95 protein-coding genes (2 of these 95 running past the window's edge) are annotated in these 115,343 nt (G+C 59.3%); 70 read left to right on the plus strand and 25 right to left on the minus strand.

From position 1 onward, the window contains the following. From C1719_RS00765 to hypD, 3 genes are all read left to right on the plus strand, one after another. A protein-coding gene (locus C1719_RS00765; protein WP_245874225.1) for a Kae1-like domain-containing protein crosses the window boundary here: on the plus strand, nt 1-87 show its final stretch. The gene continues 1,683 nt to the left of window position 1, outside the view; only the last 87 of its 1,770 coding nucleotides appear in the window; its start codon lies off the left edge, out of view; its stop codon occupies nt 85-87. 72 nt (nt 88-159) lie between these two features. Further along, nucleotides 160-447 carry a HypC/HybG/HupF family hydrogenase formation chaperone gene (locus C1719_RS00770; protein ID WP_102373360.1) on the plus strand — a complete coding sequence of 96 codons (288 nt, stop codon included), beginning with the start codon at nt 160-162 and terminating at the stop codon, nt 445-447. A 2-nt stretch (nt 448-449) separates the two neighbouring features. Next, a complete protein-coding gene (gene hypD, locus C1719_RS00775) occupies nt 450-1,526 on the plus strand; it encodes a hydrogenase formation protein HypD (protein ID WP_102373361.1) in 1,077 nt (358 codons plus the stop codon). Between the two features lie 564 nt (nt 1,527-2,090). Here hypD and C1719_RS00785 read toward each other — a convergent pair. From C1719_RS00785 to C1719_RS00795, 3 genes are all read right to left on the minus strand, one after another. Next, complete coding sequence (locus C1719_RS00785; protein WP_102373929.1) at nt 2,091-2,453, minus strand: cytochrome c3 family protein; 363 nt, start codon at nt 2,451-2,453, stop codon at nt 2,091-2,093. A gap of 11 nt (nt 2,454-2,464) precedes the next feature. Continuing rightward, on the minus strand, nt 2,465-4,150 hold the full coding sequence (locus C1719_RS00790) for an FAD-dependent oxidoreductase (protein WP_102373363.1): 1,686 nt from the start codon (nt 4,148-4,150) through the stop codon (nt 2,465-2,467). A 144-nt stretch (nt 4,151-4,294) separates the two neighbouring features. Next, nucleotides 4,295-5,815 (minus strand): response regulator transcription factor, encoded by a 1,521-nt coding sequence (locus C1719_RS00795; RefSeq protein WP_180963399.1) that lies wholly within the window; start codon nt 5,813-5,815, stop codon nt 4,295-4,297. Nucleotides 5,816-6,393: 578 nt separating this feature from the next. On the opposite strand from C1719_RS00795, the gene C1719_RS00800 reads away from it, so the two are divergent. Beyond that, nucleotides 6,394-7,410: a hypothetical protein gene (locus tag C1719_RS00800; protein WP_146007812.1), complete on the plus strand. Its 1,017-nt coding sequence runs from the start codon at nt 6,394-6,396 to the stop codon at nt 7,408-7,410. Between the two features lie 358 nt (nt 7,411-7,768). On the opposite strand, the gene C1719_RS00805 is transcribed toward C1719_RS00800, so the two are convergent. Further along, nucleotides 7,769-9,694, minus strand: a complete 1,926-nt coding sequence (locus C1719_RS00805) for an FAD-binding protein (RefSeq protein ID WP_102373366.1) — start codon at nt 9,692-9,694, stop codon at nt 7,769-7,771. Nucleotides 9,695-9,826: 132 nt separating this feature from the next. Between C1719_RS00805 and C1719_RS00810 the strand changes: the two genes are divergently transcribed. The 4 genes from C1719_RS00810 (at nt 9,827) to cydB (ending at nt 16,173) form a co-directional block, all read left to right on the plus strand. After that, nucleotides 9,827-11,359, plus strand: coding sequence for a helix-turn-helix transcriptional regulator (locus C1719_RS00810; protein ID WP_102373367.1), 1,533 nt, complete (start codon nt 9,827-9,829; stop codon nt 11,357-11,359). Nucleotides 11,360-11,432: 73 nt separating this feature from the next. Then, a complete protein-coding gene (locus tag C1719_RS00815; RefSeq protein ID WP_102373368.1) occupies nt 11,433-12,722 on the plus strand; it encodes an amidohydrolase family protein in 1,290 nt (429 codons plus the stop codon). 935 nt (nt 12,723-13,657) lie between these two features. Then, nucleotides 13,658-15,136: a cytochrome ubiquinol oxidase subunit I gene (locus C1719_RS00820; RefSeq protein WP_102373369.1), complete on the plus strand. Its 1,479-nt coding sequence runs from the start codon at nt 13,658-13,660 to the stop codon at nt 15,134-15,136. 8 nt (nt 15,137-15,144) lie between these two features. Then, on the plus strand, nt 15,145-16,173 hold the full coding sequence (gene cydB / locus C1719_RS00825) for a cytochrome d ubiquinol oxidase subunit II (protein ID WP_180963464.1): 1,029 nt from the start codon (nt 15,145-15,147) through the stop codon (nt 16,171-16,173). A 178-nt stretch (nt 16,174-16,351) separates the two neighbouring features. Here the strand turns inward: cydB and C1719_RS00830 are convergent, their stop codons facing one another. Further along, on the minus strand, nt 16,352-17,581 hold the full coding sequence (locus tag C1719_RS00830; RefSeq protein WP_146007813.1) for an MFS transporter: 1,230 nt from the start codon (nt 17,579-17,581) through the stop codon (nt 16,352-16,354). Nucleotides 17,582-17,773: 192 nt separating this feature from the next. After that, a complete protein-coding gene (locus C1719_RS00835) occupies nt 17,774-19,276 on the minus strand; it encodes a helix-turn-helix transcriptional regulator (RefSeq protein ID WP_180963400.1) in 1,503 nt (500 codons plus the stop codon). 241 nt (nt 19,277-19,517) lie between these two features. Between C1719_RS00835 and C1719_RS00840 the strand changes: the two genes are divergently transcribed. The 7 genes from C1719_RS00840 to C1719_RS00875 all read left to right on the plus strand — a co-directional run bounded on the left by C1719_RS00840 (nt 19,518) and on the right by C1719_RS00875 (nt 27,600). Continuing rightward, on the plus strand, nt 19,518-21,398 hold the full coding sequence (locus tag C1719_RS00840; protein ID WP_102373373.1) for a molybdopterin-dependent oxidoreductase: 1,881 nt from the start codon (nt 19,518-19,520) through the stop codon (nt 21,396-21,398). 105 nt (nt 21,399-21,503) lie between these two features. Further along, complete coding sequence (locus tag C1719_RS00845; protein ID WP_102373374.1) at nt 21,504-22,085, plus strand: molybdopterin dinucleotide binding domain-containing protein; 582 nt, start codon at nt 21,504-21,506, stop codon at nt 22,083-22,085. A gap of 4 nt (nt 22,086-22,089) precedes the next feature. Then, nucleotides 22,090-22,911, plus strand: a complete 822-nt coding sequence (locus tag C1719_RS00850; RefSeq protein WP_180963401.1) for a 4Fe-4S dicluster domain-containing protein — start codon at nt 22,090-22,092, stop codon at nt 22,909-22,911. Between the two features lie 31 nt (nt 22,912-22,942). After that, nucleotides 22,943-23,218 carry a hypothetical protein gene (locus tag C1719_RS15495; protein ID WP_146007814.1) on the plus strand — a complete coding sequence of 92 codons (276 nt, stop codon included), beginning with the start codon at nt 22,943-22,945 and terminating at the stop codon, nt 23,216-23,218. Nucleotides 23,219-23,357: 139 nt separating this feature from the next. Further along, nucleotides 23,358-23,879, plus strand: coding sequence for an IS200/IS605 family transposase (gene tnpA / locus C1719_RS00855; protein WP_180963402.1), 522 nt, complete (start codon nt 23,358-23,360; stop codon nt 23,877-23,879). A gap of 618 nt (nt 23,880-24,497) precedes the next feature. Then, entirely contained in the window at nt 24,498-25,028 is a 531-nt protein-coding gene (locus C1719_RS00865; protein ID WP_102373377.1) for a pyridoxamine 5'-phosphate oxidase family protein, read from the plus strand. Nucleotides 25,029-25,350: 322 nt separating this feature from the next. Next, the gene (locus C1719_RS00875; protein ID WP_180963403.1) at nt 25,351-27,600 is read left to right on the plus strand and encodes an oxidoreductase; all 2,250 of its coding nucleotides are present in this window, start codon (nt 25,351-25,353) and stop codon (nt 27,598-27,600) included. Nucleotides 27,601-27,690: 90 nt separating this feature from the next. On the opposite strand, the gene C1719_RS00880 is transcribed toward C1719_RS00875, so the two are convergent. The 4 genes from C1719_RS00880 to C1719_RS00895 form a co-directional block, all read right to left on the minus strand. After that, on the minus strand, nt 27,691-29,100 hold the full coding sequence (locus tag C1719_RS00880) for a response regulator transcription factor (RefSeq protein ID WP_102373380.1): 1,410 nt from the start codon (nt 29,098-29,100) through the stop codon (nt 27,691-27,693). A 182-nt stretch (nt 29,101-29,282) separates the two neighbouring features. Beyond that, on the minus strand, nt 29,283-30,227 hold the full coding sequence (locus C1719_RS00885) for an aminopeptidase (protein ID WP_102373381.1): 945 nt from the start codon (nt 30,225-30,227) through the stop codon (nt 29,283-29,285). A 118-nt stretch (nt 30,228-30,345) separates the two neighbouring features. Then, nucleotides 30,346-31,128 carry an AroM family protein gene (locus tag C1719_RS00890; RefSeq protein ID WP_102373382.1) on the minus strand — a complete coding sequence of 261 codons (783 nt, stop codon included), beginning with the start codon at nt 31,126-31,128 and terminating at the stop codon, nt 30,346-30,348. Nucleotides 31,129-31,143: 15 nt separating this feature from the next. Next, nucleotides 31,144-32,103 carry a DUF1177 domain-containing protein gene (locus C1719_RS00895; RefSeq protein WP_102373383.1) on the minus strand — a complete coding sequence of 320 codons (960 nt, stop codon included), beginning with the start codon at nt 32,101-32,103 and terminating at the stop codon, nt 31,144-31,146. 161 nt (nt 32,104-32,264) lie between these two features. Between C1719_RS00895 and C1719_RS00900 the strand changes: the two genes are divergently transcribed. The 4 genes from C1719_RS00900 to C1719_RS00915 all read left to right on the plus strand — a co-directional run bounded on the left by C1719_RS00900 (nt 32,265) and on the right by C1719_RS00915 (nt 36,354). Further along, nucleotides 32,265-33,362 carry an S-methyl thiohydantoin desulfurase family protein gene (locus tag C1719_RS00900; protein WP_102373384.1) on the plus strand — a complete coding sequence of 366 codons (1,098 nt, stop codon included), beginning with the start codon at nt 32,265-32,267 and terminating at the stop codon, nt 33,360-33,362. Continuing rightward, nucleotides 33,362-34,942, plus strand: a complete 1,581-nt coding sequence (locus C1719_RS00905) for a hydantoinase/oxoprolinase N-terminal domain-containing protein (protein WP_102373385.1) — start codon at nt 33,362-33,364, stop codon at nt 34,940-34,942. The genes C1719_RS00900 and C1719_RS00905 overlap by 1 nt, the downstream gene beginning before the upstream one ends. Before the next feature lie 111 nt (nt 34,943-35,053). Beyond that, entirely contained in the window at nt 35,054-35,887 is an 834-nt protein-coding gene (locus C1719_RS00910; RefSeq protein WP_102373386.1) for a nitrilase-related carbon-nitrogen hydrolase, read from the plus strand. A gap of 239 nt (nt 35,888-36,126) precedes the next feature. After that, entirely contained in the window at nt 36,127-36,354 is a 228-nt protein-coding gene (locus tag C1719_RS00915; RefSeq protein ID WP_102373387.1) for a hypothetical protein, read from the plus strand. Nucleotides 36,355-36,452: 98 nt separating this feature from the next. On the opposite strand, the gene C1719_RS00920 is transcribed toward C1719_RS00915, so the two are convergent. The 3 genes from C1719_RS00920 to C1719_RS00930 all read right to left on the minus strand — a co-directional run bounded on the left by C1719_RS00920 (nt 36,453) and on the right by C1719_RS00930 (nt 39,341). Beyond that, nucleotides 36,453-37,802, minus strand: a complete 1,350-nt coding sequence (locus C1719_RS00920) for a purine-cytosine permease family protein (protein WP_180963404.1) — start codon at nt 37,800-37,802, stop codon at nt 36,453-36,455. Nucleotides 37,803-37,967: 165 nt separating this feature from the next. Further along, nucleotides 37,968-38,411 (minus strand): GatB/YqeY domain-containing protein, encoded by a 444-nt coding sequence (locus C1719_RS00925; RefSeq protein ID WP_102373932.1) that lies wholly within the window; start codon nt 38,409-38,411, stop codon nt 37,968-37,970. 117 nt (nt 38,412-38,528) lie between these two features. After that, nucleotides 38,529-39,341, minus strand: coding sequence for a competence type IV pilus major pilin ComGC (locus C1719_RS00930; RefSeq protein ID WP_102373388.1), 813 nt, complete (start codon nt 39,339-39,341; stop codon nt 38,529-38,531). Between the two features lie 254 nt (nt 39,342-39,595). Here C1719_RS00930 and C1719_RS00935 point away from each other — a divergent pair, with 254 nt between their 5' ends. The 10 genes from C1719_RS00935 to purB all read left to right on the plus strand — a co-directional run bounded on the left by C1719_RS00935 (nt 39,596) and on the right by purB (nt 49,926). Then, nucleotides 39,596-40,084, plus strand: coding sequence for a PH domain-containing protein (locus tag C1719_RS00935; RefSeq protein WP_102373389.1), 489 nt, complete (start codon nt 39,596-39,598; stop codon nt 40,082-40,084). Nucleotides 40,085-40,087: 3 nt separating this feature from the next. Continuing rightward, nucleotides 40,088-42,064, plus strand: a complete 1,977-nt coding sequence (locus C1719_RS00940; protein WP_102373390.1) for a PH domain-containing protein — start codon at nt 40,088-40,090, stop codon at nt 42,062-42,064. Nucleotides 42,065-42,217: 153 nt separating this feature from the next. After that, nucleotides 42,218-42,910 (plus strand): PAQR family membrane homeostasis protein TrhA, encoded by a 693-nt coding sequence (gene trhA, locus C1719_RS00945; RefSeq protein WP_102373391.1) that lies wholly within the window; start codon nt 42,218-42,220, stop codon nt 42,908-42,910. Between the two features lie 26 nt (nt 42,911-42,936). After that, nucleotides 42,937-44,310 carry a hemolysin family protein gene (locus C1719_RS00950; RefSeq protein WP_102373392.1) on the plus strand — a complete coding sequence of 458 codons (1,374 nt, stop codon included), beginning with the start codon at nt 42,937-42,939 and terminating at the stop codon, nt 44,308-44,310. A 71-nt stretch (nt 44,311-44,381) separates the two neighbouring features. Beyond that, on the plus strand, nt 44,382-45,416 hold the full coding sequence (locus C1719_RS00955; RefSeq protein ID WP_102373393.1) for a PspC domain-containing protein: 1,035 nt from the start codon (nt 44,382-44,384) through the stop codon (nt 45,414-45,416). Between the two features lie 7 nt (nt 45,417-45,423). After that, complete coding sequence (locus tag C1719_RS15500) at nt 45,424-45,858, plus strand: PspC domain-containing protein (protein ID WP_146007815.1); 435 nt, start codon at nt 45,424-45,426, stop codon at nt 45,856-45,858. A 422-nt stretch (nt 45,859-46,280) separates the two neighbouring features. Next, a complete protein-coding gene (locus C1719_RS00965; RefSeq protein WP_245874227.1) occupies nt 46,281-47,033 on the plus strand; it encodes a CMP-2-keto-3-deoxyoctulosonic acid synthetase in 753 nt (250 codons plus the stop codon). 155 nt (nt 47,034-47,188) lie between these two features. After that, nucleotides 47,189-47,848 (plus strand): potassium channel family protein, encoded by a 660-nt coding sequence (locus tag C1719_RS00970; protein ID WP_102373395.1) that lies wholly within the window; start codon nt 47,189-47,191, stop codon nt 47,846-47,848. A 12-nt stretch (nt 47,849-47,860) separates the two neighbouring features. Beyond that, nucleotides 47,861-48,532, plus strand: coding sequence for a potassium channel family protein (locus tag C1719_RS00975; RefSeq protein WP_102373396.1), 672 nt, complete (start codon nt 47,861-47,863; stop codon nt 48,530-48,532). A 50-nt stretch (nt 48,533-48,582) separates the two neighbouring features. Beyond that, complete coding sequence (purB, locus tag C1719_RS00980) at nt 48,583-49,926, plus strand: adenylosuccinate lyase (protein WP_102373397.1); 1,344 nt, start codon at nt 48,583-48,585, stop codon at nt 49,924-49,926. Between the two features lie 107 nt (nt 49,927-50,033). On the opposite strand, the gene C1719_RS00985 is transcribed toward purB, so the two are convergent. From C1719_RS00985 to C1719_RS00995, 3 genes are all read right to left on the minus strand, one after another. Next, the gene (locus C1719_RS00985) at nt 50,034-50,450 is read right to left on the minus strand and encodes an RrF2 family transcriptional regulator (protein ID WP_180963405.1); all 417 of its coding nucleotides are present in this window, start codon (nt 50,448-50,450) and stop codon (nt 50,034-50,036) included. A 384-nt stretch (nt 50,451-50,834) separates the two neighbouring features. After that, nucleotides 50,835-51,572 carry a class I SAM-dependent methyltransferase gene (locus tag C1719_RS00990; protein WP_102373399.1) on the minus strand — a complete coding sequence of 246 codons (738 nt, stop codon included), beginning with the start codon at nt 51,570-51,572 and terminating at the stop codon, nt 50,835-50,837. A 66-nt stretch (nt 51,573-51,638) separates the two neighbouring features. Next, nucleotides 51,639-53,033, minus strand: a complete 1,395-nt coding sequence (locus C1719_RS00995) for a twin-arginine translocation signal domain-containing protein (RefSeq protein ID WP_245874228.1) — start codon at nt 53,031-53,033, stop codon at nt 51,639-51,641. A 239-nt stretch (nt 53,034-53,272) separates the two neighbouring features. Between C1719_RS00995 and C1719_RS01000 the strand changes: the two genes are divergently transcribed. The 6 genes from C1719_RS01000 to C1719_RS01025 all read left to right on the plus strand — a co-directional run bounded on the left by C1719_RS01000 (nt 53,273) and on the right by C1719_RS01025 (nt 62,674). Next, nucleotides 53,273-53,983 carry a response regulator transcription factor gene (locus C1719_RS01000; RefSeq protein ID WP_102373401.1) on the plus strand — a complete coding sequence of 237 codons (711 nt, stop codon included), beginning with the start codon at nt 53,273-53,275 and terminating at the stop codon, nt 53,981-53,983. A 128-nt stretch (nt 53,984-54,111) separates the two neighbouring features. Continuing rightward, nucleotides 54,112-55,686, plus strand: a complete 1,575-nt coding sequence (locus C1719_RS15935) for a HAMP domain-containing sensor histidine kinase (RefSeq protein ID WP_425439798.1) — start codon at nt 54,112-54,114, stop codon at nt 55,684-55,686. 87 nt (nt 55,687-55,773) lie between these two features. After that, complete coding sequence (locus C1719_RS01010) at nt 55,774-56,646, plus strand: phosphoribosylaminoimidazolesuccinocarboxamide synthase (RefSeq protein ID WP_102373402.1); 873 nt, start codon at nt 55,774-55,776, stop codon at nt 56,644-56,646. Nucleotides 56,647-56,745: 99 nt separating this feature from the next. Then, entirely contained in the window at nt 56,746-57,450 is a 705-nt protein-coding gene (locus tag C1719_RS01015; protein ID WP_245874230.1) for a hypothetical protein, read from the plus strand. A gap of 120 nt (nt 57,451-57,570) precedes the next feature. Continuing rightward, on the plus strand, nt 57,571-61,284 hold the full coding sequence (locus C1719_RS01020; RefSeq protein ID WP_102373404.1) for a phosphoribosylformylglycinamidine synthase: 3,714 nt from the start codon (nt 57,571-57,573) through the stop codon (nt 61,282-61,284). A 271-nt stretch (nt 61,285-61,555) separates the two neighbouring features. Then, entirely contained in the window at nt 61,556-62,674 is a 1,119-nt protein-coding gene (locus tag C1719_RS01025) for an SLC13 family permease (protein WP_102373405.1), read from the plus strand. Nucleotides 62,675-62,830: 156 nt separating this feature from the next. Here C1719_RS01025 and C1719_RS01030 read toward each other — a convergent pair whose 3' ends face one another. The 3 genes from C1719_RS01030 to C1719_RS01040 form a co-directional block, all read right to left on the minus strand. Continuing rightward, the gene (locus C1719_RS01030) at nt 62,831-64,474 is read right to left on the minus strand and encodes an FAD-dependent oxidoreductase (RefSeq protein ID WP_102373406.1); all 1,644 of its coding nucleotides are present in this window, start codon (nt 64,472-64,474) and stop codon (nt 62,831-62,833) included. Between the two features lie 208 nt (nt 64,475-64,682). Continuing rightward, nucleotides 64,683-66,134, minus strand: coding sequence for a helix-turn-helix domain-containing protein (locus C1719_RS01035; RefSeq protein ID WP_102373407.1), 1,452 nt, complete (start codon nt 66,132-66,134; stop codon nt 64,683-64,685). 2 nt (nt 66,135-66,136) lie between these two features. Continuing rightward, entirely contained in the window at nt 66,137-67,297 is a 1,161-nt protein-coding gene (locus tag C1719_RS01040; protein WP_102373408.1) for an Mbeg1-like protein, read from the minus strand. 539 nt (nt 67,298-67,836) lie between these two features. Between C1719_RS01040 and C1719_RS01045 the strand changes: the two genes are divergently transcribed. From C1719_RS01045 to C1719_RS01105, 13 genes are all read left to right on the plus strand, one after another. Continuing rightward, entirely contained in the window at nt 67,837-68,934 is a 1,098-nt protein-coding gene (locus tag C1719_RS01045) for a phosphate/phosphite/phosphonate ABC transporter substrate-binding protein (RefSeq protein WP_102373409.1), read from the plus strand. A 14-nt stretch (nt 68,935-68,948) separates the two neighbouring features. Further along, entirely contained in the window at nt 68,949-69,782 is an 834-nt protein-coding gene (phnC, locus tag C1719_RS01050; protein ID WP_102373410.1) for a phosphonate ABC transporter ATP-binding protein, read from the plus strand. Beyond that, the gene (locus C1719_RS01055) at nt 69,782-70,669 is read left to right on the plus strand and encodes a PhnE/PtxC family ABC transporter permease (protein ID WP_102373411.1); all 888 of its coding nucleotides are present in this window, start codon (nt 69,782-69,784) and stop codon (nt 70,667-70,669) included. Before phnC ends, C1719_RS01055 begins: the two co-directional genes overlap by 1 nt. Next, nucleotides 70,666-71,634: a PhnE/PtxC family ABC transporter permease gene (locus C1719_RS01060; RefSeq protein WP_102373412.1), complete on the plus strand. Its 969-nt coding sequence runs from the start codon at nt 70,666-70,668 to the stop codon at nt 71,632-71,634. The genes C1719_RS01055 and C1719_RS01060 overlap by 4 nt, the downstream gene beginning before the upstream one ends. Before the next feature lie 85 nt (nt 71,635-71,719). Further along, nucleotides 71,720-72,154, plus strand: coding sequence for a phosphonate C-P lyase system protein PhnG (phnG, locus tag C1719_RS01065; protein ID WP_245874231.1), 435 nt, complete (start codon nt 71,720-71,722; stop codon nt 72,152-72,154). Next, nucleotides 72,154-72,804, plus strand: coding sequence for a phosphonate C-P lyase system protein PhnH (gene phnH, locus C1719_RS01070; protein ID WP_102373414.1), 651 nt, complete (start codon nt 72,154-72,156; stop codon nt 72,802-72,804). Before phnG ends, phnH begins: the two co-directional genes overlap by 1 nt. After that, nucleotides 72,804-74,105 carry a carbon-phosphorus lyase complex subunit PhnI gene (locus tag C1719_RS01075; protein ID WP_102373415.1) on the plus strand — a complete coding sequence of 434 codons (1,302 nt, stop codon included), beginning with the start codon at nt 72,804-72,806 and terminating at the stop codon, nt 74,103-74,105. Before phnH ends, C1719_RS01075 begins: the two co-directional genes overlap by 1 nt. 8 nt (nt 74,106-74,113) lie before the next feature. Beyond that, complete coding sequence (locus C1719_RS01080) at nt 74,114-74,977, plus strand: alpha-D-ribose 1-methylphosphonate 5-phosphate C-P-lyase PhnJ (protein WP_102373934.1); 864 nt, start codon at nt 74,114-74,116, stop codon at nt 74,975-74,977. Continuing rightward, the gene (locus C1719_RS01085) at nt 74,964-75,920 is read left to right on the plus strand and encodes an ATP-binding cassette domain-containing protein (protein WP_219717774.1); all 957 of its coding nucleotides are present in this window, start codon (nt 74,964-74,966) and stop codon (nt 75,918-75,920) included. Before C1719_RS01080 ends, C1719_RS01085 begins: the two co-directional genes overlap by 14 nt. 86 nt (nt 75,921-76,006) lie before the next feature. After that, complete coding sequence (locus C1719_RS01090; RefSeq protein ID WP_102373416.1) at nt 76,007-77,401, plus strand: alpha-D-ribose 1-methylphosphonate 5-triphosphate diphosphatase; 1,395 nt, start codon at nt 76,007-76,009, stop codon at nt 77,399-77,401. After that, nucleotides 77,398-78,207 (plus strand): phosphonate C-P lyase system protein PhnL, encoded by an 810-nt coding sequence (locus C1719_RS01095; RefSeq protein ID WP_245874233.1) that lies wholly within the window; start codon nt 77,398-77,400, stop codon nt 78,205-78,207. The genes C1719_RS01090 and C1719_RS01095 overlap by 4 nt, the downstream gene beginning before the upstream one ends. After that, a complete protein-coding gene (locus C1719_RS01100; protein WP_245874234.1) occupies nt 78,204-79,115 on the plus strand; it encodes a PHP domain-containing protein in 912 nt (303 codons plus the stop codon). Before C1719_RS01095 ends, C1719_RS01100 begins: the two co-directional genes overlap by 4 nt. A gap of 94 nt (nt 79,116-79,209) precedes the next feature. Next, entirely contained in the window at nt 79,210-79,998 is a 789-nt protein-coding gene (locus tag C1719_RS01105; protein ID WP_102373938.1) for an exodeoxyribonuclease III, read from the plus strand. A 186-nt stretch (nt 79,999-80,184) separates the two neighbouring features. Here C1719_RS01105 and C1719_RS01110 read toward each other — a convergent pair whose 3' ends face one another. Further along, complete coding sequence (locus C1719_RS01110) at nt 80,185-81,939, minus strand: FAD-dependent oxidoreductase (RefSeq protein WP_102373417.1); 1,755 nt, start codon at nt 81,937-81,939, stop codon at nt 80,185-80,187. A gap of 291 nt (nt 81,940-82,230) precedes the next feature. Between C1719_RS01110 and C1719_RS01115 the strand changes: the two genes are divergently transcribed. Beyond that, entirely contained in the window at nt 82,231-83,598 is a 1,368-nt protein-coding gene (locus C1719_RS01115; RefSeq protein ID WP_102373418.1) for a helix-turn-helix transcriptional regulator, read from the plus strand. Between the two features lie 95 nt (nt 83,599-83,693). On the opposite strand, the gene C1719_RS01120 is transcribed toward C1719_RS01115, so the two are convergent. Further along, the gene (locus C1719_RS01120) at nt 83,694-84,263 is read right to left on the minus strand and encodes a methylated-DNA--[protein]-cysteine S-methyltransferase (RefSeq protein ID WP_102373419.1); all 570 of its coding nucleotides are present in this window, start codon (nt 84,261-84,263) and stop codon (nt 83,694-83,696) included. 351 nt (nt 84,264-84,614) lie between these two features. Between C1719_RS01120 and C1719_RS01125 the strand changes: the two genes are divergently transcribed. Then, the gene (locus C1719_RS01125) at nt 84,615-86,156 is read left to right on the plus strand and encodes an AlkA N-terminal domain-containing protein (RefSeq protein ID WP_102373420.1); all 1,542 of its coding nucleotides are present in this window, start codon (nt 84,615-84,617) and stop codon (nt 86,154-86,156) included. 143 nt (nt 86,157-86,299) lie between these two features. On the opposite strand, the gene C1719_RS01130 is transcribed toward C1719_RS01125, so the two are convergent. Beyond that, a complete protein-coding gene (locus tag C1719_RS01130; protein WP_180963406.1) occupies nt 86,300-87,514 on the minus strand; it encodes a molybdopterin molybdotransferase MoeA in 1,215 nt (404 codons plus the stop codon). 193 nt (nt 87,515-87,707) lie between these two features. Here C1719_RS01130 and C1719_RS01135 point away from each other — a divergent pair, with 193 nt between their 5' ends. The 7 genes from C1719_RS01135 to C1719_RS01165 all read left to right on the plus strand — a co-directional run bounded on the left by C1719_RS01135 (nt 87,708) and on the right by C1719_RS01165 (nt 95,492). Continuing rightward, nucleotides 87,708-88,757: a FecCD family ABC transporter permease gene (locus tag C1719_RS01135; RefSeq protein ID WP_245874235.1), complete on the plus strand. Its 1,050-nt coding sequence runs from the start codon at nt 87,708-87,710 to the stop codon at nt 88,755-88,757. Next, nucleotides 88,754-89,623: an ABC transporter ATP-binding protein gene (locus C1719_RS01140; RefSeq protein ID WP_102373422.1), complete on the plus strand. Its 870-nt coding sequence runs from the start codon at nt 88,754-88,756 to the stop codon at nt 89,621-89,623. Before C1719_RS01135 ends, C1719_RS01140 begins: the two co-directional genes overlap by 4 nt. Nucleotides 89,624-89,719: 96 nt before the next feature. Next, entirely contained in the window at nt 89,720-90,844 is a 1,125-nt protein-coding gene (locus C1719_RS01145; RefSeq protein WP_102373423.1) for an ABC transporter substrate-binding protein, read from the plus strand. A gap of 69 nt (nt 90,845-90,913) precedes the next feature. Continuing rightward, complete coding sequence (locus C1719_RS01150; protein ID WP_245874236.1) at nt 90,914-92,317, plus strand: nitrogenase component 1; 1,404 nt, start codon at nt 90,914-90,916, stop codon at nt 92,315-92,317. Beyond that, nucleotides 92,310-93,704, plus strand: coding sequence for a nitrogenase component 1 (locus C1719_RS01155; RefSeq protein ID WP_102373425.1), 1,395 nt, complete (start codon nt 92,310-92,312; stop codon nt 93,702-93,704). The genes C1719_RS01150 and C1719_RS01155 overlap by 8 nt, the downstream gene beginning before the upstream one ends. Nucleotides 93,705-93,785: 81 nt before the next feature. Beyond that, nucleotides 93,786-94,694 carry a nitrogenase iron protein gene (gene nifH / locus C1719_RS01160; protein WP_102373426.1) on the plus strand — a complete coding sequence of 303 codons (909 nt, stop codon included), beginning with the start codon at nt 93,786-93,788 and terminating at the stop codon, nt 94,692-94,694. 111 nt (nt 94,695-94,805) lie between these two features. Continuing rightward, the gene (locus C1719_RS01165; protein ID WP_102373427.1) at nt 94,806-95,492 is read left to right on the plus strand and encodes a peptidylprolyl isomerase; all 687 of its coding nucleotides are present in this window, start codon (nt 94,806-94,808) and stop codon (nt 95,490-95,492) included. 63 nt (nt 95,493-95,555) lie between these two features. Here C1719_RS01165 and C1719_RS01170 read toward each other — a convergent pair whose 3' ends face one another. Then, nucleotides 95,556-97,112 (minus strand): helix-turn-helix transcriptional regulator, encoded by a 1,557-nt coding sequence (locus tag C1719_RS01170; protein WP_102373428.1) that lies wholly within the window; start codon nt 97,110-97,112, stop codon nt 95,556-95,558. A 343-nt stretch (nt 97,113-97,455) separates the two neighbouring features. Here C1719_RS01170 and C1719_RS01175 point away from each other — a divergent pair, with 343 nt between their 5' ends. From C1719_RS01175 to C1719_RS01190, 4 genes are all read left to right on the plus strand, one after another. After that, the gene (locus C1719_RS01175; protein ID WP_102373429.1) at nt 97,456-99,132 is read left to right on the plus strand and encodes an FAD-dependent oxidoreductase; all 1,677 of its coding nucleotides are present in this window, start codon (nt 97,456-97,458) and stop codon (nt 99,130-99,132) included. 104 nt (nt 99,133-99,236) lie between these two features. Next, the gene (locus C1719_RS01180) at nt 99,237-99,914 is read left to right on the plus strand and encodes a cytochrome c3 family protein (RefSeq protein ID WP_102373940.1); all 678 of its coding nucleotides are present in this window, start codon (nt 99,237-99,239) and stop codon (nt 99,912-99,914) included. A 639-nt stretch (nt 99,915-100,553) separates the two neighbouring features. Continuing rightward, a complete protein-coding gene (gene folE / locus C1719_RS01185; protein ID WP_219717775.1) occupies nt 100,554-101,129 on the plus strand; it encodes a GTP cyclohydrolase I FolE in 576 nt (191 codons plus the stop codon). Nucleotides 101,130-101,291: 162 nt separating this feature from the next. Next, entirely contained in the window at nt 101,292-101,561 is a 270-nt protein-coding gene (locus C1719_RS01190) for an ACT domain-containing protein (protein WP_102373430.1), read from the plus strand. A gap of 63 nt (nt 101,562-101,624) precedes the next feature. On the opposite strand, the gene C1719_RS01195 is transcribed toward C1719_RS01190, so the two are convergent. After that, the gene (locus tag C1719_RS01195; RefSeq protein WP_180963407.1) at nt 101,625-103,085 is read right to left on the minus strand and encodes a helix-turn-helix transcriptional regulator; all 1,461 of its coding nucleotides are present in this window, start codon (nt 103,083-103,085) and stop codon (nt 101,625-101,627) included. 229 nt (nt 103,086-103,314) lie between these two features. On the opposite strand from C1719_RS01195, the gene C1719_RS01200 reads away from it, so the two are divergent. The 4 genes from C1719_RS01200 (at nt 103,315) to nhaA (ending at nt 107,908) form a co-directional block, all read left to right on the plus strand. Continuing rightward, nucleotides 103,315-105,111 (plus strand): FAD-dependent oxidoreductase, encoded by a 1,797-nt coding sequence (locus tag C1719_RS01200; protein WP_102373432.1) that lies wholly within the window; start codon nt 103,315-103,317, stop codon nt 105,109-105,111. Nucleotides 105,112-105,189: 78 nt separating this feature from the next. Further along, the gene (locus C1719_RS01205) at nt 105,190-105,660 is read left to right on the plus strand and encodes a hypothetical protein (protein ID WP_102373433.1); all 471 of its coding nucleotides are present in this window, start codon (nt 105,190-105,192) and stop codon (nt 105,658-105,660) included. Between the two features lie 289 nt (nt 105,661-105,949). Further along, entirely contained in the window at nt 105,950-106,300 is a 351-nt protein-coding gene (gene nrdD, locus C1719_RS01210) for an anaerobic ribonucleoside-triphosphate reductase (RefSeq protein ID WP_102373434.1), read from the plus strand. A gap of 192 nt (nt 106,301-106,492) precedes the next feature. Then, nucleotides 106,493-107,908, plus strand: a complete 1,416-nt coding sequence (gene nhaA / locus C1719_RS01215) for a Na+/H+ antiporter NhaA (protein ID WP_245874237.1) — start codon at nt 106,493-106,495, stop codon at nt 107,906-107,908. Between the two features lie 7 nt (nt 107,909-107,915). Here nhaA and mscL read toward each other — a convergent pair whose 3' ends face one another. Continuing rightward, on the minus strand, nt 107,916-108,362 hold the full coding sequence (mscL, locus tag C1719_RS01220; protein ID WP_102373435.1) for a large conductance mechanosensitive channel protein MscL: 447 nt from the start codon (nt 108,360-108,362) through the stop codon (nt 107,916-107,918). 194 nt (nt 108,363-108,556) lie between these two features. On the opposite strand from mscL, the gene C1719_RS01225 reads away from it, so the two are divergent. The 5 genes from C1719_RS01225 to menC form a co-directional block, all read left to right on the plus strand. After that, on the plus strand, nt 108,557-109,816 hold the full coding sequence (locus C1719_RS01225; protein ID WP_102373436.1) for an isochorismate synthase: 1,260 nt from the start codon (nt 108,557-108,559) through the stop codon (nt 109,814-109,816). After that, entirely contained in the window at nt 109,809-111,656 is a 1,848-nt protein-coding gene (gene menD / locus C1719_RS01230; RefSeq protein ID WP_102373437.1) for a 2-succinyl-5-enolpyruvyl-6-hydroxy-3-cyclohexene-1-carboxylic-acid synthase, read from the plus strand. The genes C1719_RS01225 and menD overlap by 8 nt, the downstream gene beginning before the upstream one ends. Then, complete coding sequence (gene menH, locus C1719_RS01235; protein WP_102373438.1) at nt 111,657-112,502, plus strand: 2-succinyl-6-hydroxy-2,4-cyclohexadiene-1-carboxylate synthase; 846 nt, start codon at nt 111,657-111,659, stop codon at nt 112,500-112,502. It abuts the gene before it with no gap. Nucleotides 112,503-112,555: 53 nt separating this feature from the next. After that, a complete protein-coding gene (gene menB / locus C1719_RS01240) occupies nt 112,556-113,395 on the plus strand; it encodes a 1,4-dihydroxy-2-naphthoyl-CoA synthase (RefSeq protein WP_102373943.1) in 840 nt (279 codons plus the stop codon). A 65-nt stretch (nt 113,396-113,460) separates the two neighbouring features. Continuing rightward, nucleotides 113,461-115,343: the 5' portion of an o-succinylbenzoate synthase gene (menC, locus tag C1719_RS01245; RefSeq protein ID WP_102373439.1), read on the plus strand. 1,024 nt of this gene lie beyond the right edge of the window; only the first 1,883 of its 2,907 coding nucleotides appear in the window; the start codon lies at nt 113,461-113,463; its stop codon lies beyond the right edge, outside the window.

Consider the following 115,343-nt stretch of genomic DNA (forward strand, 5'->3'; position numbering starts at 1 on the left):
GGATTCACGGTCGCCGTCAATCGCGATCTACCGCCGAGCGATGGATGCATTTCCTTCGGGCAGGCTGTGGTAGGATTGCGCTTGTAACACGGATAGGCGTATCGCGGTTCGCCAAGGCGACGAGAAGCGTGACGGGCGGCCGCTGAAAGAAGGCAAGCTATGTGTTTGGCAATTCCAGCAAAGATCACCGAGTTTAAAGACGACCGTATGGCCACCGTCGATATCCTCGGGGTCACGCGTGACATATCCCTTGATCTGACTCCCCAGGCGAACATCGGCGATTTCGTGCTCGTGCATGCGGGCTTCGCAATCGAAGTGGTCGATGAGCAGTACGCCCAGGAGACGATCGATCTCATCAAGCAGTTCCCCGAGCTGGCAATGGACGATGTGCCCCAGGCCGATGCTCCGACACCTGCTTCTGCTTCGCTTGGATCGCTGGGGCTTTAGCCATGGACCTTTCCCAGTTCAAGGATCCCAAGCTCGCACGCGGCCTCATCGATTCCATCAGCGCCCTTGCCCCGAAGCAGGCAACGCTCATGGAGGTGTGCGGAACCCACACCGTCGCCATCGCGCGCAACGGCATCCGTGCACTTATGCCCGAAGGCACCCGTCTGGCATCGGGGCCGGGCTGCCCTGTGTGCGTGACCTCGAACCACGATATCGACACCGTCATCGCGCTTGCGCGGGTGGAGAACGTGACCATCGCGACGTTTGGCGATATGACGCGTGTGCCCGGGTCCACATCGAGCCTGCTCAAGGAGCAGGCAGCGGGGCGCTCGATCCAAATCGTATACTCGCCGCTCGACGCGCTCAAGCTCGCGCAGGATAATCCCGAGCGCGAGATCGTGTTCGTGGGCGTTGGCTTCGAAACCACCACGCCGCTTGTTGCCATGTCCATCAAGCGCGCGAAGGCGATGGGCCTCAAGAACTTCTCGGTGTTCGCCGCGCACAAGAACATGCCCGGCGCGCTCGAGACGATCGTGAACGACCCCGAGCTCAAAGTCGATGCGCTCATCCTGCCCGGCCACGTGAGCACCATCATCGGCATGGAGCCGTATCGATTCTTGGCCGAGAAGTACGGCATCGCAGGCGTTATCACCGGGTTCGAGCCGGTTGATGTGCTGCAGGGCATCGCCATGATCATGCGCCAACTGCACGAGGGCCGCGCTGAGATCGAGATCGCTTATGCCCGCGGCGTTATGGCAGAGGGCAATCCGACGGCGATGGCTGCCATCGACGAAGTGTTCGAAACCTGCCCCGCCATCTGGCGCGGCCTCGGTGAGATTCCCGATTCGGGCTATCGGATTCGCCCCGAGTTCGCCGAATTCGACGCGGTGCTGCGCTTCGATCCCGAGATCGAGCCGACGCAGGATCCGAAGGGCTGCCGCTGCGGCGATGTGCTTCGCGGCATCATGGCGCCGAACGAGTGTCCGCTCTTCCGTAAGGTTTGCTCGCCCGAAAACCCCGTCGGTCCCTGCATGGTTTCCAGCGAAGGCAGCTGCGCGGCGTATTATCGGTATTACTGAGCGAGCTAGCGCGCACCCAATAATTGCAGTGCATGAAATGCGATTGGCAGCTGCAGAGACCGCCTTCTCGTGCTCTGCCGCTGCGGCAATCCGCGGTTCGAACTGTCGGGCGGCAGCATTCGCACTGCGGAATCGTCGAGCTGCCAAACCGTCAAACCGCCAAACCGGGCGTTCGTTCGCGCCGCTCGATTCTGCACGATTTTCGCCAGATTCATACATTCGCGGCGCCGAACGTCCTGCAGGGCTGCGCGAACGGGAGTTGAGAAGAACGTTTTACCAGATGAAAAAGCTGCGTGCGTCGACGCAGGCGCGAAGGTGCGGAAAGCCGTGTATGAATCTGGCAAAAACTGTGCAATTTGGCCCTGTTTCGCTGCCGATTCCAGCTTGGCGTGTTCCCGTCTGGTCACCTGGGCCTCTGGATGCCGTCAAGCGTTTCGCGCGAGCGCGTCGATCCCGGCTCGGCGGCGGTAGCAAAATCGGACGTGCGCGCCGTGCTCAGGGACATGTCAAAGCGGCTCCGAAGTTGATTCGGGGCCGCTTCGCTTTCCGCTTCAGTTGGAATGGCTAGTTCGGTGCGCTTTGCAGATCGCGTGGCCAGTCATGGCATGACAGGCAATCGTTTTCGGTGAGCTCGCTGCCGTTGCTGTGGCACCTGTTGCACGACAGATAGCCTCCGTGGACCGAGTCATGCGGGTTCGAATCGCCATAGTCGGCGGTTCGCTCGGCGACGGCTTCGTAGGAGCCGCCATGGCAGCTTAGACAGGTTTCGTCGGAGACATAGGGATCGAATTGCCCGGGAGCTGCGGCCGTGGTGGTTTCTGCTCCGCCGGACTCCTTTTGCCCGTCGCTGTTTGGCGAGCATGCGGCTACGGTCAGGCATGCTGCGATCGATAGGGACCCTATCAGCAGGGCTGCGGTTGCTTTCATCTTAGTCACGATCATTCTCCCTTCACTGCATGGGCTGCGGCAATGTATCCGAAGGTTGCCGCGCGTCCCACCGAGGTGGCGGGAAGATGGCGCGGATACGTGCCTGCGAACATGCTCCCGGCGGCATTGCCCGCCGCATACAGCCCGTCGATAACCTTGTTTTCCTTGTCGAGGACCTGTGCGTTTCCGTTGATCGTCAAACCGCTTACAACGGCATAGACCATGCTTCGGATGGGCGATGCGTAATAGGGGCCGTCGCCCATGGGCACCGCGGTCGTCAGATCGCGGCGGAACTCGGAGTCCACGCGGCTATCGCCCTCGAAATAGGAGTTCCAGGTTTCTACGGTCTGCTCTAGGATTGCGGAATCCATGCCGAGTGCTGCAGCCAGGTCGGCTATGGTCTCTCCCTCTACGAGCGTTTCGTTTTCAAGCGCTGCCGCGATGGTTTCGTCGGTGGCAGAGCCGTCCGCTTTGTGGGCATCCATCATGGCCTGGTCGAAAATGCACCAGCATCGCCCTCCCGCACGGGTTTCCGTGTTGATCGCGTTGGACGTGTAGTTCATCGGCAGGCTTTCGTTCATGAAGCGCTTACCCGACGGATTGACGGTGAACGAGCAGCCCCATGCGGTGAAGAAGCCCATGGGAACGCCGAAATTCATCACGGTGTGGGGAATGGGGTCCATCTGCGCGCCGGCCATCAACCCCATCATGTGTCCGTCGCCGGTGACTCCGATGCTGGGGTCTGCGTTGCCGCTCGTGGCGTAGTCCTCGGGGCGAACCCACGCTTGCATCATTTCCGGATTGGCCGTATAGCTGCCTGTTGCCAAAAGAACGCCTTTTGCTCCATCGATCCGGTAATAGCTTTCGCTGTCTTTTGCGATGACGCCCGTTACACGTCCGCTTTCGTCTTGGATGAGCTGCACTCCCGAGGTCAAGAACCTGATGTCAATGTTGGGATCAGCTTTCACGGCTTCCGTGAGGGCATGCATGACGGGAGGGCCGAACATCCAACTTGTCCAGTGGTATTCCTCGGGGAGCTCGAACTTGTGCTCGCCTTGAATCATGTCTATGGCGTACGGGTACGGATCTTGCTTGGTGCTGTAGATTTTGATTCCCGAATTCGCTTCGTCGAGCATCTCCTGAACGAAGTCGATCGTCTCGCCGGATTTGTTTACGAAGGCCCAGGTGACTTCGGCTGGAACACGATTGTAGGCGGCGCGCAGGATGATTTCTGCATATTCGGCCGGATCGGGCACATTGTCGATCTCCTGCTGCGCTTTGCTGTTGTAGCCGCCGATGCTTTCCCAGGCGCTGCGGCCCTTCGTCATTTTTTCGATTACGATGACGCGAGCCCCTTCGCGTGCGGCCTTCTTCGCCGCAACGACGCCGCTGATGCCGCCTCCGATGACGACGAGGTCGCATTCCTCGGTGCGCGATATCTCTTCTGCCGGAATCTCCCTGTCTTCGAACCCTATGGGCCCTCTTTCGGCATCCCAGATCTTTTTGTCTACAGGTAGAAGCTGGGTGTTTTCTCCGAGAGCTGCAATATAGGGGTTCTCGGCGGTTTCGGCTTGGGCCGAGGTCGTTTCGTCGGCATGGGCTTGCGGCAGCGAACCGAAAGCTCCAACGCTGGCGGCGGCAAGGCCGGCCAGTCCCGCGCTCTTCAAGAAGCCGCGTCTGCTTACCTCTGCGTTCATATCTCTCTCCTTCCTTGTGGTCGAGTGCAAGTGCAACCATAGGGGAGAGCGATCGCTTGCGCGCCACCTGAAACCGATGGAATGCGTTCAAGGGAGGCCCTCTCTCGAACAAATCACCAGAAACATGTGAGACGCGCGAGTCGGTTATCTGTTCGAGGGAGCTTCGCTTCTGCTTTCGAGTATGTCGAGCAGCTCCTGTTTGGAGTGAACGCCGAGCTTTCGGTAGATGCTGCGCGCATGGGACGCTACGGTGTTTTGAGACAGGCACAGAGCGTCGCGAATATACGGTTGAGAGCGCCCTCGAACAAGGTATCCGAGAACCTCCAGCTCCCGATTGGTTAATCCGTACTCGCTTCCAATCTCTTCGCAGCGGGTGTCTATCCACTGCTCGCGATCCGTCTTTTTGGATTGCGGCTCCGTTGCTTTTGGCTTTGGGTGAAGCCGTGCTTCGCTCGAGGGGGTGGTTGTTACATCGATGCTTTCGCGTCCGAGAAGCAAAATGGAACAAGAGAAGACGATGATCAAGGCAAAGCACGCCGTCTGAACCGAGAAGAGGCCGGATTCGATGGCGGTGGAAACAACGCCCTCGGCAATTCCACCGACGAGGCACCCGATAGTGGAGAAGGCAAGCGCGCCGCAAAAAAGGAATGTTACGCTGCGACGCGTCTGCCGCGATAGCTTGATGGAGTATATGAGCATGATCGTGGAGCCCGTCATGAATACATACAGCAGAACGATCATGGCGGCGGTGCGCATCGGGGCGGGGCCCATTCCGTACAGGGCGACGGCGGCAAGGGTTGGCACGTAGAGCCAACGGTAAAACGAGTCGAAACTGACCGGCTTGGAAAACATGGTGATCGCTACAGCTACGAAAGCCGAGGCCGCCGATGCGGCTGCGGCTACCAACGACGCGTTTCCGAGCATGGGCATCGTGTCGTCGGGGCGCATGAACGCAAAAAACGACGAGACGGAATTTGCCATGAACAAAACGACGCAGGCTTTGAGTGCCTTGTTCCTGTCGAAGGGCAGCTTCTCGGTATACAAATCCCCTTCCGATGTGGCCAAATGATGGTTGGGCATATGCTTGCCGTCGAGCGCCCGAACAGAGGCCCAGAGGCAAAAGCCCGACAGGAGGGGAAGCGCGCAAATCGTGGCAACGAATACGGCGCGCGGCAGATTGGGGATGGCGAGGGAGCAGAAAAAGGTTACCAGAAACGATGCAGGTATAACGATTTCGGACGAGCGCAGGGAAAGACGGGCGAGGACTATTGCCCAAAGAGTGTTTACAACCATGGGCGCGGCTCCCGTAAGGATGCCGCCGAGCGCAACGAATACGAGACGCACGGTTCCTTCTGGAACCAGCGGAGCCGCCGCCGCAAGCACGGTGCCCAGCGTGGCGGCCCCGGTTGCAAAGAAAATGACGATGCTTCGGCAGGGGATATCTGCCGTTTTGCCGTACAGCATGAGAAGGACTGCAATGAGCGGAGAGAGGATGGCCGAGAGAATCCAAACGGGATCCGAGCCGCTGCTTGCAGACCCCGACAGAGATCCCAGTGGGCTTTGCCACATCAAAAACGCCCATGAAAAGCTCAGCCCAAGGCCGAAAAACCTCAAGGGGGGTATGTTGAGGGTGTAACGTGCCGTGCCGGATCCGCTATTCTGCATGGTCTCGCGATCCCTTTCCATGCGCTGGAGGCAACGCGGTGCATGGTTGCCATTGGTGTAGGTCGTATCTTATCAAAGATTGGGAGCGGTTTGGCGATGGCGGGTTCAGCCCGAGCGCAGGCGCTTGCGGATGGGCGTTGGGATTCCTGACGCTTCCGCTTTGCAGGTCGGTAAAGGTGAGATCGGCGGGAGCCTCGTTGTGGCGGGCGTCTCGGCTCTTCGTTTCTGTGGACCAATATGGGATATTCTGCCGAAAAGAACCGATCTGAAGGGGTTTTGTCGGTTTCGGGGCCCTTCCGACGGCGGCGGCAGGATCCTGCTGGATGGAAGTCGTTCAACCAGCCTTGTGAACTGGGGATTTTCGGACTCTGATTTGGACGCATCCCAGCGTTGCGGGAGCGCTCCTTCAGATCGGTTCTTTTCGGCAAATCCAGCGAAGTTGGCGTCGGTTTTCTGCGGTCGCTCTTGCGGCAAGGCATCTGCCGCCGCACTTATGCAAACCACCCGTTTGTGGCGAGGGGTCATCGGTTACGCTATGCTGCGAAGAGATGGGAACGAACGCGAGGAGCACGAGAATCATGCAGCAGTGCAACCTGTTTATCAGCATTCCGTTTGTGGTTGGGCATGCCGATTGGGACACCGCGCCGACGTACGCGAATACGGCGCCTGCGGTGAAGCGGTCTTATCTGGATGCCGTTCTTGCGGAAATGCACGGATTCGCCGAAGGTGCGCAGTCGCTTGAAATAGCATCGGTTACGTTTGGCACGGGGTCGATGAGCACGATTCCCGAATCCGACATGCGTGAATTTTTGAGCGAAGTCGGCCGCATTTTTCCCATAGCGCCAGCAACGCCCGTGCATGCGGTCTTCGATCCCGGGCTGCTTTCGGTCGGCCAGGCCAACGAACTTAAGGCACTTGGTGCTCCTTGTTTCGAGTTTCGTTACTTTACTTCGAATTTCGACGAAGCCGACGTTATGGGTGTGCCGTCGGGCGAAACCGAGATGAAAAAAACCTCGATTCTGCTTGAGCAGATGGGGCTCGATCATGTTGTCATGCACGTGGCCCTCGGCATCGGCGGCCAAACGAGTGCCTCTCTCGAAAAGACGCTTCGCGACGCTCTGCGTTCTACCGTTGTTGGCTTCGAGTTGGTGCCCTTGCGCGAGGGCTGGTCGCGTGCTCAAGACGACGATGACACAGCGCGGCTGTTCGAACACGCGAGCGCATGGCTCGAAACGCACGGATTTCGCCCGACGACGCCGACTCGGTTCATGCGCGAGGGCATTGACGATCCGTACCATGCGAACCTGTATGCGCCCATCGGGGAGGAGGCTGGGCTGGCAACGCTCTCGTTCGGGCCTTCGACGATCTCGGTTTTCGACGGCTTGCTGTGGTCGAACATCGGCGATATCGATCAGTACATTCGGGAAAGCGCGAACCCGGCAGCCATCACCGAACAGGTTGTCGAACTTGATGCAGCGGCGTCCGCTCAACGACGCGAGCTGGATGCTCTGTATCGAAAAGCAGCCGATCGGCTAGATTTCAAAGAGCGTCTTCGCTATCGGAGGGTATTCGAGCGGCTTTCGAATCGCGTGTGATTGTCGGACGGTCTCGTGGGCTTCGTAGATTCGATAATCGAACAATAAAAGATCTTGACAAACATTAGACATAGTCTTATATTGGAGAAGGTCTGAAACACATGAAAGAGAGCCATCGTTTCCCCAAGAGATGGCTCTCTTTCATTTTCCGGTGTGCATCTGCTCTCGCAAGGTCAAAGCAGTTCGTGTGAGCATACTTTGCCTTCGTTCAATCCGACTCTGCTTAATTGCATAGCTGGCGGAAGCGAAGGCGCCTTCGCTTCCGCCAGTCTCAAATTCCAGAATGTGAGATTCCGGAAGCTCGCCAGCATGCGGCGCGATGGGAGGGATACACGCCGCATGTGATGGATCTTGAGACCTACAGACCCGGAGGGCCACCGGCTGGGTTGTTCGCTGCTTCTTCGGCCATCTTCGCCAGCTTCTCGGCGTAGACGTCGGCCGCTGCCTTGTCCTCTTCGAGATGCTGCGCGATATGCTCGCCGGCAACGTAGCCCTGTGTGGTGGCGATGCCGACCGAATTGCCCGCCATGAGCGTGTGGTACTGCACCGCGTAGCGTCCGCCGCAGTCGTTGCCGCAGGCGTAGAGGCCCTTGATGATGCTGTCGTCGAGACGGCGCACCTCGAAGTTGTCGGTAACGAGCACGCCCGACATCTGCACCATGCCGCTCGAGATGCGACCCTTGTCAGTGTTGCCGGCCATGCCGAAGAACGGCGGGGTGTCGAGCGGGTTCATGAGATCGGCATCGCGGCCCCAATCGGTGTCCTTGCCTGCTGCGCACATTTCGTTGTAGTGCGCTATTTCGTCGAGCAAACCTTGCTTCGCTTCGCCCTCGTATCCGAGGATATCGGCGAGCTCCTCAAGCGTTTCCGCCGCGTACATCTTCGATTTGTTCATGCCGTAGCCGGTGAATCCGTACACTTCGAATCCGTCGGGGCCGGTCTTGTAGTTGGCGAGATCCTCTTTCACGAGATCCCATTCGCGGGCGCAGGTGGTGGAGGACATGTTGTGTTCGTAGCCTTGGTTCTGGATGTTCTCCTCCCATTTGCCGTCGGCGATCGTGCACATGAGCTCGCCGCGAGCGCGACGCGCCATGAAGCCGAGGCCGCCGAACTGCAGCTGTGCATCGTTGAAGAAGCGCTTGCCGTCAGGGCCGAACACGGGGTAGTTGCCGATGGCGGTGAGTCCGGGAACGCCCATGCCGTTGCCGAAGTTCATGGCTGCCCGCGGACCGGGTTCGATGACGCCGCCAGCCCAGCAGGCGAGCTTGTGGCCCATGCCGTCCTGGCCCATGCCCATGAAGCCGGAGGGGTCGGTTGTGTCGAGGCCGCTCGCCTCGGCCAGCTCGCGTACCTCGTCGTTCAGGGCGAGCACCATCTCGCCATTGCCCGAGAAGTCGCCGCAGGCAAGCAGAACGGCGTCGGCGTTGACGCGCACGTAGCCGTCGGGGCCTTTGCCGTAAGCGCCCGTCACATCGCCTTCGTCATTCTGGATGAGCACGACGGCGGTTGTGCTGTACAGCCATTCTGCGCCGTCTTTCTTCGATTCGTCGATGCTGTATTGCAGAATGGGACCCCAAGCAGGCTGGTTTTCGCCCTTGCCGAGCGTGTTATTGAAGTCGCGGTACGAGATGGTGCCGGGAAACGATGTGTAGCCGCTGTGGTTGATAGCGACGGCGCGCCGTCCGTTGGGAAAGCTGTAGTACACGGAATACTCGTCGAGCTCTTCCTGCGGTGCGAGGGAGCGGATCCAGTCGGTAACCTCGCCGGAACGCGTTGCGTACATCTTGGCGATCGACGGCATGGAACGGCAGTACGTGCGCAGCTGCCATTCGTTCAAAACCTGCATCTCGTCGACCGCTTCCGCCCCAGTATCGAGATACGCCTGCGAGTTGACCGTGCCGCTGTCGCAGCCGATGGGCGCCCAAGTGTCTTCGGGCTGCTTTTCCATCACGACCACTTTCATGCCGAGTTCGGCCGCGCGCCGCGCCGCGCATACGCCGCTGTTGCCGCCGCCGATGACGAGCAGTTCAGTGTCGATGGTGTTCGTGACATCCGCCTCGTCGACGGTGGGCTTTTCGCCGAGCCATGACGGATTGGCGGTTCCGTCTGCACCTGCCGCAGAGTTGTTGGTGCTTGCGGCGGCTTGTGCGGTCTCGGCGGTCGCTGTGTCGCTTGTCTTGCCGGGCGTGCATCCGGCAATCATGCCGGCTGCGGCGGCGCCGACGCCGGCGAGTGCCGCGCCCTTCAAGAACGAACGCCTTGATACGCCTTTGCTTGCTTCCATGATGATCCCTCCTCGGGGTTCGTCGTGTCTGTCGTCCGATTCCTTCGTTTCGGACGGGCTCACCCTACCAGCGCACGCCTTACCAAAAACGGGTGGTTTTGCCCTATACTGCTTCCTAGGGAGGAAAAACGCATGGATGAGGCTCGCGACAAAGAGACGAAATACGGGCAGCGCATCGCGATGATCTGCGCAAATCCTCTGACGATCGGTTTCTCCCTCTTTCTCGTGTGGCAGAACGCCTCGCTTTCCTTTCTGTTCCCCAGTTCTTCGGGCCGGGTCGTCTCGCCGCTTTTCGTCGGCAGCCTGAGCGTGGCGCTTCTTCTCGCGCTGTGCTTTGTAAGCTACAAGCGCGATGCGGGTACGTTCACGCCCGCATGGTCGATCGGCCTTTCGTTCATCGCCACGGTTGCCGGATGCGTTGCATGCGTGCTTGTGGCCCAGACGCTTTTGCCGCTTTGGGGCATCTACGTTGCGGCGGCGGTGCTCGGGTTCTCCGCGGCAACCGTTGTCTTCGTGTGGGCGACCGCGTTCGCCGAGCGCTCGTCAAGCGATGTTCTCATCGGCGTGTGCTGTGCGTTCTTTGTTGCAAGTGTTGTGGATTACCTTGCTATGAACAGCGGCTACTTCACCATTCCGGTGATTGTGGTGGCGTGCGGCATCGGCTCTTGGGTGTGCTATATGCTCGCCGTGCGTTCGAAGCCGCTCGACGAGCGCCCGTTGCTCGTGCGTCCATCGAACACTAAGGAGTTCATCAAGCTGGGCATCGGTTTGGCCGTCTTCGCCGTTGCCCTCGGCATCGTAGCGGGCACGACTGCCGATGTTGCGACCGAAGAGTCCATGCGCGATCTCAACGAGAATGCCGCACTGGCTTCGATCGTCGTTTCGCTCGTGTGCTTTGTCGCTTCGGTTGCGCTTCGCTCTCGCATCGAGCCGACGACGCTCGTCAAGGTGTTCGCGTCGTGCCTCGTTGTCGTGATACTGCTCAACATCGTCAACCTCGATCATGCCGATGTTTGGTTGTCGCTCACGATCTTCTCGTGGACGTTTCTTCGGCTGTGCGTATTCCTTGTGCTCGTCAACATCGATCGCTGCCGCATCGTGAGCTTGCCGATGCTCTTCCCTGCAGTGTGGACCGTGCTCTGGGTGGGCTACGCGGGAGGCGTGTTCACGGGGCAGAACATCCTGCCGTTGGCTGGGGGTGGCACGCAGGCGATGCTGAACAGCGTCGTGCTGGTTGCCGTGCTCGTGGTGTTCGGGGCTATTCTGCTTGTGGGAAATCGCGTGACCATGAGAATGGGCTTTTCCGGGGACGATGCCGCTTTGGCGCCGGGTGCGCCGGGTGCGTCGAACGGCGATGTTTCACGTGAAACATCTGTTCGTATTTCGGAATCTGACATCCCCGATTCTGAAGTGGGAAAGCGGGAGGCCGTTCAAGAACGGGAGACGCTCGAAGATCGGTGCGCCCGCATTGCTGCAACGCATCAGCTTTCGGCGCGCGAGGCCGAAGTGCTCGTATATCTTGCTCAGGGTCATACGCGCGCGAGCATCGCAAAGAGGCTCTTCGTATCCGAAAACACGATTCGGGAGCATGTGAAGAACATCTACAAGAAACTCTACATCCATTCGCGCCAGCAACTTATCGACATGGTGGACGCTCGTCGCTGATCGGGCGTTCGCGCCTCGCCCGCCCGCGCGCTATACTGACGCAAACGGGAACGAGCACCGAAGCGAGGCGATCATGGATTACGTGCTTTCAAACTGCAACCTGTTCGATGGAACGTCGACTGAAGCAAACTTGCGCGAAGGCGTCGATATCTACGTGAAGGACGGCGTGATCTCGGCCGTGGTCGATCACGGCGATGCGGAGCCGGGCTACCAGCGCATCGACTGCACGGGAAAGTACGCGATACCCGGGCTTATCAACCTGCATGTGCACCTGTTCGGAACTGGCAAGCCGAGCAAGACGCTTTCGGGCGGCGGCAGTGCGCAGACGCTTATCAAGATTACGAAGACGGCGCTCGGCGCGAAAGTGCTCGACTCGATGGTGAAATCGGGTGCGCAAGCCCAGCTTGCTTCAGGTGTGACCACCGTGCGCGCAGTGGGCGATTTCCATTGGTCCGACGTGCGTCTGCGCGATCGCATCAACGCGGGCATTGTGCGGGGGCCGCGCCTGCTCGTATCGGGACCGGCTATTACGGTTCCCGGAGGGCATGGCGACGGCACTTTCGCCGTGACGGCAACCGACCCCGACGATCTGCGCGCGCTCGTGCGCAGCCACAAAGAGCATGGAGTCGATTTCATCAAGATATGCGTGACGGGCGGCGTAATGGATGCCAAGGTGAAAGGCGAGCCCGGCGAACTCAAGATGAGCCTCGAGCAGACGGCGGCGGTGTGCGATGAGGCGCATGAACTCGGCTTCTACGTGGCAAGCCATACCGAAAGCACCGAAGGCGTGCGTGTGGCACTTGGAGGCGGTGTGGATACCGTCGAGCACGGCGCGCCTGCAACTTCTGAGACAACCGAGCTGTACAAGAAAGCCGGCGCGGCCGACATCTGCACCATCTCGCCGGCGATTCCCCTGTGCAAGCTCGATCCGTCCGTGACGCTCATGAACGAATTCACCCAGTTCAATGCAAATGTTGTGTTCGAGGGGATCGTGCAAGGCGCGCGCGACGCGCTGGAAGCGGGGGTGCCGGTGGGGCTTGGCACCGATTCGAGCTGTCCGTTCGTCACCCAATACGACATGTGGCGCGAGGTGTGCTACTTCGCAAAATACGTTGGAGTGTCGCCGGCCTATGCGATCCATACGGCGACGCTTTTGAATGCGCGCATTGCGGGAATCGAAGAGGAGACGGGAAGCATCGAAGCGGGCAAATGCGCCGATATCTCGCTTTACGATGCCAATCCGCTCGACGACCTTGCCGTGCTGCGCGCGCCGAGCATGGTGGTTGCCCGCGGCCTTTTGCTCGAGCATCCGACCGTCAAGCGCATTTCGCTTGTCGATGCAGAGCTCGATAAGCTGCTGTAGGGCACGGGGGCATCGGGATGCCTTCGCGAGCGCCGCACCTGACTCGTCCGGACTGTCCGCGCCGAGCACGGGTTTTGTGCGTGAAGAGGGCGTTACCCCGTCTGCCCGCGAAATAGATTTAGATTGCCGTTGGTGCACAGGCGTCGGTCGTTGGTGCAAGCGTCGGGATGGCGGTGCCAGACGTTCGCGTGCGTTAACTGCCTCCTCTAGAGAAAGCCTTTGGGCGACGTGCGAGCTTTGCCGAAGGCAGGCTGGCGCGGCACGCGGAAGGCCTCAATCTGCACAGAAATTGCCAGATTCATACATGTGGGAGCCCGGCAGAAGCCCCGACCATGCCCGCTGCCGCGCAGCAGGGCCATCTGCAGGCTTGCGAGCTGGGAGAATGCCCGCTCGATTTTCGACAGGGGCACCCAATGCAGCCCGCCCGCATGTTCGCATGTATGAATCTGGCAAAAATTGTGCAGATTAAGGCGCTACCTGTTTTTGCCACCTGGGCGATGTCGCCGCTATTGACGATGCCGCTGCCGCTGCCGATGGCGTTGCCAAGCCGTCGCTACTGTCGATGCTGCCGCATTCTCCTGCGTGGGAAAAGGCGTTTTCCATGAGAATGTGCCTTCAATCAAGATCACGATTAGGTAACAGCCCCGTTACCGCATCGTTTCCAACGAAATTCCTGATGGGGAACGCTCTTTTTCAGGGCGTACCATGAATTCGAATCTGTCGCTTTGCGGAAAACCGCTGCAAAGTATCCTAAATGGTATAAAAAAAGTATCATTTACAAACACAAGCGATGGTTTCGGTGCTAGAATGACGTCAAAGTTTCCAAGGGGAAACGCCGCTGTGTTATGTCGCTAGCGCGTTGGGAGCAGGTCAGACATCTCTTCGTGCAGCTGACGGAAAGCGGGTTAGACGCTTGAGTAAAAAGGGGGTGTGCGATGGAGATCTTTTCTGATCCGACAATGTTGGCAAGAATACAGTTTTACCTGACAGCCGGGTACCACTTCTTCTTTGTGCCGCTGTCCATCGGAATTGCATTGATCCTAGCCATCAACGAGACAAGGTACTTCCGGTCTCGCAGCGAAAAGGATGCTGCGGCGGCCAAGTTCTGGGTGAAGATTTTCACCGCGACGTTTGTGGTCGGCGTGGCCACAGGCATCACGATGGAATTCTCCTTCGGAACCAACTGGGCAGACTATGCCCGCTTCGTCGGCGATATCTTCGGTGCGCCGCTTGCGGCAGAAGCGCTTTTGGCCTTCTTCCTCGAGTCGGTGTTCCTCGGCGTGCTGCTGTTCGGCCGCGATAAGGTTTCGCCGAAGTTCTATCTGGTATCTTCGTGGCTCGTGTTCATCGGGTCGGCGCTCTCTGCGCTGTGGATCCTGATCGCGAATTCGTGGATGCAGACGCCTGCGGGTGCCGAGTTGAACGCCGATGGGACGCGTGCGGTTATCACCGATTTCTTCGCGGCAGCGTTCAATCCGTCGACGATTCCCCGCTATACGCACACGGTCGACGCGCTCATCATCATGGGGGCGTTTTTTGCCATTGCCGTTGCGGCGTACTACCTGCGCAAAGGCAAGCATACCGATTTCGCCATGAAGACGATGAAAATCGGCGCGGCGGTCGGCATCGTGTCGAGCTGCCTCATGCTTGCGTTCGCGCACTCTGCCGCCGTCGTGGTTGCCGAAGAGCAGCCCACCAAGCTTGCCATGATGGAGGGCATGTACGAATCGGAGGTTCCGCCGCTCTACGCGTTCGGTTGGGTCGACGAGGAGTCGGGCGAGGTGCTGACCCCGTTCTACATTCCCGGTGGCACGAGCTTCTTGGCTACGGGCACCTGGGACACCGAGTTTTTGGGGCTGAACGATCTCGCCGAGACCGAGCAATATGCTGACCTCGACGTCGATTCGCTGCCGGTGAACGCCGTGTTCCAGAGCTACCACATCATGGTTGCCATGTACGGCCTCATCATGGTGTGCGTGATCCTCGCACTTGTGTTCTCGTTCCGAAAGGGAAAAATCAGGAACATGCGCTGGCTGCAAACGCTGCTGCTCATCTCTCCGGTGTTCCCGTTCATCGCGATTCAAACGGGTTGGTTCACCACCGAAGTGGGACGTCAGCCGTGGGTTGTCTATCCGTCTGCGACGGGCCCCGACGGCATAAGTCTGCTCACGGCGAGCGGTGTATCGCAATCGGTTTCGTCGGTTGAGATACTGGTGACGCTGCTGCTGTTCGTGCTCGTGTACGCGTTTATCGCCGTGGCGTGGGTTCGCATCGTGATGCACTTCATCAAGCAGGGTCCCGTGCTGACTCCTGCGGGCGTCGGCATTCTCGGCGCTGAAGACGATTCCGATGCTGCGGCTGCAACGACGCAGGCTGGCGACGGCAAAGCTTCGAAGGCGAAAGGTGGTGAGTAGTCGTGGAAATGACATTCTTCCAAGTTCTCTGGTTCATTCTGATCTTCGTTCTCATCGGCGGCTACTTCGTGCTCGATGGCTTCGATCTGGGTGCGGGCGCCCTGTATCCGTTCGTCGCCAAAAACGATAAGGAAAAGGCGATCGTGCGCAGGAGCATCGGTCCTGTATGGGACGGCAACGAAGTTTGGCTCCTCACCGCGGGCGGCGCTCTATTCGCGGCGTTCGCTCCCGCGTACGCGACGACGTTCTCGGGTTTCTACCTGGCCATTATGCTTGTGCTATTCAGCCTGATCGTGCGTGCGGTTTCGGTTGAGTTCCGCGGATACGATCCGAAGTGGGGCGGTGTGTGGGACAAGCTGTTCTTCATCGGCTCGGCGCTTCCGTCGCTTTTGTTCGGCGTTGCGGTCGGCAACATCTACGCGGGTATTCCGATGAGCGCGAACGGCGACTACATCGGCATTCCGCTGCTCGGTCTTATCACGCCGTTCACGTTGCTCACGGGTCTGCTGGGGCTTTCGATGTTCCTCGCGCAGGGAGCCACGTGGCTCGCGCTCAAATCGCCGAAGCCCTCGGCGTTGCGCGACCGCGCGGTGAAGGCTGCCTTCCCGATTCAGATTGCGGCGCTCGCGCTGTTTGTGATCGTGTCGATCTACGGCCACTTCATCATCCAGCCTGCGATGGCTCCCGAGCTCACGGTGCTGCGCTTCCTGTTTGCGGCGATCGTGCTTGTCGGGATCGTCGGTTCCATGATCATGATGAGGAAGGGTTCCGATTTGTGGGCGTTTCTCTGCCAGTCGGTCGGCGCGTTCTTCCTCGTGGCTCTGCTTGCCGCATCGATGTTCCCGAACTTCGTGGTGGCATCGCCTGACAGCATCGGGCCTTCGATCACGCTCATGAGCGCAGCGGGTTCCGAGCTTGCTCTCATGTGGATGACCATCATCACGTGCGTCGGTCTGCCGCTCGTGCTCATCTACCATGTCATCATCTACCGCACGTTCCGCGGGCGCGTGAAGGACGAGGACCTGGGGCACTACTAGGGACGCAGCCGAAAGGCGATAGCGTTTCAGCATGGCTGACAAGTAGGAGCCGCCTTCGATTGGAGGCGGCTCCTCTGTCGTGCATGCTCAATACGACTTGCATCCGGTTGCATGGTTGGCGTCATTGCCATTTGGCGCTTTGCGCGGCTGTGTGCGCGAGCGTTTTAGCGCAAACCCACTATTTGACTTTGATGAGCACCATGGCGACAACGGCTACGATAGCCAAAGGCACGCAGAGCGCGACCGATGCCGTAAGCCATCCAAGGCTGCTCGAGAGTCCGCCGAACAGCGGGGAGCCGATAGTCGGCGCGAGGTTTTGGGAGATCTGCATGACGCTCATTCCCATGGCGATGGCAAGCGCTCCGCCACCCTTCTTCTCCATGATCTCGGGCGTCATCGGACGCGTGCCGGAAGCGACCAAGCCGCCCATCAATCCGAAGATGATGACGGAAACCCACACGAGCGTGAGGTTGTCCATGAAGGCGATGGCGAGCGTGCAGGCGCACAGTGCGAATGCTGCGACGACGAAGGGCTTGCGGCGACCGATCTTGTCGTAGACGATTCCCATGATGGGCATGATGCAGATGGTGAGAAGCGGCATGATGGACGTGATGGCGCCCGCTTCGGCGTTGGTCATGCCGATGCCTTGCTCGAGGTACATCGGATAAAAGTTCATGAACACACCGTTGCATACGAAGTTGAAGCAGAAGAACGCCAGGCAAAGCAGCCAGATCTCCTTGTTCTTGAGGAACTTGAGCCCGCGGATGAAGTATCCCTTCTCCTGCTCGACCTGCTCCACGGCGTCTTCGCTCGATCCGTTTTCGGGCATCTTGAATGCAAGCAGAACCACGACGAAGATGACTGCTGCTGCGATGACGCACATCCACCATGCGCCGCGCCAGCCGAACGCATCTGCAATCTGCGGGACGACCAGCATCGCTACCGTCGAACCGAGGGGCATCCACGTGCACCAGATAGCCAACGGCAGCGCGCGCCTGCGCTCGGGGAACCAAACCGAAATCGCGGTGGGGGCGGAAACTCCGATAAGTGCGATGCCGCATCCTTCGATCGCGCGGCTGAAATACAGAAGCGGAGCGGTTTCGGCAAACGCTCCGATGAGCGATCCGACGCCTACGCAAGCGATCGATGCTAGGATGGTTTTCTTGATACCCATTCTTCCGCACATCCAAGCGGCGGGAATCGCCAGGATGACGCCGCATACGGTGAGAGCCGACATGAGCCATCCGAACGAAGCCGGATCGAGGCTGAACGCATCCATCAAAGGCTTGGAAAGCGTCGTCACCTTGAACTGCGCCATAGGCGCGATAAAGCTTGCTAGAAAAACAATTAAGAGAATCAGCCACGCATATGGGCGAACCTTTTGTTCGCTTGTACCCCTCGTTTCCACAAGACACTCCTTTCAATGTTTCCCAAATCGCCTTTTGGCGCTTCGGTAAGCCAATGCTAGGTTGTGAACGGGGGCGTGTCTGTCCCACCTAGACCGCGATTTTGCGGTCGGCGACATGTCGTATCAAAGGTATTACAGCACCTACGAACTGGGGATATATTAGAATTTGCCGATTTGCGGGCGGGGTTATCGCTAATCCTGCCGCTGCTGCAGAAGCTTCTGCTCGATCTTTTCGACGTGGTCGAGCAGCTCTTGGTGGGTATTGACTTCCAGTTTCCGATAGATCCGGTACTTATGGGTCTTGGCGGTGTTTTCGGAGATGAAAAGGCTGTCTTTGATGAACTTCACGTTTCGCCCGTGGGCGAGCATCGCAAAGATCTCCTTTTCGCGTGGGGACAGCTTGTAGGTGGTTGCGATCAGCTCGCACGCTTGCTCCCAGCTGTTGCCGCTTCGGTCGGCTGGGTCGGGTTGCGCCATTGTCGACTCGGGTTTGAGCAGGTCCATTTCGAGAAGCGTGTTCGTGGCGTACGGAGCGATCGACAAAACGATGGTGTAGATGACGATCCAGCCGAAGAAGAGCACGAAAGGATGGGCGAGGTCGCCGCCCGCAAGCGCATACGCCGAGGCTATGCCCCATCCGACGCAGATTCCCGCTGACGGAGCGAGCAGTCCTGCGGAGAAGTGGCGGGGCGAAACCGTTTCCTGGTCCCGTCCGACTGCGATGATCAGACTCCAGTAGAAAGCGGCATAGTAAAAGAACATGCTCGACGCTATGCAGGTGGGGATGAACTTGTAGGCGTCGGGCAGGGTCGGTACAAGGAAGAAGCACAATGCGGTGATGGGAAAGTACAGTCGTTCGATGAGCGTGTTCGTGAGCGCGCGCTTGAGAACCATCGCGGTTGCAAGGAAAACGATTCCGCCGATAAAGCTGCCGCTTGCGGTGACCCCCAGCGTGCCCCACATGCCGAAATGGGCAATGCAGTAGCAGGTGAGCACGCTGAACGTGCCGCCGACTATAGTGGGCGAGAGGAATTTGGGCGCAAGGGTCTCAAATCCGCTTTCCTCATGCGGCGCCCCCGCACTGCCGTCTTGCCTGCCGTGCGCCGCTGCGAAGAAGAACACGAGCGAGACGACGAAGTAAACGCCTGGCAGGAAGGACCGAAGCGGATCGGGAGCAAAAAGTGCGAGCGCCCCGAACAGGGAGATGCACATGATCGCGCTGCCTACGGAGGCAAGCGATATCTTGCGGTTTCCCTCGTTGCGGTCTACGCGAGCCTGCAACGATCCTACCAGGGGAAAGAACAGCGCCTGCCCCAGCCCCCAAAGCGTCCACGCCGCAGCTTGCATGAGAAGGGAAGCTTGCAGGTCGAATGCAGATGCCGCCATGGCGGTAAGGAGTGGGACGGTCAACGCCGTCGAAAGGGCGATTCTTCCCCCCTCGCTTTTCGGGGATCGACGGAATTTCATGCGGACGGCTACAAGGTGAGTGCAGGCGAATACGAGCAGACCGCAGAAAGCGGGTAGAACGGTGAGCGTCGAGCCTACGGCGTCTTGAGTTTTCACGGGGAAGATCAGCGTAGTCACCAGAAACGAACTGTAGAGCATGAAGGATATCGTTGCCATCACGCCGAAAATGCTTTCCGGAATTGCATCGTCGGAGTAGCCGGAATCCGGTTTCTTCGCTTCGTCAGCCATCATTTCCCCCTATGTAGTACCAACGACATGACACGCAAATCGGTTTTTGCCATAGTTCGGCGACTGTGCGAGATCGCCGCCGGGACTATGGTTGAGCGCGTCGAGCGGATGGTTCTTTCGGGTCGGCGGTTCTTCGTAGCTGCCGAAGCATGACGAACTGGCTTGAGTGACATCGGACAGTGTAGCACCATCCGCGAGACTCGACGAGTGCAAGCAAGAACGTAGGAAAAAGGAGGAGTCTATGGGAGATGTGAGAAGCTATACCGATCCTGCAGATGTCGACCGTCATACATCGTGTACGACCGCCGGTCCGATGTTCGTTGACGTGAAAGACGGCAAGATCGTTCGCGTAGATCCGCTTTCGTTTGATCCTGAAGAGGTCGACTCTTGGGAGGTCAAGGTAAACGGCAAGTGCTATCGCCCGCCGCTTACGCTTCCGCTTCTGCCTTGGGGACAGGCGTACAAAGCGATGCAGTCAACCGAAACGCGCGTCAAGTATCCGATGAAGCGAAAAGATTGGGATCCCCATGGCGAGAGGAATTCCCAAAACCGCGGTATCACGGGATACGAGCGCATCAGCTGGGACGAGGCGTACGATCTTATCGTGGAGGAAATGAACCGCGTTCGCGCGACGAAGGGCCCTTCGGGCATCGGCTACTGCGACAGCGCTCACACCGAGTGGGGAAGCTTGCATTTCGTGTTCAGCGACGTGTACCGTTTCTGGCATATGGTGGGCGGTACGTTCATCGAGTTTACCCCGAACAGCTGGGAGGGGTGGGCTTGCGGAGCGCCGTTTTTGTGGGGCGACTGGCAAGGGCACGGTTTGCCGGCGGCTCCCGATTCGCTCCAAGACGTTTCCCGCAACAGCGAGCTCATCATCCTGTGGGGCAACGACCCGCTCATGCATAGCATCTACAGCGGCATCGACACGGCGCGCCTGTGGCAGTACTGGCGCGATCTCGGCAAGGAGATCGTCGTTGTGGAACCGTTCCTCAACGAGACGGGGCTGAACTACGCCGATAAGTGGATTCGGATATACCCCGGTACCGACGGTGCGATGGCTGCGGCTATCGCGTACACATGGATCACCGAAGGCTTGTATGACCAGGAGTATCTCGATACCCATGCGGTCGGGTTCGACGACGAGCATCTGCCTGACGGCATTCCCGACGGCAGTTCGTTCAAGGCGTACATCCTGGGCGAATGGGAAGACGGCATTCCGAAGACACCCGAATGGGCTTCCGAGATATGCGGTGTCGAACCGCGCGTAATCCGAGCTTTGGCACGGCAGTGGGGCACCAAGCCGACTTCCTTGTGGTGCATGCAGGGCGGCGCCTGCCGTCGCGAGTTCGCCCATGAGTTCACGCGTATGATGGGTGTTCTGCAGATCATGCAGGGGCTCGGCAAGCCCGGTGTCGGCGTGCAGGGAACGTGTCTGTCTATTTCGGGTCCCTACGATGGCGTGAACCAGATCGGTCCGACGGGATACGCCGACGGTGGCATGAACGTGGTGATGGAGAAGTACTATCCCAATCCCGTTCCGCAGAAGATAACCTTCCAGAAGTTCAACGACTGCATCAACAACGCTCCCCAGCATTGGCAGGGAGGCCATCAGGATAACTTCAACGCCGACATGTTCCTCGAGCAGATGGACTATCCGATGGCAGGTTGCGCCGAGGTCGAGTTCGTGTGGTTGCACGGCTCGACGCTGACCAACCCGCCCAACTATCAGCATCACATTGAAACCTATCGCAGCGAAAACATCAAGACGTTCGTCGTTGCAGCTCCGTGGTTCGATCGCGATTGCCGCTACGCCGATATCGTGTTGCCCATCACCACCGTGTTCGAGCGCCAGGACATCACCGAGCCCGCTTCCGTCGGCCAGTACGTTCCCCCGTCCTACGTTGGCCTTCGCAACGCGGTCTTTACGCAGAAATGCGTCGACCCCATCGGCGAGAGCAAGACTGACCTGCAAGTTTACACCGACGTGGCAACGCGTTTAGGGTTGGGTGACTACTACATCGAAGGGAATACCGAAGAAACGCTGCTGCGGAAGATGTTCGAGCGGACAAGCATTCCGCTGTCCTACGACGAGTTCAAGGAAAAGGGCTATTACGTGTGACCCCAGCCGGAAAACTACGCGGAGTGCAAACAGTTCCAGAAGTTCTACGAGGATCCTGAGAACAATCCTCTCGATACGCCTTCGGGTAAAGCCGAGATCTTCAGCATGCGCCTGTACGAACACTACAACAACAATTCGGAGATTCCTCCCGTGCCCCATTTCATCCCCGAGCGCGAGGGGCATCTTTCGGAGGATCTGAAGCAGGTCTATCCGCTGCAAATGCTCATGGCGCATCCGAAGTATCGCTTCCATGGGAAGTACAACGACATCGAATGGCTGCGCGAGAACTACAAAGTGTACGGACCGGACGGCTACGGGTACGAGCCCTGCTGGATGAACCCGATCGACGCAGAGGAGCGCGGGTTGTCCGATGGCGATATTGTGCTTTGCCGCAACGATCGCGGTCGTGTGCTGGCGGGCGTCCGCATCACGAAGCGCCTGATTCCCGGAGTCGCGTGGCTGTCCTACGGCGCCTGGCAGGATCCGTTGTCGGAAGACGTCCACTCGATTGACCGCGGCGGCGATGGGAACGTGCTTTCCAACAACGCCCCCATGTCGGTGCACCATGTCGGCGGAGCGTTCAACTCGGTGCTCTTCGAGGTTGAGAAAGCCGATCTCGATGCGTTGCAGGTGGAATATCCTGACGGATTCGCTGGCAAGTATCGCACGTGGAACAGGGAGGGGTAAGCCGATGAAAACGCTATTGATCAATGCGGAGAAATGCATCGATTGCCGCAATTGCCAGACGGCATGCAAAGACGAGCATTGCGATAATGATTGGAGTCCGATCGCTGCGATTCAAGCTCCGAAGCAGTACTGGATCAAAGTTCAAAATGTCGAAGCAGGAGACGGGTCGCGCGTGGAGATGCAGCGCACGCAGCTCGTGTGCCAGCATTGCGCCGACGCTCCCTGCATGAAGGTTGCCAAGGACGGTGCGGTTTACCGCCGCTCGGACGGGCTTATCATCATCGATCCCGAGAAGGCGCAGGGTCAGAAAGCCATTATGGAGGCATGCCCTTACCATGCGGTGTACTGGAACGTTGAGCTTGACATTCCCCAGAAGTGCACGATGTGCGCTCACCTGCGCGACATCGGTCGGGAGCCGCGTTGCGTGACCGCCTGTCCGACCGACGCGCTGAAGATCGTCGAGTCGGAAGACGTAGTTGATTCCACGCTTCTGCCGTCGCCTGTCGAGCATCTTCACCCTGAATACGGCACGAATCCGCAGGTCCTGTATCAGCAGCTGCCCCGGCCGTTCATTGCGGGGGAGACCTGCTCGCTTGATGGGAAGGAGTGCTTGTCCAACGTGAAAGTGACCGCGACCCATCAGATGCTCGGGCTTCGGTACTGCGACGTTACCGATGCGTTCGGCGAGTTCAAACTCAAGGGGCTTGAGCCTGGGTACTACACCGTGTCCTTCGAAAAGGACGGGTATGGCTACAAGGAGCTTTCGAACATGGACGCCTCCGAGTCGATCAACCTCGATACCGTTAAACTTACCGCGCTCGTCTAGGCGTAGCGTGAAGAAGAAAGGATAGGATGCCATGTGTTTTAGACCACCGACCGTTGAAACGGCAAGCCCTGTTTGCCCTGAATGCGGGCACGAGAACTTCATCGGCGTGACGATCTGCGCCCAATGCGGAGCTAATCTCGCTTCGGGTCCTGTAGGAACCCAGTCGGCGGAAAGCCGCGATTGGACGCCGGGTTTGGACTTCCAGCAAAACGCCGCTCCGATGGGGTCTCCGAAGCCGCCGAGCGCACCGACTGCCCCTGGGGCTCCTGCTGCTCCATCGGCACCGAAGCCGCCGAACGCTTTATAGCGATGCAGGCAGGGACGCGCGATCGCGTCCCTGCTTTTTGTTAGGGCTTTAGCCCGTCGGCCGCGCAAAGCGCGGACGATATCAACCACCCGCTATGCGGGTGCGCGACAGATGTTATACAAAATCACCTTCCTATACAATGGCGATTGTTCAGGTCGTCCAGCGAATTAGGAAGGTGATTAATTTGGCGCAACAGTCGCATAGCCTGTCGCACACGAAGTGGATGTGTAAGTATCACATCGTCTTCACTCCGAAGTATAGGCGCAAAATTATCTACAATCAATTGAGGACTAGCATTGGGAGCATACTCCGCACACTATGCGGATACAAAGGCGTTGAGATACTAGAAGGGCACCTCATGCCTGATCATGTTCACATGCTAGTGAGCATTCCGCCGAAGATAAGCGTCTCTAGTTTTATGGGGTATCTGAAGGGAAAGAGTTCCCTGATGATTTTCGACAAGCATGCCAATCTCAAGTACAAGTTCGGTAACAGGAAGTTTTGGGCCGAAGGTTACTACGTAAGCACGGTAGGTCTTAATGAGGCCGCTATTGCAAAATACATTCGCGAACAAGAAAAGCACGACATTGCACTCGACAAGTTAAGCGTTAAAGAATACGAAGACCCGTTCATCAAAGGACAAGGCAAGCTGCCACTTTAAGTGGCTTGTTGCGAGTCAAAAGCTATACGGCCTGAACACAAGTGAAGGCCAGCGTCTTTAGGCGCTGGCTGGTAATCCTTGGGGTTATACCCCTAGAGCAAACCACCCGTTTTCACGGGTGGTTCTGATTGTCGGAGCGTCGTCGGGTTTGCATCTCATCGAAAAAGCGGCAGCTTAATTGCAGGTGCGTATGCGAGCGGGCGATAATGGGGTTGAAGACGAGACGGATCATTCGCGAAGGCAGGCGCGCGTACGCAGGACGGACTCGGCAAGGAGTCGGCATGACGAAAAACGCAGCAAGCGAAACAACCTGATTGCGATGCGCTGTATCCGGTAACCGATCTGGCGGGTTTCTACGAGCGATACGGCTGGCGCTTTCTCGGTATGGTGCGGGGCGATGATGGCTGCCTCGAGCGCATGTACGCCTCTAACCCTGAGTTTTGAACCGTACATTTCCGAGCGTATTTTTCCTCGTCGTTCCCGAAAAACTGCTTTCTTCTGTTTTCTCGTCCGCCGCTTTTGATACTATGGCGTCCCTTATAATGACGAATATGCCGCAGGTGCCGAATGCATGCTGCGGGCGCGCCGCAGGAGTGCCGCGCATAGAAAGGACGACCCATGTTTCGAGAGATACGCAGGAGCAGGCAAGCTCTTCCCGTGGAAGAGGGGAGAGAGATCCTCCATCGCAACACGGCGGGGGTGTTGAGCCTGCACGATGAGCTCTATCCATACGGAGTGCCGATCAGCTACGTTTACGAGGAGAGCTCGCTCGCGCCAGGAGCGCTCTACGGCACTGTTTACTTCCACTGTGCAACCGCGGGCCATAAGCTCGAGGCTCTCGGCCGCAACGACCGCGTGTCGTTTTGCGTGATCGATCAGGACCACGTGCTTCCCGAGAAGTTCACGACCGAGTTTCGCAGCGTGATCGCGTTCGGCGTTGCCCGCGTTGTTTCCGATGACGACGAGAAGCGCCACGGACTCGAGCTGCTGGCAGAGAAATACAGTCCCGGCTACGATTCCGACGGTGAGATCAAAGGCGAATGGAACCACACGAGCGTAGTGGCGATCGACCTCGATTACTTCAGCACGAAAGAGGCGATCGAGCTCGTGCGCGCCCGCGAAGCGCAGCCCGAGGGCGCGGAAGGGTAGCGGCACGGCGGGTTTCCGCTTTGCGCGGCGGCCGATCTAAGTCGATCGTAAGGGGCTATCGAATCTGCTCGAAAGCCCCTTTCTCTTTTTCCCGCGAAACGTCGATTCGACGTATATCACCCGAATCGACGATGCGAACCAACCATTCGGAGGATTTTCCGACTCCTTTTTCTGCAGCACCATATCCCCAGACGAGAAAGCCGCACGTGATGTTTCGGATGCGTCGTCTTTCTTTAGGGAGCGTTTCGTTCGCTTCAGGCAGATGCAAGCGCATCGTCTGGTTCGGGCGGAGCAAAAACGGTATTGCGATGGGAGAAAGCATATGAAAAAGCAAGGACTTACTCGCCGTTCGTTTCTTGGGCTCGGTGCGACGGCGACGGTCGGTGCACTGGCGGCAACGACGATGAGCGCATGCGCGCCGCAGCCGACGAGCCAAGAAGCCCAAGAGGATGGGGTGGCGGCTCCGACAAGCCAACAAAGCGCTGCGCAGCGCAATCCGCAGGACGACTCGTACACCGCTTACACCACCGACTACTCGAATCTTTTCAGCCCGCTGACTGTGGGCGGTAAGACGCTCAAGAACCGCATCGTCAAGGCGGGCGCCACGTCTCGAACCGTTTCGACGGGCGCGGGTTTCTCCGACGATGTGAAGAACTACTACGGTTACATCGCCGAGGGCGGGACCGGCTTGATCTGGATGGATCCGTTCGTTGATTTCACAGGCAAGGCGCCAAGCGGCAATACACCGCTTGCGACCGATGAAGACGCCGCCTTGATAAAGGAGTTCACGGATTACGTGCATGAGCAGGGTGCGCTTATCGGCATGCAGCTCGTGGGCTTTTGGAACCAATGCTCTTGCGACGGCCCCATTACGGCTCCGTTCGAGAACTACCTCGCGACCCGCAAGATGATGAGCGTCGACGACATCCACGCGTTCCAGCAAGACTTCATCAATCGAAGCGTCATGCTGCAGAAAGCGGGATTCGACGGAGTCGAGCTCAACGCCGGGTGCGACCACACGTTTGCCTCGTTTCTCTCGCGGCACTGGAACACCCAGCGCGACGATGAGTACGGAGCGCAGAGCTTCGAGAACCGCGCCCGTATTCTCACCGAGCTCATCAAGGGCATCAAAGAAGCTTGCGGGTCCGACTTCCTTGTTGAAGTTCTCTATAACGGCATCGAAGAGAACGTCGAATACCTGGGCAACAGTGACGATTGCATGAAGGTCGCCGAGGCGATCGAGTTCGCGAAGCTGTTCGAGGAGGCGGGCGCCGACATGCTCGAGATTCGCTATGCGGCTATCGGCTACCATGGCGGCTTTTTCCCCGACACGTTGCACCTGTGCGAGCCGGGCAACACCGGCTACGGGACCGCTATCGATTTCAGCCGTCATTTCGAGGGCATGGTGAACGGATCATACGACGGTGCCTGCGCGCTGCTCGGTTTGGCGACCGAGATCAAGAAGGCTGTGAGCATTCCGGTTGGCACGGTCGGCAATATGGATCCGCGTCTTGCTCCCGATGTCATAGACAACGCGTTAGGCAACGGCGATATCGATTACATCGTGGTCAACCGTGCGCTCATGTGCGATCCGGAGCTTCCCAACAAGCTTGCGGAGGGTCGTCGCGACGAAGTCGCCCCTTGCAATCACTGCATTACCTGCCTGCAGGCGGTGCTTCCTCACCCTGTCACCGTAGGCTGTCGCTGCAACGCTACCTTCGGTCGCGTAAAGGATGGCGGTATCGAAACGAGCGCTCGTCCGGCACCTGCCGAGACTCCGAAAAACGTCATGGTCGTCGGCGGCGGACCTGCGGGTATGGAGGCTGCGCGCATTGCCGCCAGCCGCGGTCACTCCGTTACGCTCTATGAGGAGGATGGTTCGCTCAGCGGACGGATGACATTCGCCTCCGCAGTTAAGGGTCCTCATGAGAAGATCGCCGACTTCTGCGCGTATCTTGAACGCCAGCTCGAGGTTGCGGGCGTTACCGTCGAGAAGGGAACGAAGGTTGATCAGGCGCTGGTAGACGAAGTGAAGCCCGATGCCGTCATCGTCGCCGTCGGCGGAAACCGTCCCGAGCTTTCCATCAAGGGCGCTTCCGACAGCTCCTTGGTCATGAGCATCGAGGATGCAGGGGTCGCTTCGGATATCGCGGACGATGTTGTCATCATCGGCGACAACCACCATGCCATCGACATGTCTATCAACCTGGTCAACCAGGGAAAGCACGTGACCATCCTCTCGCCGCGCACCGAAGAGTTTTTCGATGTCGAGCATCCCTCGTGGATCAGGTACAGTCAGAAGGCTTGGCTCGAAAGCAAGGGCACCGAGATCTTCTACGAGTCGGAAATCGTGGGCATCACCGAGGAAGGGGTCGAGCTAAAGACCACCTATGGAACCACTAAAACCATCACCGCCGGCGCGATCGTTAACTGCCAGGCGATGGAGCCCAACACCGATCTTTTCGATGCGATCTCGAAGAGCTACGAAGCGTACAACGTGGGGGATTCGGCGGAATTCTCGACCATTGCCGAAGCCATCAGCGCAGGCAACCAGGCTGCACGCGCCGTATAATCTGACAATCGGCTATTTTTGCGAGAGCTGTGCGGTTGCTGTCATGCGGCTGTGCGGCTCTCGCGCTTATGCCGCCGATGCGCGTATTGCCTACTGGCTCCTGGAGCCGAAGATCAGGTTGATCATCTCGTCGCGGGTCTGGATCCCCATCTTCTTGTAGATGTGCTTCACGTGGGTTTTGACCGTGCTTGCTGAAATGAAGAGCGCGCGACCGATTCCCTCGTAGGTGCGCCCCTCGATCAGGTGCGTGAGGACTTCGCGTTCCCGCTTCGTCAGACCGAACGTGTCGCCGATGTTTTCGCTGATTGCCTCTGGGACGGGCAAAGCGGTTTCGCGGGAGTCGAGTATCTGATCCTTCGCAAGCACGACGACGTTCCATCCGATGTACAGCATGAGCACAACACCCAGAATACCGTCTACCGCTGTTGCGTCGACGGCGAATGAGACCATCTTCCCGATTGTTACCGCAACGCCGTAGACACCGAAACGCGCGAGAATTGCACTTGCAGAAGATACGCCGTTAACTTGGGAAATTGTAATTAACGCAGTGATCGAACACACCTCGAAAACCGCGAGGGCACAGTAGTAGACGAAGCTCAGGATCCAATCGAACGATCCGAGCTCGCTCGTGTCGCTGAGGAGGAGCGATGCGAGCAGAAGGAGAGTCGAGATTGGAAATGCTATCGCATAGAAGGTAGAGTAGGACTTCACGTCGCCCTTGCCGAATTTCGCAAAGAACACGATGAGAGAGAAGAGGAGCACGACGGCGATCACCGAGGTTGGCACCTCATAAGACAGCGCAGCGCTTTCTCCCCACGATAGCCCCACGCCGAAGCCCACGCATGCCATAGCGACGAGCGGCATCCAGAGCCTTGGTATGAATTCCCTGTTCAAAGGCTGAAACGGTTGAGTCTGATTCATATCGATCCGCCATATGTCGGATGGGGCGATGCGTGCGGCTCGGTACAGCATCAAAAGGCTGATTCCCATGATCGCGCAGAAGATCACTGCGGGAACAATCTTGCCGTATACTTCGACATACGATAGCGCGCGAACTACGGTGCTGATCACAAGTGCGCCCGCCATGGTTACCATCATCGTGGAGAAGTGCAGGCGCTCGTACATGCGCGTCCACATGAGCGCATAGAGGACGAACCCTGCTCCGAACAGCAGGCACGCACCGGTTTGAAATGCCGTAACGACCGATTCGTGCGCCGTCAGTCCCACGAAGTCGATCCCGATTCCTCCGAGAAGCAAGGCTGCTGTAACGATGCAGGTAAGAACGGTGGGTCGGAAGTCGAGCGATTTGGCGAAGTGCCTGACGATGATGTAGATGCCTACGGCAGCGGCAGCGATGGCGACCTGAATGAAGATAGGGTGGAACCTGCCAGCTTGTTCGACGGAGAAGAAAAGTCGGTTGAAGAAGAGATATGCATAATAATAGTATCCCGAAAAAAGCAAAAGCAACGGCATAGAAAGCCGTTTCCCCACTGCGGTCATCCCGGTGCCCCCTAAACAAGCAAGCGTATTGAGCGAATCTAAGGAATATATTACGTGCAGGTTCTTCTTGCAAGTACATCGGCAATGATGATCTTTGCCCGATGCCAAATTAACTAAGGGTTTTCGTGTAACCCTTAGTTAATCCTTGTACAAGTAAGGGTTAGCGTGCGAATTGTTCAAAATCAGCCGGCGACGAACCTCCCCTTGTCGATGATCAGCTCGTCGTCGAGGTAGAGCGTGGGGTTGAGGATGATGCCGTCGTAGTGGCAGTCGGCTTTGTTCGTGCCGCCGAACGAGGTGTTGGTGCCGAAAGCCACGTGCACCGTACCGTAGAGCTTCTCGTCTTCGAGGATGACGCCCGAGAGGATGGCTTCGTCGTTGGTGCCGATTCCGAGTTCGGCGACCACGCCATTTTCGGGGCGGGCGAACAGTATGCCCAGATCGTCGGCGTTTTCGCCTTCCATCGCAACCAGGCGCCCGTCCTCGATCGTGGCGGTAAGCGGGCTTTCGAGCTTGCCGACGCCGACCATCGACCCGTCGATGACCGTCGTGCCGCTACCTCCGCCTTCGACAGGTGCGATGTAGGCTTCGCCTGAGGGGAAGTTTCCGCTCGACCCTTTTTCCCGATACACGCCGGGGCTCGCAACGCCGCACCGTCCGCCGAGGTCGAGCGTGAGCACGTGACCGTCCTTCTCGATGCGGGCGCTCTTCGCGGCGGTAAGCTTTTCGGTCAGGTGCAGCGTGCGCGCTTCTACTTTCGTGTAGTCGGCGCAGGACGCTCCGGCGCGCAGCATGTCCATGGTTATACCGGGCATGGTTACCACGCGCGTTCCTGTAGCGGCGGCTTCAATGCGCGCATTGGTGTGCGTGATCGATTTCGCGGTGGGGCAGAGCGCCACGTCTGCCGCCTTCATTGCGGCGGCGACTGCGGCGGGCGGTTCCTGCCCGGCAACGTCGAGCTCGGGCATCTGCATGACGAGCGCGGTGCGGCCAAGCTCTCGGGCGGCGCGGTAGAACAGCTCGCCCACTTCGGCCGTGGGGTCGTCGGTGACTACGAGCAGGGTTTCGCCCTCCACTAAACACAGGCTGTCGAGGATGATTCGCTGTGCGCGTTCGATAAGTTCCATCAGCGGATTTCTTTCTTATGGCAGTAATAGCGAACAAATGTTTCACGTGAAACATTGCGGTTGCGGGTGCCGTGATCGGCGTTGGCGCAGGCGCCTCGTTCGCGCCTACAGCCGCCGATCACAACAGCTCTTTCGCCGCGTTGGCCAGAACCGCGCGCGGCAGCACGACGGACTTGCCGCTTGCCCGCTCGATCTCATGCGCCATGTCCATCGAATATCCGATGCAATCGAGCACGATCATCGCGGCATCGGTCTGCCCGATAGCTCGTGCGGCGTCGATGCGAGGCTTGGCGGGCCCGTAGGGGGACGCCGCATAGAGGTCGGGCTTTCGTCCGAGCAGTCGCTCCCAGTGGTTTCCGATTTCGGGAATCTGCGCTTCGTCGGGAACGACGACGGCGATCGTTTGCATCGTGCCGGTACCGGCCTTCGCGGCCTTCTTTGCGCCCGCGCCGCCTTCTTCCCCAACCGCGCGCTTTACCGCATCTGCCAGTACGTCGTTGGGGTGGATGAGCGGCACGTCGCAGGCAAACGGGTAGGAAAGGTTCGCCGTGCACAGCAGCACGACGGCACGCGCACCCCGCGAAACGACGCGGTTGATCGCCTGCTGCACGAGCGGCATGACCTTCGCTTGCGATACGACAACGCCGCTTTCGTCGCGCATGCGGGAAGCCAGCACGGCTTCGCCATCCCTAGGTGCGACCAGCGATACGTCGTCCAGCTCGTCGAGCGCCCCCGCTTCGACGATTGCAACATCCGATCCCAAAAGCGGTGCAAGATCGGCGGTCACATCGGTTCGGGGCGCCTGCCCGATTGTCACGAATCCGATAATGTCGCATCCCCGATTCTGAGTGGGGGCGGGGAATTCGGCGCTTGGCGCGTCGGTCGACTTGGCGGAAGGCATGGCGAACAACCTGCTTTACGCCATCTCGTCTTCCGCAGGCAGCGCACCCATCGTTTGCAGGGCGGCCATCGAACCGTAGCGCTTGCCGAACAGCTCGAACTCTTCCGCATCGAAAAACGAGCAGGATCCCTCGCCGAATGCCTTCGCCGCTTCGATCATGAACGTACCCGCTTCGTCGAGGTCGCTCAGATGCGTGGCGCCCGTTGCACAGCCGGGCACGGCGGTCTCGGTGGTGATGGCGACCCCCACGACGGGCGCATCGGTTGCGGTCGCGGGCTGCAGGACCGAGTTGAGGTGATATAGGCCGTTGCCGTATGGCGTGATGTCGGCCATGGAAAGCGCGAACACCTGGGGCTTGCGACCGGTCGCTATCTCCACCAGGTCGAGTAGATCTTCGCTGACGCGCAGGATGACGCCTTGCTTGACCGTGGGGGAGATGGCGAACCCGCGGTAGTTGGCGATGCGGTTGCCCTTGGTGGTGTCCACCACGAGGATGGCGTCGAGTTCTTCGGTGACCTCTTCTTTGTTGACGGCGGCGGTTGCTACGGGCGAGCCCATGAACGGCACGGGCTTGTGCGGCATCGTGGGGGCATGCGGGCACACGTGGGTCGAGATGAACACATCGCCTGCAAGAACGTCGCCCTTTGCGTGCATGTCGATGAGTTTCGCGGCGCAGGCAAGCGCAACGAGCGCGCCATCGCCATCGGACACGAAGCCGATCCTTTCGGGCCGAGCACCCAGACCGCCAAGCCGTCCAAGCAGGCCGATGGTGGGCGCATCGCCTCCCGTCGACTTTCCATGCGCGCCCGGTATGCGGATGCGCACCATATCGGTTTCGCCCTTTTCGCTTGAAAGGGCGTAGGTTTCCACGTTGCATGCGGGGTCGATATCTTCAAGGAACGCCTTAACCGTTTCGCCGCTCGCGGCGGGCGAATCGAGAAGTTCGTATAGGTTGAGCAGATGTTTGAGAAGCATCGGTCCTCCTTTGGCGTGCGTATCGGATCATCTCGCATGAAGACACTTGATTTTACCTCGTATTCCATCGATCTTCATTTGCTCTTCAGGTAAGGTTATATACAATCTCATTTTGCATACATTTGTCTGCGCAGACAGTATGAGTTTGAAAGGTGCGATGCATGAGAAGGATGATCGGTGTCAAGGAGATCGAGGACATGGCGCTCGGCGCAACGGTTCTCGGCGCCGGCGGGGGAGGAGACCCCTACGTCGGCAAGCTGATGGCCATCGAGGCCATCAGGCGCTACGGTGAAGTCGAGCTTATCACCCCCGATGAGGTTCCCGACGATGCCCTTGTTGCGGTTTCCCAGATGATGGGCGCTCCCACTATCATGGTCGAGAAGATCTGCAGCGGAGCCGAGCCAATGGCGACCTACGACGAACTCGTGAAGGAGCTCGGGCAGGAGCCCTACGCCATCTACGCCGTCGAAGCGGGCGGCGTGAACTCGACGATCCCGTTCATCCTGGCAGCCACTCGCCGCATTCCCGTAGTCGATTGCGACCTCATGGGCCGTGCGTTCCCCGAGCTGCAGATGACCACGCTCGGCATCAACGGCGTGAAAGGCCAACCTGCGGTGCTTGCCGATGAAAAGGGCAACACGGTGACCGTGCGCGGCATCGATGACAGGTGGCTCGAGCGCATCGCGCGCCAGGCGACTTCGGTCATGGGCGGTTACACCATCCTCGCGTCGTACCCTTGCACGGGCAAGCAGCTCAAAGATTTTTGCATTCCCAATACGCCGACGCTCTGCGAAGAGATCGGGCGCACGCTCCGCGAAGCGCGCGAGCAGCATGCCGATCCCATCGATGCCGTGCTCGATGTGACGAACGGGTTTCGGCTGTTCCGCGGCAAAGTGGTCGATGTCGAGCGCAAGACCGACGGCATGTTCGTGCGCGGCAAGGCGGTCGTCGACGGCCTCGACGAAGACAAGGGCTCGCGCATGGTGATCGAATTCCAAAACGAGAATCTCATCGCACTGCGCGATGAGAAGCCGGTAACGACGGCTCCCGACCTTATCATGTCGCTCGATATGGAGTCGGGCACGCCGGTGACGACCGAGGGCCTCAAGTACGGCGCCCGCGTCGTCGTGGTGGGCATGCCCTGCGCTCCGCAGTGGCGCACGCCCGAGGGGCTTGCCGTCGTAGGTCCGCGCGCCTTCGGCTACGACGTCGATTACATTCCCGTTGAAGAGCGCATGGCGAAAGGGGGGCGGGCGTAATGGCGAAGGCAACGCGTACCTGGCGTCTTGGAATCGACGTCGGCGGAACGAATACCGATGCGGTCATCATCGATGGCGATCTGAAGCTTGTCGCGGCAACGAAAAGCCCGACGACCGAAGACGTTATGGGCGGCATCAAGGCCGCCATGCACGAAGTGGTGGAACAGGTGGGCCCCGAGGCGGCGGAGAACATCGGATTCGCGATGCTCGGAACCACGCACTGCACGAACGCCATCGTCGAGCGCAAGCGCCTCAACAAAGTGGTGGCGTTGCGTATCGGCGCGCCTGCGACCACGGCCATCAGTTGCATGGCCGACTGGCCCGAAGAACTGAAAAACGCCATGGGCGTGCGCGATTTCATCGTGCACGGCGGCAACGAGTTCGACGGACGCGAAATCAGCGAGCTCGGCGAAGACGAGATTCGCGAGGTCGCCCGGACCGTGCGCGAAGAGGGATTCGAATCCATCGCGGTGACGAGCGTGTTCTCGCCGGTGTCCGATGCCCACGAGAAGCGGGCCGGTGCGATCCTGCGCGAGGAGCTCGGCGAGGATTTCCCGATCACGCTTTCGTCGGAAATCGGCTCGCTCGGATTTCTCGAGCGCGAAAACGCCTCGATCCTGAACGCGGCGCTCCATGATGTGGCGCAGACTACGGCCGAAAGCTTCGCGGCCGCACTCGATGCCGAGGGGCTCCACGACGTTGCGGTGTACCTCGGCCAGAACGACGGAACGCTCATGTCGGTCGATTACGCGAAGCGCTATCCCATCTTCACCATCGCCTGCGGACCAACGAATTCCATCCGCGGCGCATCCTTCCTGACGAAGGAAAAGGATGCAGTCGTGGTCGACATCGGCGGTACCACCACCGATGTGGGCGTGCTCGCCCACGGCTTCCCGCGCGAAAGCATGGTGGCGGTCGAGATCGGCGACGTGCGCACGAACTTCCGCATGCCCGACCTTGTGTCGGTGGGGCTCGGCGGCGGCTCTATCGTGCGCAAGCTCGACGATGGTCGCGTGACGGTCGGTCCCGATAGCGTAGGCTACAAGGTGACCGAAGAGGCGCTGTGCTTCGGCGGCGACACGCTGACGGCAACCGATATCGTCGTTGCGAAGGGCTTGGCCGCGGGCGTCGGCGACCCGTCGCTTGTGGCGGATCTCGATACGGGGCTTGTCGAGGCGGCGTACAAGGAGATCACCCGCATCATCGAGGATGCGGTCGATGCCATGAAGACGTCGGCGGGCGATGTGACGGTGATACTTGTGGGCGGAGGCTCCATCCTCGCGCCGAGCAAGCTCGAAGGCGCAGACCCGGTGCTCAGGCCCGAGAACTTCGGCGTTGCAAACGCAATCGGTTCTGCGATCGCCCAGGTATCCGGACAGATCGCCAAAGTGTTCTCGCTAACCGAAACGCCCCGCGACGAGGCTATTTCCCAATCGAAGGAAAAAGCGATGGCCGAAGCGATCGAGGCGGGCGCCGACCCCGATACGGTCGAGGTCATCGATGTGGAGGATATTCCGATGGCGTATCTGGGCGATGCGCTGTGCATCCGCGTGAAGGCCGTCGGAGATTTGATGCTGTAGACCCATGCGGCCTACGATGCGGCAGGCGAAGCTCGCGAGGGTGTCTCGGTACGGGGTGCCCTCGCCGGTTGGAAGAAACGGGTGCGGCCAAGCGCCCTGTAAGGAGGACCCATGGTCGATAGGAAGATGAACGCGCGCATCGCCCTCGTGCAATTCGAGGGAACGATCTGCGATACGGTCGGCAACACCGCCCATGCGTGCGAGCTCGTTGCCGAAGCAGCCGCAGGCGGAGCCGATCTTGTCGTGCTGCCCGAGCTTTTCTCCACGGGCTACAATCTTGATATCGTGGGTCCGCGCATTCTCGATCTTGCCGAGTCAATCGATGGCCCGACGGTAACCGCGCTTCGGTCGGCAGCGCGGGAAAACGGCGTGTACCTCATTGCGGGGTTGGCCCTTTCCAAAGAGCAGCTTCCCGCCGTTGCCTACAACAGCTCGGTGTTCATCGACCGTTCGGGTGAGCTTATGGGCACGTTCGACAAGGCGCACCTGTGGGCGCTTGAGCGCTTCTACTTTCGATCGGGCAGCGAATTTCCCGTTTTCGAGACCGATTTCGGCAAAGTGGGCATCATGATCTGCTACGACATGGGCTTTCCAGAGGTCGCGCGCATCCTGGCGCTCAAGGGCGCCGAGCTTATCGTGTGCCCGTCGGCGTGGTGCGAGGAAGATCACGACGTGTGGAACTTCAACACGCAATGCCGCTCTCTCGAGAACACCGTCTACCTTGCGGCGGTCAACCGCTTCGGCACGGAGGACTCGCTCTACATGGGCGGCCACACCCGCGTCTGCAATCCGCGCGGCGCGGTTATGGCCGAGCTTGCCGAAGAGGCCGAGGGAATCCTGTACGCCGACCTTGATTTCGATGCCCTCAAGCGATTCCGCACTGCAAGCCCCTACATGCGCGATCGTCGCCCCGAACTTTACGATGAAGTGAAGCTCTTGCCGTAGAGCCTGTTCGGAAACCGCATGGCGAGGGGATCGAATTTCGCCGTCGGCATGCGGTTCGTTTCGGAGGCTAGGCCCTTGCAAAAGATAATATATTAAGGAAAACTTGCGGGGGGGGGCGTCTCTGCTATTGTTTGCAAACGAGTAAATATAAGCGTGCAGATAATCGATCGAGCCGCCGAAAACGGTGAGACCACGTCGATCCATCGGTACCGAATGGATAAGGAAGGGGCCGAGAACCTATGGGCCTTATCGACGACATCGCTGTTAGCGCCGGATGCGAGTATGTTTCTGAATTGAAGTACCATCCCGGGCGTTATCCTGCGTTCGGGGTTTTGCGCGCTATCGAAGCGGGCTCTTACGATGAAAAGGAGTGGAACGAGGCTGTTCGCTACCTGATCGACGAAGAGGCGGACGATTGCGATAGCGATACGTGCAAGAAGCGATTGCTGGAGTTTCTTGCAAGCTAGCCGTCCGGCTGGTGCGATGCCGTCCGCAGGCGTGCAAAGAAAGACCCGGCGCGATCCAAGCGCACCGGGTCTTTTGCATGTCTTTCGAAGCAGGCAGGTTACAGAACCTGATCGGTCTCTTTGAACTCCACGACATCGACCTTTTTGATGCTGGCGTAGATCTTCATGACAACCCAGTACAGCACGCCTGCGAGAATGAGCGAGTTGAGGCCGGGAATGCCGATGTTCAGCATGCTCGTAATCTGGCCTACGGCGAAACCGGCGATCCAGCAGATGATGGCGATCGGATTCCAGTTCTCGACCTTGGCAGGCAACTCGCCTTTGGCGCGTGATTCGTCGAGCTTCTTGCGGCTGCGACGCAGCACGTAGTAGTCGATGACCATGATGCCTGCAACCGGCGGAATGGCAACGCCGAGCAGGGTGAGGAAATCGGTGAAGTAGTTGATGATGCCGATGACGGAGAGCACGGTGCCGACGATGCCGAGCGCCCAGATGATCGTGTTGCGCTTGACCGTCTTGTTGAAGAGCGCGTTGATGAGCGTCATGAGGCCAAGGCCCGAAGAATACAGGTTGATGTCGTTGAGCTTGACCGTCGAGGCGACAACGATGATGACGCCGATGATGCCCGAAGTCGCCATCATGAGATCGACGACGTTCTCGGTGCCCGTGGCGTGCGCGAGCATGACGGCGAGCAGGTTCATGCCGAGTTCGCCGATGAACGTTCCGATAAGCGTCATCCAGAAAACCTGCGTGCCGCCTTTGAGGAAACGCGCGTAGTCGGGCGTGCAGATGGCGCCTGCGATAAAGCCGCCGGCAACCATGGTGGTTGCCGCGCCAAGCGAAAGGGCCGCTCCCGGGGGAGCCATGCTGACAAGTTCGGCCAGCGTGTGATCCTGCAGGATCACCCAGGTGGCGTAGATGACGACGGCGATGAACACCGGGACGAAGATCGTGGCGAAGTTGGCGATCGCCTTGATACCGAACACGACGAGCAGCGTGATGCCGATGCCCGTGATGATGGCCCATACGGGATACTCGAAATCTCCGAGGAAATCGGTGAATCCGACGATGGTTGCCATGCCCTGGCCGAACACGGCGTTCTGGACACCGAACCAGCCCACCATCGAGATGGCGACAACGCCGCCGAAAAGCGCCGATCCGCCTTTGCCGAACCCGGTCCAGCGGGAAAGGAGGCTCGTTGAAAGGCCCTCGTGCGCGGCAGCGGTGCCGAGTGCCCAGCTGACAACCTGCAACAGCACCGAGCCGAGCATGGTGGCCAAAAACGCATCCCAAAACGTCATGCCGAAGCCGAGTGCGGCTCCCAGCATGAGCTGCGATACGCAGCAAATCGCGCCGATCCTGATGAAGAGAATCTTCCAAAATGGCTGCTTCGCTTCATCAGGTACGCGCGATAGCGAGTAGTCGTTATCCATGGCAATACCTTTCATCCGTCTTCCTTACGGATCGTACTGCAGGCGCATGGAGGCCCGCGATACGAATTAGCGTGGAATTATACCCTGTATTTGTTTCGAACACGAGAAAAAGCGCGCACGGGTACGTTCGGCGGATGCCTCTATCATACGGGCTGCACTGCGGTTGGGCGGGCCTGCGGTTTACGAAAGGCGGCTGCCGAGTTCCTTCGCCGCCGCCGCTTTGTCGAAGTTGCCGCCCGTTGCCTGCGTGAGGGCGCCCATGACGCGACCCATTTCCTTCTTAGCGGTGGCTCCCGTTTCGGCAAGCACCTGATCGATCAGGCCGATCAGCGCATCTCCCGAAACCTGCTCGGGAAGGTAGCCCTCGAGGATGGCGACCTGTTCGGTCAGCGTGTCGGTGCGTTCCTGATCGTTGCCCGCTTTGATGGAGCCGTCAAGCGTTTCCTTCGTCTGCTTGATGAGGCGCTTGAGCATGGCATCGACATCTTCTTCAGTGACTTCGCGGCGCTCGTTCACTTCGATGTTCTTGACTTCGCCGTGAAGCTGCCGAAGGATGGACAGGCGCAGCTTGTCCTTTGCCTTCATGGCCGTTTTGATTTCGTCTTGAAGCTCGATGTATTTCATGGTGCCCTCTTTCAGCTTGGGATACGCGGTTGCTTCGGATATCAAATCCCAGTATAACGCAAAGAAGCGCCGCTTCGCGAAGCGGCGCTTCCGTGTGGGCGAGGTGACGGGGCGCTGTTACATATCGACGAATTTATCGTTGACGAGATCGACCTTGTTGGCCTTGTTCTTTTCCAGGATCGCCTTCATGCCGGCCTCGTCTTTGGCGATGTTTTCGCCCTTCGGGTTCGAGGTGATCCGATACCACTGGCCCTTGCTATCGCTGCCAAGCAGCCCCGCGCTGTCGCACACGTAATAGGCGTTCCAGTCGGTTGCGTTCGGATCCTTGTTCGTTCCCGCGTAAAGGAACGAAGAGTTCGAAGTGTTTCCGAAGCTCTTGAATTCGATGTAGAGCGCGCCTTCCGCTCCGTCTTTTCCGAGGCCGGTGACCTTCGGCCATTCGGTTAATCCGTGTTGCAGGGCGTACTGCCTGCGAATGCCGATGTCGCTGGTGATTTGCTTGCCGTCTTCGTCGACGAACTGATGCCATGCTCCGTTGTACGTTTCTTGGATCCAGGCGAGTATCCCCTCGTCTACCCGAAGGCCGTGCTTCGAGCAGCGCACGACGATGTGCCCTTCGCCATCATCGCTTTTGATGGAATAGCTTCCGTCCGTCGGGCAGGCGATGCCGTTGTTTTCCGCCTTGAGATCGGCGAGGCATTTTTCGAATACGGTGCTCGAATTCTTGTCGTCGCCCAGCGTGTAGGCTGCCAGAAACGTGGATTTGAGAGATCGGCGGTTTGCCTCGCAGGTCGCCTCTTCGGCGTTTCCGAGCGCGCCGGCGAACAGGGGAACGGCGATGGCGATGAGCACGAGGAGGATCGCGACCACGATGAGGAGTTCGGCCAGGGTGAATCCGGCGGTATGCTTTTTCATGCGACGCTTGAACATGGCTTCCTCGTTTGACCGCGACAATAGGATGGCGGCACTGTGCTCGGGTATGGTGTTCAGCGCCCGAAGCGCAAAGAGAACCGCATTCGAAATATTACTCAATAAGTCATAATTATTCAATCGGTGCACGCGCGATCACCGTATCCGTACAGATCGTCGAGCATTAGATTGCAGGTTTGTAAGATCATCAAAGGATTCAGCGGTTCTTTGGTATCATTGTTTCGTTAATTACCAATCGCGCGAGAAAGAAGCCGATGAGAGACCTTCCGAAAGATCATCTGAATCCGAAAATCAAAAACGTGTGGCGTATCAACGATGCAATTTGGCTCACGGTGGCGTTTCTTTGCCTTTTCGTGCCGTTCCTTATCGCGCTCGTCGCCGAGCCCGCTCCTTGGATCGGGATCACCCTGGCGGCTATCGCCGCGCTCTACGTGATCGGTCTTATCGTGTGGCTTGTCGTGTTGCCGCCGATCAGGTTCATGCGGTGGCGATACGAGCTTTCCGAGGACTACCTCGACATCGCTCGCGGCATCATCTGGCGCAAGCGCTTCATCATTCCGTTCATCCGCGTGCAGAACACCGATACGCGCCAGGGCCCCATCCTTCGCGCTTTCGGCCTGTCGAGCGTTACCGTATCGACGGCTGCCGGCGAGCATGAGATCCCCGGCCTCGAAACGCACGTTGCCGAACAGCTGCGCGATCGCGCAGCCGAGCTTGCCCGTATCGCCCAAGAGGACGTGTAGGCCATGACCGAAGAGCAACGTCAACCCGAATCCGGCATGCCGCCCGTGCCGCCTGGAGCGGCGCCCGCCCAGCAGCCGTACTCGCAGCCTAACCAGCAGCCCTATCAGCAGCCTGCCCCCGGGTACTACCCCTCCCAGCCGATGCCCGCACAGCCCGTCGGCGGCTACGTCGATCCCGCTGCGGCGGGATGGCAGCAGCCTGTTCAGAACTCGACGGAACCGGTGAAGCATCGCGTGCACCACAGCTATATCTGGCTCGGTAGCCTGCAGGTTGCGGGCATGCTTATCGTGATCGCGTTTTTCTCGGTGTTCTCGTCGGTGATCGGGGCGATCGCCGATGGGGAATCCATCGGGCGCGGCGATGGGCCTGTTTTGCTGATCGTCGGCATCGCCGTCATCGTCGGACTCATCGTCATCGTCGGCCTGACGGCGTTGATCCAGACGCTTTCGTACAAGCATCTTTACTACGAAATCGGGCCCGATGAGTTCAATCTGTACTCGGGCATCTTCAACAAGAAGCGCGTGCACGTGCCCTATCAGCGCATCCAGTCGGTGAACCAGAAGGCCACGCTCGTTCAGCGCCTTGCGGGAGTCTGCACGGTCAACATCGACACCGCGGGCGGTTCGGCCAACAAAGCCGTCGTCATCCCTTATCTGCAGAATTCCGAAGCCGAGCGCTTGCGCACCGAATTGTTCGCGCGCAAGCAGGCCATTCTTTCGGGTCAGGTGTACCAAGACGCCATACCGGGTCAGCCGGGCTCGCAGGCGGGCTATGCGTATCCGGCGGGCCATCCCGCAGCGGGCAACGTGCTCGATATGCCTGCAGAGATCCTGACCGATGTGCGCGGAGTATTCGGGGGCGCCGCCGTCGATACGGGCCGTGTTTCATACGAATACGGCATGAGCAACAAAGAGCTGGTGCTCACGGGGCTTTCGAACAACACAGGTTTCGCGCTCATCATTTTGGCGGCGATCGGATCGGTTGCCGGCCTTGCCGAGCAGATCCTTTCGACGGCGATCGGCCGCATGCTCGTCGACAACGGCATCGATTTCGTCACGAGGTCTTTTGCGGGCAACACCATATGGGCCATCACCGGCATCGTGGTCGCGGTGTTTCTCGTGGTCTGGGTGTTTTCTATCATCGGGGCGTGCATCTCCTACGGCGGGTTCAAAGCGCGCAGGCGCGACAGTCGCATCGAGGTCGAACACGGCCTTTTGCAGCATCGCTTCCACGGCGTCGACATCGATCGCGTTCAGTCGGTCATCGTCAAGCAGAGCTTCATTCGCCGCCTGCTCGGTTACTGCGAGCTTTCGCTGGGCAAGATCGACGCTGCAGCGGAAAACAGCAGCGAGGATCAGCAGAAATCCCTCGCGCCCCAGGGGCTTGTGATCCACCCCTTCGTCAAGATGGATCGCGTTCCCGAGATACTTGCGGGGCTCGTCCCCGAATTCGCCGACGTGCCCACCGAATCGCGGCCGGTTGCAAAACCCGCCCTCAGGCGCGCCATTATCCGTCGCGGCATTTTGCAGGGCAGCGGATTTTGGCTGGCCGTCGTTGTGGCCATGGGCCAGATCGTTGTGAACGCAGTGGTTTCGCCAACCAATCCCGACGCGGTGAGTTTGCTGTTCTTCGTCAACACAGGCGCGATCGTGCTCTACGTTTTGTGCGTGCTGTTGCTTGTGCTCGATGTCATAGGAGCGGTGCTGTGGTATCGGGGCTCGGGCTTTGCGTACAATCGCCGTTTCATGCAGATATCCAACGGCGGCTTCTCGCGCGAAAGCGTGAGTTTTCCGCGTAAGAAAATCCAGTACGGGTTTACGAAAACCAATCCGTTCCAACGCAACGCCCGAGTGGCCACGATCAATGCGCGCACGGCGGCAGGCATCGGCGGTACGACGTTGCGGTTGATCGATGTGACTGAACAGGATGCCGAAACGTGGCTTGATTGGGTCAAACCCGGCGGAAGTATGGTACAGTAAGCAATCATGACTGAACGGCTAAACAAGGATTCAAAGGACAGTCGAAGTACCGCTTCGCACAGGGCTTCCGTGCCTTCGGCTGAGCCTTTGAGCCCCTATTCCCAACCGGGAACGTGGACGCCGTCCCAATTCAAGCCGAACGACATAGCGGGAATGCGCGCCCTGGCCGACGGCCCGACGAACACTTACGGCAACGCGAACAGGAAGAAGCACAACGTTCGCGAATACACGCTCGGCGAAGAAATCGCCAACTCGATCACGCATGGTCTCGGCATCGCGCTGGCCATTGCGGCGATTCCGATCCTCGTCGTTATCGCCGTAGGCAACGGCGGCGGCATCCGGCTGTTCGCTGCGCTTGTATACACGATCACGATGGTGCTCGAGTATACGATGTCGACGCTGTACCACGCCATTGCGGTCGAAGAGGCGAAGCGGGTTTTCAAGATACTCGATCACAGTTGCATCTATCTGTTCATCGCAGGATCCTATACGCCGTTCTGCCTTGTCTCGCTCGCCGACTCGGGCGGCGTCTGGCTTTGCGCGTTCGTGTGGGTCGTCGCCCTTGTGGGCGTGGCATGCGAGGCGTTTTGGGTGTTTCGGCCGCGTTGGATATCGGCTGTTCTGTATCTGCTGCTCGGATGGTGCGTCATATGGTTCCTGCCGGCGCTGATCACTGCGATTCCGGCCCCGGGCCTCTGGCTTCTCGTCGGAGGCGGCGTATGCTATTCGATCGGGTGCATCTTCTACGTGCTGAAGAAGATCCCCTACATGCACTCCATCTTCCATCTGTGGGTTCTGGCTGGCAGTATCCTGCAGTTCTTGGCCATCGCACTGTACGTGCTGTAGTTCAAAGGAGTGACACTAAAACCCATATGGACATTGGCATAAGCATTGTCGTTACCTTCATCCTCGTGCTGGTAAACGGTTATTTCTCCATGTCGGAAATGGCGCTTGTCAACGCAAAGCGCGTGCTGCTCGAGAAGGACGCCGAAGAAGGCGACAAGCGAGCCGAGCTCGCAGCGGGTCTCGCAGCCGATACCAGCCAGTTCCTTGCCACCATCCAGGTTGCCATCACGCTCGTCGGGTTCTTCGCCTCGGCCGCTGCGGCGACGAACCTGTCCGATCCGCTGGCCCAGTGGCTGAGCGGCTTCGGCATCGGGTGGCTGTCGTTTGTCGCCCCGGGCCTGTCTCCGGTGATCATCACGCTTATCGTCTCGTACCTGAGCATCGTGGTGGGCGAGTTGGTTCCCAAGCGCATGGCGTTGGCCGACGCAGAAAAGGTGGCCAAGCGCGTTGCGCGCCCCCTGATGGTGTTCCGCACGATCGCCAAGCCGCTCGTGTGGCTTACCTCCGCCTCCGCCGACGGACTCTCGAAGCTGCTGCGCATCAAGAGCGCCGATGAGCGCCAGGATGTGTCGGAAGAGGAAATCAAGTACATGGTCACCGACAACAAAGAGCTTCTCGACGATGAGAAGCGCATGATCCACGAGATCATCGAGCTCGGCGATACTACGGTGCGCGAGGTCATGCAGCCGCGCGTCGATATGATTCTCGTCGAGGATACCGAGACGGTGAAGCAGGCCCTCGACCGCATGCGGGGAACCGGCTACTCGCGCCTGCCGGTCTACCATGAGGATTACGACAGCATTGTGGGGATCGCGCATTACAAAGACCTCGTATCTCCTCTGATGGACGGCAAGGCCGATGAAGAGGTGGGCAAGTACGCCTACGAGGCCATGTTCGTGCCCGAGACCAAGGATATATACCCGCTCCTCTCGGAGATGCAAACAAATCGGCAACAGATGGCCATCGTAGTGGATGAATACGGGGGCACCGATGGTTTAATTACCCTCGAAGACATCGTTGAGGAAATCGTGGGCGAAATCATCGATGAGTCGGATTCGGAAAGCGAGTACGTAATCCCGGTTTCCGAAAACGAGTGGTCGGTGGATGGACGGTTTCCGACAGACGAAGCCGAAGAGCTCGGATGGCCTGTTACCGAATCTGACGACTACGAGACGATAGCCGGATGGCTGCTCGATCGGATCGACACGGTGCCCCAGATTGGCGACCGGTTCGATATCGACGGGTATTCGTTCAGGATACAGTCCATGCGCCGAAGACGGATATCTTCCATTCGGGTGAAAAAGATCGAGAGCACCGAGATCGATTCAGGGCATGATGCTCCGGATCATCAGGGCGGAAGGGCCGAGTCGGCGGATACGGCCAAAGAACGGATCGAGTAGGGGGATGCTTCGCTTTCCGACGTTGAGGCGGCGATGCTCCTGCAAGCCGCGAGACGAGGAAAGGAGAAGCCGTGGCATCCGAGAAGCGATTGTACCGTTCGCGCGACGCGCTGATCGGCGGCGTGTGCTCCGGCATAGCCGAATACTTCGATATCGACCCCGTCGTCACGCGTATTCTCGCCGTCGTGCTCACGCTTGCTTCTGCCGGAGCGCTCGCTATAGCCTACATTGCGCTCTGGATCATCCTTCCGCTTGCCCCCGATCCTGCCGTACCGCTTGAGGTCCAGCCCGAATCGGTCCATTCCGATACGTACGGCCCTATCGATTTCGATGCAGCGAAACCGAAGCCGCATACGGGAAGCGAGGACCGCACCGCTGCGCATCCGACGGCGCAGGCCGCGCCGTACAGCCCTTATGCGAACGCCGGTGCTTCGTATGCGGGGACGGGCCACGTGCCGCCTGAGCCTCCCAAGCCCTACGCGGACGTAGCGTCACCCCATGTCGCCCGGGCGTCCCGCGTGTCTCAAGCTGCTTACACGGTTCCGATCCCGCCGACCGCCCAGGCTGCCTACGCGCCGCCGGTAGGCGCTCCCGTCCAACCCGCCGAGCCCGTATCGGGGAAATCGGTTCGGGCGGCTCTGTGGCTCGGATTCCTCTGCCTGTTCATCGGGTGTGCGGCCATCCTGAGCCAGTTCATCGACGGCGTTGCATGGTGGCGCTTCTGGCCGCTTTTGCTTGTTATCGTCGGCATTGGAAACGTCGTCATTCCCGCTCCCCGGGGCAGGCGAATGGGGCAGTTCGTCAACGGGCTCATGTCCATCGCGGCGGGTGTGGTTCTGCTGGCCATGTCGCTCGAGATCATCGATTGGTCGAGCATAGTGCCCATGCTCGAAGAACTCTGGCCGCTTCTCGTCATGATGGTCGGGTTCTTCATCCTTGCAAGTGCGCTGCACAATCCACTGTGCGAACTGCTCGCCGGCCTTTGCTTCGTCGGATTCTGCGTTGTCGGCCTCGTCTGGTTCGCCGAACCGGGGTCGACCGATTTCATCACGCTGGCGCTTCCTTTCAAAGAAGCGCTCACTATTGACGTGAATCCCTGGCATTGAGGCGGCGATGTCGGTGAATAAATTTTCCCAGTACCCGAAATCGGCGCAAATAGCCATCATCGTAGGCGTCGGATGCGTCTTGTTCGGCGTTTGGAGGCTGTTCGGCGTGGCGTTCGGCTACGGTTGGTGGAACGCCATCCAACGGGGTTTGGGAACGTTGTTCTCCTATCTGTGGCCCGTCGCGCTCATCTGCGCGGGACTCTACGTGGTCTGGGCCGCAATGACCGGAAGACTCAAGGGCGTTTCCACCGTTGATTGGAAGAAGCCGTTCGGGCGCAGCGTGACCGATAGGCGTATCGCGGGAGTGTGCGGGGGAGTGGCGCAGTTTCTCGGCATCGATCCGGCCATCGTGCGCGTGCTCGTGCTCATCTTGTTCGTCGTGTCGCCGGCGTTTACCGTGCTCGCCTACATCGCGGCGGCGATTTTCATACCGGAACTGTAGGGCGGTTGGCAAAAAGCCGTTTCCGCGTGCCGTGCGAAGCGCGGCGGTCGAAGGCCGAATGGGAGCCGGCCGCCGAAGTTTTAGGCGATTGCGTTTCTTAGCGGCGAAAATTGCGCGCTTCCCTTAAATATAGGTTCTTAAGCACCATAATTCGTTCGCATTTTCCTTATGCGGGGGACCCTGCATTTATAGAACAAACCATGGAGGGGCCTCCACATATCGGCTGGAAAAAGTGGCTGAGAAGGCCGTAATGGAGTAGAATACGACGAGTCAAAACAGCATAAAGGCTTCTGGACAGCAAACTCCCCCTTACAATTTACTACGCTGTCACCGCTTCGGCGGTTGAGTTTTGCGCTGTAAAACGAAAGGCTATTAGGGCTTTGGCATTGAAACGATATAACAAAACGCGGAGGCGTACCGCTGTGTTTGCCGGTTCTGCGGCATGCTTGGTGGTTACCCTGTGCATTACGATTGGGATCGGCACGTCGTTCGCCGGTGCCGGCGGCGTGAACACCGCGGGCTTCGGTCTGGGCGATTCGGTCGTATCCGAGGATGCTTCGCAAACCGAGGCATTGGGCGTTGCGAGCGATACGGGCGTCCGTGAGAGTTCGCAGCTCGCCAATTCCGCTCAGCGCGATATCACCAAGGGCATCGAGGCCATCGAGGCCAAGGAAGAAGCCGATCGCATCGCCGCCGAAGAGGCCGCTCGTGCGGAAGAAGAGGCCCGCATCGCGGCTGCCGCCGAAAAGCAGGCCGAGCAAGTTGCCACCAATCCTCCCGCCATCGATCTGAACGAAGTTGATTTCTCGGTTGGCAAAGAGGCGTTTATCGAAGAATGGACTGCCCGAATCGATGCGTATCTTGCGGGCTCCCCCTTGGCGGGACAGGGCGTGACGTTCGCTACGGCTGCATGGGACAATGGCGTCGATCCGCGCTGGTCTCCGGCCATTTCCAACACTGAAAGCTCGAAGGGCGCCGTGTGCTTCCTTCCGTACAACGCATGGGGCTGGGGCAGCTCTTCCTTCTCGAGCTGGGAAGAAGCGATCAACACCCACGTAGCCGGCCTGGCGAGCGTGTACGGCCATACCATCACCTATTCGGCCGCGCAGAAATACTGCCCGCCGAACTACGATCACTGGTTCTCGAGCACGCTTTCTGAAATGCAGCGCATCTAGCAATCGCCTTACAAACGAAACAAACAAGCCCGCTTTTGCGGGCTTTTGTATATCCTATACTGGATGCATGTTCGCGGTGTGTGCAGCGAAGCGCCGCGGCTGCAAACGTGCGGCATCGGATGTAGTATGGGTGCCGTGCAATCGAAAGGACGGAAATGAGCAATGTTATCGTCGTCGGGTGCGGCCGCGTCGGCTCGCAGCTCGCGAATATGCTATCCGACAACGGAAGCAACGTCTGCGTGATCGACCGCAATCCCGATGCCTTCGCCAATCTGGGCCGCAACTTCAACGGCTCGATGCTGCAGGGAATCGGATTCGATGAGGAAACGCTTGTCAAAGCTGGCATCGAGGAATGCGACGTCGTGGCGGCCGTTACGCAGCTCGACAACACGAACCTCATGGTGGCCGAGGTTGCGGGGCGCCTGTTCGGCGTGCCCCATGTTATCGCGCGCCTGTACAACCCCGACCATGAGCGCGCCTACATGCAGCTCGGCATCGACTATGTGTGCGGGACGTCGCTTGTGGCCGAAGACGTGTTCTCGAAGGTTGTTGCGGGGCACGGAAGCCACCTCGACACGTTCGGGGAATTCGAGGTGCTGCGCTTCTCCTTGAACCTCAACGGGCTGGGAAAGAAGACCATTCGCGTATCCGAAATGGAGCGGGATCACGAAGTGCGCATCATCGCGTTCGAGCGTGGCGACGGATCGGCAAGCTCGATTCCCACGCGCGACAGCATCCTCTACCATGGCGATACGATTCTCGCATGCGTGCGCCACGAGCTTATCGATTCGTTCTCCCAGTACATCCAGGATTAGGGCAGGTGCACCATGTATATTGTGATTGTCGGAGGCGGTAAGGTGGGCGAGTACCTCGCCACCGTTTTGCTGCAAAGCGGAAACGACGTTGCGGTTATCGACGAGAACCTGCAAACCGCCGACCGTCTTTCGGTTACGCTGCAGGGTCGCTATCTCGTTATCCACGGCGATGGATGCGATTCGAAGTACCAGGAGGATGCGGGTATCCGGAAAGCCGATATCTTCGTTGCGACCACCGGACAGGACGACGATAACCTCGTCTCGTGCGAGATCGCTCAGCGCGTGTTCAACGTGCCGCGCTGCATAGCCCGCGTCAACAGCCCGAAGAATCTGCGCATCTTCCGCGAGGTCGGGATCGAATGCGTATCGTCGACCACGCTCATCGCCAATCTCATCGAAGAGGAAGCCCTGCTCGGCAGCGTGAGCATTGCCTCGTCGCTTTCGCACGGCAACGTCATGCTCTCCGAAATAGCCGTGCCTCGCATGAAATATCACAGCAACGAGGCGGGCATCGCCGTCGAGGACATACCCTTGCCGCAGGGCAGCTTGATCGCTGCGGTATCGACGCCCGACGATGTGGAGGTCGCAACGCCGGGGACGTTGCTCTACCCCGGGGACAAGGCGATTGTGGTCGTCGACAGCGATATGGTCGACGAGGTGCGGATGGTGTTCAAAACTTTGTAGTATCCTGTAACGGTCAGGTAAACGGAACGCTTGAAGGGAAACACCTAGCCATGATTGGTCGCTATACGCGCCCCGAAATGGGCGCCATCTGGTCGATGCACAACAAGTTCTCCATTTGGAAAGAGATCGAGGTGCTGGCATGCGAGGCCCAGGCCGAACTCGGCAAGTCCGGCATCACGAAGGAAGAGGCCGCGTGGATTCGCGCGCACGCCGATTTCACGGTCGAGCGCATCGATGAGATAGAGAAGGTGACGAACCACGACGTTATCGCCTTCACGACGAACATGGCCGAATACATCGACGCCGACGTGCCCGAGGGTAAAGAGCCTCCGAGCCGATGGGTGCACTATGGCATGACGTCGTCGGATCTTGGCGATACGGCGCTTTCCTACCAGATCACCCAGGCGATCGACATCATCATCGCCGATGTGAAGCGGCTCGGTGAAACTTGCAAGCGCCGTGCATTCGAATTCCAGAATGTGCTATGCGTGGGTCGCACGCACGGCATTCACGCCGAGCCGATGACCTTCGGCATGAAGTTCGGCAGCTGGGCGTGGGCGCTGAAGCGCGCGCAAACGCGCATGGAGGAAGCCCGTGCGGTTGCTGCGACCGGCGCTATCTCCGGTGCAGTGGGAACCTATTCGAGCATCGACCCGTTCGTCGAGCAGTACGTGTGCGAAAAGCTCGGGCTCGCCCCCGATCCGCTTTCGACCCAGGTGCTTGCGCGTGATCGCCACGCCCAGGTCATGACCGCCCTTGCGGTGACGGCTTCCACGCTCGAATCCATTGCGATGCAGGTGCGCCTTCTCCAGCAGTCCGATGTGATCGAGGCCGAGGAGCCGTTTGCGAAGGGACAGAAGGGCTCGTCTGCCATGCCTCACAAGCGCAACCCCATCACCGCCGAGCGCGTGTGCGGGCTTGCACGTGTGGTCAAGAGCAATGCGCAGGTAGCTCTTGACGATGTCGCTTTGTGGTACGAGCGCGACATTTCGCATTCGGGTGCAGAGCGCGTCGCGCTCGCCGATAGCTTCATCGCCCTCGACTACATGTTCGGGAAGATGCAGTGGATGCTCGACGGCCTGCAAACGTATCCCGCGAAGATGGAGCACAACCTCAATCGCACACGCGGCCTCATCTTCTCGTCGAAGGTGCTTTTGGCCCTTGTCGATACGGGGATATCCCGTGAAGACGCCTACGTGATCGTACAGCGCAACGCCATGAAGGTGTGGGAAGATATCCAGAATGCCGTGGACGGCCCCACTTACCGAGAGCGGCTTGAGTCCGATCCCGAAGCGAACCTTTCGAAAGAAGTGCTCGACGAGATTTTCGATCCATGGGATTTTCTCACGCGCAAGGATGTTGTGTTCGACCGGCTGCAAGAGCTGGAGTTTTAGCAACACGCAATAATTACGCGAACGGATGTTTCACGTGAAACATCCGTTCGTTTTTTGTGCAGCGGGTGCGATTGGAAGCGAGATTTGGCTTCTGTATGCCGGGCTCGCTAATTTGTGCACGCCATCGGCTTTTGGCTGGCGATTTCTTCGATGGTTGTGCTGGCGAGGTATTTTTCGAACTCCGATTGGATGGTTTGGTAGGTTCCCTGGATGAGCTTAGCCGCTTCTTGGTTCGGCACGTTGTCGAAGTTGTCGTTATCGGGCAGGTTGGGTTCGTCTCCCATGGCGCGCGCAAGATCGTACAGGCTTATGTTGCTGGGGCTTTTCATGAGGGAATAGCCGCCGTACTTCCCGCTTTGCGCTTCGAGGATGGAGGCCTGCCTGAGGCGAATCGCAATCTGGACAAGCAAATCGCGGGGGATGTGCATCGCTTCCGAAATTTCGCGTGAGGAGCACTGTTCGTTTCTGAGCGCAAGGTAGAGCACTGCCCTTATCGCATAATCCGTCGTCGCTTTTATCCGCATCGCCTTGCTCCCTTCTGCGCGAGGATGTAGCCGCTGCGCATTCCGATCGGGTGATGACTCGTCACGAGAGCACGCGAGCGGGTAGCGCCCAGCTGTCGAAGCCTCTTGTTGTCTAAGTTGTCCGGTGGATGCGCCTGCTTTCGAGATGGCCGAAAGGTGCGACATCATCATAATCTTATTGTATACGTAACCAATAAGCACATGTCAATAATTATTTACGGCAATGCATATATAAGCAAAAAAATAATCTAACTGCGCCGTCCCGTGCATCCGCAGGCGATGGAATGGCGGCTGCTCGCAGACCGGTGCGATGCGAGCGGGATAAACCAGATGAGCATCCGATTGGCGTGCGCCCGCGTTTGGGCAAACGCTTAAGGGCGGGACTCAGGCGCGTTTTGCCGCCCTTACGAGAAGCATCATGGGGCGGCGAAGCTCGTCCTTCATTTCGGGTACGGCGTCGAGCATCTCATCGGTCGGTTCGGGCTCGACGATGGCTTCGAGGGAGAATCCCGCGTCGATGAGGCTTTGCAGGTACGTGGTAAGGGTCTTGTGGTGCTTCGCGACCTGCTCGCCGAGAAACACGGCATCGCGCCAGCCTTCGGAAAAGTAGCGATCGACGGGCCAGTGCAGCTTGGCGCCGTCATCGCCGTAAAACCAATCCTGCGTTCCGTATGCGGTGAACACGGGGTGTTCGACGGAGAAGGCGAACGTGCCTTCGGGGGCGAGCCAATCGTACACGGAGCTGCATACGGCTGCGAAGGATTCGACGTAGTGAAGGGCGAGCGAGCTGATGACGGCATCGAAGCTTTCCGCATCGAACGAAAGATCTTCGATTGCGGCCCTTTTGTAGACCACGTCGGGGCAATCGGTCATCTCGCGTGCCTTCTCGAGCATTTTTTCCGAGATGTCGGTTCCCAGAACCGTCTTCGCTCCCTGCTCGGCGGCGTAGATGCAGTGCCATCCGAACCCGCATCCCATATCGAGTACGCGTTTGCCTGCAAAATCGGGCAGGAGCTTTCTGAACTCATGCCACTCGCCTGCAGCCGTCAAGCCCCCGACCGAGCGGGGAAACGCGCAGTACTTTTCGAAGAACGCTTCGTCGTCGTACTTGTTCTCTTTCATAAGGCCTCCTTATGCGGTGCGGGGTGCCGGCGGGAATCGGGCGAAACCAATTGCAGCGGGCTTTGGCTACGCAAGGGCGATAGGGGCCCAAACGCGCACGCGGCACAGTTTCTTCTTCGTGCCGTCGACCGCGGTGTCGTTGATGTTCGTGTAGGTGACGAACGTCGATGTCGAACCGGTGGTGGCAAGGTAATCGCCGTAGTCGTCGTGGCCGCTTTCGAGCGGCAGGGCGAAATACGTAAGCGATCCTATATCGACGCCGCAGACGGAGTAAGTCGATTTCACGATGAACCAGCCGTTGCTCCAGGAAGGCGCGGCGGTGGGCGTGCGGGTGAACCGATACCAGGAAAGCCCCTCGTAGTCTTCGGTTCCGTGGGATTGAGCCGGCGTGTACGTGCCGAGGTTCGCTATGCCTCCGCCGTAGTTGTAGATGGCGTCGAACATGAAGGTGAACCCGTTGTCGCCGTAGCCTGCTTCGAGCGGCTTCATCGAAGTTGGAAGCACGAGCTTGTCGCGCACCTCGCATGAATCGGCATCGAGCAAAGTGAGCTGATGGTTGACCGATGACGTATTGGTGCGGGGTGTGATGACGATACCGTCCAGAGATGCATAGGGCGGCGTGCTCATGCGCCCGGTCGAGGAATATACCACTTCGGCCGTGGAGCCGGAGCCGAATCGCGCGCGTTTGAGCAGGGAGTCCTCGGCGGTTTTTTTGCCGCCGAGCGCGGGAAGCACCTGCCAAAACGCGTTCATGCCGACCGCGGCGAGAGTAGGGGTCTCCCAACCCGAATCGCCTTCGTCGACAAGCATCGGCGAGCCGAGCACGCCGTCGTTGAGCGATGCGGTGTAGATGCGCCAGATGCCGTCGAGAATGTTCGCTTCAGTCCAGATGAGCCCTTGCTCGCTTGCTCGAACATCGTAGATATCAAAGCCTTCGGATTGACCGACCGCCTCTTCGAGAACCGTTGCGAGCTCTCCGCTTCCCAGATAGAGCAAGGCGATGTAGGCGAGCGGCTTTGCCGTTTCTTCGGTGGGAAGAAGGCAAGCGGCAATCGAATCGTTGTTGTTCCACAGAAGGGCGCCGTAGGGAAGATCGAAGCTGCCCACCAAGCTGACGTAGTTGGCGAGATCGTCTTCGGCGATGGCCGCCTGGTCGTCGCCGAGGACCGAAACGGCATTTTCGGGCACCTCGAGAACCGAAATGCTCTCTTCGTCGGCACTGGGCTGGGCTGCGCTGTAAAGTGCGAAGCCTCCTCCGGCAAGGACAGCAGCGGCTCCGACGCCAACCGCTCCGTAAAGGAAATGACGGCGAGTGATCAGCGTTTGGCCGTGCGAGGATTGCGGGGGCGTTGCCTTCGGCATTCTAGTCGGCTGCTTCGGCTTGCTCCTCGCATACGCCCGCTTCGCATTCATCTGCTTGGCGTGCGCGCGCTTCGCATGTGTGGGTCTGCGTTCAGGCACGGTTCGACTTTCCTATACAACGGGGCCTCGGTGAATTACGCGCAGGTCGTGCGCTTGAACTCGGCAAATGCCCCCGTACAACGTTTGCGTTACTTTGCACGTTTATTGTGTCATTTACCATACGGCTTAGAGGCGAAAACGCATCAATTGCTACAATAAACGCAAACACGGTCCCGCCTACGTACTTCGTGCGGATTACCAGCGGAAATGACTGAACCGATGAGCTTGAGGAGATATCCATGAGCAACGAAACGCGACGTATTTTATTGGTCGAGGACGAGAAGGCTATCCGCGATGCGGTGACGGCTTACCTCGAGCGTGAGAACTACTGGGTCACAGCTGTCGGAGACGGCCAAGAGGCCTTGGAAGAGTTTTCGAAGCACCATTTCGATCTGGTCATCCTTGACCTGATGCTTCCCCGTGTCCCGGGTGAGCGCGTATGTCGCGCCATCCGCGACAACTCCGATGTGCCGATCATCATGCTGACCGCCAAGGGCGAGGTCGAAGATCGCATCATCGGCCTTGAGCTCGGCGCCGACGACTACCTTGTCAAGCCGTTCAGCCCCCGCGAACTTGTTGCGCGCTCCCGCGCGCTGCTGCGCCGCGTGCATGCCGATTCCGAACCTCAGCGCGAAGTGCTCGAGTTCGGCGAGTTGACGATCGACGTGTCGGGCCACAAAGTGCTTGTCAACGGCGAAGAAATCGATCTGACCGCCAGCGAGTTCAAATTGCTCACTACGCTGTCCCGCTATCCGGGTCGCGTGTATTCGCGCATGGAGCTTGTGGAAAAGGTGCTCGGCTACGATTTCGAGGGCTACGAGCGCACGATCGACTCGCATGTGAAGAACCTGCGCGCCAAGATCGGCGACAACCCGCGCAACCCCAAGTGGCTGCATACGGTGCACGGCGTGGGCTACCGCTTCGAAGATCCCACTAAAGCCGGCCAGTAAGCACGTACTCGGTGGTCAAAAGAGATAATATAGCCGCCGATCCTGACGGCGGCGCGACCCGCCCCCGCTTTTGGTCGAACCTGACGTACACGACCCGCCTGACGGTGTCGTTCGCCGCGATCGCCGCCATGACGGCGCTCGTGGCGATTGGCGTGCTCTCGTTCGTGTGGGAGCAGCATTTCCAGGCTTACACCGAAGCCAATCTGAAGAACACCGCGAGCAGCATCGCGAGCGGGGTCGCCAGGCAGTACGCCGAGCACGGCGGTTACTACGATCCCGATGGGAGCGTGAACAACGAGGTAACCTCGTCGGCTCGATACGTGTACGAGAATTCGAAGGGCGTCGGTATCGTCGTGTACGATACGGTCAACCATCAAACGATATGGGATAGCACGCTTATAGATACCTCAAGCGACGAGGGCGGCAATTCCGATGGACAAGCGCAGGTGCCCACCGGCGTCGATTCCGACGCCCAGTCAGGCGATGTCCCCGCAGACGATCAGGCTGCCGGAGGTACTCCGCAAGGCGATGCGACCGACGCTGCTTCCGGCGAGCAGGCCTCCGGTCAAGCAGACCAAGGCGCCGATGCGAAGACGAATATACTGAAGCAATCGCTCAAACCGTCCGACAACTACGTCGAAGTACCGATCAAAGTCGACAACGAAAAGATCGGATCGGTATCGGTGTGGGTGTACGGTTCGAACACCCTGCTGCTTCCCCAAGATGTCGAGTTCCGCGAAAAATCGTATCAGGCGATGTTCTTCGCCGCAGCTATCGCAATCATCCTTGCTCTGTGCATCGGCTTTCTGTTCGCGCGCAATCTGGTGCGGCCGATCAACCGCATGACGAAAACGGCGAAGGCCATCAAAGAGGGGGATATGTCGGCCCGCACCGAAATGCACGGCGACGATGAGATATCCCGCCTTGGCGAAACGTTCGACGAGATGGCCGAGTCGGTCGAGAAAGACCGCGAGCTCGAGCGCCGCCTCACGACCGACGTTGCCCACGAACTGCGCACGCCGCTCATGGCCATCCAATCGACGGTCGAGGCAATGGTCGACGGCGTGTTCGAAGCCGATACCGAACGCCTTGAAACGGTGAATTCGGAAGTGCAGCGCTTGAGCCGTCTCGTGGATGCCCTGCTGAAGCTTTCGCGGCTCGAAAACCGTTCGACGCCCATGAAGGAGGAGGTCGTTGACGTGGGATCGCTTATAGCGGGCATCGTTTCCACGCATGACGCTTTCGTCAACGATTCGGGCCTTTCGATGGAATTCCATGCTCAGCCGGGTGTGTACGTATACGGCGACGCGGATATGATCAGGCAGGCAACCGCCAACCTCATATCCAATGCCGTGCGCTATACTCCCGAAGGCGGACACATCACGGTTAACGTCAAAAAAGGCGATATCATGGCCTCGATTGCGGTCAAGGACACCGGCATCGGCCTTTCGCCCGAAGAGGCGAAGATGGTGTTCTCGCGGTTCTGGCGCGCCGATGCGGGTCGCAACCGCGAAAGCGGCGGCCTCGGAGTGGGGCTTGCGGTTGTGAAGGAAATCGTGGATCGTCACGGCGGTTGGGTGCACGTCGAGGGCAAGCCCAACGAGGGGGCAACGTTCACGATCTACATCCCGCTCTATGATGAAAACAGGGTGAAAAACCGAGCCAAAAACAAAGAAAAGTCGAAGTCGCGCCCGAAGAAGTAACCCATCATGCTATCGTGTCCAATTATGGTGGATTGCAAACGCATACCCGGTATCAAACGGAGCCTTTAGGAAGGAAGATCAAGCGACATGTCCGGAATCGACATCAAGCCCGATGCGCAGGGAAAAGTGCGCGACCTGTACGATCTCGGCGACAAGCTGCTGCTCGTCGCGTCGGATCGAATCTCGGCGTTCGATTACATTCTCGAGGATGAGATTCCCTACAAAGGGCAGGTGCTCACGCAGCTTTCGTGCTTCTGGTTCGAGCTGCTTGACGGCGTGATCGAAAACCATCTGATTTCCGCTGACGTCAAAGATCTGCCCGAGCAGTTCAAGCCCTATGAAGACTATCTGCGTGGGCGGTTCATGCTGGTGAAGAAGGCCGATATGTTCCCGGTGGAATGCATCGTGCGCGGTTATCTTGCGGGCAGCGGCCTGAAGGAGTACGAGCGTGAGGGCACGGTGTGCGGCATAGAGCTTCCGCAGGGCCTTGTGAATTCTTCCAAGCTCGAAACCCCCATCTTCACGCCTTCGACCAAGGCCGAGATCGGCGATCACGACGAGAACATCAGCTTCGAGCGCACGGCTGAGCTCATCGGCGACGAGGCGGCTGCGGCGCTGCGCGACCTGTCGATCAAGGTGTATTCCACGGCTCGCGACCATGCGGCCGCCCAGGGAATCATCATCGCCGATACGAAGTTCGAGTTCGGGCGCGTAGACGGCAAGATCATCCTCGGCGACGAGGTGCTCACCCCCGATTCGTCGCGTTTCTGGGCCGTTGACACCTACGCGGAAGGACAAGAGCAGCCGAGCTTCGATAAGCAGTTCGTCCGCAATTGGCTCAACGACAACTGGGATCGTACGGGCAATCCGCCCCGCCTTCCGCAGGATGTCATCGAGAAGACGAGCGAGAAGTACATCCAGGCGTATGAGCGCATTACCGGGCGTACGTTCGAGAAGTAGATACCGCCGCGATGTCGTTCGGTGCGCTGAGCGCACGGGCGGCGGATGCGAGCAAGAGCACAACGAGGGAGTTTTACTGCAATGAGTCAAAGAAACCCGATGAACGATCGCTACACGACTGACGACCGTAAGGGCCAGACGCGTAAGAGCGCGGCGAAGATGAAGCCGAAGACCAAAGCCGCTTCGACGGTGCACGTTCAGAGCACGACGAAGACGAAGCAGCAGAAAAAGGCCGAGCAGAAAGCCGCTCGCCAGAAGCAGTCGCAGGTTGATCGCAAGTACTACAATCCTCCGACGCAGGAATACAAGAAGCTTCGCCGCCTGTGGTGGATCCTGCTGGTTGCCGCCATCGCCATGACGGCGTTCTCGTGGTTCGCCCGTTCGCTGTTCCCGAACAACGAGATGGTGAGCTTCGTCGCCCTCGGAATGGCATACGTGCTGATCATCGCCGCACTGTACGTGGACTTCTCGAAGATCCGAAAGGTTCGTCGCGCCTATCAGGAAGAGATGGAGTCCAAGAAGACCAAAGAGGTCCGCGCCGCCGAAAAGCAGGCGAAGGCTGCAGCTCAGGCGAAGGCTGAAAAGTCCAAGGACGAAACGCCCGCCGTCGAAGCTCCGAAGAAGCGCAGTTTGTTCGGCAGCGGGTTCCGGTTGTCGAAGGCGGAATCCGCTAAAGAGGAGAAGAAGGCCGAGAAGGCTCCCGCCAAGACGTCGGGCGATGCGGCGAATGCCGATTCGACCGAGGGCAACAGCATCATCGGCAAAATCAAGAAGGGCAGCGAAGCTAAGGATTCGGCGAAATAGCAGACCGCCCTGGCAGAAACGCGTTCGGGCGAGAGGGTCAGCGGAGCAGCCATCCGAGCAGGCCGAACCTGGACGTGCATTCACATCGGTATGCATGACGAGGAAGGTAGGAGCTCATTCATGGTTTCTCGTGTCTACGTGGAGAAGAAACCCGGTTTCGACGTTGAGGCCCAGCAACTCTGTTCGGAACTGCACAGCATTCTGGGCATCGACGGGCTTGCGGGCCTTCGGCTGGTAAACCGCTACGACGTCGAAGGCATTTCAGACGAGCTGTTCGCCCAGTGCGTCCCCACCGTGTTCAGCGAGCCTCAGTCGGATATCGCTGCGACCGAGATGCCCGATGCGGATGGAGCGGTCGTCTTCGCGGTCGAGTACCTTCCCGGGCAGTTCGACCAGCGTGCCGATTCGGCAAGCGAATGCATTCAACTCATCAGCCAGGGCGAGCGTCCCGAGGTGCGCAGCGCCAAGGTGTACATGCTTGCAGGCGATTTGACCGAGGCGGACGTAGAGGCCATCAAGCGCTACGTCATCAACCCTATCGAGGCGCGCGAGGCATCGCTTGAGATGCGCGAGACGCTGCATATGGCTCAGCCGGTTCCTGCGATGGTCGAGACGGTGGATGGCTTCCTCGGGCTTGACGAAGCGGGCCTTGCGTCTTTCATCGCCGAGCGCGGCCTTGCGATGGACCTTGCCGATATAGTGTTCTGCCAGCAGTATTTCGCCGAAGAGGGCCGAAACCCCACGATCACCGAAATCAAGATGATCGATACTTACTGGTCGGATCATTGCCGCCACACGACGTTCGGCACCGAGCTCAACGTGCACACCATCGATGACGAAGCGGTGCGGGCGGCGTTCGAGAAGTATCTTGCCATGCGCCACGAGCTCGGTCGCGACGAGAAGCCCATCTGCCTTATGGATATGGGCACTATCGGCGCGCGCTACCTCAAGGCGAAGGGCATTCTCACCGATTTGGACGAATCGGAAGAGATCAATGCATGTACGGTGAAGATCACGTGCGATGTGGATGGCGAAGAGCAGGAGTGGCTCTATCTGTTCAAGAACGAAACGCACAACCATCCCACCGAAATCGAGCCGTTCGGGGGTGCTGCTACGTGCGTGGGCGGAGCCATTCGCGATCCGCTTTCGGGCCGCAGCTACGTCTATCAGGCCATGCGCGTAACCGGCGCGGCCGATCCGCTCGTGCCCGTGTCAGAAACGCTTCCCGGCAAGCTGCCGCAGCGCAAGCTCGTGACCACGGCTGCGGCGGGGTATTCTTCTTACGGCAACCAGATCGGCCTCGCAACGGGTCAGGTGAACGAACTGTACCATCCGGGCTACGCGGCCAAGCGCATGGAGATCGGTGCGGTGGTGGGGGCGACGCCGGCTGACCATGTGCGTCGCGAGACGCCGGCACCCGGCGATGTGATCGTGCTTCTGGGCGGTCGCACGGGCCGCGACGGCATCGGGGGAGCGACAGGGTCTTCCAAGGCGCATACGCTGGGAAGCCTTGAGAGCTGCGGTGCCGAAGTGCAGAAGGGAAACGCGCCTGTCGAGCGCAAGATCCAGCGTTTGTTCCGTCGCGGTGATGCCTGCCGCTTGATCAAGCGCTGCAACGACTTCGGGGCGGGCGGCGTATCGGTTGCGGTCGGCGAGCTGGCCGACGGTCTGAGCATCGACTTGAACCAGGTTCCCAAGAAGTACGACGGCCTCGACGGCACCGAGCTCGCCATTTCCGAGAGCCAGGAGCGCATGGCCGTGGCGCTTGCCGCCGAAGATGCGGATGCGTTTATCGCACTTGCTCACGAGGAGAATCTCGAGGCGACTCCGATCGCTACGGTGACAGAGGAAGCGCGCGTTCGGATGAATTGGAACGGCGAAACCATCGTGGATGTGAGCCGCGATTTCCTTGCCTCCAACGGTGCGCCCAAGCATCAGGACGTGCATATTGCGCAAGGCGGCGCTTATGAGCGCGCATGGGAGGGCGATACGCTTTCCGAGCGCATGCATTCGCTTGTGACCGATTTGAACGTGGCATCGAACAAGGGCCTTTCCGAGCGGTTCGATTCCACCATCGGGGCTGCTACGGTGCTCATGCCGTTCGGCGGCAAGCACCAGCTGACGCCGAACATGGCGATGGTCGCCAAGCTTCCCGTCGACGGCGAAACGACCACGTGCAGCGGCATGGCGTGGGGCTTCAACCCGTATATCAGCGAGGCGAATCAGTTTACGGGCGCGTATCTGGCGGTGGTCGAGAGCGTTGCGAAGCTGGTGGCCGCTGGATTCAAGCATGAAGACGCCTATCTGACTTTGCAGGAGTACTTCGAGCGCTTGCGCGATGAGGACAAGCGGTGGGGCAAGCCCGCAGCGGCCGTGCTCGGTGCGCTTATGGCTCAGGTCGATCTGGGCATCGGTGCCATCGGCGGCAAGGATTCCATGTCAGGCAGCTTCGAGAGCCTTGATGTGCCCCCCACGCTCGTGAGCTTCGCAACGGCAGTGGGCTCGGTCGATCGCGTGACTTCGGCCGAGTTCAAGCGGGCAGGTGCGCGGGTGATCGCAGTCAAGCCGCGCTATGCCAACCTCATTCCCGAAGCGGAAAGCATGTGCGAAACGCTGACGCTGGTGGAAAAGCTGATCGGCGAAGGTGGTGCGGCGGCCGTTTCGACGCTCGGGTACGGGTGCGCTGCGGAAGCGTTGTTCAAGATGTGCGTTGGCAACGGCATCGGCATTGCGGTTGACGAGGGCGTGAAGGCCGAAAGCCTCTTCTGCCCCGCTTACGGGACGTTCGTCGTCGAGCTTGCCGAGGGTGCCGAGGCGCCTGCATCGACCGAGCTTACGACCATCGTGGCGATGGGCGAAACGAGCGCCGACTACGCGTTTTCGGCGGCGGGCGAGACGATCGACCTGGCCGAATTGCAGGAAGCGTGGGAAGGCAAGATGGAGCCCGTATTCCCGTATCGCGGTTCGGGCGAGGCAGTCGAGACGGTGAGCTGCGTCGATGCGGTTCCTCTTACGTACAACGGCGCGATCGCGAAGCCGCGCGTCATCATCCCCGTGTTCCCCGGCACCAACTGCGAATACGATACTGTGCGCGCGTTCGAGCGCGCGGGGGCGGTGGCCGATGTTCTCGTGGTGAACAACCTCACACCCGACCGCGTTGCAGAAAGCACCGAAGCGCTGGTGAAGGCTATCAAGAACAGCCAGATCATCATGTTGCCCGGGGGCTTTTCGGGCGGCGACGAGCCCGATGGTTCCGCGAAGTTCATCACCGCGTTCTTCCGCGCACCTGCGGTGACCGAGGCGGTGCGCGATCTGTTGCAGAATCGCGACGGTCTCATGCTCGGCATTTGCAACGGGTTCCAGGCGCTCGTAAAGCTGGGCCTGGTGCCCTTCGGCGACATCCGCCCGATGGACGAAACCTGCCCGACGCTCACGTACAACTCGATCGGGCGGCACCAGAGCCGCCTCGTGCGCACGCGGGTCGCATCGAGCCTGTCGCCGTGGCTTTCGCGCTGCAAGGTGGGCGATGTGCACACCGTTGCCATCAGTCACGGCGAAGGCCGTTTCGTTGCATCGCCCGAGCTTGTCAAGCAGATGAAGGCGGCGGGGCAGATAGCCACGCAGTACGTCGATGCAGATGGCGTGCCGTCGATGGACCTTTCGGTGAACCCCAACGGGTCGATGCTCGCGATCGAGGGCATCACGAGTCCCGATGGCCGCATCTTCGGCAAGATGGGACACACCGAGCGCAGCGGCAACGGACTGTACAAGAACGTTCCCGGCGATCTGTACCAGCCGCTTTTCGAAGGCGGCGTCGGCTACTTCATCGACTAAAGGCGGAATCTCGCATTCCGGATTGTGAAACGAGGGGCTCGCATGGCGGGCCCCTTTGCTCGCCATGAAACACGAACAAATGTTTCACGTGAAACATTTGGCGTTGTTTCGCGGATATGCGAGTTTTCGAGCAGGCGTTCTTGCTGCGGTCGCATATGTGTTTTAGTGTATTCTTCTTCGCGTGAATTGCTGCATGGAATCGGTTGACGAAAGAGGGGTGGGCATGAAATGAGGTCGAGGGCGTCAGTTCTTTTTTGCGAAAGGGCCACCCGTGCTTGATAGGCTGATCTCGTTCTTCCGCTCCGAGGCGGTGCTGTGCATCGCCGCTGTATGCGCGCTTGCTTCGGCGGCGTTCGTTCCGCCTGATGCCGAATATGCATCCTACATTGATACGCGAGTGCTCATAATGCTCTTCTGCCTGATGGCGGCTGTTGCAGGATTGAAACGCGCCGGCTTGTTCGCGGCGCTTGCGCAGAAGCTTCTTGAGGGCAAGCGACCTATGCGCGTCGTCATGCTTACGCTCGTCATGCTCCCGTTTTTCGTTTCGATGCTCGTTACCAACGACGTCGCTCTGATCGCGTTCGTGCCGTTTGCGGTTCTCGTGCTGACCCATGCCGGGCAAGAGCGGCATCTCGCGTGGGTGATCGTGCTTCAGACGATCGCGGCGAATCTCGGCGGCATGGTAACGCCGATCGGCAATCCGCAAAACCTGTTTCTCTATACGTACTTTTCGATTTCGCTGGGCGATTTTCTGCGGGCGCTGCTTCCGTTCGCGGCGCTTTCACTGGTTGTCCTGGGTGCGGCATCGGTTGCCTGGGGCAGGGGGGCGGCAGATGTTGCCCTTCCGCTTAAGCGATCGGGCATTGATCGCCGGCGTGCCATCGTCCACGGTGCGCTGTTTGCGCTTTCGCTGCTTGCGGTGCTTCGCGTGATCGAGCCGCTCGCGTTGCTTGCGGTAGTCGTGTGCGCGCTCGTCCTGATCGACCGACCGATATTCAAGCAGGTTGATTACGGGCTCTTGCTGACGTTCGTTTGCTTCTTCGTGTTTGCCGGCAACATGGGGCGCATCGAAGCGGTGCGCGATCTGCTCGAGTCGCTCATGGGATCCCATCCGCTGCTGACGTCGGTTGCGGCGAGTCAGGTTATCAGCAACGTGCCCGCTGCCGTTCTGCTGTCGGGGTTTACGGAAAACTGGCAGAGCCTGCTCATCGGCGTGGATCTTGGAGGTTTGGGCACGCCCATCGCTTCGCTTGCGAGTCTCATTTCGCTGCGCATTTACCTTCACGTCGATGGTGCGCGCATCGGAAGATTTGCGCTCGTATTCGGGGTAGCCAACGCCGTTATGCTTGCGATGCTGCTGGGGTTGTACGCGCTGCTGTATGTGGTGTAGCGATGCGGGGTTGGATGCCGAATTGGCCGGGGCGTTCCTGTCGTTTTGATCGGCCCGAAAGGGAATCGAGGCCGGGGTTAGCGGAGGATTCCAAGCTGCGGGCAGCATATCGATGCCGTGCTGCCCGCAGACTCATGCATTGCGTGCGTAAGGAAGCTAGTCCTCGAATCCGACTGCGTACCCGTCGATCGTCGTTCCCTTCGCGAGAGCCTGTCCGACAAGGCGCCCGTAGGTCATGCCGCGTCCGTGGCTTGTGCCCGGCAGCGTGACCGGGTAGGAGTTGGCGAAGAAATCGCCCTGCACGTTGCCGATGGCGAAAAGCCCGCCGATGGGCGTGTCTTCCTCATCGAGCACCTGCGAGTTCTGATCGACGCGGAGGCCGTAGGGCAGGGCGAGCAGCCATGCGGAGACGTTGCTCGCGTAGAACGGACCGTCCTTCACCGAGCTGAGGAAGCGCTCGGGTACGCCGAAGTCGATGTCCTCGCCGGTTTCGCAGAACGAATTGTAGCGATCGACGGTTTTTTGCAGCGCATCGTAAGGCACGCCGATGGCGTCGGCAAGCTCCTGCAGCGTCTCGCCCTTGAAGAACGCTCCATCCGCAACCGCCTGTTCGACTTTTTCTTCCAGGCCGTCGATGAACGATGCCGACTTGATAGGCTCCTGCTTCTGGGCGTGCTCGACGAAATGGGAATCCCAGATCGCCCATGCGACGCTTCCGGGCGTATTCATGCGGGCATTGGTGACGATGGGCTCGAATCCGACTTCGCAGCAGTAGCGCATGCCGTCGCGGTTGACCGTGAGCCAGCAGGTATCGAAGCCCGGTCCCATGACCGCAAGGTTGACGGGATGGATGATGGGTGCCGGATAGCAGGGCGAAAGGGCCGCGCCGATCCATTTGCCCATCGTAATGCCATCGCCCATGTTGCCGCCGACGGGGAAGTAGTCGGATTTGTCGGCGCGCAGCGCCATCGGGCAGAAGCACTCCTTCATCTCGTCGTTGTCGGTGATGCCTCCCGTTGCGAGGATGACGCCCTTCGTCGCATTGATCTTCTTATACCCATCGGCATTGCTCACCACGACGGCGGTTACCGTCCCGTTTTCCTTGATGAGCTGCTCGGCTGTGGTCTCGAATTCGAAAACGGCGCCGTTTGCCTGCGCGTTGTCGGCAACCATGCTGATGAAGTATCCGACGTTCCAGGGCTGCTCGGGAAGCGAGCTTCCTTCGGGAAGCATGAACTTGTGGGCGGTACGGAACTGCTTGAAGCGATCGTCGAGCGTATCCCAGTCGGAACGGGCCGTCATCTCGCTGTTGAGGATGACTTCGTATCCGAGTTCGTTCGCCATGTCGATGTAATAATCCATGATTTCGCCGCTGCGTTCGACGAACTGCTTGATGAGGAAGTAGTTCGCTTCGGATTGGCCCCATTGGTAGATCAGGCGTGTGGCAAGCGCTTTGTCGATGTCGACGCCTTCCTCCTTTTGAAGGGAAGAGCCGACGGCCCCGATGTCGGTGCCATGAGCCGTGATGCCTTCGAACTTTTCGACTACAAGCACACTCGCTCCCGCTTCGGCAGCGGCTTGCGCGGCGGTGCAGCCGGCGATGCCTGCGCCGATCACCACAACATCGTAGGTTTCTTCAGATGAGATGTCGGGCAGGGCGGGTGCGGGTTGGAGCCACGCGTGGGCGCCGGTCGATTCCGCTGCCCCCGAGCCGCCGCTTGACCCGGTGCCGGATGGGGCGCTTTCGGCGGGCGGGCATCCCGCGCGGTCTNAGCGACGGGAAAGTGTTTTCTCTTCCATGTTTTCCTCCTATGTTCTCTCCCTCGGAAGCGATTGCCTCCGCTGTTTCGAAGCATAGGAGCACGGTGCGATTGCAGTAAGCGCCCGAGGGGGGTGAAATGCGATAAGTTCGGTGTAACCCCTCGTGGGCTACATGCTTGCAAGAGAAACCTCTATCGGGTTGCCGTGAGCCGAGTCGAAGGTGCGATGCGTGGGGGTCGGACGGTGGCTACATGCCCCGACGTTCGCGTTCGATTCTGGCTTCAACGAGCGCGGTCGCTTCCTTCTTGGAATGGATGTCGAGTTTGGCGTAGATGCGCCGTGTGTGCGATTTCACCGTGTCGTTCGAAATGCTGAACGCTTCGCGGATGTCGGCGCGGTCTTTGCCGACGGCAAGCAAGTAGAAGATCTCCGTTTCGCGGGGCGAGAGGCCGCCCTCCGAAGCGACCAAGTCGCTGCATGTTCTGAATTCTTGTTCGAGGTTTGCGTTCTGATCGGCTTGATTCGTTTTGCGGCTTTTGCCGAACAGGAATGCGAACGCGACGACGAACAGGTACACGACCACGAGTGAGACGATGGATATCGCCTGCGATGCTTCCGAACCCAAAAGGGCCATGGCATCGCTTGCGATCGATCCGATAAGCGAGCTTCCGAGAAACGACAGCAGGCCAATGGCGACGATGATGTACGGCTTCTTGGTCGAGGCTCGTGCCTGGTCGACGCAGAAGACCCACAGAAGAAAATAGAAATAGCTATGTCCGATGGTGAAAACGACGATGGGGAGCGGCAGATCGCCAAGGAATTGCGGAAGGAGCAGGAATCCCAGGGTAAGAAGCGGAAACGATATTTGGCAGACGAGGTAGAGCTCGCTTCCCTTCTTGAAGAACACCGTTGTGATTACAAGGAGCACTCCCGCCAGTGCGATGCCGACGACGGTGGCAACGGTGACTATTTCAACCGAGCTTGCAGTGAACGAGAGGCTGACGCCTCGCATGATGCCGTAGACCAGACCAACGAGTACAGCGAGGCTGATCAGGCTCGACCCTTTTGGCGAAGATGCATTGTCGGGCTTGCGGTGCTCGTCGATGTTCGGGACGTAAGCCGTTTGAGCGTGTTTGAGCAGAAGCCCTGCGCCAAGCGGCATAACGACCGCGGCAATTTGGGCCAGCAGAATGGGCAGGGCCATGACGATGCTGAAGAATACCGCGGTCATAAACGAATAGATAGCCATGTCGAACAAAACGCGACGAGGCTCAAGATGCGAGAGGTGATCGCCCCATACGAGAAACGCCAACCCGCTTCCGATTCCCGTAAACACGGCTCCGCAGAAGGCGAAGGGTAGCGGATCGGTTGCTTCGGAGGAGTAGGCGAGACAGGCCGTGCCGGCGGCCATAAGCAGATGGCATGCCCACAGCGTTGCCGACTGCGCTATCGGAAGCGAGCTTTTCTTCAAGGCGAGCGCAATCGCGAACGTGACGATGGTGATCAGAAGGGAGATTGTCCAAACCTGATGCTGCGAGGGAAAGGGGAGCTGCAGCATCGAGGCAGGGGCGAGCGCGGGCGCGGCGAATACAACCTGAAGCCATGCCCAAAACAGTCCCATGCCCAGAAGGCGGGCAGGATGACGGCGCGTTTCGTCGGCTGCTATTTCGATGAAGCCTTTTACGTCGCCCGAAGCCATGGTTATTTCCCCTTTCCGCCGAGCATGACCGTCACGTCGCGACCGAAGCGGCGAAGAACGATCTCCGAGAGCCGCTTGATGGCTTCGGTAAGGATCGTGCGGGCGGGTTCGCCGGTGTTCTTGTTCGCATCCATGAGAAGCTGCACGGTTTTCGCGCCGCCGCTCAGGATATCGGTGGCGTTTTCCGCGCCCGATGCGGCGATGGCCTCGAACATCGCATCGACGATGACGGCGAGCTCTTCATCGGAAAACGATCCGAGCCATTCGGTTATCACCTGATCAGTGAAGCGGGCGCTGTCGGAGATGCTGTCGACGAACGCGAATCGATCGCCGTTTAGCTGCCAGGTGAATCCGCTATGGGCGTTGATCCCCTTCGCATCGCTTGCGACGACGCGGTAGTTCTCATGCGATTCCATGAGCATGCCCACGATCGAATCGACGGGAACGATCTTGACGATGCGGTCTTTCAGCTTCGCGTATTCCTCGCCGGTGAAAACCGATGGCTTGAATCCCGGTCCGTCGAAATCGTACACGCGCTCTATGCGGGCCTGCACTTTCGGATCGGCGTTGATGGCGGCGTAGACGGCGAGGTTGCCCCCTTTCGAGTGGCCTCCGAGCATCAGGCGCTTCGGCAGGCCCCCCGATGCCGATTCAACGTAGCGGACAGCCTGGTCTTGTGCAGGAACCGGGCAGGTGAACGCCATGTTGAAATCTTCCTTCCAACCGGTAAACGAGCTGTCGGTGCCGCGAAAACCAAGGAATGCGAATTCCTTTTTGTGCACGAACGCCATTGCGGCGAACTGCGTTTGGCGTTCGGTGTCGAAGAGGCTCAGGTAGTCGCGAATGACGATATCGCGGAAACGAGGGCTGGCGGCAAGAGCGATAAGCAGATCCTTCGTTCGCTTCGGCACGAGGCCGATGAACATGCGGTCGAAGAATTCGGCTCGCAGCGCATCGCGGAACGTCACGCCCCGGCCGCTCGGCGAGAACAGGTTTTCCACAATCGTGCCTATATCGGCGAACAGGCTCTTCTCTTTGAGGCTCGGCGCGATGTCATCGAAGCGGGCCATGCAGATTTCCGAGAGAACGAGCGCGTCCACTTCGCCGAATGGTTTCTCGTCGAAGGTGGCGAATTCGGTTTCCAGATAGTCGAGTATGTTCATAGACGCTTTCCGATCCTTGAGCTTCATGACGATGCCGAATGTGCAGATGCGGTATTGTGCCGGCGCTGTGCGCTTGCGTTCGCGCGCGGGTTCCCGAATACATTATCGATGCAGTGCCTATGATGACACAAGCGGTGAAAAAGGTCTTGGGACTTGCTTTCGATAGGTGCTTTCAGGTGTAAAGGGCGGTGGGTCGCCGTATGGCACCGCGTCGGAGACAGCGCGGTTGCGCTTTCCGCACCCCGATGCCCCCTGTGGCGGCGCGACCTTCTGCATCAGCATCCCGTCAAGTCGGGAAGGCTTTGTTTACCAGCAACTTTACTGCGCCATGAACAATCCGTGATCCAGGGTTTGCCCAAGATTGATCAAAGCTTGACATGCGCCTGACGGGGATCGGACAGAGCTTGCTTAGCATGGGTTTTGCAGCGGTTGTTCCAAAGGCGATGATTCTGCGTTGCTCTTCCCATAGGTTGATCCCCTGCCTTTCGGGTCCCGCTACTGACAAAACAACACCAAGCTATTGAGAGAAAGAGAGCCATATGTTTGAAGGCACGATATCCCGACGCCGGTTCGTCATCGGCGGCGCTTCTGTTTTAGCAGCAGGTGCATTGGCTTTGATGACGGGTTGCTCGGCTGGCGGTACGGCGACGGGCGCGGCCGGCACGGCCGGCGCTGCAACGGCGGACGCTGCTCAGGGCGCAACGGCTTCCGAAAAGATCACCATGGTGTGGCTCCCCGACAACTCCTCGGCCGACCTGACGGCATCCCGCGAAGCCATCGGCAATGCGATCACCGCGGCATGCGGACGCGAAACCGAACTCATGACCACCACCGATTACAACGTGGCCATCGAGGCGATCGCGTCGGGCAGTGCGCAGATGGCGCTCCTGGGCGCCGAGGGATACGTGCAGGCGAACAAGAAAAACCCCAAGGTGCTTGCGGCGTTCACCAACAGCGACGAGGATGGAAAGCTCGATGGCGCCTGCTATTACAGCCGCATCTGCGTGGCTGTCGAAAACGCCGATCAGTACAAAGAGGGTAACGGCTACTCTATCGAGAACATCAAGGGCAAGTCGTTCTCGTTCGTCTCCGCCACCTCGACCTCGGGATTCAAAGTGCCTTCAAGCGCCATTGTCAGCGAATTCGGGCTCGATTCTTCGGATCAGCTGCTCGAGGCGGGATCCTTCTTCTCCGAAGTCCTGTTCGGCAATTCCCATGCGGGATCGACGGTCAACCTGCTTTCGGGCGATGCGGATGCGGCGGCGTTCGATGACGTCGATGTCGATATGTATCTCGATCTCGTATCGGGCGAAGCGAACACGATCGGCGCCGTCTACAAGGCGAAAGACGATGCCGAAGCTCCGTTCGATACCGTGCGCGGCAAAAAGTTCACCATCATCGCGATCACGCCGGTTCTCAATGCGCCCGTGTGCTTCAACGAGGATGCGATCGACGAGGAAACCCGCTCCAAGATCGTCGAGTACTTCTGTTCGGACGAAGTTGCCGACAACAAGGCGATCTTCATCGATCCGGAGGACGAAAGCGCTCAGGGAATCTTTGAGAAAGAATCTGAAAAAAGCTGCTTTGTCAAAGTGACCGACGATTGGTACGAACCCATCCGCAAGCTCGGCGCTTAGAAGGCGATTGACTGATGGAGCGGCAGACATTGCTCAACATAGAATCGGTGTCAAAGGCGTATACCGGAAAGGCGAAGGCCCTCGACGGCGTTTCGTTTTCGGTCGAGCGCGGGCAATTCGTTTCGGTCATCGGATCGTCGGGGGCGGGAAAATCGACGCTTTTGCGGTGCATCAACCGATTGATCGATCCGAGCAGCGGAGCCGTCGAGTTTGATGGCAGGGACGTGACGAAGCTGGGCAAGCGCGAATTGCGGCAGATTCGCCGTCGCGTCAGCATGGTTTTCCAACACTACAACCTTGTGTCGCGCTCGACGGCGATCGAAAACGTGCTGCAGGGAAGGCTCGGTTACAAATCGAGCCTGGCGGGAGTTCTCGCGCTCTACTCCGAGGAAGAGAAAATCCGTGCGTTCGACGTCCTCGATCAGCTCGGTCTTCTCGAATTCGCGTATCGTCGCTGCGATCAGCTTTCAGGCGGACAGAAGCAGCGGGTCGGCATTGCGCGGGCGCTCGTGCAAGATCCGCTGCTCATTCTTGCCGACGAGCCGATTGCGAGCCTCGATCCAAAATCGTCGCGTGCCATCATGGAGCATCTGCGATGGGCGGCTGACGATCTGGGCATCGCCTGTTTGGTGAACCTCCATCAGGTCGATTACGCCATCGAGTTCTCCGATCGCATCATCGGTCTCAAGGATGGGAAGCTCGTCTTCGACGGAACGCCTGCCGAGCTCGATGCGGAAGCGATTGCCCGCATATACGGAACGCCGTACGTGAAGGAGCGCTCCGTGAAGCCGCAGGGGTTTTCAGACGTGGTCGAAGCCGATGTCATGGCAGCGGCGGGTGTTGCGTGATGAGTGCGGCGGAACCGCGTTTCAAGGCGGGGGAGGCGCTTGCCTGCCAAGGCGTCGGCGCAGCCCCTTCGGGCGGCGCATCCGCGCCATCGGCTGGGGAGGCCGAAACGAACTTCTTTCGCCGCCGCAGCCTTTCGATCGTCGGTGTGTTCCTCGTGTTCTTGGCTGCGAATGCGGTTGCGGGAGGCTATGTCGGGTTCGACTTCGGAGCCGCTGTCGCCGATATTCCCGCCGGCATTGTTTGGATGGCTGCGAACTTCGTGCCCTCGGCCGAATCGTTTGGCAAGCTCGGCCAGATACTCTCGTCGCTTGCGTCGACGGTGCTCGTTTCCATTGCGGCAAGCTGTGTTGCTGCGGTGTTCGCGTTCGTGTTCGCCGTGCTTGGATCGCGCTCGGTCGGGATCGGCGGGCCTGTTTCGATTGCAGTTCGCGCCGTCGCCTCGCTGTTTCGCAACATTCCCGTGGTTGCATGGGCGTTCATCCTGCTGTTCTCGTTCAAGCAGAGCGAATTCACGGGGTTCTTCGCGCTGTTTTTAACGAGCCTCGGATATTTGACCCGCTGCTATCTCGAAAGCATCGACGAGGTCAGCGGAGGTTCGGTCGAGGCGCTGCGGGCTACGGGAGCAAGCTACTTTTCGATTGTGGCCCAGGCGGTGGTTCCGATGTCGATCACGTCGGTCATCAGCTGGGTGCTCTACATGATCGAAACGAACATTCGCGACGCGACCCTCATTGGAATCCTTACCGGCACGGGCATCGGTTTCGTGTTCGATCTGTATTACAAGAGCTTTCGCTATGACATCGCCGGACTCGTCATTGCGATGATCGTGATTGCGGTGATCGCGTGCGAGGCGATATCGAATTACGTCAGGAGGCAGATCATATGACGAAGCGAGAGGGAGGCGCGTCGCTGCGCGAGACGTCTGCGAAAGCGGTGCTGGCGGCAGATGCGGCTAGCGATGCGGCTGCTTTGCCCGCAGCTGCTCCGTCTCCGTCCGCCCTGCGCGTCGGGCTTGCGGCGGCGGGCGTTCGGCGCAGCCGATCCGGCAAAATCAAAACGCGCGTGATGAATAAGCAGAATGCTGCCGTTGCGCTTGTACTCGGCGTGCTTGCGGGGCTGACGGCGTTCTCGCTTGCGACGATGAACTACGGCAAGGTTTCCTTCTTCGCGGCGCTCTCGCAGGCGGCTGAGGATTTTCTCATGATGATGCTGCAGCCGGGGCTTGCGGGGCATTTCACGCTTGCCGATGTGGTGACGGGCCTTTTCGTATCGTTGGCCCTCGCGGTGCTCACCACGTTCATCGGGGCGGTTATCGCCTTCGTGTTGAGCCTGTTCGCAGCAGTCAATCTGTCGAATAGACCGCTGAGCAACGTGATCAAAGCGCTCATGTCGTTTTTTCGCGCTGTGCCGACGATCCTGTGGGTGCTCGTTTTCACGGTTGCCATCGGACTCGGCCCCGAGGCGGCGGTGATCGGCCTTTTGTTCCACAGCATCGCCTATCTCGTCAAGGCGTACTCGGAAAGCTTCGAAGAAATCGACCCAGGCGTACTTGAAGCCCTGCGCTCGTGCGGTGCCTCGTGGTGGCAGACGGTCTTTTCGGCGGTGGTGCCCGAAAAGATGAGCGAGATGCTCTCGTGGACGTTCATCCGCTTCGAAATCAACTTCGTGAATGCGGTTGCGGTCGGCGCGGTTGCGGGGGCGGGCGGCATCGGATACCAGCTCTTTTTGGCGGGAAGCTTCTACTACAACATCCACGAGGTCGGCTTGATCGTGTATCTGTGCCTTGCCGTCGCCATCGTGCTCGAAGTGGCCTCGACCAAACTGCGGAAACGCTACATCGCCCATTCGTAAGCGGCCGTCATGCGGGCGCACGCAATGAAACATATATGCCAGGCGGCTGCGCTTGCGGCCGGAAACGATGAACCAAGGAGTTAGTTTGAACCGATACGAACGAACGCGCGTGCTTGCGGGTGGAGACCCCGGCGTCGCGCAGGCCATTGCGGCCGAAATCGAGCAGGCGTGCGACGTCGAGGTGCTCGATGCTCCCCGTGAGGAACTTGTTATGGTGAAGGTGCGTGAAAGCGCTCGAAACAGCCTTTTCTATCTGGGCGAGGCGCTCATGTGCTCGTGCAGGGTGCGAATCGCCGACACGATGGGGTTCGGCTACGTGCTCGGCAGCAAGCGCAACGCGGCTTACAACCTGGCGCTCATCGATGCGGCGTTCTCATCAGGCGAAGCGTTCGAGCGCATGTCCAAGTGGGAGCAGCGAATCGAAAAAGAAGCACGGCGGCAGCGCGAGAAGCAGGCGAAGGATCGTGCGCTGATCGAGCGGACCCGCGTTGATTTCTCGACTATGGACGGTGATGCGTGATGGATGCCGCCCTGAGTGAAATCCATCGTATCCAGCGGTCTTTTCGGGCGGTGATGGAGGCGATGGCCCGCCCTGGCCGTCCGACGATGATGCCGCTTGCGGCCGGCGTGCAGAAACGGTATCCGGGAATTCGAAAGCCGCTTGCGACGCTGATCGACATGCTCGTCGATCAGGCGACGACGTTCTCGATTGCCAACGGGTGCGATGGGGCCCTCGCCGATGCCGTGTCGGCGGAAACGCACGCAAGGCGCGTGCTGCCCGATCAGTCGGCGTTCGTCATCGTTCCTGAAGATGCGGACGCTCCTTGCGTTGAAATGGCGGTCGCCCATGCTACGGCCGGGTCGCTTATCGCCCCCGAAACCGGTGCGACGATACTCATCGGCTGCGGACGGATCGCGATGCGCGGCGATGGGGCCGAATCCCCCGACGGCAACCCGAATATGCATTGGGTATCCGTCGAGGGCCCCGGGGTGAAGGAGTCCCATGTATTCGGCGTCGACCGCATCGATTGGGCGTGGGCGCGGAATCGCCGCGAGGACGAGTTTCCCTGCGGCATCGACATCGTGCTTGCAGACGAGCAAGGAGCCGTGGTTGCCGTGCCCCGCACCTCGTTCGTGTCGCTACTGGCTGTTGCGGGAGGTGCGAAGTAATGGGATACGTTGCCGTGCGAGGTGGTCGGGAAGCCATCGAAGAGAGCCTGAACCTGCTTGAGTGGGAGCGCGTTCGGTCTGGGCGAAGCATCGATGTCGAAAGCATCCAATCCGCCTTCCCCGATCTCGTCGACCAGGTTATGGGAGAGAGCTCCCTTTACGCTCCCGAGCTTGCGGCGCTTGCGCTCAAGCAGGCGCAGGGCTCGCCCGAGGAAGCGGTGTTTCTGCTGAGGGCTTTTCGCTCGACGCTCGAGCGTCCCTATGTGAGCAGGACGATCGAGCCGAAGACGATGGAAGTCGATCGGAGAATTTCGGCGGCGTTCAAAGACGTGCCCGGCGGACAGGTTCTTGGGGCAACGCGCGATTATACCCACCGTCTGCTCGATTTCAACCTGCGGGAGGAAGACGACGATTCTCTTCACGAGGCGAAAAAGCGCCTCAAGCGCGAGTGGAAGAAGCGGGTCGTTGCAAAGGCGCGCGAAAAACTCGAAGCGCAGTCGGATGGGAGGGGCTTTGATTGCGAAAGCGAAGGGCGAGATTTCGGCAGGCTTCCCAAGGTTGCCGACTACCTGCGCGAAGAGGGTCTGCTTGTACAGCATGAACCGAACAACGAGGAGCCCGTTGATGTGACTATGGAGCCGCTCGTGTTTCCCGCGCCCCGCTCGGCGCGCCTGCAGACGCTTGCGCGCGGCATGACGCAGGCCGTCGGCGCGCTTGGGTATGCGGCGATCCGCGGGTTCGGCCCGGCGCATCCGACGGTTGCCGAACTGCGCCACGGGATCATCGAGATCGCGATCGACCATCCCCTTGGGTCGGGTGCGGCAGAAGATGCGTATTGCGTGGGGTCGATCCCTGTGACCGAGGTGGAATCGCTGTTCGAGGTGGAGACGCAGAACCCCCAAGGAGAGAAGGAGCTTGCCTTCGAACTGGGCTACGGCATGGTTATCGGCCGGGGAGAAACCAAGGCGATCGCGATGAGCGTGCTTGATAACTGCCTCGAGCAGGGAGATAAGCGCTTTCCGACGCAGGATGAGGAGTTCGTCTTGTACCACGTCGACGGCATCGAGGCGACGGGTTTCATTTCGCATCTCAAGCTGCCCCATTACGTGACGTTCCAGTCGAAGCTTTCGGCTGTGCGAAAAACAAGGGGTGCCGAAGACGGCATCTCGGGCATCTGTGCGGATGCGTCCGTTGCCGAAAGCTCCCTCGCCGCTCAGCAGGCTGTGTCCGACGAGATGCGAACCGCCGGCGCGCCCCATGCGGCAAAAGCCGACGGATCGATCGACTTCGAAAAGGAATGAGTGCAATCATGGAACAGCTCTACAACTTCGCCTTCTTCGACGAGGCATCGAAGCGCGAGATCAGGCGGGCGATATTGAAGGGGATCGCCATCCCTGGCTACCAGGTGCCCTTTGCGTCGCGCGAGATGCCGATCGGACGCGGATGGGGAACCGGCGGCTTGCAAGTAACGCTTGCCATCATCGGTTCGGCCGACGTGCTCAAGGTTATCGACCAGGGCTCCGATGAGAGCGTCAACGCCGTCAACATCAAGAAGCTCGTGTGCGCGACAACCGATGTGGAAACCACTGACGAAACTGCGCGGGCGAGCATCATCCAATCGCGTCATCGCATTCCCGAAGAGCCCCTGCGGGAGGACCAGGTGCTTGTGCTGCAGGTGCCGACGCCCGAGCCCCTGCGCGATTTTGAGCCGAGCGAGGCTGTGACGCGCAGGCTTCATGCCGAGGCCGATTACACCGGTGCGTGGCTTGGCCTTTTCGATCAGATCATCCGTTTCGGATCGACGACGACGGGGGCCGATCATCCCGTGAAGGTCAACGGGCGCTACATCATGGCGCCGTCTCCGATTCCGCGTTTCGACACGCTCAAGCTGCACATGAGCGATAACCTTACGCTTCTGGGTGCTGGCCGCGAAAAGAAGATCTATGCGGTGCCGCCCTACACCGTGGTCGAGCCGCTCGATTTTGCCGACCATCCCTTTTCCGTCGAGGATTTTTCGGGCAAGTCGTGTTCGATCTGCGGCGCGACCAACACCTATCTTGACGAACTCGTCGACGAGGAAACGGGCGAGACGTACTACTGTTGCAACGATACGGCGTTTTGCGCATCGCGCGTAGAGCGCTCGATGGGAGGTCTTGTCCATGGAAACCGTTAGTGCGAGCTGCGTGATCGAAGGCGCCACCGCCGTCCCTCGGCAAGATCGGCATCAGGGCGCGTCCGTTCGTCTTGTGCAGCCACGGGCGAGCGTGCGTGCGAAGCGTATGGAAGAGACGCCCTGCGTATCGGTTGCGGGTTTGTCGCGCAGCTTCGGCGCTGGTTGCGATTACTGCGCCGACCCCGCAGCGCCGCTCGAGCGCAACCGCTGCCCGAAATGCGGCACCGTGCATGCGGTGCGCAACGTGGACTTCGAGCTGTATCCGGGGGAGATCGTCGGAGTTGTGGGCGAATCGGGGAGTGGGAAATCGACGCTCATGCAGTGTATGTACTTCGATCAGGAGGCAAGCAGCGGAGAAATCCTCGTGCAGCCCTATGACAGGGGAGCGCGCAACATCCTCGAACTCTCTTCGCAGGAGAAGCGCCGCATTCGCAACACGGTGTTTGGCATGGTCTATCAGAATCCCTATCTGGGCCTGCGCATGGACTACTCTTCGCTTTCGAACATCGCCGAGCAGATGATCGCTTCGGGCGACAGAAGCGTCTCCCATATGCGTTCGCGCGGCGAAGAGCTGCTCGGGCAGGTGAACATCCCCACCGTTCGTGCAACCGATCCGCCGCGGACGTTTTCCGGTGGCATGCAGCAGCGCGTCCAGATCGCCAAGGCGCTCTCGAACAACCCGCCGGTGCTTTTGCTTGACGAGGTGACCACGGGGCTTGACCTGTCCGTGCAGGCGAACGTGCTCGACTTGATTCTGCAGATCCGCCGTGATTTCAACGTGAGCATGCTTGTGGTGAGCCACGACCTCGGCGTGATCCGCATGCTCGCCGATCGCACCTTCGTGATGCTCGATGGCCGTGTGATCGAGGAGGGTCTCACCGATCAGATACTCGAAGACCCCCAGCATGCCTACACCCAGCAGCTCGTGTATTCGCTGCTGTGAGCAGGCATTCGAGGCACTCGGCTCGGAATACTTTCGAACCGAGTGCCGTTGACGAAAGACCGATACGAAAGAAGGAAGCAAGCTTCATGAACGATACAACCCTCATTATCTCTGGAGGAACGGTGGTCTGCGAAGACGCGGTGCTGCCCGACCACGATGTGTTCGTGCGCAGCGGCAGGATCGCCGCCATCAGGCCGAGTGCGGGATACCGCCTCGCCGACGGCACCGATGATTCGTCCTTGGCGATCGTCGATGCGCGAGGCGCTTACGTTGCTCCGGGTATGATCGACGTCCATTCCGATTTCATCGAAACGGTGGCAAGCCCGCGCCCGAGCGTGGTGATGGACTTGCGCACTTCGCTTTACCAGGCGGAGCGCGAACTGGCAGCCCACGGGATTACGACGATATTCCATTCCCTTTCGGTTTACGGCGCGGCGATCTTCGATCACAAGCCGATTCGCAATTTCGAAAACGTAATGAATCTCGTTGAGGAGGTGTCCGCCATGCGCAGCGTCGAAGAGGCAGAGCACCTCATCCGCCACCGGCTGCACCTGCGCATCGAGATCGATTCGGTCGATCGCTACGATGCGATCAAAGAATGCATCGCCGCGGGCTCGGTCGATATGATCTCGTTCATGGACCATACTCCGGGACAGGGACAGTACAGCGATCTCGGCATTTTCGGCAACACGCTCAAAGGGTATCGCGATATCAGCGACCAGGAGGTGGCGCGTATTATCGAGGAGCAGCAGCGAAGCGACAAGCTCTCGCTTGCCCAGATGACCGAGCTTGCCCGGCTGGCGCGGCGTCGCGGGATCTCGGTTGCGTCGCATGACGACGACGCGATCGAAAAGCTCGATCGCATGGCGGCGCTCGATGCGGCGATATCCGAGTTTCCGATTACCATGGACGTCGCCCATGAGGCGCGCAAGCGCGGCATGCATACGCTTGCGGGAGCGCCGAATGTCATGATGGGGCATTCCCATTCAGGGAATCTCTCGGCGCGTGAAGCGGTGGGGGAGGATGCGATCGACATGTTGTGCAGCGATTACTATCCGGCTGCTATGCTCGGCGCTGTATTTGCGCTTCATCGCATCGTCGGTCTTGATCTCGCGAGGGCTTTTGCGTTGGTAACGGCCCATCCGGCACAGGCCGCCGGCATATCCGACGAGGTTGGATCCATCGCGGTCGGGAAGCGCGCCGATCTCATTGTCGTGAGGGAGCTACCGGTGCGGGGCGCTTCGGAAGACGAGTCCGTTCCCGTGGTGACGGAGGCGTTCGTCGGCGGTCGGTGCGTGCATCGCAGCCTCTATCCCGCGTTCGAGGACGTTTTGGCCGACGGAGACGCTCGTCGACGGCGGGCAGCCGATGCCCCTGTCGCCGCCGATCAGGCGTCCGCCGATCGCGGCGCGCTCGATTTTGCAGCGGCAGAGGATGAGGCTGCCCAGATCGATTTCGAGAAAGCGCAGGCGGTCCGATGAGCGCCGTCGAGTGCCGCCCGGCGCAGGCGGCCGGGGTTTCGCGTGGCGAGGAGACGGCAGCTGAGAACGAGTTCGGGCAGATGTCGATTGACGAACAGGCGGACCAGATGCCGTTGCTCAAGATTTCGGGGCTTTCCAAATCGTTTACCATCCATGCCGTCGATCGGCATATCAAAGGGTGCTCGAACGTCGATCTCGACATCATGCCCGGCGAGTTCGTGGGCATCACCGGGAAAAGCGGCAGCGGAAAGTCGACGATCCTGCGCTGCATCTATCGGACGAATCTTCCCGAAGCGGGCGCCATTCTCTACGATTCGGCTGCATTCGGCAGGATCGATCTTGCTCGGGCAACGCAGCGGCAGATGATCTACCTGCGCACCCATGACATCGGATACGTCTCGCAGTTTTTGAGCGTTTTGCCCCGTCGCAGCGCATATGATATCGTCATGCAGAGCGCCATTGAAACATACGGATGCAACGCCCAGGAGAAGTGCCATCGCGAGACCAAGGCGATGCTGCGCCATTTCGATTTGACGGAAGATCTGTGGGACGTGTATCCGCGGACGTTTTCCGGAGGCGAGAAGCTTCGGCTCAACATCGCCGCCGCCATGATCAAGCAGCCCCGTTTGCTTCTGCTCGACGAGCCGACGGCCTCGCTTGACAACGCATCGAAGATCAAAGTGCGCGAGCTGATCGAGCGGTTGAAGGGGCAGGGCACGACGATGCTCGGCATATTCCACGACCTCGAGTTCATGGAAGGCTTGTGCGATAGGGAGTTCAACATGCAGGAAGGCATGATGGTATGAATCGGGAAGAATGCGGGGATCCCGCTGCGCGCACTGGGCGGGCGTCAGGCGATTTGCGGGCACGGGCCGCGGCAACCGAGGCCATGCTGCGCTTTCTCGAAGATGCGGCTGCGTCGGGTGCGCGGTCGGATCTCCATGTGCACACGACGGTGTCCGACGGATCCGATACCTTTGCCGAAGCGCTCGCCCAGGTGAAGGAGCGCGGAATCTCGCATGTCGCATTCACGAATCACGATACGACGGCCGGACTCGACGAAGCGATCGCGCTCGGTGCCGATTTCGGAATCGAGGTTATCGGCGGCGTGGAGATCAGCGCATGGGATAGCCGCCGCAAGCGCAAGGTGCACGTTCTCGGCTACGGGCTCGCCTGCGAGTCCCCTGCCGTCGATGCGCTTTGCGCTCCGCTTCTTGCGCGCCGAAACGAGAACACGCAATGGCAGCTTGATCGGCTGCTGGAAGCGGGCTATCAGGTTGATGTCGATCGGGTGCACGCGCTTGCGCTGGCATCGACGGCGCTGTACAAGCAGCACCTCATGGCAGCGCTTACCGATGAGCCGTACGCATCGGATGCGTATCAGGGGCTGTATTGCAGCCTGTTCAAAGGCGAAGGGATATGCGCGCGCGATATCGAATACGTCGATGCATGCGATGCGGTGCGGGCTATCGTTGCCGACGGCGGCGTTGCGGTGCTTGCCCATCCCGGCCAGCTTGACAGCTATGCGCTGGTCGGCGATCTGACGGCATGCGGGTTGCGGGGCATCGAGAAGCACCATCCCGACCACGACCTGCATGATCAGGAAGCATGCGACGAGCTTGCCGAACGCTACGGGCTTGTACGCACGGGCGGCTCCGACTACCATGGTCGCTTCGGTCGAATTCCGCATATCGGTTTTGGGTGCGAAAGCTAGAACACGAACAGATGTTTCACGTGAAACATCGGCGAACGCGGGGCATCTTCGGTATACTGGTTGCGATCATTGAAACCGATTGCGGGAGATGCATATGCGATTCGTCTCATGGAATGTGAACGGCCTGCGTGCCGTTATGAAGAAAGGCTTCGAGGAGATCTTCTCGGAATTCAACGCCGATGTGTTTGCGTTGCAGGAAACCAAGCTTCAAGAGGGCCAGATCGATCTCGATCTGGCCGGCTACCATGATTATTGGAGTTACGCCGAGCGCAAGGGCTACTCGGGAACCGCCGTGTTCACCAAGGAGGAGCCCCTCCAGGTCATCCACGAACTCGGCATGCCCCATCTTGATACCGAGGGGCGCGTGGTGGCGCTCGAATTCCCAGAGCTGTGGTTCGTCGACGTGTACACTCCGAACGCGCAAAACGAGCTCGCCCGCATCGACCATCGCATGGAATGGGACGATGCATTTCGGGAATTCTGCAAAGGCCTCGAGGCGGGAAGCCTTCCTGCCGGCGCGCAGGCCGCGGCGCCGAAACCCGTGGTGATGTGCGGCGATTTCAACGTTGCCCATCAAGAGATCGACCTGAAGAACCCTGGCCCCAACCGCGGCAACGCGGGCTTTTCCGATGAGGAGCGCGGCAAGTTCACCGAACTGCTTGACGCGGGGTTCACCGACACGTTCCGACACACGCATCCTGACCTCGCGGGCGCGTATTCGTGGTGGAGCTATCGGTTCAACGCCCGCGCGAACAACGCGGGATGGCGCATCGATTACTTTTTGGTGAGCGATGAGCTCGTTCCGCGCATAAAGGGAGCGTCCATCTACAGCGAAGTTTTCGGCAGCGATCACTGCCCGGTAGCGCTTGAGCTCGACATTTGACGAGCGCGCATTCTCGCACGAAAGCGCCGAATGCGTGCGGTGGGCGCGCGTCTGCGTTGCAGCCAATCCTTGCGCATTCCCGAATTGCGCATTCCGGAATGCGCGGCAGGGAGGCACGGGCGGATGGCTGATGCAGGGCGGAAAAGAAGAAGGGGCTCCAGCGGGTGTGGCTGGAGCCCCTTTCGATTAAGCGTTGTTCTTGCTCGCGAGCGCTTTGCCGCACATGCGACCGAACGTTGCGCATCGGCCGGCGTTGGATCCTGCACCCAGATTGGGGTAGGTGTGCGCGTAGTAGCTACCGGAATCGTTCCCGATGACGTAAAGACCCTCGATAGGCTCGTTTTTCTCGTTTAATGCCTGAAAATCGGTGTTGATCTTTATGCCGTCCAGCGTGCAGAGGGCAAGGCCGCCTATCTTCACGCCGTAAAAAGGAGCCGTGCGCATTTCCGACAAGCGAAACGCCTCTTTCCCGTATTGGGTGTCTTCTTGGGCGTCGTAGAGGCTGTTGTAGGTGTCGACGGTTTTCTTGAATGCATCCACGTCAAAACCCAGCTTTTCCGCAAGCTCTTCGATGGTGTCGGCTTTTACGACTTTTCCCGCTTCGATGTTCGCTTCGATGTTCGCTTCGGTTCCATCAAGGTTGACGGGATCGAGAATGTTTCCGCCTTCACGGATTTCGAGCGTCGAGCAACCGACGGTATGGAAGCGATGGACGTCCTCTTTCCAATTGGCGTCCCATACCGGATACCAGGCACGGTTTCCCTTCATCGACGCTGCATGGACCACATAGTCGTACGGGCTCGATTCGTTGCAGATACGATTTCCGACAGAGTCGACCTTGAGGAACGGTTGGGTTGCGAATTGGAAATAGTCGAAATCCATATCGAACGGATGCCCGATTTCTTGATCGGGCTTCATGATGCCGCGGTCGAAGACCATCGTGGTCTTTACATCGTCGAACCGTGCGCCGGCCCACATGCAGGCCTTGATCCCTTCTCCCTGCGCGTTGAAATTAGCGAAGGGCACAACGCCTACGAGGCTTTTGACCAATTCGCCCTGTAGAGCTTCGTACATGGCGAAATTGTTCGCATAGCCGCCTGTGGCGACGATGACGCCGTTCTTCGCATTGATGCGCATGCGGGTTCCGTCGGAAGTGGATGCGTATGCGCCGACTACGGCACCGTCTTCGTTCTGGATGAGCCGATCCATGCCCGTTTCGTACATGAGTTTTGCGCCGGCGAAGCTGAGAAAATACTCGGTGAGCACTTCGACGGTCGTGGCTTCGCAGCTCCTGTTGTCTTTGCCCATTTCTTCGCGCATGATGATAGTGCCGTGCCCGGTTGGGTAGGCTTTGTAGCGAAGATCTTCGCTGGGCATGTTGTATTCAAGGTCTACCTGAATGTCTTTTACGCCATCTACGCGATCGCAGTACCAGTCGAGGGCTTCTCCGGAATTGTCAGCCCATAAGCGGACGAGATCCATATTGTTTTGGTTGCAGGCGTAGCGGGCGTAATCGTTGAGAAGCTCTTCCTTGTCGATCGTCACCCCTGCTTCTTTTTGCTTGCGGGAATCGATGGCGCCAAGAGCCGATCCGCGTACTCCCGCGCCTGTTTCGTACTTTTCGATGAGCAAGACGTTTGCTCCCTGTTCTGCGGCGGCGCATGCGGCGAACCATCCAGAGCATCCCGCGCCCACGACCAGCACGTCGGTATCGATGGTTTCAGAGCAGTCTTCGTCGGTTATCGCCGGGGCTTCGCCGAGCCAGTCGGCGGGCGAAGGAGTGCTCGATGCCTGGTCTGCCGTCGAGGCAGTGCTTTCCTTGTCGTTTTCACTGGCTTGAGGGGAGCAGCCGGTAAGTCCGATGGCTCCCAGTGCCGTTGCCGCGCCTGTGGCAAGGGCTCCCGTCAGAAACTTACGGCGGTCGATTTTCGGTGATTCCATAGATTCCTCCCTTTTCGAGGGTCCGTTCCTCTTGTATGCATGCTTGCGGGCGAATTGGCGATTCGGACTCCAATGCGCTCCGTCGTGCGATTCACCATAGCGGCATGGTGGCTGGCCCGCATCGCTGCAAAGCGTGGATTTAGGAAAATCAATGGTATCGGGGGAGGTCAGGGGGCATCCCCTTTTTTCAGGGAGTGTTGCGGCACATGCTTTTCAAGTAGAATGGCGTAGCAAGTGGAAGGGGTTATCGGTTTGAGTCTTTCGAAAAGTCTAAATCGGCTCGCAGAGACGGTGAAACTTCGTTATTTGGGCTTGGGGCTTCTGTGGTCGTGGATCTACTGTCTGTGGTTCAGCCCTGCGGTATTTTCGTCGGACAACGGCGATGCTGGCGGGATAACGTGGCTTGTCTCCCTGGCCGCTTCGGCTGCTGCTCTTTTCGTGCTCGCAATACGCCCGGGCCGAGAAAAGCGGCTTCATTCCGCATGGCTCTACGTTGCTCCCATTGGCGTTTCCCTTTCCACGTTCGCACTTTTGCTTGCGTCCGACGGCGTTGTTGCGTGGGCTAGCGCGGCGGTGGGGGGACTTCTCACTGCTTTCTTATGGGTGCAGTGGGGCGAGCTTTATTGCTCGTTGGACGAAGAGGTCATGGAGGCATGCGTTCCGTCTTCTGCCATAATCGTGATAGGATCGGCTTTGCTGTCGATAGGTCTTCCCTCCCTTGCGGCGGGAGTGTTTGTTGCGTTGATACCTTTGGCTTCGGGGGCCTTGATGCTGGTATGCCATGGAGACGAGGCGTTTGTCGTTCCCCCGTTTAAGCTTGCCAACAGCAAGAAAGGTTTACCGTCTTTGCTGGTTAGGCTTGGACTTGTTTCTATGGTTTGCGCGATGGCCTCGAGTTTTATCTTGGCTCTTTCGGAAGAGTCGACCTCGCTTCTTTTCGGTTCGCTTTCCATCCTCGCGGTCGCTATCGGCGCTCTTTTCGCCGTCGCGCTTTCGTTGGTACTCATTTTCTTTGCGCGAAGAATTGATTTTGCAAGTTTGTATCAGTGGGTTGTTCCCATCCTCGTGCTATCGATATGCCTGTTTATTGCAGGGGGCCGCAATGCCGGAACGGTTTCTTTGGCGCTTTCGTTTTGCGTAGCGTTTGCGGTGGATTGCCTGTTCATGATAATTGCGGCTCGAATAACGAAAAAGGGGCTATGCGCACCTGCCGAAGCGTTCGGGATATTTCGCGGGTTCGTGCAGACAGGGTGCTTCGCTGCGGGGTTGATTGCAAGGGCGGCTGTGGATCTTCACATAGAATTGGTGCATATACTGCTTGCTTTCGTATTCGTTAGCGTGATCGCGTTGGTGGCGGTCGTTCGTCTGCAGGAAGAGCTCAAAAACCTTACCAACCCGCCGGTTTCGGTGAACGCGTCTCTTTCGTCAAGCGATGAGGACGCCGTCGGTCGCATGGCGGAGCAGTACCGGCTCTCTCCCCGTGAAGTTGACGTGCTGCGATTGCTCTCCCGGGGAAGGTCCGTTCCTTACATGCGAGATGCGCTTGTCATATCGAAGAGTACGATCGAGACCCACATCAAGCACCTTTATGCGAAAGCCGGCGTCCATTCAAGACAGGAGCTTATCAATCTGCTTGAGAGCTACCGCCAGGAAGCCTAGACCGTACGGAAGGGCTTTCGCAGCCAATCCCCGCGCATTCCCGAATTGCGCATTCCGGAATGCGCGGCAGGGAGGCGCGGGCGGATGGCTGATGGCTACAGCGCAGTGCCTTTGGCGGGGCGGTAGAGGCGGCTCATGTCGACGCCCTCGTGTTCGAGCAGCCAGATCTTCTTATCGAGACCGCCTGCGAATCCCGTGAGGCTGCCATCGGCTCCGACGACCCGATGGCAGGGGACGATGATGCTTATGGGGTTGTGTCCGACGGCGCCGCCCACGGCGAGGCTCGCCATGGTCTTCTTTCCCTGCCGTTGGGCCACCAGACGGCCGATCTCGCCGTACGTTATGGTCTCGCCGTAGGGTATCTCCGTGAGAACGCGCCAGACGGCTTGGCGAAAATCACTGCCGATGGGTGCAAGCGGAAGCCGCCTGATTTCGGGGCGTTTTCCAGTGAAGTACTCGTCGAGCCATTCGCATGCGTCATCTAAAACCGCTGCTGCCGTTCCGTCGTCTGGAGTCATTTCGCCGGGTATCGTACCTCCGAAGTATTTCTGCCCGCTCATCCAAAGGCCGCAAAGGCCGGTTCCGTTGCTGCAAAGGGTTATGCCGCCTATGGGCGATTCGTAGTCGCGGGAAAAATAGGTTGCGCTGTTGCTTACCTTGGTCATGTTCGTCGATCCTTTCGCGTTCGCGTTTTTCCTATTCTAGAGGATGGAGCGCGCTGAGCTAGCTGTTTTGGGACATGCAAAGGGGTAACAGAGCGGTTTGCTTTCGCTGACAACCGAAGCCGGCATGCTCCTGCCTGAACGCTCGAATGTCCGGTTTTTCATCGGGGGTCTTGCGAGTCCATGTCGATTGCGCTTTGGCGGCCGAGCGAAACGATGCTGCCTGCATATAGCCGAGAAGCTACGCGTCCGAAGCCCGGCGACGGGCTTGCGCGAACGGTTCGATGTCCGAAAGCAGCTAGCTACCGCAGTGCCGGCAGTGTAGAATCTGCCCAAACGCGATAGGAGAAACGTATGGGTGCGGCAAGCATATGCAAGGGCGAGGTTGCGTCAGGGCGAAACGCCGTGTTAGGCGAAGCGAAGAGCTCGGGTAGCGAAGAATCCCGCAAACGAGCCCTCTACAAAGCTTTCGAGTCGAAAGACGCCCGCTTCGACGGGCAGGTCTTCGTGGGCGTGTCTTCGACGGGCATCTACTGCAGGCCCGTATGCCCCTATATGCCGAAGTTCGAAAACTGCACGTTTTACGAAACGTCCGCCGAAGCGGAGAAGGCGGGCTACCGCCCTTGCTTGGTTTGCCGACCCGAGCTCGCTCCCGGCAATTCGAGCGTCGATGCGTATGCGAATCTCGCGCAGCGAACCGCTCGGCTCTTGAAGGAGAACTGCACGAGCGGGGAGGGCATGGAGCGGCTTGCCGCCCGCCTCGGGTACACGGGGCGCCATCTGCGGCGGGCGTTCGAGCGAGAGTTCGATGTGACCCCTTTGCAGTATCTTCAAACATGTCGCTTGCAGTTGGCGAAATCGCTTTTAGCCGATACCGATCTTCCCATCTCGCAGGTTGCCGTAGCTTCGGGCTTCGGCAGCGTGCGCCGCTTCAACGACGTGTTCAAACAGAATTATCGGTTGACGCCGAGCGACTTGCGCAAGCGCGGAAACAGGCAGGCGCGTTTCGAAGGAGCCATCGTCATGAGACTCGGTTATCGTCCTCCTTATCGCTTCGACGACCTTCTCGGCTTCTTCCGCCTGCGTGCGCTCGACGGAGTCGAGGTGGTCGGGGACGATTTCTATGCCAGGACGGTGCGCATTTTCTCCGGTGAAGGCGATGCGGTCACAGGTTGGGTGCGCGTATCGAACGATGCCGATCGCAACGCGCTTGCCGTGACCATGAGTGAATCGCTTCTTCCTGCTACATCGCAGATCATGGCTCGTTTGCGCCGTCAGTTCGATACGGATTGCGATCCTTGCGCGGTGTACAAGGGGATCGCTTCGCTTGACGAGGCTGTGTCTGGGGCGGCTGTGCCGGGCACGCGGCTTCCCGGTTGTTTCGACGGGTTCGAAACGGCGGTTCGTGCGATTCTCGGGCAGCAGGTGACGGTGGCGGCGGCGAACAAGCTTGCGGCTCGCATCGTCGAAACGTACGGCGCTCCGATCGACACGGACATCGGGGGGCTGACCCATGCGTTTCCCGCGCCTGAGGAAGTCCTCGCGCTCAACTCGATAGAGGATGCGTTCGGCGAACTGGGGGTAATCAGGACGCGCTCGCGCACCATCGCCGAGATCGCGCGGCTCCTTGCGGAAGGCGAGCTCGATTTCGGCTCGGGGGCGATCGTGTCCGAGCAGATGGAACGGCTGCTTGCGGTTAAGGGCATCGGCCCGTGGTCGGCCAACTACATGGCGATGCGCATCTTGAGCTACCCCGATGCCTTTATGGAAACCGATGCGGGCATCAAGCACGCGCTGCCTGATTTCTCGCCTGCCGAGCGCCTGCGCCTTGCCGAGAAGTGGCGTCCCTGGCGCAGCTACGCCACCATCGCCCTTTGGAATTCGCTCGGCGCGTGATGAGGGGGTTGGGGATTCGTTTGCGGTGAGCGATCGGGGCGCATCATTCGTTGTGGAGTACGATGCGCAGAGAGAGGGGATGACGGACGATCGCCATCCCCTGCATCCAATCGCGAAGAGTGCTGCCCCTGCGCCCGTGCCTCTTACACTTCCTCGAAGAATTCCTCACCGCGCAGCAGCTCCACTTCGAGCAGATCGCCTTCTTGCCACCCGGCTTCGCCGATGGGGGAGATGCGCTGGGCGTTCGACGCCATGCACTCGGCCAGCTCTCCCGCCTTGAAGTTATGGAAGCGCACTTCGTAGCCGTCGGCGGTGCGCAGCAGGTCGCAGCGGCCGATGTTCGCCATCTTCGGCACGCTTCCCGAGGTGGCTGCGGCCTTCGCCATGACCGTCGGGCGCTTGTGCACGGGTATGCCGAGGATGCGCGCGGTGATCGCCTGCAGGCACCACTCGGTCCCGTAATAGGCGGCAAGCGTGGGTCCGGGCAGGTCGACGACCGGCTTGCCGTCGGCAACCGCCATCATGAGCGGTCGTCCGGGCACGGCTGCGATGTAGTGGCGTATCACGCTCCCGCGTTTCTCGATCATGCGCACGTTGAAATCTTCCTCGCCGATTGCGGAGCCGCCGTTGATGACGACGGCGTCGGCGACGGCAAGCGCTTCTTCGAACGCGCGCTCGAGCTCGGCGGGATCGTCGTGGACGATGGGGAATACGATCGGCTCGGCACCGAATTCGATGAGCATGTGCTTGACCATGAGACTGTTCGTATCGACGTTCTGACCGCGGCGCGGTTTGATGCCCGCGCACACAAGCTCGCTTCCCGTGGGGATGAACGCGATGCGCGGCTTGCGGCGCACCGGCACCATGGTGGCGCCTCCCATGCAGAGGGCCGCCAGGTCGGTGGGGCGGATGACGCTGCCTGCGGAAAGCAAGGGCACTCCCGCCTTAAGCGTTGCGCCGGAGGGGTTTACGCCCGACCCCGCCTCGATCTTCACATCGTCGTCGAGAACGACCGACCCGTCGGGCTGAATGGCCGCCTTCTCGATCATGATGACGGCATCGAACTCGTCGGGGAAATCGTCGCCGGTGTCGGCGCGCACATAATCGACGCCGCGTTTCCAGGTGCTCGTGTCGGGCAGCCCGTTTGCGAACGCAGCCGATTTCACGGCGATGCCGTCGAACGACGATGAGCGCACGACGGGCAACGTGTTGGTCGAAACCATATCGCGCGCCAGCACGCGACCGACCGATTCGTCGAGTGAGACGAGTTCGGTTTCCTGCACCGGTTCCCATGCCTTGAAGAAATCGGCAAGCGCTTCTTCCTTCGAGGGAAAGCCGTCCATAATCTTTTCTCCCACAGGTCCTCCTTTACATCCCGCAGAGCAAAATCCTCTCGCTTTCTAGCAAGGATACTCCAAGTTTGAGAATAATTCATCTTGAAATATTATACTCATCAAGATATATTATTCTAATACAAAGATAGTTTGCCGATGCAGGCGGGAACCTGTCCTTCGGGTACAGGGTGCTTCGAAAAGCAGGGGGATCATACGTTTGAAGCTTGAGGGAAAGCGCTTGGGGAAAGCGGGCGGCCGAAAGGCCCTTCCGATCATCACCGTTTTGGTGGTTGTGCTCGTTGCTGCCGTGCTCGTATCGTTTACGCTCGGCCGCTACGATATGACCGTGCTCGACGTGCTCAAGGTGGCAGCCAATCAGATGTTCGGCATGCAGACGTTTCCCGAGTCCACGCATATCACTGTCGTCACCCAGGTGCGGTTCCCCCGTGTGATAGCCGCCCTTGTCATCGGCGCTGCGCTTGCGGCTGCAGGTGCCAGCTACCAGGGCCTGTTCAAGAATCCTATGGTTTCGCCCGATTTGCTCGGTGCTTCGGCGGGTGCCGGGTTCGGCGCATCGTTCGCACTGCTCATGGGCGGCAACATGTATGTGGTTCAGCTCTCCGCCTTCGTATGCGGCATTGTTGCCGTGCTGCTTACGTACTTCGTCAGCACGGCGGTGAGCAAGGGCGAATCGATGACGCTTACGCTCGTGCTAACCGGCATGGTGGTCACGGCTTTGTTTCAGGCGTTCATCACGATGACCAAGTACGTTGCCGACCCCGACGACAAGCTTCCCTCGATCACCTATTGGCTCATGGGCGGCCTTTCGTCGATGCGGATCGAAGATCTGCCCATGCTGCTCGTTCCCGTTGTCGTGGGCATCGTGCCGATGCTTTTGTTCCGCAACCAGCTCAATGCGCTTTCGTTCGGAGACGAAGAAGCGCGCGCTCTCGGCGTCAACACGAAGTTCATCCGCGGGCTGTTCATCTTCTGCGCCACGCTCGTTACGGCCGCTTCGGTTGCGGCGGCGGGTATGGTGGGCTGGGTCGGCCTCGTGATCCCGCACCTCGCTCGCATGATCGTGGGCCCCAACCACAAGGTGCTGCTGCCGGCCTCTCTTCTGCTCGGCGCCCTCTACATTCTCATCATCGACGATCTGTGCCGATGCCTGTTTGCCATCGAACTGCCCTTGAGCGTGCTCACGGCAATCATCGGTGCGCCGTTCTTCATCTATCTGTTGACGCGGGGAAGGAAGACGTGGACATGAGGGAATTTGCTCTTGATGGTGTGACCTGCGGGTACAAGGATACAACGATACTGTCTGACGTGTCGTTCTCGATTGGTGCGGGCGAGGCTCTGTGCCTGCTCGGTCCGAACGGCGTGGGGAAGACCACGCTGTTTCGCAGCATGCTCGGGTTCTTGAAGCCGTTCAGCGGCAAGATCACGCTCGACGGGGACGACATATCCACGTGGTCGTCACGCACGCTTGCGCAGAAGATCGGCTATGTTCCGCAGAACCACACGCCGCCGTTCGCCTATCCCGTGATCGACGTGGTAACGATGGGCAGGCTTTCCCGTATCAGCCCGATCGCCTCGCCGTCAAATCGCGATACCGATAAGGCGTACGAGTGCCTGGAGCGGTTGGGGATAAGCCATTTGGCTGACAAGCTTTACACGCAGATCAGCGGTGGCGAACGGCAGATGGTGCTCATTGCGCGCTCGCTTGCGCAGGAGCCTGAGGTGCTCGTCATGGACGAGCCGACTGCGAGCCTCGATTACGGCAACCAGGTGAGGGTGCTCCGCCAGATCTCGCAACTGGTGAAGGAGGGCATTTCGGTCATCATGACGACGCATTTTCCCGACCATGCGTTTCTCTGCGCCACGAAGGTGGGGCTCATCACGCGCGAATGGGTGCGCTTCGGCACGCCCGATGAGGTGGTTACCGAAGACTCGCTCAAGGAAACGTACGGCGTCGACGTGCGTATCGTCAAAGAGCATACCTGCAAGTGCGGAACGCTCAAGGGGTGCATCCCCATCGTCGAATTCGCCGCAGCAGGAGACGGCGCGGATGGCATCCGCGATCGTATGAGGGGCATTCCATCGTCGCAGAAGCATGTGGCGGTGTGTGCATAAAGTCCGTCGGGTCGTCGCGATGCGGCGGCGGCGGACGGCGCGCATTGTTTCAGACCGCGCGCAGGTGCCAACAAAGGGAGAGATGAAAGGAACCATATGAAACGCAAGATAGCAGCGCTGCTCATGGCTTGCATGCTCGCGCTTCCGCTCGTTGCGGGATGCTCGAGTGGTACGACCGAGCAGAAGCCCGCCGAAAACAAGGATGAACAGCAACAGCAGGCAGAGCCGCAAGCGACCGAGCGCGAGATCACCGATATGGCGGGTCGCACGGTTACCATTCCAACCGAAGTGAATTCCGTGTACTGCGCCGTTCCGACCGGTGAGGCGATGGTTGCCACGCTTTCGCCCGAGAAGATCATCGGCTGGGTGAACGAGCCGTCTGCTGCCGCCATGGAATACTTGCCCGAGAACCTGGCCTCCATGCCCGTTATCGGCGGTTGGATGGGCCAGCAGGTTACGGCCAACATGGAAGATATCATCACGCTCGATCCCGATATCATCATCTATGTGGGCACCGACGGCTCTCTCGGCAATGATGATGTGCCCGATCAGATCCAGAAGGAAACAGGCATCCCGGTCGTCTGCGCGTCGAGCGCGCTTGAGCGTACCGCCGAAGTGTACCGTACGCTGGGCGATTGGATCGGCGAAGCCGAGCGCGGCGAAGAGCTTGCCACGTACTACGAGACGAAGCTCGCCGATGTGGTCGAGAAGATAGACGCCATTCCCGATTCCGAGCGCCCGAGAGTGTACTATGCCGAGAATTCCGACGGACTCGCCACCGATCCTGCCGGGTCGTCTCACACCGAAGTGCTCGACTACTGCAAGGTAACCAACGTTGCCGATGTGGAGATGAAATCGGGACAGGGTCGTACCGAGGTTTCCATCGAGCAGGTTATCGCGTGGGATCCCGAGCTCATTTTGTGCCATTCGGGATTCGTGCTCGCTGACGACATAACGAGCAACCCGCAGTGGGCCGATATCCAGGCCGTGAAAGACGGCGAAGTCTACACGACGCCCGCCGTGCCTTTCAACTGGTTCGACCGTCCGCCGAACGTCATGCGCCTCATGGGTATCCAGTGGTTCGCGACCGTGTGCTATCCCGATATCGACATCGATATCAATCAGGAGACGAAGGACTTCTACAAGCTGTTCTACAAGATGGATCTGAGCGACGAGCAGGTTGAATCGCTTCTGAACCAGAACCAGCTCAGCTTCAACTAACTTTACCGAGCCATGGAAGCAGAGGCCATACAGGAAAACTGCGAGCCGTCTTGCCAGGCAAGGCGGCTCATGGCCATTCCCGGCGTATTCTACGGGGGCGGCTGTTCGTACATGGCATGCCGCGGGTTGATGATGAGCGGCATCGAAGATGTGCTGCTGATCACCCACGGTCCGGTCGGGTGCGCTTATTTTTCCGGGATCAACGGATATCGCGGACCGAACGGTGCGCCGCGTCCTCGGCACATCGCTCGCACGTTTTCGACGCACATGGACGAGACGGATGTCATTTTCGGGGGCGAGGGCAAGCTTGCCGATTCCATCGACGAAGCGGTGGAGCGCTACGCTCCAGAAGCCATCGCGATCTGCGCTACGTGTCCCGTAGGGCTGATCGGCGATGATATCAGGCAGGTGGCACGCGATGCCGCCGAGAGGCACGGCGTCGATATCCTGCCGCTCTCATGCGAGGGGTTCAAAAGCGAACCGGGATGGCTGCACGGGGGAAGGCAGATCCTCGACAATTGGGTCGGTCGCGAAGATGGGAGTGCGGGCGAGTTTCCCATCCATTTCATGAGCGAAGCGTGCGGCGACGATCGCGCACGCGAGATGAAAGACCTTTTCGATCGCATCGGCTACGACGTGGTGTGCTCGCTTATGGGGATAACGACGTATCGCGATATCGCGCGCAGCCACAAAGCGAAGCTTGTGGTTCTCGATTCCGGGAAGGCGATAGATGCGGTGCCTCAGCTCTACCAAGAGCGCTACGGGGCGGGGTTCATGCGCGTGAGCCTGACGGGCATCGGAAACATCGCGGCATCGCTGCGCTCGATGGCCGCGCATTTCGGCGATGCGGATCTGACGCAGAGGACCGAAGAGGTTCTGCGCGCGGAGTGCGCTCGCATCGAGCCCGTGCGCGCGCGATGCCGAGCCGAGTTCGAAAACATGCTCGTTGCCGTTTTCGAGGACATTTTCCGAAGCAATGATTTCGCGGTGCTTTCAAGCGAGCTCGGTATGGACGTCGTCATGGTCGCCCAAGATTACGAGACCGAGGTGTACACCGAAGAGGGGTTCACCGTGCATGCGCCCGTGTCCCGCATTGCCGGCTTCGATGAAGAGGAGAAGGCGCTCTTCGGATTCGATTGCGCCCAATTGGTGCGAAGGCTGCCCGGTTGTCCCGAGATCGATTGCCCGGAGCGCGAGTTTTCATGGCTGCGCGTGAGGCTCGATCGCACCCAGGTGAGCGATCTTCTCGTTCGCCTCGCACCCGATCTGTGCTTTGCAGGCATCGAAGAGCGGTTCAGCTATGCGAGCGCCGCCATGCGCTCGGAGAAGTTTCTATCAGACGAACGGGGAACCGACTACATGGGCTTCGACGGATTCGAGCGGTACGCGCGCGATCTCTCGCAGGCGCGCGACCTTTCACATTGGGTGCTCGAGCGGCCGACGTGGATGAAAGGCGGTGAGAGCGATGGGTAGCGAGGGCAAAACCAGATCGCTGTGCGTTGATCCGCTCAACCCCTGCTCCCCGATCGGCGCCATGTATGCTGCGTTCGGGGTGCACGGCGGCTTGCCGCTTTCCCACGGCGCATCGGGATGCTGCCGGTTCCAGCGCATGGAGCTTGCCAAGCATTTTCAGAAAACGGTGCATGTCCCCTCGACGCTTCTGCGCGACCGGGCGGCCATGTTCGGGGGCGAGCCCGAAATCGAAGAAGCGGTTGAAAACGTGTTTCGCCTGTACGACCCCGAGGTGCTGGTCATCAACACCACCTGCCTTTCCGAGACGATCGGAGACGACTTGGGCGGTATCGTTGACAGGCTTGCGATACCGGTCGGCAAAGCGGTGGTTTGGGCTTCGACGCCGGGATACGCCGGCTCGCAGCTGGCAGGATACGGTGCGACCGTGGCGGCGCTCATCCGCCAGCTCGGCGGCAGCTGCTCGGCCGATGCCGTCGAGGTTGCGAAGGGTTCGGGAGCGCAATCGCGCGATGCCGGGCGCCTCTGTCTGCTGCCGGGGTGGATGAACCCCTGCGATGTCGATGTTGCCGTCCGCTATGCGGAAGCGCTGTTCGACGAAGTGACCGTGCTTCCCGATGTGCGCGGGGTCTTCGATCGCAAGAGCCCCGACGATCCGTCGGTCTACGCGCCTGGCGGCACGCCGCGCGACGAGATCGAACGCATCGGCGAGTGCTCGTGCGGAATGGCGCTCGGGTGCGAGGCAACCTTCGAGAGCTCGCGGGCTTTGTGCGAAGCCGCACCGCATGCGGCGGTCGAAGAGCTGCCGCTTCCCATCGGCATTTCGGCGACCGATCGGCTGATCGGATCGCTCGCGGAGCTTTCGGGCCGCCCCGTTCCCGCATGGATCGCCCGCGAGCGGACGCAGCTGATCGACTGTCTGATGCAGGTTGCCGATCAGCTGTACGACAAGCGGTTGCTCATCTGCTGCGACGCCGATCTTGCGGAAGCGGCGGCCTTGTTCGCCGTTGATGCGGGCATGGTGCCGAGCTGCGTTGCGGTCGGCGATGCTGCTTCCGATTTCGAGGAGCGCCTTCGCAGCGATGGTGCGCTTCCTGATGGGTGCGAGGTGCTCGCGGGCGTCGATCGGCTGGCTGTCGAGGAATTCGTTGCAGCTCATCCAATCGATCTCGTGCTTGGCGATACGCGCAACAAGCGGCTTGCCGCGCGGGCGGGCGCACCGCTCGTTCGGATCGGGTTTCCCGTCGTGGATCGCCCGCTTTCCTACACGCGTCCGATTGCGGGGTACCAAGGCGCTCTCTCGCTTCTGCAGCGCATCGTCGAAGCGCTCTGCGACATCGAAGAACGGGCTTTGGCGCCTGAGGATCTTTCGATCTCCCGATACTTTTAGCAAGACGAGAAGGCGCGCGCCGATGCCAGGTTCAGGTGCGCATGCCGTTGATGGCAGAACCGTTGGAAGGAAGAAAAGACGATGGAAGACGAATCCGACGCAAGAAAAGATGCGAGCGGCTTGCGGGGGGAAGCCCGATCGCTTCGCCAGATAGCGTTTTACGGCAAGGGGGGCATCGGGAAGTCGACCACGAGCCAGAACATCGCCGCCGCGCTTGGCGAGGCAGGGCGCAAGCTCTTGGTGGTGGGGTGCGACCCCAAGGCCGATTGCACCTCTCTTCTGACTGGCGAGCTGTTTCAGGAAACCGTGCTTGAAAAGGTGCGCTCCCAATCGCGCAACGCCGCGCCCAACGCGCCTGTCGAGGGCATCGTGCACACGGGCTTTGCCGATATCGCCTGCGTCGAATCGGGCGGGCCCGAACCGGGCGTCGGATGCGCAGGGCGGGGCATCATCTGCGCTATCGAGCTCATCGAGCGGCAGGGCATCATCCACGAGGGCCTCGACTACGTGTTCTACGATGTGCTCGGCGATGTGGTGTGCGGAGGATTCGCCATGCCGATCCGCGAGGGAAAAGCGCAGGAGATATATCTGGTTACGAGCGGCGAGATGATGTCGCTATACGCCGCCAACAACATCGCTACGGGCATCCTCAAGTTCGCGGCATCGGGCCGAACGCGTCTGGGCGGCATTATCTGCAATTGCCGCAACGTCGAAGGGGAAGTGGAGCTCGTGCATACGTTTGCCGAAGAGCTGGGCACCTCGGTTGTGGGCGTGATCCCTCGCGACAACATCGTGCAGGCGAGCGAGCTCAACAAGCAGACGGTCATCCAATACGCTCCCGAAAGCGAGCAGGCCGATGCGTACCGCATGCTCGCACGCACCATCGAGGCCAACGAGCGCTTCTCCGTGCCAACGCCCCTAACCCGAGAACGCCTGCGCGAGCTTGCGCTTGCAATTGCCCAAGAGGGCATGGATGCATCGGAAAAGTGACGGTATCGCTTACGGCGTTTCGCAAATAGGATTATCGATCCGATGCGGCGGACGGTGCGGACGGCTATGGTTCCTTTCGCAAGAGTAAGGGTTCTTTGAGGGAGGATCATCATGGCTCAAATCACCAAGCCGCTCTACACGCCGCGCTACGTTCCGTCGGGCGAGGAGATGGCCGTCATCGATACGAACAAAGGCGCCATCCGCGTGCAGCTTAACGGAAAGGATGCTCCAGCAACCACCGGCAACTTCATCGAACTGGCATGCAAGGGCTTCTACGACGGCTTGAACTTCCATGGCCGCAAAGAGGGTGATGTGGTGGTGGGCGGATGCCCCATCACAAGGGCGCTTCGGCCCCAGCAGGTGCGCATGGCCGTGCGCGAACAGCTGCGCGGCATCCATCCGGGCGTGGGCGATCCGGGCTACGTCATCAAAGACGAATGGAAGGAAAACCCGAACAACCACCATGTTGCGGGCGCTCTTTCGCTCACCCATAAAACCAAGCCCGATAGCGGCAGCTGCCAGTTCTTCTTCTCGCTTGCCGATCATCCCGAGTACGACGATAGATTCACGGTGTTCGGAAACGTCGTCGAAGGCCTCGATGTCGTGCAGTCGCTCAGGATCGGCGACGAGATCAAGAGCATTGCGATCGAGGGCGCCCATGCGCTTCCCGACGACGATGCTCTTCCCGAAACCATCACCGTGCGAAACGACGAGGGGGAAGAGCAGACGGTGCCGAACCCCGATTACCTTGCCATGCAGGCGCTCGGCAAGCTGCTCGGCAAGAAGGTTGCGATTTAGAGGCTGCGTTTGATCCAGCGCATCAGCCGGGGCCGCTGAATGCGGCCCCGAGCCTCGTCGATCCTATGCATCCGCAGCCTTTCGCGCATTCTCTTCGGGTTCCCACTCCTCGATGAAATCGATCAGCTCCTGTTGCTTGTGGATGCCCGTCTTCTGGTAGATTTTTTCGATATGCGTACGGGCCGTGTTCTTCGCGATATGAAGATCGCGCGCGACGATCGTAAGCGTTCTGCCGCGCGCGAGAAACGCAAGCACCTCTTCCTCGCGCGGCGTGAGCCCGCATTCTCGGGCGATGCCCGAGCATTTCTCTTCAAGGGTAATCGTCGGTTCGCGCTCGATTGCCGGATCGGGTTTGGGCGCTTCGGTTTTCTTGCCGGGCATTTTGATGGCCGTCATCGAGGCGATCGCGCTTTCGGGTAGAACGAGAAACGCGATCACAACCAGGCAGAGGATTGCGATGAGCGCTACCGAGCCGATGCGCACCGCCCCTGAAACGACAAGCGGGTTCAGCACGGCGCTGAGCACGTAGCCCGCCGCCATGCCGGTGAACGTGAACGCCACGCCCAGACCGAACACGTAGGGGGCCGCATTGCGCCCGATCCTGCGAGATATTTCGCCGAACAGAACCCATGAGAGTATGTCGAAAAGCTCGTAGCCGATGCTGGTGGCCAGCACGGAAAAGTAGGTGCGCTGCTCGAACAGCAGCGCCATCGCGATCAGTCCGGCTATCATGATGGGCAGCGAAAGGCGGTAGACGAGCGAGACGTTCATCCTGTCCTTGATGAAAAACGAGATGGCGAGAAAGATTGCTCCCACGATGACGAGGCTGAACGAACCGCTTCCGCCCACCATCTCGAAGGGGTCGAGATCTCCGATGGGAAAGGCGTCGAAGGCGCGGATGAGAAACGAGAACACCATGATCGATACCAGGAGCTTCGCGGAGTCCTTCCCAAGCCTCATGCGATCGCGCAGCACGCCGTGCTCATCGGGGGCGATAACCGCTTCATCGAGATCGTCTTCGACGACGCCTTCGGGCAGGCCCGTCTTCCATTCGATCTTGCACCGCTTGCATTCGAGGACGAGAAGGAGAAGCGATAGGATCGGCAGCACGACGAACGTCAGCTGATTGTCGGTTGACGACATTGCGAGCACGATGCCGGTGATGATTGCCGCGGCCGGCGCACAGGCGAGGGAGAAGAACAGGTTTTGGGCGGCGAACTGCTCGCCCCAGATGACTTGCAGAAGACCCGCGCCGGCGCCTCCGACGATGAGTCCGAGCATGAGCAACGTCGGCGAATCGAGCCATGCCGCCGCTGGAATGCATATCGCCGAGCCGAGTATAAGCCCCGTCATCACATCGGTCAGCCGTTCGTGCATGCGAGGCAGGCTGCCGACGAAGCGTGTCATGGCCATTGCCGTCAGCGAAGCCGAGGCGGCTCCTGCCAGCAAAAACACCCAATCGGTTCGCGGGCCGAAGCTTGCGACCGAAGCCGACAAGCAAGACACGATCCAAGCGCGGCACAGCCCGAATCCGATAATCACGAGCATGTAGTCAACGATGCTTCCTTTGACGTCGAGCCATCCCCTGCCGACGCTTTGTTCCCCATCTCGTGCGTTCATGCCCCTCCTGAATACAAGTGTACAGAGCAAGTCGAGTCCAGTTTACGCAGCATTCTTAACACTTACCAGATCAGTTGCATATTTCCCTCGACTGCGTTCGCACGATACTACCTGCTTTCCAAAAAATAATCACTCGGATTATTGATCCGATTGACTTTCAAAACACCTGATCAAAGGCAAGAAAATAAAAATGTAAAAAATCACATCCGTTATACGGTGCTTCTTTTTCGCACCCTTCCTACAATTGCCCGCATTGCCAGGCCGATCGTCCAACAAGGAGGAGGACGCCGTCGCGAGGGAGCGACGATCACGAAGAGTCGGCCTGTTGATTCAAGGAGGAACTATGAGCGAAGGATTGTCTCGTCGTAATTTCCTGAAGAGCGCTGCCGTTGCCGGTGCTGCTCTTGCGGGATCCGCCGCTTTGGCCGGTTGCGCATCGGGCGGTACAAGTTCTGCGGCAGCTCCGTCAGGGGATTGGCTGCCGAGCTCTTGGGATTACGAGACCGACGTCGTTGTCATCGGATACGGTGGAGCGGGCATGTGGTCTTCTCTCGTTGCAGCCGACGAAGGCGGCTCCGAGGTCATCGTGCTCGAGAAGGCTCCCGTCGAGGGCGGCGGCAACAGCCGCATCAACAACGGCGAATGGACCGTTATCAAAGACGAGAAGCTGTTCCGCGATTACTGCATTGCATTCGGCCATGGCCTGATCGAAGAGGATATGATCGACGCCTACATCGCCGAGGCGAGCCGCCACACCGAGTACGCCGATAAGTACGGCATGACCTACGAGGTTGCCGAGCAGGCTCTCGCAGGCACGATTCCCGAGTACTGGTTCCTCGACGACGGCAAGTACGCCGGTTGCATCGGCGTTTCGAGTGTCGAGGGCTTCGGCATGACCACCTTCCACGAGCTCGAGGCGAAGCGCGACGAGCTCGGCCTTCCCGTCACGCTGCTGTTCGGCTGCACCGACGAGCATCTGATCCAGAACCCCGAGAACAAGGAAATCGTCGGCGTTAAGTTCCTTGAGAACGGCACCGAGAAAACCGTCAAGGCTCGCAAGGGCGTTTGCATGTGCACCGGCGGCTTCGAGTTCAACGAGGATCTCAAGAACACCTATCTGAGCATCTATCCCTTCAAGTTCGAGGGCTGGCAGTACAACACCGGCGATGGCATTCAGATGGTCGAAGAAGTGGGCGCGAAGCTCTGGCACATGAACATGGTCATCTCCACGACCGCTATGTGGACTCGCGACCCCGAATACGATTTCGCGATTTTCGCAGGCCCGCAATCCGATGCGTTCTTCACGGTGAACCGTCTTGGCAAGCGCTTCCAAAACGAATCGAAGACCGGCGGCACCGCGCACAACGGCTGGCATACGCTCATGTCGTTCAGCGATGCCATCGACGATTACGACCGCATTCCCTCATGGCAGATCTTCGACCAGCGAGGCGTCGACGGCGGCCCGATGGGCACGCAGCAGGGCGGCTGGTTCGAGTGCGGCAACTACACCACTGACCTTCCCGACGAGATTCGCGCATGGGACGGCTGGTCTGACGACAATCAGGTCGAGATCGAGCGCGGCTGGGTGCTCAAGGGCGATACGCTCGAAGATCTTGCAAAGAAGATCAAGGACTTCGACCACTGGATGGATTACGAAACGCTCAAGGCAACCTTCGACGAGTACCAGGCATTTTGCGATGCCGGCAAGGACGCCCGTTTCGATCGCGAGCTCACTGCCGAAGACAACAAGCTCACCGAAGAAGGACCTTACTACGCCATCTCGATCTACCCCGGTTCCTGCTCGACGCTCGGCGGCCCGAAGAAGAACGCCAATGCCCAGGTGCTCGATCCTGCGGGCAACGTGATTCCGCGTCTGTACGCTGCGGGCAGCTTCGGCAACTTCCAGGCTCACAGCTACGGCATCACCGGCGGCAACAACTCCGAGAACATGGTATGGGGCCGCATCGGCGGACGCCACTGCGCCAGCCTCGAGCCGTGGGATGCTTCTGAGAAGAAATAGTACTGCAGAAAAAAGCGATTGCGCGGATGGATTGGCATCCGTGCAATGAGCGAAGGTTCGGCCGATCGCGCGATCGGCCGAACCTCGACCACGATAGGAAGACGATGACGAACGCAACAACGAAACCAACGAACAAGGCACTCGCGCTGATAGCCGTCATGGCTCTGACGCTGGCGCTGACCGTTGTCCTGGGATTGGTCGTCGGCTGCTCGCCGCAGGGAGGCTCGTCCGATGCCCCCAAGGGCGAAACCCAGCAGACCGAAAAAGAGGACCCGATGGCCAATCAGGCAGTCGAGTGGACGATGGACATCGATTGCAAGACCTGCCATACCACTGAATCCGAGAGCATGGCCGATACGGGCATCCCGCAGGCATCCGAGCATGCTGGTCTGGAGTGCGTGCAGTGCCATACCGAAGAATCCGCGCTGAAGACGGCCCATGAGGGCGTGACCTACGCGGACAAGCCCGCATCGAAGCCGACGGTCATCACTGTTGACGCCGAGACGTGTCAAAGCTCTGATTGCCACGGCACCATGGAAGAGATGGCGGCGATAACCGCCGACAACCAAGATTTCAAGGACGAGAAGGGCAAAGTCCAGAACCCCCATGACTATCCGAGCAACGAACAGCACGACACGATGAATCCGACGTGCACCGATTGCCACAACATCCACTCCAAGAACCTCCAGAAGGATGCGATGATGTGGTGCGCTCAGTGCCATCACAAGGGCGTGTTCCAGTGCGGAACGTGCCACGAGCTGCGCGAGCGCGCAGTGCAGTAGCGCCGCGACCTCCCTGCAGCGCGTTTCGGCAGCCTTGCGGCGCGTTGGGCGATGCTGCGGGACCGGCCAACGGTGCTCGACGGCGCTGCGGTGCAATCAGGCTGCGCCCGATGGCGCTGCGGCTCAGCCCGGCCGCGCCCGACGGCGCTGCGGCAACAGCCCGACGATTCGGAAGCTGCTTTTCGAATCGGACGGTACGTACGACCCCTCGCGAAAGACCCGGCGCTTTTCCCTCCCTCGCCGGGTCTTTTTGCGCGCTCTGGATGGCCCAAACTGCACAGTTTTTGCCAGATTCATACATTGGGGATGCTTCCAACTGCTCCGAAAGCATCCGATGCAAGCGCGAGAAATGCGTTTGCCCAGCTCAGGAATTGTTGAGGCGTTTGCGGCGAGTTTTGCCCGGCACTGGATTACATCCAACATGTATGAATCTGGCAAAAAACGTGCAGATCGAGGCGCTGCCGGTTCCCGTCCCGCCCGTCCCGCCCGTTCCGCTCGCTCTGCCCGTTCCGCCCGATGGGGTCGCCGCAAATCCGCTTGGCGCGATACATGGCGGGAGCTGTTGCTTGAAGCGGTGGCGGGCATGCTATGATGCTCGAGTGCAATGAGGACAACGGAAAGGAACCGAGCGAACCGACTATGGATGCAGCGAAGATCGAACAGGGAGTACGATTGATCCTCGAAGGAATCGGGGAGGATCCCGATCGCGAGGGTTTGCAGAAGACGCCGGAGCGCGTGGCGAAGATGTACGAAGAGGTGTTTGCGGGCATGACCCAGGACCCTTCCGAGCACTTCGAGACGCTTTTCGACGAGCATCACGAGGAAATGGTCTTGGTGCGCGATATCCCGTTCTACTCGATGTGCGAGCATCATCTGGTTCCGTTCTTCGGTCTTGCGCACGTGGCCTACATCCCTGCGGCAAACGGTCGCATTTGCGGTTTGTCCAAGCTTGCTCGTTTGGTCGATGCTTACGCGAAGCGCCCGCAGGTTCAGGAGCGTCTGACATCTCAGATCGCCGACATGCTGGTTGAGCAGCTCAACCCGCAGGGCGTGATCGTGGTGCTTGAAGCCGAGCACATGTGCATGAGCATGCGCGGCGTGAAGAAGCCCGGCGCCCATACGACGACAAGCGCCGTGCGCGGTGCGTTCGAGCGCAGCCAGGCGACGCGCAACGAAGCGCTTTCCCTCATTTTCGCACCCAGGCGCACGATGTAGCTGCTTTTTGGGTTGCGGTCTTGTGCGCGCGATCTGCGCGCGGCGCCCCTTGGCGGTGTCCATCATCTGAAGATGCCGTTGCGGCAAGGGAGCCCCGTGTTCGCATTCGCGACAATGCGGTATAGTAAATCGAAATGCTCGGCTGTGTTGAAAGGGTTGTCTATGAAGTGCGTCGTATCGGTTTTGGGCAAAGACAGAAGCGGCATCGTCGCTGCGGTTTCGAACGTGCTCGCTCAGTGCGGCGCCAACATCGATGACATCAGCCAGACGATTCTCGACGATATCTTTTCGATGACCATGCTCGTGACGCTCGATATCGAGGTTGCCGATTTCAACACGGTGCAGGAGCGCCTCGAGACGGCGGGCAAAGATCTCGGCGTCCAGGTGATCATCCAACGCGAGGACGTTTTTCAGTTCATGTACAAGATCTAAGGCCTGTCTTTTGTATCTTGCAGGCGGTTTGACGACGGCTTGCGGATATCGGCCTGATTCCAGCTAGTCGTGTTCAAGCCGATTCTTTTCGGCTTCGATTGTATCTTGGAGTTCTCGTTTATTGTGGACGTCAAGTTTGGCGTACGTACGTTTAACGTGCGTTTTAACGGTGTCTTTTGACAAGAAGAGATCGTCGGCGATGCTCGCAATGCTTCTTCCGCGCGAATACCGGCCGATAATGTCTTGCTCTCGGGCGGTTACTCCATATTTTTCGCAGAGCGACGCAAGCGCCTTATCGGTTTGGTTTTCGGAGGCGGATCCGGGTGCGCCGTTTGAGTTATCTGCAGCCGCCTTTTCGGCTCTTTCGGTTCTTTTGAGCAGGGGGTAGAACTCGGCAACGGTGGCGACAACGAATATAAGCATGAAAACGAACGAGAACGCCATAAAGGAAAACTTATCGAGGGAGAGGTTCTCGAAAAAGAAAAGACCGATCACGTTTCCGATTGCGAGCATGACCAAGGCGACGCCTTGACAGACTCCCAAGCCGATTGTGTGATCGACGTTCGTCTTTCCGAATGAGCGGCATGAAACATAGAGCATCGATTGGAAGGCGGCAAGCCAGATGCTCGAAAAGCTCCGGATGAGATCGGTTGCCTCGCTCCAAAAAAATGCAGTGAGAATGAGCACTCCCAAGAAAGCAGCGAGGGTTCCGATTGAAAAGGAGCGTATGGAAACCTTGCCGTCGGTAACGGCCATCACTACAAGGAAAACTGCAAGTGCGAATATGCACCAAGAGCCAATCTGGGGGGTTAGGAGCCAGAGAGACCCTTCGATATTTGCTCCGATCCTGAACCAAACCCCAATCAAAATAAGGAACAGCGCGATTGCGCCAAGGAAAAAGAACGATGGAGAGTTTTCGGTATATTGGCGTACCCACGTTTTCGACCTTGCGATGAAGCCGCCTGCCCCAACATGCGTTGACGGCGTCATGCGCGACAAGAAGCCTTTTTGACGCATTGGGAGATAGATGATGAGCGGAACCGCAATCCCTGCGAATGCGTTCACAATCGGTTGAGTGTCTGTGGCGACGACGAGCATGCCGTAAGCGTACGAGATGATGAAACCGATGGGCACGATGCGGTAAATCGATTTATGGGACGAAAAGGAGTAGAGGCAGTATGCCGAACAGACGATAAGAAATCCCGAGTAGAGACTGTAAGAGATGCTTGCCGCAAGCGACAGCATGACGCCTTGCGATACGATGCCAGTCGTTTTTACTGTGATTGCAAAAATTTGAAGCACGAGCATCGCAACAAAAAGGGGGAGCGGAATCTTTTTCGTTTTGTTGAGCACCAGGGCGAAGAGGATGCAGAAAATTCCTCGAGTTAGAACTTCGACGAATGCGGTTAGCCGCAGATCGAGCAAAGCGTTTGAGAAGCCAATGTAGCTTGTGCCCCAGTACAAACCGAATGCGATGCAGCACGCGATCAGGGCAGCGGTGCTCGCCCGTTTTGAAACCGCCATGTCCCCTCCCTGGCTCTGACGTTCGTTCGCCGAGGTTGAATTGTACCGCATCTTTAGTTTCGAAAAACATCCATTACCGTTTTGGCGACATATACCCTTTTTCGGGTGACGAAAAACTCCTCATGAAACGCGAATGACGAAATACGGGGGACGCATCGATTCCGCTGCGTTTCTATTCTTCACGGTACGTGCAAAAGCATGAACGCGGTATACGTTTCAGGAGGAAAACATGGGAGAAGTAACACGTCGTAACTTTCTTAAGGGAGCATTGGCAGTAGGTGCAGCGGGGATCGCGGGTACGGCGCTTTCGGGTTGTTCGAATGCGGAAGCGTCTGCGTCGAGCGATATGCCGAAAAACTGGGACAAAGAAGTCGATGTCCTGATCGTCGGAGCTGGCAGCGGGTTGGCTGCCGGAGTCAAGGCCGCCGAAGCGGGTTCGGACGTGCTGATCGTGGAAAAGTCGGATCATCCAGGCGGCTTCTGGATGGCTTCGGGCGGTGGCTGCACGATGGGCGGTAACAATATCGTTCAGCAGCGTGCGGGCGAGACCGATGATAACGAGACGTGGTTTGAGGATGAAATGTTCTCGTGCAGCTATCGCGGCGACGCTGACATTATGCGCACGTTTGTCGAGCGCGGTGCCGAGACCGTTCAGTGGATGGAGGATTTGGGTATGAAATGGGGGGATCTGTCCCAAGGGTTCCTCCGCGGGAAGACCAAGCGCGGTTTGTGGCCGGTCGAAAACCCCGGCGTGTACGTTGGCGGTTGGGGCACGGGCAAAAATGCAGGTATTTGCTGGACGCAGGTTTGGGAGAACCGTTTGAACGAACTCGGAGTCCCCATCCTTCTCGAGCATAGAATGACGAAACTTTACCGTGAGACTGGCGGTCCTGTCGTAGGAGCTGAAATCGAAACAAAAGACGGAGTTATCAACATCAAGGCGAAAAAGGGCGTTGTTGTGGCCACCGGCTCTTGGACCGACAATGACCATATGGTGAAAATGTACGACCCTCGGGCGGCAGGGGAGTTTTGCTATGGCGATGGCGGCATCCCTGCTGATGGCACCATGTTTAACGAAGAAACCGGCGATGGCCAGATTGCCATCGATGCCGTCGGTGGCATTCTCACCGACATGTCTTATGTTTCATATCTTTGGATTTGGTTCGGTCAAAAATCATTTTGGAGCTGGGGAGAGGAGCCGCTCGACTGGCGCGACAACAAAGGCTGGGAGCGCGGAAAGACTTTGGGAACGGATGCCTTTTTCGAAAACGGCATTGTGGTGCAAAGCGAAGGAAAACGCTACTTCAATGAGAATCTTGCTAAAAGCGGGGCATGCTTTGCCGGCGGCGGCGAAGAGGGCGCTGAGGCGGCCGTGTTCGACCAAGACGCTGCCGTTGCAGCGATGGAGGCACTTGCAGGTAGGGGCGATCATTGCGAAAACCCCGAAATATCCGAGTTTACAACGAAGTACCTTGAGCTTCCTCAACCTCGCAACGTTTGGGCAATTGCGGATGCGCCGATGGCCGAAGCCATCAAATGGCCTATCGAGGAGATGGCGAATCCCAACCCGCGGACTGGCTCTCTGCTCGACCCCGATTGCGTTGCCATTGCAGATTCCTTGGATGAATTGGCCGAAAAGACGGGTCTGCCAGCCGATGAATTGAAGAAGACGATCGAAGCATACAACGGGTACGTTGAATCGGGCGTCGATGAGGAATTCGGTCGGAAACTGCTCCCCGCCAAAATCGAGACAGGCCCGTTCTATGCGGCGCGTGCAAGCCTCATTCGCCATACGGGGCGTAACGGCGCTCGGGTGAACAGCAAATCGCAGGTTATCGATGGTACCGCACGGGTGGACTCCAAGGTTGTTTCATGCAACGACGAACCCGTTATTCCCCACCTGTACGCCTGTGGCGAATGCGGGAACTCCCTTGGCTATCGTCGCACGCACAACAGCCTCGGCCATTATGCTACGGCGGCAATGATCGCTGGAGAAAACGTTGCTCAAGAGGAACCCCTGCAATAGCGGATTCGATTATAGGTTTCGGCGGGCGGGTGCTGCTCCCGCCCGTTTTCCGATTGTTTACGAATAACGAGGTTGAATATGAAGAGAAAACTAGCCATTGTTCTTGTAGCTTGTGCGCTTACGTGCGGCGTCGTGGGAGGATGCGCGCCTTCCGATGCGGGCGAGGGTGGCAAGGCGGGCCAAGCCGAGGGGGCAGAGCAAGCGGGTACGGCGGTCCCTGAGAAGAAGGTGGAGGTAAAAGAGGTTGTCACCGATGAGTGCATCTCGTGCCACCCCATGGATGAGGTTGCCGCCGCATCGGGTGATTACGTTGCGGAATCCGGGGAAGTGGCAAATCCCCATCGGACCGTCGATGAAGATGCTCCCAATCCACATGAGGCGACAGGTAACGAAAAAGTCATCGATTGTGGGAAGTGCCATACGGCGCACGAGAGCGATACCCCTTCAGCCGATGACGTGAAGCTTCCCGAAAACGTGAACTATTGCTACACGAAATGCCATCATCAAAGGACGTTCGAAGACTGCTCCGATTGCCATAACGACAAGTAGCATCGTGTTGAAGCATGTTGGGCGAGCCGGCAACTGCGTTTGTCGGGTGGCGGCTCGCTCGTATTGAAAGCATTTACGGCAACCAGAAGAAGCATGTCGGTAAACGAGGCAGCGCTTCATTTGGCGGTCTGGAGGTTGATCGGTTATGCAGCCGATCGATCCCTGGAAAACCCCACATCTGGTTTCGTTTGCCTGATTGTTAACAAAATCTAGTGGATCGCATAAATATGCTGTGATAGTATGTCTTCTGTCATAATTGATACCAAAAATATAGCAAAAGGAGCTTACTATGGCGCAAACGATCAAGCAGCAGGTGTCCGGCATCGATATCACCATCGCGTATGCGAACGAGGGCGATGCGCCTGTATCCGAAAAAGAAATCAACGCTTACATCGATCGTGCGCGCGAGCTCTATCCTGCCGATACGCTTGAATGGCTCAAGCTGGAGGTCGATGGCGAAGACGTCGGCATCAGCTACGGGCTTGCGCCTGTGCCGTTCGATCGCATCCGTCGAATCACCGGTTACCTGGTGGGAACGATGGATCGCTGGAACAATGCGAAGAGCTCCGAAGAACATGATCGCGTGAAGCACGGAACCGATCGCGCCGAGGCGGCGTTTGCTTGTTCGAACGGGTGCTAGCCGTCCGCTTTCGACGTCTCGCATGTAAAGCCAAGCGAAACGAAGGTGCGGCTCAATTGCTGCACCTTCGTTTCGCTTTGGTGGTGCGGCAATTGTTTTCGGTAGGGTTTCGCCACCCTGAGTCCCATGTTGTTCTCAAGACGTTACCGTCTTGCGTCTATGGCTCCCTGTCGAAAACCTATAATCATCTTCATGGAAAAAGACAATAAGAACCTACATGCTGCCGAATCGATCTTCGAGCCCGAAGTGCACAAGCATCATCGTCGGCGTAAAAAACTCCTCGAGTTCACGCATTCGTCCACACGGGCGACGATGATCATGCTCGGTGCTGCAGTGCTCGCGCTCATCATCGAAAACACTCCGCTGCTTCCGAACTTCAGCGAATTCTGGAACACGTTTTACATCGGCATATCCATCGGGTCGTTCGATCCTCACATCTCGGTCGGCCATTTCATCAACGATTTCCTCATGGCGCTGTTCTTCCTGGTGGTCGGTCTCGAAATCAAATACGAGTTCACGGCAGGGGAGCTCACCAACCCTCGCAAGGCGCTGCTGCCTATCATCGCCGCAGCGGGAGGTGCGGTTCTTCCCGCTCTCGTGTACCTCGCCTTCAACGCGGGGAGCGGGTTCGAGCACGGCTGGGGCGTTCCCATGGCGAACGATATCGCGTTCTGTTTGGGTATTCTGGCTTTGCTCGGCAGCAGGGTGCCCGCCGGTCTGCGAGCTTTTCTCTCGACGCTCACCATCGTCGACGATATGATTGCCATTCTGGTCATCGCTATCTTTTATACGGCGAACCTCAACGTGATGTGGCTTGCGGCGGGCCTTGCGCTGTTTGCCGTGCTGATCGTGCTCAATCGCATGCACATCTACGGACTTGCGCCGTATCTGATCATTGGGCTGGCGCTGTGGGTGTGCATCCTGCTTTCGGGCGTTCACGCTACGGTTGCGGGCGTGCTCGTCGCGTTGACGATCCCGGCGAAATCGCAAGTGCGGCTTGGACGGGTGAGCAACTGGTTTGAAACGAAGGCCCAAAACGCCGACGAGCGCTACGATCCGGGTCAGGCTGACATTGCGCAAAAGGAATATCTGGTTGAGATCAGGCAGATCGGCCGCGTGTCCCGTATGACCATCCCGCCGATCACCCAGCTCGACTATCTGCTGCATACGCCCGTGTACTTCGTGATTCTGCCGCTGTTCGCATTCGCAAACGCAGGAGTGCTGCTGACGGGCACCGATCTTGGAGCGCTCATCATGAGCCCGGTTACGATCGGGGTGTTCTTCGGTTTGCTTGTGGGCAAACCGGTCGGCATCTTCCTTGCCACATGGCTTACCGTCAAATTGAAAATCAGCGATTTGCCCGAGGGCGTGTGCTGGGGCCACATCCTCGGCGTTTCGGTCTTGGGCGGTGTCGGCTTCACCATGGCCATCTTCGTCACCAACCTTGCATTCGCCGATCCGACGACGATCGCTTCGGCTAAAGTGGCGATTCTCGCGGCTTCGTTGGTTGCTGGGCTCATCGGGTTCTTCATCCTGCGCCACGAGGCCCTGTGCGCCGATTGCGGCGACGAAGACGATTACGAAGACGAGGTGGCCGTTGCGCAGTAACCGCGTCCTACTTGACGGTTGCCTTTGCTGGTTCGGGAAGCTCGGCGGTGCAATGGGGGCAGCGGGTTGCGCCTTCGGCAACTTCTTCGAGGCAGTACGGGCATTTGGGAGCCTCTTTTTCTTCCTTATGCTTGCCTTTCGCCGAAAGATCCTTCGCCTTGTTGAGCGCTTTTACGATCAGGAACACCACGAACGCGATGATGAGAAACTGGATGACGGCGTTGATGAAGTTGCCGTAGGCGATGGCCGATTCTCCCGCGCCGAGCGGTATGATCAGTTTCATGTTGGAGAAGTCGAGGCCACCCGTCAAACCCGAGACGATAGGCATGATGAGATCCGATACGACCGAATTGACGATGGCCGTGAACGCGGCGCCGATGACGACGGCGACGGCGAGATCCATGACGTTGCCTCGGTTGATGAACTCTTTGAACTCCTCGAGAAACTTCTTCATCGGTTCCCTTTCGCATCGGTTTGCCTGAGGCGGCCGTGCAGCCGATACGGCAAAGATCGCCTTGATTCGATCCGTATGACCGCAGACGGCCGGCGAAGCACAGTATAGGATATGCAATGGTAGAATAAAGAAACGTTTAGCGAACCGATACTTTTACTTGATACAGGTCGAATCAGTGTGAATGCGGTGATCCAGTGACGAAAATCTATACCTATACGCAACCGGTCGATGCCGATATCGTCGATGCGTTCTGCGTGCTCCAAAAAGGCTTTACCGATCAGTTCGTGTTCTACGACAAAACGCGTAAGGCGCGCTTCATGGGGCTCGGGCGCTGCATCGCGCTGTCGAGCTTGCGGGATGTAGAGTACGTCGTGCAGGGCGAAACCGGGAAGCCGCCGATCCTGTTCTCATTCAACCGCTTCGATGCCGAGAACCCGAGTCCCGCCGACGAGCTGTTCGCGTCGTTTCCGCGCCTTTCGCTCATGCTTCCCGAGGTGGTGCTCATCGAGGATGAAACCGGAAAGTATTTGCAGATCAACAGTTTGGGCCCAGTGTATGCGGGTCGCGTCGCCCGCTTTTCCCGCCATATCCGGGAAGCGAAGCCGCGCACGCGCGTGACGATTCCCTTCGAGCTCGAACGGGATTCGCGCGAAGCGTGGGACGAGGCGGTTGCCGCAGGCCTTTCGGCCATCGAGGGCGGCCGCGTGGACAAAGTGGTGCTTTCGCGGCGGCAGAAGCTTGTGGCCGCGCATCCGTTTTCCTCGAAAGACCTGCTCGTGAACCTCATCGACGGTCCCGCGCGCGGGACGGTGCTGCTCTATCGCTACGGCGACGTGTTCTTCTGCGGCTGTACGCCCGAACTGCTCGTGCGCAAAAACGATGCCGCGGTTGAGAGCATGTGCTTGGCGGGCACGTGCGCGGCGGGGACCGACGAAGCGCAGCGCAGCCGATTGGCGGAAGAGCTGCTGCATGACCAGAAGAATCTGCAGGAGCATGCCTACGTAGTCGATTTCATCCGCGAAGTGTTCAGGCGCAATTGCCACGATGTCGAGATTCCCGACCATCCGGGAATCCTTCCGCTCCAGCACGTCCAGCACCTTTATACTCCCGCATCGGCCCAAGTGCTTGAGGGGAAAACGCTCATGGGCCTCATGTCCGAGCTGCATCCGACACCCGCGCTTTCGGGTACGCCCGTCGGTGAGGCGCTCATGCTCATCCGCCAGGTCGAAGCGTACAACCGCGGCTTCTTCGGAGGCGCTGCGGGCTATGTGGACGGCGATGGCAACGGCGAGTTCGCCGTTGCGCTGCGCACCGGTGTGTTCGATGGCGAGATCGGATGGCTGTATGCGGGATGCGGCATTGTTGACGGCAGCGTTGCTGCCGATGAGTACGATGAGATAGACATGAAGCTCAAGACCATTCTGAGCGCGTTCGATGGAGAGTGCGATGCCTGACAGGTTCGAAACCCCGCAGGCTTCGGCGCTGTTTCTTTCCGCGTTCTTCGACGAGCTCATTGCGTGCGGTGTTCGCGACGTGGTGGTAAGCCCCGGTTCGCGGTCGACGCCGCTTTCCATGGTGGCCCATGCAAGCAGCATGAGCCTCTACGTTGACGTTGACGAACGGGGTGCGGGGTTTTTCGCCCTCGGGCTGGCCAAGGCGACGGGACGCCCGGTCTGCCTCATCTGCACGTCGGGGACGGCCGTTGCGAATTACTATCCGGCGGTGCTCGAAGCGGAAACGTCGCGCGTGCCCCTTATCGTGCTCACGGGCGATCGTCCGCCGCGCCTGCAAAACCTTGGAGCACCGCAGACGTGCGATCAGCTTAAGGCGTACGGCGATCACGTGCGCCATTTCCAGCAGATGCCGATTCCCGGGGCGAATCCTCAGGAGATCGCGTTTGCGCGCCAGATGGCAAAGACGGCATTCATCGCTTCTGTCGGGACTCCCGCGGCTGCCGGGGAGGACGGCTCGCCGTTTTACGGATGCATCGGCTCTGCGGGGCCCGTGCATTTCAACTTCCCCTTCGACGAGCCGCTCAAACCCGATCTGTCCGTTCGGGGCTTGTTCGAGATCGGGCGCGGGCCGCTTGCGCCCGACGAGCCGATAATCGTGGCGTCTCCAGAGCTTTCCGAGCGGCAGGCGCACGCTGTTCGCGCGGCGATGGGAGGCAGGCGAACCATCGCGCTTGTCGGCGAGGGCACCTGCTTTAATGCGGGCGACGTCGAGGATCTGATCGCGTGGGCCCACCGCTTCTCGATCCCTCTCTTGGCCGATCCGCTGAGCGGATTGCGCTGGGTGGACGACGAGCTGGTGATCGATGCGTACGACAGCGTGTTCGCGAACGGAGAGCAGCCGAGCATCGACTGCGTGATACGTTTCGGCCGCTATCCCGTGTCGAAAGCGTGCTTCGCTTCGATCTGCGCTCGCAGCGCTTCGGCCGAAGCCGATCGAGGCAATGCGGCGGACGGCCTGCGGTCCGAGGGGGCCGATGGCCGCCCCGTCCAGATCGTGGTCGATGCGGTCGAAACGCGCGATTTCAACGTGGCGACCGATCTGTTCGTACGTTGCGCGCCGATGGCGTTCGTCCGCGCGCTTTGCGGCGATGACGAGGGGTGCAGCGGCGAAGCGCAGGCGGCATATGCCGAGGAATGGATCGCACGCAATCGCGCCGCCTGCGCCCGCATCGGGCGGATCGCCGATGCGGGCGATGATGCTGAGGCGGCTTACGTGGCGAAAGCGCTCGAACTCGCTCCCGAGGGATCGCTGGTGTTCGCTGCGAACTCCATGTCCGTCCGCCTGATCGATGCCGTGTATCGCTCGTCGGGAAAGCGCCTCTCCCTTCTGTGCAATCGCGGCCTTAACGGCATCGACGGAACGGTGTCATCGGCGCTTGGCGCCGCGCAGGCGTACCGCCAGACTACGTTCGTAACCGGCGATCTTACGGCGCTTCACGATCTCAACGCCCTTTCGATGCAGCGCGAGCTTACCGTTCATCACGGCGGCGATGCGGCTTCGAGCATCGTGATAGTGCTGCTCGATAACAGCGGAGGCGGCATTTTCGAAACGCTTCCGCAAAAGTCGGAGGATGCGTATTTCGAGCGGGTGTTCCTCACGCCGCAGCGCGTCGATTTCGAACAGGCGGCGCGGGCGTTCGGCGTGCCGTTCGAAAGGGTGGAAACCGTTCGTGGGTTCGAGGAAGCGTATCGGGCCGCGCTTGGCGTCCCCGGGATCAGCATGATCGAGATTCCCTTCGCCATCGAAGGCACGGCTGAGCGGTTCGGGCGGTATCGCTAGATGGCGGGCGCGAGAGAAAGCTGGTTCGAGCACCTTGGGGTCCGCTATCATGTTGCCGAGTGGGGCGATCCGGATGCTCTTCCCGTCGTGCTGCTTCACGGTTTCGCGCAGAGCGCGGAATCGTGGGCCGAAATAGCCCCGCGGTTAGCCGAAGCCCGATTCGTCGTTGCTCCCGAGCTCGTTGGGCATGGGAAAAGCGACAAGCCCGACAATCCTTCGGTTTACGAAATGGACGCAGTGACCGATATGCTTTCCGCGTTCTTGAGCGAGCGGTTCAGCCGAAAGGCGGCGCTGGTCGGCTACTCGATGGGCGGACGCATTGCGCTTGCCCTGGCGTGCGGCGAGCCGAGCAAGATATCGTCTCTCGTTCTCGAAAGCGCGGGGCTCGGGCCGAAGACAGGGCAGCAGCATGCGGCCATGCGGCATCGCGATGCCGCGCTGATCGAGCAGCTTCTCTCAAGCGATATCGAAGCGTTCATGGACGAATGGCAAAAGCAGCCGATTTTCGAATCGCAGAAGAAGCTTTCTTCGGAGGTGCGCGATCGAATCCGCCGCGAACGCGTGGCGAACGATCCGAGGGCGCTCGCCTACACGGTGCGCGGTACGGGGCAGCACAGCATGATCGACTACTCGACGCACATCAAGCACCTGCCCATGCCGATTTTGTACATTGCGGGGATTCTCGATAGAAAGTACCTCAAAATAGCGGAAAATCTTGCTTACGAAGAAAATGTATCCTGCGTGCTGCTCAACACGGGGCACAACACCCATCTTGAAGATCCCGAAACGTTCGCCAGGCAGGTGGGCGGATTTTTGGACAGGCAAGCGAAGCGCGCAGGTCGCTAAGGGCTAAAACGCATCGGCCGCGGGGTCGGCATGCGCAAGAGGGAAGGATGGAAATGGCCGATATCGCGTGGCAGAAGGGCAAATCCTACCAGGAGATCGTCTACGAGACGTTCGACGGCATCGCGAAGATCTCGATCAACAGGCCCGAACGCCGCAACGCGTTCACGCCGCTCACCGTCAACGAGCTCTACGACGCTTTCACGGTGGCTCGCGAAGATGCTGAAATCGGTGTCATAATCCTTACCGGCGCTAATCACGGCGGCCGTCACGAAGATGAGGCATTCTGCTCGGGCGGCGATCAGAAGATTCGCGGCAACGGCGGCTACGTCGGCGAAGACAACATCCCGCGTCTGAACGTTCTCGATCTGCAGAGGCTGATCCGCATCGTCCCCAAGCCGGTTATCGCCATGGTGAATGGATACGCCATCGGGGGCGGTCACGTGCTCCATATCCTGTGCGATTTGTCCATCGCGGCGGAAACGGCGAAGTTCGGGCAGACGGGCCCGAAGGTCGGCAGTTTCGACGCGGGATACGGTGCGGGGTATCTGGCTGCCATCGTGGGCCAGAAGAAGGCACGCGAAATCTGGTATCTCTGCCGTCAGTACACGGCCGCCGAGGCGCTTGAAATGGGCCTGGTGAACAAGGTCGTGCCGTTCGAAGAGCTCGAGGCCGAAACCGTGAGTTGGGCGCGCGAAATGATGCAATTCTCACCGACTGCGCTGAGGTTTCTCAAGGCATCGTTCAATGCCGCAACCGATGGTTTAGCCGGGCTCCAGCAATTCGCAGGAGACGCAACCCTTCTGTACTATACAACCGATGAGGCAAAAGAGGGGCGCGACGCTTTCAAGGAAAAGCGCCAGCCCGATTTTGATCAGTTCCCCAAGTTCCCGTAGGATCGGAAATACCGTACCGAACCTGCGGAAGCGCGTGTCTGTGAAGCGAGGTCGGAACCAAACGCGTGATACAGCAGTTCGAACAGACGATGCGAAGGCGGCCGAACGACGTATTCTTCCAATACGTCGACGGCGCAGGTGATCGTCGCGCGTTTACGTACGAGGAAACCAAATTTTCGGCTGCGGGCCTGGCTCTTCGTTTACGTGATAAGGGCGTTTCCCGAGGGTCGTGCATCGCCGTCGACATGCCCAATTGCCCCGCGTTCGTGTTCATGGCGCTCGCTGCAGCCTACGGCGGGTTTACGCTCGTTGCGCTCAACCATCGTCTGACCGAAGACGAGAAAACCTCCCGCCTTGCCGATCTGCGCATGTCGAGCGGTTTCGAGGTGTCCCGCGTATTCACCGAGCACGATGTCGCTCGGTTGCTCGATGGCGTTCCCGGCGGTTACGACGTGGCGTATCGGATCGAACACGCCATGGGAACCGCCGCCGGCGCGCAGGCCGTCGCCGACGCAAGGGCGCGTGAGGAACTGCACCATTCGGGGCAGGCATCGCAGGTTCCGAGCGCGCAGGGTCAGGGCCTGTTCACGCGTCTGCTCGGAAAGGGCGGCAAGCGAGGGGATCAGGGCGGTAGGCCCCAAAGGGCAGGCGGGCGCACAGCGGGCGGCCAAGCTGGGGAAATCGATTCGCGGTCCATTGTGAATTTTGCCGAACGGGCGCGCGCGGGATTCGACGAGAGCGCATGCGCCCTTATCATGTTCACGAGCGGCACGACGGGCCGCCCGAAAGCCGTGCCGCTTGCGTGGGGGAATCTCATGGGGTCGTCCGAATCGTCGAATGCGGTGCTCAACCGCCATGGCGAGGGCTTATGGCAGGCGGCGCTTCCGATGTTTCACATCGGGGGATTTCAAATCCTGGTACGCAGCGTGCTCAACGAAACTCCTTTTATCCTGTACCGTCGGTTCGATGCAAAGCGAATGCTTGCCGACGTGCGTGAATGCGGAGCGACGCACGCCTCGGTGGTCGATAAGATGCTGCAAGATCTGTTTGCGGCCGATGACGGTGAAACGCTTGCGCGGTATCGGTGCCTGCTTTTGGGCGGTGCCGCGCCGAACCCCAAAACTCTTGGCCGGGCGGTTGCCGCCGAGGCGCGCGTATACGCCAGCTACGGCATGACCGAAACGTCGAGCCAGATCGCCTCCGCACAGGTGACCTCTTCGACTCCCGGATCGCTCAGGCTTCTTCCCGGCTACGAAGCCCGTGTGGTCAATCCCGATGAATCGGGTGCGGGGCAGCTTGCCGTGCGCGGGCCGGGCGTCTTTGGCGGCTATCTCAACGCGCGAACGCCCACGACGGCGGACGGGTTCTTCCTCACGGGCGACACCGCCACGTGCGAACGGGGCAGGCTCACCGTGTTCGAACGTTCGGGCGATATGTTCGTATCGGGGGGAGAAAACGTGTATCCCGCCGAAATCGAGCGGAAGATCATGAGCGTGCCGCAGGTGAGCGATGCCTTCGTGTTCGGGGCCGAGGATCCCACCTGGGGGCGCAGGCCCATCGCATTTGCACAACGCGATGGGAGCGCCGCGCTTCCGGGCGGGGGCGCGGCGTCGCCTCGCGCGTTCGCGCAAGTCGTTCGGGCGAGTTTGGAGCGGCGCCTGTCGAAACTCTACCAGCCGAAACGCATATTCGTACTCGACGAGTTCCCTCGCACGGGTGTGGGGAAGATCGATCGGGTTGCGCTGCAGCGCGCCTATGACGAGCGGCTCGAGGTCAAGCGCGTGACGCTTTATCGCATCGACCAGAAGCTTGCGACTCCGTTTGCCACGGCGAAGACCACGATGCGCACGCGAGAATCGATACTGGTGGAGGTTGAGGACTGGCAGGGAAGGACAGGTCTCGGCGAATGCGTTGCTTTTGCGACCGATTGGTACCTTCCCGAAACGCT

Origin of the sequence: Raoultibacter massiliensis, from assembly GCF_900199545.1 — a bacterium.
GTDB classification, from domain to species: domain Bacteria; phylum Actinomycetota; class Coriobacteriia; order Coriobacteriales; family Eggerthellaceae; genus Raoultibacter; species Raoultibacter massiliensis.

Coding starts and splice junctions, on each gene's coding strand:
- C1719_RS00970 (WP_102373395.1), top strand. CDS start 47,189: ATGAGCAATGTTATCGTCGTCGGGTGCGGCCGCGTCGGCTCGCAGCTC.
- menH (WP_102373438.1), top strand. CDS start 111,657: ATGGCGGGCGCGAGAGAAAGCTGGTTCGAGCACCTTGGGGTCCGCTAT.
- C1719_RS01045 (WP_102373409.1), top strand. CDS start 67,837: ATGTTTGAAGGCACGATATCCCGACGCCGGTTCGTCATCGGCGGCGCT.
- phnH (WP_102373414.1), top strand. CDS start 72,154: ATGGATGCCGCCCTGAGTGAAATCCATCGTATCCAGCGGTCTTTTCGG.
- C1719_RS00925 (WP_102373932.1), bottom strand. CDS start 38,411: ATGAAATACATCGAGCTTCAAGACGAAATCAAAACGGCCATGAAGGCA.
- C1719_RS00835 (WP_180963400.1), bottom strand. CDS start 19,276: ATGGCTGACGAAGCGAAGAAACCGGATTCCGGCTACTCCGACGATGCA.
- C1719_RS00845 (WP_102373374.1), top strand. CDS start 21,504: ATGCGCCTGTACGAACACTACAACAACAATTCGGAGATTCCTCCCGTG.
- nifH (WP_102373426.1), top strand. CDS start 93,786: ATGGAAGACGAATCCGACGCAAGAAAAGATGCGAGCGGCTTGCGGGGG.
- C1719_RS00800 (WP_146007812.1), top strand. CDS start 6,394: ATGCAGCAGTGCAACCTGTTTATCAGCATTCCGTTTGTGGTTGGGCAT.
- trhA (WP_102373391.1), top strand. CDS start 42,218: ATGCGCGCCCTGGCCGACGGCCCGACGAACACTTACGGCAACGCGAAC.
- nrdD (WP_102373434.1), top strand. CDS start 105,950: ATGGCGCAAACGATCAAGCAGCAGGTGTCCGGCATCGATATCACCATC.
- C1719_RS01195 (WP_180963407.1), bottom strand. CDS start 103,085: ATGGCGGTTTCAAAACGGGCGAGCACCGCTGCCCTGATCGCGTGCTGC.
- phnC (WP_102373410.1), top strand. CDS start 68,949: ATGGAGCGGCAGACATTGCTCAACATAGAATCGGTGTCAAAGGCGTAT.
- C1719_RS01055 (WP_102373411.1), top strand. CDS start 69,782: ATGAGTGCGGCGGAACCGCGTTTCAAGGCGGGGGAGGCGCTTGCCTGC.
- C1719_RS15500 (WP_146007815.1), top strand. CDS start 45,424: ATGTCGGTGAATAAATTTTCCCAGTACCCGAAATCGGCGCAAATAGCC.
- C1719_RS00935 (WP_102373389.1), top strand. CDS start 39,596: ATGAGAGACCTTCCGAAAGATCATCTGAATCCGAAAATCAAAAACGTG.
- C1719_RS00975 (WP_102373396.1), top strand. CDS start 47,861: ATGTATATTGTGATTGTCGGAGGCGGTAAGGTGGGCGAGTACCTCGCC.
- C1719_RS00895 (WP_102373383.1), bottom strand. CDS start 32,103: ATGCTTCTCAAACATCTGCTCAACCTATACGAACTTCTCGATTCGCCC.
- menB (WP_102373943.1), top strand. CDS start 112,556: ATGGCCGATATCGCGTGGCAGAAGGGCAAATCCTACCAGGAGATCGTC.
- C1719_RS00880 (WP_102373380.1), bottom strand. CDS start 29,100: ATGACCGCAGTGGGGAAACGGCTTTCTATGCCGTTGCTTTTGCTTTTT.
- C1719_RS01020 (WP_102373404.1), top strand. CDS start 57,571: ATGGTTTCTCGTGTCTACGTGGAGAAGAAACCCGGTTTCGACGTTGAG.
- C1719_RS01015 (WP_245874230.1), top strand. CDS start 56,746: ATGAACGATCGCTACACGACTGACGACCGTAAGGGCCAGACGCGTAAG.
- C1719_RS01080 (WP_102373934.1), top strand. CDS start 74,114: ATGGAACAGCTCTACAACTTCGCCTTCTTCGACGAGGCATCGAAGCGC.
- C1719_RS00950 (WP_102373392.1), top strand. CDS start 42,937: ATGGACATTGGCATAAGCATTGTCGTTACCTTCATCCTCGTGCTGGTA.
- C1719_RS01105 (WP_102373938.1), top strand. CDS start 79,210: ATGCGATTCGTCTCATGGAATGTGAACGGCCTGCGTGCCGTTATGAAG.
- C1719_RS00820 (WP_102373369.1), top strand. CDS start 13,658: ATGGAGATCTTTTCTGATCCGACAATGTTGGCAAGAATACAGTTTTAC.
- C1719_RS00850 (WP_180963401.1), top strand. CDS start 22,090: ATGAAAACGCTATTGATCAATGCGGAGAAATGCATCGATTGCCGCAAT.
- C1719_RS00785 (WP_102373929.1), bottom strand. CDS start 2,453: ATGAAAGCAACCGCAGCCCTGCTGATAGGGTCCCTATCGATCGCAGCA.
- mscL (WP_102373435.1), bottom strand. CDS start 108,362: ATGAAGAAGTTTCTCGAGGAGTTCAAAGAGTTCATCAACCGAGGCAAC.
- purB (WP_102373397.1), top strand. CDS start 48,583: ATGATTGGTCGCTATACGCGCCCCGAAATGGGCGCCATCTGGTCGATG.
- nhaA (WP_245874237.1), top strand. CDS start 106,493: ATGGAAAAAGACAATAAGAACCTACATGCTGCCGAATCGATCTTCGAG.
- C1719_RS15935 (WP_425439798.1), top strand. CDS start 54,112: ATGACGGCGCTCGTGGCGATTGGCGTGCTCTCGTTCGTGTGGGAGCAG.
- C1719_RS00985 (WP_180963405.1), bottom strand. CDS start 50,450: ATGCGGATAAAAGCGACGACGGATTATGCGATAAGGGCAGTGCTCTAC.
- C1719_RS01120 (WP_102373419.1), bottom strand. CDS start 84,263: ATGACCAAGGTAAGCAACAGCGCAACCTATTTTTCCCGCGACTACGAA.
- C1719_RS00900 (WP_102373384.1), top strand. CDS start 32,265: ATGAGAAGGATGATCGGTGTCAAGGAGATCGAGGACATGGCGCTCGGC.
- C1719_RS01190 (WP_102373430.1), top strand. CDS start 101,292: ATGAAGTGCGTCGTATCGGTTTTGGGCAAAGACAGAAGCGGCATCGTC.
- C1719_RS00795 (WP_180963399.1), bottom strand. CDS start 5,815: ATGCAGAATAGCGGATCCGGCACGGCACGTTACACCCTCAACATACCC.
- C1719_RS01040 (WP_102373408.1), bottom strand. CDS start 67,297: ATGAACATACTCGACTATCTGGAAACCGAATTCGCCACCTTCGACGAG.
- C1719_RS01205 (WP_102373433.1), top strand. CDS start 105,190: ATGAAGAGAAAACTAGCCATTGTTCTTGTAGCTTGTGCGCTTACGTGC.
- C1719_RS01155 (WP_102373425.1), top strand. CDS start 92,310: ATGGGTAGCGAGGGCAAAACCAGATCGCTGTGCGTTGATCCGCTCAAC.
- C1719_RS01090 (WP_102373416.1), top strand. CDS start 76,007: ATGAACGATACAACCCTCATTATCTCTGGAGGAACGGTGGTCTGCGAA.
- C1719_RS01200 (WP_102373432.1), top strand. CDS start 103,315: ATGGGAGAAGTAACACGTCGTAACTTTCTTAAGGGAGCATTGGCAGTA.
- C1719_RS00815 (WP_102373368.1), top strand. CDS start 11,433: ATGGATTACGTGCTTTCAAACTGCAACCTGTTCGATGGAACGTCGACT.
- C1719_RS01125 (WP_102373420.1), top strand. CDS start 84,615: ATGGGTGCGGCAAGCATATGCAAGGGCGAGGTTGCGTCAGGGCGAAAC.
- C1719_RS01175 (WP_102373429.1), top strand. CDS start 97,456: ATGAGCGAAGGATTGTCTCGTCGTAATTTCCTGAAGAGCGCTGCCGTT.
- C1719_RS00910 (WP_102373386.1), top strand. CDS start 35,054: ATGGTCGATAGGAAGATGAACGCGCGCATCGCCCTCGTGCAATTCGAG.
- C1719_RS00865 (WP_102373377.1), top strand. CDS start 24,498: ATGTTTCGAGAGATACGCAGGAGCAGGCAAGCTCTTCCCGTGGAAGAG.
- C1719_RS00790 (WP_102373363.1), bottom strand. CDS start 4,150: ATGAACGCAGAGGTAAGCAGACGCGGCTTCTTGAAGAGCGCGGGACTG.
- C1719_RS00940 (WP_102373390.1), top strand. CDS start 40,088: ATGACCGAAGAGCAACGTCAACCCGAATCCGGCATGCCGCCCGTGCCG.
- C1719_RS00915 (WP_102373387.1), top strand. CDS start 36,127: ATGGGCCTTATCGACGACATCGCTGTTAGCGCCGGATGCGAGTATGTT.
- C1719_RS01100 (WP_245874234.1), top strand. CDS start 78,204: ATGAATCGGGAAGAATGCGGGGATCCCGCTGCGCGCACTGGGCGGGCG.
- menD (WP_102373437.1), top strand. CDS start 109,809: ATGCCTGACAGGTTCGAAACCCCGCAGGCTTCGGCGCTGTTTCTTTCC.
- C1719_RS01085 (WP_219717774.1), top strand. CDS start 74,964: ATGGAAACCGTTAGTGCGAGCTGCGTGATCGAAGGCGCCACCGCCGTC.
- C1719_RS01150 (WP_245874236.1), top strand. CDS start 90,914: ATGGCCATTCCCGGCGTATTCTACGGGGGCGGCTGTTCGTACATGGCA.
- C1719_RS01145 (WP_102373423.1), top strand. CDS start 89,720: ATGAAACGCAAGATAGCAGCGCTGCTCATGGCTTGCATGCTCGCGCTT.
- C1719_RS00920 (WP_180963404.1), bottom strand. CDS start 37,802: ATGAAAGGTATTGCCATGGATAACGACTACTCGCTATCGCGCGTACCT.
- folE (WP_219717775.1), top strand. CDS start 100,554: ATGGATGCAGCGAAGATCGAACAGGGAGTACGATTGATCCTCGAAGGA.
- cydB (WP_180963464.1), top strand. CDS start 15,145: ATGACATTCTTCCAAGTTCTCTGGTTCATTCTGATCTTCGTTCTCATC.
- C1719_RS01170 (WP_102373428.1), bottom strand. CDS start 97,112: ATGAACGCACGAGATGGGGAACAAAGCGTCGGCAGGGGATGGCTCGAC.
- C1719_RS00930 (WP_102373388.1), bottom strand. CDS start 39,341: ATGTTCAAGCGTCGCATGAAAAAGCATACCGCCGGATTCACCCTGGCC.
- C1719_RS00770 (WP_102373360.1), top strand. CDS start 160: ATGTGTTTGGCAATTCCAGCAAAGATCACCGAGTTTAAAGACGACCGT.
- C1719_RS01000 (WP_102373401.1), top strand. CDS start 53,273: ATGAGCAACGAAACGCGACGTATTTTATTGGTCGAGGACGAGAAGGCT.
- C1719_RS00840 (WP_102373373.1), top strand. CDS start 19,518: ATGGGAGATGTGAGAAGCTATACCGATCCTGCAGATGTCGACCGTCAT.
- C1719_RS01095 (WP_245874233.1), top strand. CDS start 77,398: ATGAGCGCCGTCGAGTGCCGCCCGGCGCAGGCGGCCGGGGTTTCGCGT.
- C1719_RS01010 (WP_102373402.1), top strand. CDS start 55,774: ATGTCCGGAATCGACATCAAGCCCGATGCGCAGGGAAAAGTGCGCGAC.
- C1719_RS00810 (WP_102373367.1), top strand. CDS start 9,827: ATGGATGAGGCTCGCGACAAAGAGACGAAATACGGGCAGCGCATCGCG.
- C1719_RS15495 (WP_146007814.1), top strand. CDS start 22,943: ATGTGTTTTAGACCACCGACCGTTGAAACGGCAAGCCCTGTTTGCCCT.
- C1719_RS01060 (WP_102373412.1), top strand. CDS start 70,666: ATGACGAAGCGAGAGGGAGGCGCGTCGCTGCGCGAGACGTCTGCGAAA.
- C1719_RS00905 (WP_102373385.1), top strand. CDS start 33,362: ATGGCGAAGGCAACGCGTACCTGGCGTCTTGGAATCGACGTCGGCGGA.
- hypD (WP_102373361.1), top strand. CDS start 450: ATGGACCTTTCCCAGTTCAAGGATCCCAAGCTCGCACGCGGCCTCATC.
- C1719_RS01075 (WP_102373415.1), top strand. CDS start 72,804: ATGGGATACGTTGCCGTGCGAGGTGGTCGGGAAGCCATCGAAGAGAGC.
- C1719_RS01110 (WP_102373417.1), bottom strand. CDS start 81,939: ATGGAATCACCGAAAATCGACCGCCGTAAGTTTCTGACGGGAGCCCTT.
- C1719_RS00875 (WP_180963403.1), top strand. CDS start 25,351: ATGAAAAAGCAAGGACTTACTCGCCGTTCGTTTCTTGGGCTCGGTGCG.
- C1719_RS00885 (WP_102373381.1), bottom strand. CDS start 30,227: ATGGAACTTATCGAACGCGCACAGCGAATCATCCTCGACAGCCTGTGT.
- C1719_RS00890 (WP_102373382.1), bottom strand. CDS start 31,128: ATGCCTTCCGCCAAGTCGACCGACGCGCCAAGCGCCGAATTCCCCGCC.
- C1719_RS01140 (WP_102373422.1), top strand. CDS start 88,754: ATGAGGGAATTTGCTCTTGATGGTGTGACCTGCGGGTACAAGGATACA.
- C1719_RS01180 (WP_102373940.1), top strand. CDS start 99,237: ATGACGAACGCAACAACGAAACCAACGAACAAGGCACTCGCGCTGATA.
- tnpA (WP_180963402.1), top strand. CDS start 23,358: ATGGCGATTGTTCAGGTCGTCCAGCGAATTAGGAAGGTGATTAATTTG.
- C1719_RS01035 (WP_102373407.1), bottom strand. CDS start 66,134: ATGGCTTCGGGCGACGTAAAAGGCTTCATCGAAATAGCAGCCGACGAA.
- C1719_RS01165 (WP_102373427.1), top strand. CDS start 94,806: ATGGCTCAAATCACCAAGCCGCTCTACACGCCGCGCTACGTTCCGTCG.
- C1719_RS00805 (WP_102373366.1), bottom strand. CDS start 9,694: ATGGAAGCAAGCAAAGGCGTATCAAGGCGTTCGTTCTTGAAGGGCGCG.
- C1719_RS00990 (WP_102373399.1), bottom strand. CDS start 51,572: ATGAAAGAGAACAAGTACGACGACGAAGCGTTCTTCGAAAAGTACTGC.